This window comes from Bradyrhizobium sp. HKCCYLRH1030 (genome assembly GCF_051168395.1).
GTDB lineage: Bacteria > Pseudomonadota > Alphaproteobacteria > Rhizobiales > Xanthobacteraceae > Bradyrhizobium.
Genome location: NZ_JBNPUY010000009.1, coordinates 169,029 through 281,142, shown reverse-complemented (window position 1 = coordinate 281,142; position 112,114 = coordinate 169,029). Strand labels below are relative to the sequence as shown.

The window sequence follows — 112,114 nt, the reverse complement described above, 5'->3', positions numbered from 1 at the left end:
CGAGCCCGCATGCGAAGATGACGAGACCGATGCCACCGAGCAGCCCGGCCGGCACGCGCTCGACCAGCCGCCCCGCAATCGGCGCCGTCAGGCCGACCGCAATCGGCCACGGCGTGATCAGCAGGCCCATCTGCACCGGCGAATAGCCGAAATGGCTTTCGAGATAGAAGGGGATCGCGACGAAGGCGAGCATCTGGCCGCAGAACGACGAGATCGAGGTCGCGATCGACAGCGCGAACACCGGAATGCGCAGCAGGTCGACCGGCAGCAGCGGCGAGGCCATGTGGGTCTGGCGCCAGACCAGCCACACGCCGGCCGTGACGGCGACGACGAACTCGATCACGCAGGTCACCAGCGCCTCGCCATGGCCGAGGCTGTCCACGGCGGCGATCAGGAAGCCGAAGGCGACTGCGCTCAGCGCCGCGCTCTGCCAATCGAACATGTGCGGCGCGCGCGGCGTATGCGGCAGGAAGCGGAAGCCGAAGACGAAGGTGACGATGCCGAGCGGCACGTTGATCGCGAACAGCCACGGCCAGCTGCCGACGGCGAGGATGCCGGCGGCGATGGTCGGACCGAGCGCGGCGGAGACCGCGACCACCATCGCATTGATGCCGATGCCGCGGCCGAGCAGAGCGTGCGGATAGGTGAAACGCACCAGCGCCGAGTTGACGCTGAGGATGCCGGCGGCGCCAAAGCCCTGCAGGATGCGCGCGAGCGTCAGCAGCAGCAGGCTGTCGGCCAGCGCACAGAAGGCGGAGGCAGCCGTGAACAGCACGAGGCCGGCGAGATAGACCCGCCGATAGCCGATGATCTCGCCGAGCGAGGCCAGTGGCAGCAGCGAGATCGTCACCGCGAGCTGATAGCCGTTGACGATCCAGATCGAAAAAGCAGGACTCGCATGGAGGTCGCGGGCGATCGTCGGCAGCGCCACATTGGCGATGGCGCCGTCGATCACGGCCAGCACGATGCCCAGGGCGATCGTCACGATCGCCCAGGTACGCTGCGGCAGCGGCAGTCCGTCGGCGTGCAGACCCGTGGTCGTCGGCGTCATCATGCGGGCTCCGGTCGCAGCCGGGCCGCGGACAATGAACGGGAACGGGCAACCGGGCCGTACAAGTCCCGTTCCACGCCAGCGGAGCGCGCCGGCGCGTCACCGCCGTTTGGGGCGGACCTGGATCGCCTTGAGGTAATTGACCGCGGCCTCTGCCTCGGGCCGATCGAACTGGAAGCTCGGCATGTCCTTGTGAATGGTCGACAGGCCGGCCTGCAGCCGCTGGGCGAAATCCTCGTCGTAGAGCTTGCTGTCACCGAAGGTCCTGAACGGGGGCGCGTCGGGGTGCCGGCTGGCGCCTGTGAGACCTACCGCATGGCATCGGCTGCAAAGGCTTTGCAAGAGCGCTTTTCCACGCTTCTGCTCGCTGTCCAGCGCATGGCTGGCGGTCGAGGCGAACGCCAGCAGCAGGCAGGCGGACCCCATTCGTCGTCTCATGAACTCGTTCTCGCGTGTCTTGCGCCCGGCTACCAGCGGCCCTCGGCCTTGCTATAGGCATATAGGGCGATCAGCCCGATCGTCACCAGGGTCGAGCCGATCAGGACGATCCGGTCCCAGCGCAGCTGTGTCTCGTCGTCCCGCTGCAAGGTCAGCAGGGAGAACAGGGCCTTCATGGCAAAGCGGCGCATCGGATCGATCCCGGCAGCGGCCGCACATTCCGATGACGTGGGCCGGCCGCAGCTTAGCCTGCCCAATCGTTGCGCCGCCATGGCGAACATCTTGGGTCTGATGTCCGGCTTCCGGAGGGGCTCGGAAGCCGGATGCTCGAACTACCCAGCCTGTCCCATCACGACGTCTGCAACCGCCCGCGCGACTTTCGCGATCGTTGCGTTGCGATCCTCGGGAGACGCCTGTGAACCAGTCAGATAGGCCGTGACCAGAACCGGTTTGCGGCCCGGGGGCCAGAGAATGCCGATGTCGTTGGTCGTGCCGCGGTCCCCAGCGCCCGTCTTGTCGGCGACGCGCCAGTCACGCGGCACACCGGCGCGAAGCCGAGTGTCGCCAGTCTTGTTGGCGATCATCCAGTCCGTCAATCGCTGGCGCATATTCGTCGACAAAACCTCGCCAAGGAGCACGCGGCGCAGGTTCTGTAGCATGGCGGCCGGACTGGTCGTGTCGCGAGGGTCGTCGGCCAGCGCCTCGTTGAGCTCAATTTCCCAGCGGTCCAGGCGGCTGATCTCGTCGCCGATCGATCGGGCAAAACGCGTCAGACCCGCAGGACCGCCGATCTGCCGCAACAGGAGATTTCCCGCGGTGTTGTCGCTCTGGGTGAGCGCAGCTTCGCAGAGCTCGGCGAGTGTCATGCCGCGGCCGACGTGCTCCTTGGTCACCGGCGAATATGTTACGAGATCCTTCGCCTCGAACGGGACGCGCGTGTCGAGATGCAGTTCGCCGGCGTCGACGCGCTTCAGGACAGCCGCGGAAGCCAGACACTTGAACGTGCTGCACATCGGAAAGCGCTCGGCCGAGCGCAGGCCCGCCTCGAACCCGCTCTCGGAGTCGAGGACGGCGATGCCGAGCCGTCCGAGACTCTCGCGCTCGATGCGGGCGAGTCCCCTTCCAGATGCGCCCTTCGGTCGGCCGCCGCCTTCGCCGCAGGTGATGGCAGCCCGCTCGCCGCAGCCGCCATCCCGAGGATTCCAAAACCCAGATGCCGTCTCGTCAGCATGTTCATTCTCCAGTGACTGCGCGAACCTGCCGAACGAGGTGACGACTGACAAACGATCATTTATTCGTCGAGCCATGAGCAGAACTTGGTCATCATGCCTATCCGCAGCCATCTCCCTTTGAACGCCTTGCGGGCCTTCGAAGCATCCGCCCGGCATCTGAGCTTCACCAAGGCAGGCTTGGAGCTCAGGGTCACGCAGACCGCGATCAGTCACCAGGTGAAACAGCTCGAGCAGATGTTGGGCGCTCACCTGTTCCGGCGCCTGCCGCGTGGCCTCACGTTGACTGACGAAGCCCTGGCTCTGTTTCCCGTCCTCAACGATGCGTTCAGTCGCATCAGCGGCGCGATCGATCGCATCGAAGCGAAGGGAACCCGCGAGGTCGTGACCGTCGGCTGTGTCGGCACCTTTGCAACGGGATGGCTGTTGCAACGTCTCGACGGTTTTCGAGATGCGCACCCCCATATCGACCTGCGCCTCCTCACCAACAACAACCGCATCGATATCGCTGGAGACGGGCTCGACATCGCGCTTCGCTTCGGCGACGGATCCTGGCACGGCACTGAGGCCATCCATCTGATGTCTGCCCCGCTGTCGCCCGTCTGTCATCCCGATGTCGCGAGTCGTCTGCGCGCGCCGTCGGACCTCGCGGACGAAAATCTCCTGCGGTCGTATCGCTCCGAGGAATGGCCATTATGGTTTGCAGTCGCGGGCGCTCCATGCCCGATGATCCAGGGGCCGATCTTCGACAGCTCCGTCGCGATGGCCGAAGCGGCCGCGCGCGGCGTCGGCGTTGGCCTGGTTCCGATCGCCATGTTCAACTGCGAGCTCGAGACGGGTCGGCTGGTCCGGCCGTTTGCGGCTGGGGTCGCCGCCGGTTCTTATTGGCTGACCTGGTTGAAGTCGAAAGAACCGACGTCCGGCATGCTTGCCTTTCGTGACTGGCTGGTCGATGCCTTGCGCGCCGATCCGCCGCGCTGACGGCCGGGCGCCACCTCGCACAAGCCGAGGGCGCGAACAGTGCCACGAGGCGCGTGAGGCGGGCGCGTTGCGGCCAGCTTAGCGCTTCGCGGCGCTGCGCCGCCACTCGCGTGGCGACAGGCCGAACTGCTCGCGGAACACGCGGCCGAAATGCGAGAGGTCATTGAAGCCCCAGCAAAACGCGATCTCGCTGATCTGACGATGCGCCAGCATCGGCGAGCCGAGATCGCGCCGGCACTGCTTGAGCCGCTCGGCCAGCACGAAGCGTTGGAACGACGTCTCCTCGTCCGAGAACAGATCATTGACGTAGCGCGTCGATAGCCCGAGCTCGCGTGCGATCTCCGGCAGTGAGAGGCCGGCGTCGGATAGTCGGGTGCGGATGTGCGCCTTGATCCGATAGAGCAGCGTTGCGCGATGGCTCGAGGCGGGCAGGGGTTGTGCGCGCAGCCGCTCGGCCAAGGTCATGGCGAGCAGGTCGGCGGCCTGGTTGGCCAGAGGTTCGGCATGCTCGGGGCCGATGTGCTCGGCGCGTTCGCAAAGCCTGACGATGAACTCATGGGCAAGGGGCTGGAGCGGGCTGTCGGGGCCGAAGCTGATCGCCGTCACGGTCTCCGTCGGGCCGATCCGGCGCTGCAGCATCTCGCGCGGGAGCTTGAACACGATCTGCTTGAACGCGGCGTCGAACTGCAGCTCATAGGGGCGGGTCGTGTCGTAGATCGCGAACTCGCCGGGCCGGATCACGGTGTCGCGGCCATCCTGGACGACGCCGCCGATTCCCTCACGTCCGAATGCGACGAGAACGAAGTCGGCATCCGCCCGAGAGATCCGCTGCGAGGTCCGGTGCACGCGCTGCCGGTCCGAGGCAACCTCGGAGCAGACAGCCCGTCCCAACGCGGTATGGGTCACCGAGCCGCGAAACGCGCTGCCGAGATCGGACGTGCAATCGAGCCCGACATAGACGTCGCAGACGATGTCCTGCCACCGCGCCAGCCGGCGGTGGCCCGGGCTTCCGTCGGTGGTGAACAGGATCGGCATCGCTCCGTCTCCCCCTGCACCTGTGCCGGCTTGATCTGTGGCAATGCAGCAAATTCCGGGCCGGCTGGGGTCTTCGTCTCGGCCGCAGTCGAATTTTCGTTCCCTGGCAGACGAGCGCGAAAGCCGGCTGGCGTCAATAGTTGGCCCGGTCGCGGCGCCACCGCCGCGCACGGCATCAGGGAGCAGCAGCGATGGGACTGGCACATCCGAAATACAAGGTGGCGGTGGTGCAGGCGGCACCGGCCTGGCTCGACCTGGACGCCTCGATCAAGAAGACCATCGCCCTGATCGAGGAGGCGGCCGACAAGGGCGCCAAGCTGATCGCGTTTCCGGAGGTCTTCATCCCCGGCTATCCCTGGCACATCTGGATGGACTCGCCGGCCTGGGGCATCGGTCGCGGCTTCGTGCAGCGCTATTTCGACAACTCGCTGGCCTATGACAGCCCGCAGGCCGAAGCGCTGCGGGCTGCCGTGCGCAAGGCCGGGCTGACGGCCGTACTGGGACTCTCCGAGCGCGACGGCGGCAGCCTCTACATCGCGCAATGGCTGATCGGCCCGGACGGCGAGACCATTGCCAGGCGCCGCAAGCTGCGGCCGACCCATGCCGAGCGTACCGTCTACGGTGAGGGCGACGGCAGCGACCTTGCTGTGCATGATCGTCCCGACATCGGCCGGATCGGTGCGCTGTGCTGCTGGGAGCATCTGCAGCCGCTGTCGAAATATGCAATGTACGCGCAGAACGAGCAGGTGCATGTCGCCGCGTGGCCGAGCTTCTCGCTGTACGATCCGTTCGCGCCGGCGCTCGGCGCCGAGGTCAACAACGCCGCCTCGCGCGTCTATGCGGTCGAGGGCTCGTGCTTCGTGCTGGCGCCGTGCGCCACCGTCTCGCAGGCGATGATCGACGAACTGTGTGACCGGCCCGACAAGCACGCGCTGCTGCATGTCGGCGGCGGCCACGCCGCGATCTTTGGTCCGGATGGCTCGTCGCTCGCCGAGAAGCTGCCGCCGGAGCAGGAAGGCCTGCTGATCGCCGAGATCGATTTGGGCATGATCGGCATCGCCAAGAATGCCGCCGATCCGGCGGGACACTATTCGCGCCCCGACGTCACCCGGCTGCTGCTCAACAAGAAGCCGCTCAACCGGGTCGAGCAGTTCGCGTTGCCGGTCGACACGGTCACTCCCGGCGAGGCGCCATCGGCGGCTGGCTGACGGTCCCGCACCGCGACCGTAGAGTCGGAGTGGCTCGACCGGCGCTCGACGTGCTCCTATACCGTCCGCGCGACATTTGATGGGCTGCGATCAATCCAGATCGCCGCCATTCTGCGCCGATACCGGGACGGCTGCCTTCATCCTCGAAATTTTCTGGCACAATCGCATCGGTGATTGGCCCGGACGACTTGCGTTCGCCCTCTGATTGCTTCACGATTTCGTGGGCAAGGGGGGAGAATCATGTTCGTAGCGTGGCGCAATATCGGTCTTTTGGGTGCTTTGCTTCTTGGCGCCTGTGCTTCGAGTTCGGCCGACATCACCCCGAGCTATGTCTCCCCAATGATCTATCAGTCCTACACCTGCCAGCAGCTTGCTATGGAGGCCCAGAGTGTCTCTTCCCGCGCTGCCGTGCTTTCGGGGGCCCAAGACAAGCAGCGGACAAATGACACGATTGCGACCACGGCTGCCGTCGTGATCTTCTGGCCAGCAGCATTTTTGGTCGGAGGAGATAAGCAGACTGCTGCAGAGTTGGGCAACATGAAGGGGCAGATGGTTGCCATCGAGCAGGCATCGATAGCGAAGAAGTGCAATATCCAGTTTCAAAGGCCCGAGCCGAAGGCTGAAGGAAAATAGGCTGTTCGATTCCGATGATGTCGAGCTAGCTCAATGTATCTAGCCTGATGTCTCACGAACCTGCCGCGCGATCGCCTTCTGCGCATCGAACTCGGCGCGCCGCCGTGCCAGCTCGTCCGGCGCGAGCATGGCGGGATTGCTGTAGTCGCGCTTCCAGCCGTGATCGTCGCTCCAGTGCAAGGGCGATTGCACGGTCGTGCGTGCGGCTGGTGAACTCTCGAGGACACGCAAAGCCAACTCGAGCGTGAAGGCCTGCGAGGCCGCGTCGTGCGGCTTGCCGGCGGAATTGCCCAGCGGAAAATCCGAGAACAGGAAGCGCGGCGCGGCGGCATGCTCGACGATGTCCTTGGCGCAGCCCATGACGACGGTCGCGACGCCGTTCGCTTCGAGATGCCGTGCCACCAGGCTCACGGTCTGGTGGCACACCGGACAGTTCGGCACCAGCACGACGGCGTCGATCTCGTCGGCGCGGCAGCGCGCGAGAATCTCTGGCGCATCGGTCTCGATCGTGACGCGGTGGCTGCGATTGGTCGGCGCGCCGAAGAAGCGCGGTCCGACCGCGCCGATGCGGCCTTCACCTGCCAGCCTTAGGAGCTGTGGTAGCGGAAACCAGGTGCCGGAATCCTCGGCCGAGGTGTGCGCGCGATCATAGGCGATGTGGGAAATGCGCAGGTCGTGCTGCGCCGACGTGTCGCCGTCATAGACGGAGTAGAACTTGGCGCCGCCGTTATAGGGCGCGCCGGGGCCTTGATCGCCTTTGGCGGGATCGAAAGGCGCGGCCGTGGTGACAATGGTGATGCGCGACTGCGCGAGCGGCTTGCGCAAGGGATGGAACGGCGCCGACGTGTAGTGAGCCCAGCGATAGGGCGTGTCATAGCCGATCGCGAGATAGTAGTCGCGCGTGCGCGCCATGTAGGACAATGGCGCATCGCTTTCGGGCGCGAAGCCGAGTCTGTCGTCGGTCGGTGCGGTCATCCCTCGCGCTCCCTGCGGCACTCGGGGATTGCTAGCCGGCTCGTTCGCTGTGTCAAGGCGCCGCGCGGTGGAACCCCGCATGGTCTTCGGCTTTGTCTGTCGGCAGAATTCAACCATTGCACCGCGCTCACGATGCTTTCCATGGTTTCGGTTGCTCGCATTGCCTGTCTCGGCCTTGCCTTGATGCTGACCATGCCCTTGTCCGGCGTGGCGGCGGAGCAGGCCTCCGACCGTGACGCTGCCGTGCCGGCTGATCCGAAGGACGGCGCCCGGCAGGATTCGCCGCAGGAGGCTGCCAAGCCGGCAGACGCTGCGGCAGAGGGCTCGGAGAACAAGTCCGAGGAGGCCAAGGAGAGCGGTACGCGCGAGGCGATCTGCCTGATGATCGAATCCGCAGCCAAGGCGAATGATCTGCCGCTCGAATTCTTCGCTCGCGTGATCTGGCAGGAGAGCCGCTTCCAGAGCGATGCAGTCGGGCCGGTCACGCGCAACGGCCAGCGCGCGCAGGGAATCGCGCAGTTCATGCCGGGCACGGCGAACGAGCGCCAGTTGCTCGATCCGTTCGATCCGGTTCAGGCGCTGCCGAAGTCGGCGCAGTTCCTGGCCGAGCTGCGCGACCAGTTCGGCAATCTCGGGCTCGCGGCGGCGGCCTACAATGCGGGGCCGCGCCGGGTGCAGGACTGGCTCGCCGGCAAGGGGCAGATGCCCTGGGAGACCCGCAACTACGTCTCGGCCATCACGGGAGCCACGATCGATGAGTGGGCGGCCGCCGGTAACGGCGGCAAGACGCCGCCAAGCCCGCCGCCGACCTCGTGTCGTCAGCTGATGGCGATGTTGAAGCGCGCGCCGAATCCGTTCGTCACGGAGCTCGAGCAGCATGTGGCGCTGTCGGCCGCGAAACCATGGGGCGTCCAACTGGCTGCAGGCTTCGACCGCAACAAGGCGCTCGCGATGTATTCGCGGGCGATCAAGGGGCTTGGCCCGGTCATCGGCGACCGCGACCCGAGCCTGCTGTCGTCGGTGATGCGCTCGCGCGGCAACCGCGCCTTCTACCAGGTGCGGATCGGCGCCGAGACACGGGCCGAGGCCGACGCGCTCTGCAGTCGGATCCGCGAGGCCGGCGGTGCCTGCTTCGTGCTGCGCAATCGCTCCGGATAGAGCTGCCTCAGCGCTGCGTGTGGGGGATGGCTGCGCCGGACGCAGACCCGCGCGCGCCTGATGGCGGTTGACGCGAGCGGCTTTCACCAGCCTTATCGCGGTTCGTTCCGCTAGGCCGCTCGTGACACTTCCTCCGCTCGATTCGCCGCAATGGCATGGTTCACTGCGCGCCTTCGGCTGGGGGCTGCGCGCGACGTCAGCGACCATCCTGTCACTGGTGCTGTTCGTCACCTTCATCGGCATCGGCGCGCTCGCCCACGATACCCGTTTCAGCATGCTCTGGGCGATCCTGAGCACGGTGCTGGTTTGGGCCGGTCCAGCGCAGATCATCCTGGTCTCCACGCTCGGCTCCGGCCAGACCATTCTGCAATCGGCGATCGCGGTCACGATGAGCGCGATCCGGCTGTTTCCGATGGTGGTGGCGGTGCTGCCCCTGATCCGCTCGCCGCAGACCAAGCGGCGGCACCTGGTGCTGATCGCCCATTTCACCGCCGTGACCCTGTGGGTCGAATGCTATCGCTTCCTGCCGCATGTGCCGCGCGATCGCCGCATCGCCTTCGTGCATGGGCTCGGCAGCGGCCTGATGGGGATTGCGCTGATCGCGACCATCATCGGGTATCTTCTCGCCGCCAATCTGTCGCAGACCTTCGGCGCCGCGGTGCTCTTGCTGACGCCGCTGGCCTTCCTGTTCTCGACCCTGCGCAACGCCAGGGAGCTTGCCGACGTGCTCGCGCTCGGTCTCGGCCTCGTGCTGTATCCTCTGGCCGCCCAGCTCGACAGCGGCGTCGACATCCTGGTCAGCGGCGTCGTCGCCGGAACGCTCGCGTTCGGCGCGCACAAATGGCGCGAGCGGCGGGGGCTGGCATGAGCGACTTCATCGGCGATTGGCATGCGCTCGTGGTGCTGCTGGTGGCGGGCGTGATCCCCAACCAGATCTGGCGCCTGCTCGGACTTTGGTTCGGCAGCGGGCTCGACGAGGGCTCGGACCTGCTGATGTGGGTCAAGGCGGTCGCGACCGCCATCTTGGCGGGGGTCATCGCCCAGATCCTGGTGCAGCCGCCGGGCGCGCTCGCCAGCGTGCCTTGGGGGCTGCGCTACGGTGCCGTCGTTGCCGGCCTTGCGGCCTTCATGGCGAGCCGCCGCTCGATCTTTGCCGGTGTCGTCTGCGGCGAAGCCGCGATGCTGGCCGGCAAATGGTGGCTCGGCTGAGTTGCGCGATCTTGCGCGACCGCAATTGCGGTGAGCCGAGGTTCGGATAGATTGCCGGGAAGACCCAAGGACTCCGCAATGACCACTGATTCCGATCTCCGTCCGGGAGAAGTTGCCGTCGACGCGCCACAGCCGCGCGACGCCACGCTGTATTTCATCGGCCGCATCCGCACGCCCTGGACCTCGCGGCTCGAGACGCCGCGGCAGGGCAGCTTCGAGGGGCCGGTGTGCCGGCTCGAGATCTTCGAGCCCTGGGTGCCGGCGCTGCAGGGCATCGATCGTTTCAGCCATCTCCAGGTGCTGTACTGGCTCAACCGGGCGCGCCGGGATATCGTCAAGCAGAGCCCGCGCCATCATGACGGCGAGACCCGGGGCACCTTCGCGCTGCGCTCGCCGGTGCGTCCCAATCCGATCGGCGTGTCGACCGTCCGCTTCGTCGCGTTGGAAGGCAACACCGTGCTGGTGCGCGGTCTCGACTGTCTCGACGAGACGCCGCTGATCGACCTGAAGCCGGATCATTGCGCGTTCACGCCGGCGGCGAAGGGTGAGGATGACAAATAGGACCGACGGATCCGGATGTCGAAGGTGAACAAGCGGCCGCAGAAAACGGTGACGGCTCAGGATGCGATCACGGCGGACCTCGTCGCCGTGCTGGTGGCGGTGACCGACGGGCACCCGAAGATCATGACGATCGAGCATGCTGCGGCGCTTCCGAGCGGACCGTTTCAGTTCGCGCACCGCTCGCTGCAGATGGGGCTGCGCGCCTGGGTCGAGGCGCAGACCGGCCATCCGCTCGGCTATGTCGAGCAGCTCTACACCTTCGCCGACCGCGGTCGCGGCGGCGATCCCGACGCGCCGCACCGCATCTCCATCAGCTATCTCGGCCTGACCCGCGAGGAAGAGGGGCGTGAGGGCGCGGATGCGCAATGGTCGTCGTGGTACGACTACTTCCCGTGGGAGGATCATCGCGACGGACCGCCGACGATCCTGGCCAAGATCATCGCGCCGAAGCTGAAGGCCTGGGCGCGAGCCGCCGACGAGCCGGCGCTGCAAAAGACGAGATGGCAGCGCGCCGCCATCACCTTCGGTCTCGATGGCCGCGAGTGGAACGAGGAGCTGACGCTGCAGCGCTATGAGCTGCTGTACGAGGCGGCGCTGATCCCCGAGAGCGTGCGCGAGAAGGGGGCCAGCCAGCCGATGCTGCCCGGGCGCGCCATGATCGGTGATCACCGTCGGATTCTCGCCACCGGCATTGCCCGCCTGCGCGCCAAGATCAAATACCGGCCGGTCGTGTTCGAGTTGATGCCGGAAGAATTTACACTGCTGCAATTGCAGCGCAGCGTCGAGGCTCTCGCCGGCCGGCTCGTGCACAAGCAGAACTTCCGCCGCCTCATCGAGCAGCAGGAACTGGTTGAAGAGACAGGCGCAATTGCTGCCGACACGATTGGCCGGCCGGCCAAGCTGTTTCGCTTCCGGCAGGGGGTGCTGGCCGAGCGGGCGGTGGTCGGAACCAAGCTGCCGCTCTCGCGATATTGATCTCCCGCTCTTGACACAGCTTATGCTCAGGATAAGTATAAGCCATCTTATGCTCACGGAGAGTATAAATGGTCGATCTTGTCCTGCCCGCCGTCGCGCCGAATGCATCGCTTGCTGAGCGTCTGAGCCGGGTGATCCCGCCGCCGGAATGGGCTGTCTTCGAGGACGATGTCGAAGCCATTCTGGCGCTGAAGCGCCGGCGCAATGCCGTGGTGCTGGCGCACAACTATCAGACGCCCGAAATCTATCACGGCGTCGCCGACATCGTCGGCGACAGCCTGCTGCTGGCGCGCGAAGCGACCAAGGTCGATGCCGAGGTGATCGTGCTCGCCGGCGTCCACTTCATGGCCGAGACCGCCAAGCTGCTCAATCCCGACAAGACGGTGTTGATCCCCGACGTAGAGGCGGGCTGCTCATTGGCGGAGTCGATCACCGCCGACGACGTGCGGCTGATGCGCGCGCGCCACCCGGGCGTGCCCGTGGTCGCCTATGTCAACACGTCGGTGGCGGTGAAGGCCGAGTCCGACGTCTGCTGCACCTCCGGCAACGCGCGCGCGGTGGTCGAGTCGCTCGGTGTCGATCACGTCATCATGCTGCCGGATGAATATCTCGCGCGGAACGTCGCCGCACAGACGAAGGTCAGGATCACGGCTTGGAAAGGGCATTGCGAGGTGCATGAGCGCTTCAGCGCCGAGGACGTCCGCACGCTGCGCGACAACCATCCTGGTGTCACCGTGCTCGCGCATCCGGAATGTCCTCCAGAGGTCGTGGCGGAGGCGGACTTCGCCGGCTCCACCGCGGCGATGTCGGACTTCGTCGGAGCAAGAAGGCCGGCCCGCGTGGTGCTGCTGACGGAATGTTCGATGAGCGACAATGTCGCCGTGCTCCATCCCGACATCGAGTTCATCCGCCCCTGCAATCTGTGCCCGCACATGAAGCGGATCACCCTGAAGAACATCCGCCACGCGCTCGAGACCAACACGCACGAGGTCACGATCGATCCCGCGATGGCCGAGCGCGCGCGGCGCGCAGTGGAAAGGATGCTGGCATCATGAGCATCGATGTTTCGAAGTTGATCGGCCGTCCCGTGATCATCGGCGGCGGTGCCGCAGGTCTGATGACGGCGCTGCAGCTTGCGCCCGAGCCGGTCGTGCTGTTGTCGAAGTCGCCGCTCGGCGCGGAGGCGTCGAGCATGTGGGCGCAGGGTGGACTGGCTGCGGCGGTTGGCGATGACGATGATCCGGGGCTGCATCTGAAGGACACGCTCGCCGCCGGAGCCGGATTGTGCGGCGAGGCCGCCGCGCGCCGCATCATCGATGCGGCGCCGGCCGCGGTCGAGCGCCTCGCCCAGCTTGGCGTTGCGTTCGACCGAGGTGCGGATGGACGTTGGCGTCTGGGCCTGGAGGCCGCACACAGCCGCAACCGGATCGTGCATGCGACGGGCGACGGCACGGGACGCGAGATCATGCGCGCGCTGATCGCGGCTGTCAGGCGTTGTGCTTCGGTGACCTTGCTCGAAGGCGTCGAGGCGCGCCGGCTGATCGTCAATGACAACGCGATCCAGGGCGTGGCTGCGGCGCGCGGCGATGAGGCTCTGATCCTCGCCACGACGCGCGTCGTGATCGCAACCGGCGGCATCGGCGGCCTGTTCCTCGACAGCACCAATCCGGCCGGCTGTTTCGGCCAGGGCCTCGCGCTGGCGGCGCGGGCCGGGGCCGTGCTGTCCGATCTCGAATTCGTGCAGTTTCACCCCACCGCGTTCGACGGACCGTCGCGGCCGCTGCCGCTGCTCACCGAGGCGATCCGCGGCGACGGCGCCGTCCTGATCGACGACACCGGCACGCGCTTCATGGCCGACGAGCCCGGCGCTGAGCTGGCGCCGCGCGACGTAGTGGCGCGGGCGGTATGGCGCCGCCGTGCGCAAGGCCGCCGCGTGTTCCTCGATGCGCGCAACAAGCCGGGCAAGGATTTCGCCGCGCGCTATCCCGTGATCAGCGCGTTCTGCCGCATGGCGGGCATCGACCCCGCGCGCGATCCGATCCCGGTGCGGCCGGCCGTGCACTATCATATGGGCGGCATCGCTGTTGACACGATGGGACGCAGCACGGTCGAGGGCTTGTGGGCCTGTGGCGAGGCCAGCCGCACCGGCCTGCACGGCGCCAACAGGCTCGCCAGCAACTCGCTGATGGAAGCGATCGTCTGCGCGCAATGGGTGGCCGAAAGCGTGGCCGGCGCGCCGCAGCGTGCAGGCAAGCCGTGCGCGGTGGCTGCCATTCCGCCGGCGTCCGATCCGTCGGCCGCACGGCCGCTGCTGTCGCATGCGCTCGGCGTGATGCGCGAGCATCGCACGATCGCGGCTGCCGTCAGCGGCCTGCTTCCGCTGGCAGAGCAGGCCGGGCCCATGGCTGACCCGGCGCTGGTCGGCTTGATGCTCGCGGTCGCGGCCCATGCGCGGGAGGAGAGCCGCGGCGCGCATTTCCGCAGCGATCGTCCGGGCACGCTGCCCGTCGCGCAGCCATCCAGCCTCACTCTGCCCGAGGCGATCGCGGTTGCCCGCGACATTGTCGAGGCGGAGCAGACGCCGTCCAGGAGCGCAGTGCCATGACTCTCAATCCTCTCTCGCCTTTGCTCTACGAGCCGCTGGTGCGCATGGCTCTGCTCGAGGATCTCGGCCGCGCCGGCGACATCACCACCGATGCCATCGTCCCCGCCGAGCAGCGCGCATCGCTGAAGCTGCGGGCGCGCCAGCACGGGGTGATCGCGGGCCTCGATGTGGCGCGCTGCGCCTTCCAGACCGTCTCGCCGGACGTGCGCATGGAGATCGTGCGACCGGACGGCAGCGTCGTGACGCCGGGAGACGCGATCGCGACCATCAGCGGCCCGGCACGGGCGCTCCTGACCGGCGAGCGCGTGGCGCTCAACTTCCTCTGCCGCTTGAGCGGGGTCGCCAGCGCGACGGCGTCCCTGGTATCGGCGGTGAAGGGGACGAAGGCGCAGATCGTCTGCACCCGCAAGACCACGCCGGGCCTGCGCGCGCTGGAGAAATATGCGGTGCGCGCGGGAGGCGGCGGCAATCACCGGTTCGGGCTCGATGACGCCGTCCTGATCAAGGACAACCACATCGCCATCGCCGGCGGCATCCAGGCTGCCATCACGCGCGCAAAGGCCCATGCCGGCCATCTCGTCAAGATCGAGGTCGAGGTCGACACTCTGGCTCAGCTCGAGCAGGCGCTGACGCTGGGCGTCGATGCGGTGCTGCTCGACAACATGACGCCGGCGGAGCTCGAAACCGCGGTCGGCATGATCAGCGGCAAGGCCATCTCCGAAGCCTCGGGCCGGATCACCGTGGAGACCGCGCCCGCGATCGCCGCGGCCGGCGTCGACCTGATCTCGGTCGGCTGGATCACGCATTCGTCGGCCGCGCTCGACATCGGGCTCGACGAGGCCTGATCAGCCCTTCAGCGCCGCAATCAGCTTGGCGGCGTTCTCCTCCAGCACCTTCGGATCTTCCTTGCGGCTCGCCGGCGGCAGCAGGGAATCGCCGTTGCGGCGAGGCATGATGTGGACGTGCAGGTGGAACACCATCTGGCCGCCGGCATGCTCGTTGAACTGCTGCACCGTGATGCCGTCGGCGGCGAACGCGGTCTTGGCGGCACGGGCGATGGTGCGCACGGCACGGCCGACGTGGAGATAGTCCTCCTCGGTGATGTCGAGGATGTTGCGTGCAGCGGCCTTCGGGATCACCAGGGTGTGGCCGGGCACGCGCGGCATGATGTCGAGGAACGCCAGCACGTGGTCGTTCTCATAGACCTTGGTGCAGGGGAATTCGCCGCGCAGGATCTTCGCGAACGGATTGTTGGGATCGTAGGCGGTCATGGGCAGTCCCTTAAGCGGTTCCTCTTGGTGCGCCTTACTCTCACCGGCACGTGTCGCCGGTCAAGACGGCTCGTCCATGCCTTTCCGGAACGGGGCGGATTCGGCGAGTTCGCGGCCGGCTTCCTCGACATAGGCGCGCTCGCGCTTGAGATAGTCGTCAATGGCCCGGCGCAGGCGGCGGTCGGCGATGTAGTGCGCGGAGTAGGTGGTCTGCGGCAGGTAGCCGCGCGCGATCTTGTGCTCGCCCTGAGCGCCAGCTTCGACGACTTGGAGCTTGTGCTGGATCGCAAAGTCGATCGCCTGGTAGTAGCAGACCTCGAAATGCAGGAACGGGTGGTGCTCGATGGCGCCCCAGTTGCGCCCGAACAGTGTGTCCGAGCCGATGAAGTTGATCGCGCCGGCGATCCAGCGGCCCTCGCGCTTGGCCATGACCAGCAGCACGTCGTCGGCCATGCTCTCGCCGATCAGCGAGAAGAACTTGCGGTTGAGATACGGCCGGCCCCACTTGCGTGAGCCGGTCTCCATGTAGAATTCGAAGAATGCGTCCCAGGCGTCCTCGGTGATGTCCTTGCCGGTCAGCCAATGGATGGTGATGCCGGCGGCCAATGCGTCGCGCCGCTCGCGCTTGATCGCCTTGCGGTGGCGCGAATTCATCGTCGCCAGGAAATCGTCGAAGGTGGAAAAACCCTGATTGTGCCAGTGGAACTGCTGGTCGGTGCGTTGCAGGAAGCCCTGCGCGGCGAGCAGCTGCCATTCGGCCTGCCGGGCGAAGGTGACGTGGACCGAGGACGCCTCGCTGATCCCGCACAGCGCCTTCAGTCCCTGGGCGAGGGCATTGCCGATCATGTCCCGGTCCTGGTCGGCGCGGATCAGCAGCCGCGGCCCTGTGGCCGGCGTGAACGGCACCGAGACCTGCAGCTTCGGATAGTAGCGCCCGCCGGCCCGCTCATACGCATCGGCCCAGCCGCGGTCGAAGACATATTCGCCCTGCGAGTGGGACTTGAGGTAGCACGGCACGACGCCGAGGACCTCGTCACCCATCTTCGCCACCAGATGGCGCGGCGCCCAGCCGGTGCGCAGGGTGGCCGAGCCGGAGGCTTCGAGCGCCGAGAAAAACGCGTGTGAGATGAACGGATTGTAGCCGCGCCCGCAGGCGGAAGATGAGCCGGGACTGACGCGGCCCTCGGGATTGGCACAGGCGTCCCATGCTGCGGCCGGGACCTCGTTGATCCCGGGAACGGCTTCGAGCGTGATCTCAGGCGATGCCATCGAATCCTTGTCAAACGGGCCGGCACGGCACGCCCCGGCCGGGACGCCCCAGATGCCACGCCCTGAAGATCGTGCATCGCAGCAGCGAGTTCAAGGCCGGCGTCACGTCTCCGGCGTAAACCCCTCGAAGATCATCTGATCCGCATAGCGGGCTGCGGCGGCGCGCTGCTCGGGGGTGCGGACGGTCCAAGTCAGCAGCGGGCAGCCGAACACGTTGCGCGCGATCCAGGGGGCAGGCGCAGGCAGCTGCTCGACCCAATAGGCGACGAAATGCGGCTGGCTGCTGAAGCCATGCTTGAGATGCAGCATGCTGTCGCGCTGCGCCTGGGTCAGCTTGGCCCAGTAGCCGTCCTCGTAGCTGCGCTGCGCGACGATGCCGCGCGTCAGCGTCGGCATGGTCTCGCGCAAGGCGCGGACCTGGTCCGGATCGAACGACATCCCGACCACCGGGCCGGAGTAGGACGCCAGCACCTCGGCCATGCGCCGGACCAGCCGGCGATCGCCCTGGAACGTGCTCTTGACCTCGATGACCAGCGGCACGCGCCCGGCGATCAGGTTGCAGAGGTCGCCGAGCGTCATCATCTGCTCGTCGGTCTGCTTGAACTTGATCGCTTTCAGCTCTGCCGCGGTCTTCTCGATCAGCGGGCCGGTGCCCTCGGTGAGGCGGCCGAGATCATAGTCGTGATGCACCATGGCCTCGCCATCGGCCGACAGCTGGATGTCGCATTCGATGGCGAAGTTGCCGGCCACGGCGCCGCGTGCGGCGGCCGGCATGTTCTCGATGATGCCGCGATCAGCATCGTGCAGGCCGCGATGGGCGACGGGGCGGGCCGTCAGCCAGTCAGGTGCGCGCATTCGCCCCGTCCGTTTTGCTGGCGCATGATCTCGTCGGAAAACCGCCGCGCACTATTCCGGATCATGCGCTCTCTCTCACTCAACCTCGAACACACCTTCGACTTCCACCGCCGCGTCCGACGGCAGCGCCGACACGCCGACGGTGGTGCGGGCGTGCCGGCCCTTGTCGCCGAACGCTGCGACCATCAGGTCGGAGGCGCCGTTGAGCACCTTGGGCCCGTCGAGGAAATCGGGCGCCGAATTGACGAAGCCGCCGAGCCGGACCACGCGCACGACCTTGTCGAGATCGCCGACCGCCGCCTTGACCTGGGCGAGCAGGTTGATCCCGCAGCCCTCCGCGGCCGCATAGCCGTCCTCGATCGACACGCCGCCGCCGAGCTTGCCGGAGGCGATCATCTTGCCGTCGGCGCCGAGGCAGACCTGGCCCGACACGAACAGCAGGTTGCCGGTGCGCACGAACGGGACGTAATTGGCCACCGGCGCCTTTGGTGCCGGCAGTGTGATGCCCTGTGCCGCCAGATTCTGTTCAACCGTACCCGCCATCTCGAATCCCCGTTCTGTCGCCTGAAAGCCGGTCCCGTGCCGGACCGAGGCCCTGTTTGGCGCAGTTGCCAGTGACATGCAAGCAGCCAGCACCGACGCGATTCCGGCGCTTTAAGCGCACGTTTCCGTGAGACAGCCGCAGTTGCGACGCAATGCAGCGATCTCTAATGTGACGGTTCAGCGATACGTCCTCCGAGGAAAACTCATGGCTCATTCGTTCCGACTGTCGATGGGAGCGCTCGCCGTCGCGGCGATCACGTTCGGTCCGGCGCAGGCCGGGGCGGCGGTGCCGTTCCTGCCGCATCAGGCGCTCTATGACCTGAGCCTGGTCAAGTCGCGCGGCTCGAGCCCCGTCAACAGCGCGCGCGGTCGCATCCTCTACAATTTCTCTGGCAACGCCTGCAACGGCTACACTTCGGAATTCCGCCAGGTCTCGGAGCTCGATCTCGGTGAGGGCAAGGTGACCCTGAGCGACCTGCGCTCCACCGCGTGGGAGGACGGCGCCGGCAAGAGCTACCGCTTCAAGATCGACTCGCGCATGAACGAGCAGGCCTCCAGCCCGGTCGACGGTATCGCCGAGCGCACCGGCGATCACATCACCGTCAAGCTCAAGCAGCCCGAGGCGAAGACCTTCACGCTCGACGGCTCGACCGTGTTTCCGACCGAGCAGATTCATCGCATCATCGCCGCCGCGCGCGAGGGCAAGTCGCTGCTCGAGCTGACGGTCTATGACGGCTCGGACAATGGCGAGAAGGTCTACAACACGCTGACCGTGATCGGTGCGCCCGTGCCGGCCGACAAGGCGGCCGCCAAGCCCGACGCCTCGACCGACAATGACGAGATGAAGAAGATGACGCGCTGGCCGGTGACGGTCAGCTATTATGACCGCGACGCCAAGCGGGCCGAGGGCGAGCAGACGCCAGTCTACGCGATGTCGTTCGAGCTCTACGAGAACGGCGTCTCGCGCGCGCTCGTGCTCGACTACAATGATTTCGTCATCGCCGGCGCGCTGGGCAAGTTCGACGTCAAGGACGTGAAGGACGGCAAGCCTTGCAGCAATTGACCGGGGCATCATTCCGTCTGCTCCGGGCCGTCATAGGCGATGCCGCGGATGACCGCGGCCTGACCGAACTTCTTGCGTAGCGCATCGATCGCGCGCTCGGCCGAGGCCGAGCGGCGGTCGAGCATGTCGGTGTCGGAGGCCTCCGAGCCCGGGCGCAGCGCGCTGACGCCTGCGCCCATCAGCCGGAACGCCGTGCCGTCGGTCTCGCGCGCCAGCATCTCCTTGCAGATTGCGAAGATCTTGCCGGCGAGCTGCGTCGGCGCCGCGATCGATTGCGAGCGCGTTCGTTGGCGGAAGTCCGCGGTTTTAAGCTTCAGCGTTATGGTCGACCCGGCGAGCTGGCTCGCCTTCAGCCGTGCCGACACCTTCTCCGACAGCCGCCACAGGGTCTTTTCCAGGGTCGCGTAGTCGCGGATGTCGGTGTCGAAGGTGGTCTCGCTGGAGATCGTCTTGGCGCCGCGATCGGCCACGACCTTGCGGTCGTCGATGCCGCGCGCCAGCCGCCACAGCCTGCGGCCGTCACCGCCGAACTGCTTCATCAGCTCGATCTCGTCGGCACGCTGCAGGTCGGCGATGGTGCGGAAGCCCTGGTTCGCCAGCCGCTGCTGCGTGGCGGGGCCGACGCCGAAGATGAAGCCGACGGGCTTGTCGGCCAGCATCGCCGGCGCCTCGTCCTGGCCGAGCGCGGCGAAGCCGCGGGGCTTGTCGAGATCGGAGGCGATCTTGGCGAGGAACTTGTTGCAGGACAGCCCGACCGAGACGGTGATCCCGATGCGCTGCTCGATCTCGCGGGCGAAGCGCGCCAGCACCTTTGCCGGGATCATGCCGTGGACGCGCTCGGTCCCGGACAGGTCCAGGAACGCCTCGTCGATCGACAGCGGCTCGACCAGCGGCGTCAGCGCCTGCATGGCCTGCCGGACCTCGCGGCCGACGCGGACATATTTCGCCATGTCCGGGGGAATCACGACCGCTGCGGGACACAGCTCCAGTGCCTTGAACATCGGCATCGCCGAGCGCACGCCATAGGTGCGGGCGATGTAGCAGGCGGCCGACACCACGCCGCGCTTGCCGCCGCCGATGATGACGGGCCGGTCGGCGACCTCGGGATTGTCGCGCTTCTCGACGGTCGCATAGAACGCGTCGCAGTCGATATGGGCCAGCGTCAGCGCGGGCAGGGCGCGATGGCGGACGAGGCGCGGCGAGCCGCAGACCGTACAGCGGCGCGCGCCATCATCGAGGTCCGTCAGGCAGTCGCGGCAGAAGCAGGCCGGCCCGGCGACCGCGCGCGACCCGCTCGCTGGCGCTGACTTGGTCACGGCACGTCGCGCTCCCACTGCCGGTCGCCCAATACCTGCCGTGCTGCCATGATATTGGTCGGATGTAACTTGGAGTGGGCGGCAAAAGCCTTTACCGTCTCGTCGTCGCGCAGCACGAAATCGAGCACGCTGACCAAGAAATTGGGGTCGGCGGCCGAGGATCGCAGCGTCTCCGGCCCAATCCCGGTCTCGGCCAGGAAGCGGCCCAGCCGCTCCGGTTCGCCGGCCAGGAAGCCGAGGGCCTGAACTGCAACGATTTCAGCGACTTCGCGCGGATTTCGAACGGGCTTTTTCAACGGCGGATTTGCCTTTCCGTTAACTTGTCGGCTCTACTTTGCGCCATCATGCCCGAGTCTTCGGAATGGGTTCAAGCAAGTGGAAACCATCTCGGGGAAAGATCGAATACCGACTTAACGGCTTAGAACGAATCTGGGGCTAGTTTGAATTAGATGAGTAGCGGTGGACAGGCGTCCGCCAGAGGACATGCCGGTGTCAGTGATTCGGAGGGGCGGATGGGCAAGACCGTCCTGATCGTGGAAGACAATGAGCTCAACATGAAGCTCTTCCGCGATCTGTTGGAAGCCCACGGGTACCAGACGTCCGGTACGTCCAGCGGCGTGGAGGCGCTCGACATCGTGCGCCGGACCCGCCCCGATCTGATCCTGATGGACATCCAGCTGCCGCAGGTCTCGGGCCTGGAAGTGACGAAATGGATCAAGGACGATCCGGATTTGCGTGCCATCCCGGTGGTGGCAGTGACGGCCTTTGCCATGAAGGGCGACGAGGAGCGCATCCGCGAGGGTGGCTGCGAAGCCTATCTTTCCAAGCCGATCTCGGTCGGAAAATTCATTGAAACGGTACGCCGCTTTATCGGCTAAGGAGTTTCTGCAGTGTCCGCGCGTATCCTCGTCGTCGACGACGTCCCGGCCAACGTCAAGCTGCTGGAGGCGCGGCTGTCGGCCGAATATTTCGACGTGCTGACCGCCGCGAACGGCGCCGAGGCGCTGCAGATCTGCCAGCGCGCCGAATGCGACATCATCCTGCTCGACGTCATGATGCCGGACATGGACGGCTTCGAGGTCTGCCGCCGGCTGAAGTCGAATCCGGCCACGCATTTCATTCCGGTTGTCATGGTGACGGCGCTCGACAGCCCGTCCGACCGCGTGCGCGGCCTGGAGGCCGGTGCCGACGACTTCCTGACCAAGCCCGTCTCCGACGTCGTGCTGATCGCGCGCGTGCGCTCGCTGACGCGGCTGAAGATGATGACGGACGAGCTGCGCATGCGCGCGCTGACCTCGCTCGAGATCGGCGTGCAGGCGCCCGAGCGCAACGCGGTTGCCGACGCCGGCAAGGGCGGGCGGGTGCTGCTGGTCGACGACCGGCCGTCGTCCTACGAGCGGCTCGGGCCGATGCTGGCGACCGAGCATGCCATCGACGTCGAGACCAATCCCGCCGAGGCCGTGTTCAACGCCGCCGAAGGCAATTACGACCTCGTCATCGTCTCGCTCGACCTGAACGATTACGACGGCCTGCGGCTGTGCAGCCAGCTGCGCTCGCTGGAACGCACCCGGCAGGTGCCGATCCTCGCGATTGCGGAAGCCGAGAACAATTCGCGGCTGCTGCGCGGCCTGGAGATCGGCGTCAACGATTATCTGCTGCGTCCCGTCGACAAGAACGAGCTGCTGGCGCGCGCCCGCACCCAGATCCGCAAGCGCCGCTACACCGACCATCTGCGCGACAACGTCCAGAACTCGATCGAGATGGCGATCACCGACGCGCTGACGGGCCTGCACAATCGCCGCTACATGGAGACGCATCTTTCGACGCTCGCCGACCAGGCCGCGAGCCGTGGCAAGCCGCTGGCGCTGATGATGCTCGACATCGACTACTTCAAGTCGATCAACGACAATTACGGCCATGATGCCGGCGATGACGTGCTGCGCGAGTTCGCCATGCGCGTGCGCAAGTCGATCCGCGGCATCGATCTCGCCTGCCGCTATGGCGGCGAGGAGTTCGTCATCGTGATGCCCGAAACCGACCTGCACGTCGCCGGCATGGTCGCCGAGCGCTTGCGGCGCTCGGTCGCCAACGAGCCGTTCTCGGTGCACAAGGGCGAGAAGCGCATCGAGGTCACGACCTCGATCGGGCTGTCGACCCTGGAGCAGAAGGGCGAGCCGATCGCCGACGTCATGAAGCGCGCCGACAATGCGCTCTACCGCGCCAAGAACGAGGGCCGCAACCGCGCGGTGGCGATCGCCCCCGTGCATCAGCCGGCGCCGTTCCTGCCGCAAGCCGCCGGCCGCGGCCGCTAGAGGGGCAGGGCGGCGGTCCCGTGTGACCGCCGCTGAGCATCCGTTGCTGGCGAATAGCGTCATCTTTCTCCACATCGTCATTCCGGGGCGCGCGGAGCGCGAGCCCGGAATCCATAACCACGATCGGGAGTATGGATTCCGGGCTCGCCCTACGGGCGCCCCGGAATGACGGCGAGTGCGGAGCCGATTGTTTCCACACATCACTCTTCATCCTCGCCGCGCCTCCGCGCCCGAGTTGTGCCATTCAAAGCCCTCTTCGAGAACAGAGGGCGCAGGGAAGGCCGGGTGCTGGTCGCACCCATGGTCCGCGTGCAGAAAGAAAGCACGCGGCAGAACCACAGGTACGAGCCGGACATCCGGCCCTCCCTGCGCGATGGCTTTACGGCTTACTCCGCGCTCTCCCCGGGGACCGGCGTTCTTGCCCCCGTCGCGAGCGCGCTTCGTCGCAGCGCCCGCTTGGCCTCAGCATCGGGAGGCCAGGACCACACGGCTTCACCGTGCGCATCAGGATGTTCGTCGGCGCGGACAAGCCACGCTGCAACCCGACACGCCCACCGCAGCCCACCTCACGCTCGTGACGATCGCGATGCGCCTCTCTTGGCGAGGTGGGATGTGCAGGGGGATAGCATGAATTCTGGAAAAGCGAAAGTAAAAAATTGCGATCTGGATAGCCGGCGAGAGCGATCTCGTTGAAAGCGTTCGAAAAGTTAGTCTTCGGCGCAGGACCGTCTCGGTGGCGCTCGATGGGGAGATCGCTTCCTCATCTCAATGCTTCAGGATGGACCCCTGATGATCAGGCCGACGCTGATCGGCCCTACGAACTTCAGGCGTCTCATGTTAGCTTGGTTGCGGCGTTGCTCTCTTGTTAGGGAAAAGGCATGAAGCCGCTTCGCATGGGTGTTTTGGCCGGCGTGCTGATGTTGTGTGGAGTCTTGGTCCTCGAAGCGCTCGGTGTGCAGACCAACCTTTTGGTTTTCATGGTCTTGGGAGGCGTTTCGGGCTCGCTGGCTGACATCTTGGATCGGTTCATGGCGGGGCGCGGTACGTAGCGCTGGTCAGCGCGCAAGGCCGGATGGTTGTGGACTCATTCCGACGTATCTCGGACGAGAGAGCGTCTGATGTTTGTGGAGTGTGCCCGATGTGGACATTTCAGCTGGTAGTCCGCACTCCGTAGGGCGGATCAGCGCGCCGCTTCACGTTCGCCGCAAATCGGCAGATTGAGCTGACGCCAATCCGCCCGCCGTGCTCGCGCGGTCGATCTACAACAACTCGCCGCCAGGATGTGGGGCGCCCAAATATCCCTTGATGTTGCGTGCGTGCCATGATACCTTATGTGACATGAGCAAATCGGTCCGCATCGTCAACTTCTATCACATGACCCGCTTCGGCTGGGCCGTGGAAGGAGTCGCGCGCTAGGAATTGGACGTTGCGATCGTTTCACCAGGCCCCGCCGGCATCGGACGGGGCCTTTTGTTTGGCCACGCTCCCTGCCGGCATAACAGCAGGAGCAGAGGATGCCACCCCATCAGACCAACGCGACGATCGACGCTGCGCACGTGTCGGCGCTCAACGTCGATCTCTCGATCGCGTCAATCACCGACGCGATCGACAGCGTGCAGCCATCGATGCAGTCCGAAGCGTCGATCGCAGCGTTGCGAGACGTGTCGCCAGAAAAGGACGCGGCCGGTCCGCCGGCAACGCCGACCTGGCCGATCATCCGCTTGATCGGCTGGTGCTGGCGCGCGATCCAAGAATGGCAACGCCGCGAGAGCGTGCGGGACTGCCTGCATGACCTGAGCGAACGCGAGCTCACAGATATCGGCATCACGCGCGCCGAGATCGAGCACATCGCCGCGCTGCGGACGCTCGACAGGTTGAGGGATGATCCATATCCGGGCGGCGTCTCGCGTCGGGGAATGTAGTTGGTCGTTGAAAGTGGCGACGCAGGGATAACCGACCAACAGCGCGAGATGGTCGCCGCGACGTCATTGCGAGCGTCAGCGAAGCAATCCAGGGTCCCGCACACGACTCTGGATTGCTTCGCTGCGCTCGCAACGACGGAGGTGAGATCGCGCTTATCTATGGACACTATCCTGCCGGAGACGTCGTCTGCGGGAGTTCGGCAGAACACAAGCCTCGCATAGGTGCTCATCTGCGAGCGCAGGAACTACATGCCTTGATCTGGCGCAATCATCGTGGTACCGACAAACCATGATCAACGTCGTGCGCAACTCCAACCGCAAACATGCGGCCCGCCGCAGCTGGGCCGTGGGAGGAGTCGTGCGCTAGGATTTCGACGACACGATCATTCCACCAGGCCCCGCCGGCATCGGACGGGGCCTTTTGTTTGGCCACGCTCCCTGCCGGCATCACGCAGCAGGAGCGACCGATGCCACCTCAGACCCATCTCACAGACGAGATCGCGCGCAATGCCGCCACGCGCGATCGCCCCCTCTCATTGGTGAAGAACGCGGTGCACCAGGCGCCAGCCGCGCCGCGACCCAACGCATCCGTCACGGTGCTGCGTGACGCGTTGTCGGAAAAGAATGCGGCCGGGCCGCCGGGCATCTCGGCTCCGGGGCTGTTCGGCCTGCTCGCGGGCTATTGGCTGGTGTTTCAGGAAGGCCGTCGGCTCAGGCGGATGAGAGTCCAGCTATGCGACCTGAGCGAGGCGCAACTGGTGGATATCGGCCTGACGCAAGGCGATCTCGACCATATCGCAGCCCACCGCGCGCTCGAGCGCCTGAGATTCGACATAGCGAACACCATGATGTCCCGCGGCGTGATGTAGCTGCGAACAGGCCAGTGCGAACAAATGTCTCGGCAGGGCGGATCAGCGTGTGATCGGCCCTGGCGATGTCGTGCGCGCGATCTGTTGCAACCGCGTCATTGCGAGCACAGCGAAGCAAGCCAGGGCTCAGCAAGGACTCTGGATTGCTTCGCTGTGCGCGCAATGGCAGAGGATGGTGCGCGGTGGGGTGATGTTCACCCTCGGCCGCTTTTCGCGCTATCATCGTCGTCAACGTTGATGGAAATGGAACGACGAATGGCAAAACATATCGGCATCGTCGGCTGCTCCGCCGAGGGCGCGGCGCTCTGCTATCGCACGATCTGCAAGGAGGGCGCCGACCTGCTCGGGCCGCATGGCCATCCCGAGGTGTCGATGCACACGCCGTCGCTCGCCGACTACGTGGCCTGCCTCGATCGCGGCGATCTCGCTGGAGTCGCCGAGCTGATGCTGACCTCGGCGCGCAAGCTCGCCGCGGCCGGCGCGGATTTCCTGATCTGCCCGGACAACACCATCCACCAGGCCCTGCCGCTGGTGCTGCCGCGCTCTCCGCTGCCGTGGCTGCACATCGCCGACGTGGTCGCGACGGAAGCGGTCAGGAGAGGCTACAGGCGTATCGGCATCACCGGCACCAAATGGCTCGTCGACAGCAATGTCTATCCGGATAGCTTGACCGCACACGGGCTGGCGTTCGCGCGTCCGGAAGAAGCCGATCGCGTCGAAGCCAACCGCATCATCATGGATGAGCTGGTCTACGGGCGGTTCGAGCCGCCCTCCGTCGCCGCGTTTCAGGCGATCATCACGCGGCTGAAGGAGGAAGGTTGCGACGCCGTCGCGCTCGGCTGCACCGAGATTCCGCTGATCATCGACGATGCCAACTCGCCTCTGCCGACGTTGGATTCGACGCGTCTGCTCGCGCGTGCTGCGCTGGCGCGGGCCACGTCCTGCGCCGGCTGAGAATTGCGGCAAGGCGCTGACCGTTCAGAGCGGGATGTGCAGGCAGCATTGGCTGCGACGCTCGCCATCCGGCCTTCGGACGCGCAGTTCCGTCGGAACCCCCTTGGGTGGGAAACGTTTTGTTTCAGCCCAAGGAGGAGCGCCCAATGAAGAAGCTGATGTTCGCGGTTGCCGTGTCGCTGTCCGTTCTGCCGTCGTTCGCCATGGCTCAGGGCCATATGGGGACGCCGCAGGAGCAGAAGGCGTGCGCGCCCGACGCCAAGCGTTTCTGCCGCGCTCAGCTCGGCGACGACTTCGGGGTCCAGAACTGTCTGACGCAGAACCGGGCCAAGCTGAGCAAGCGCTGCTCGGCGGTGTTCCTGAGCCACGGGATGTAAGCCGGCGCGCAGCGTCGCGACGTCGCAGGGCGGACGGCCAACGCCGATCCACCCTTCTTTGTAGTCAGGCCGCACGGACCCTGCGCAAGAATTTCTCCAGCTCATCCTTGAGGTGATCGCTCTCGCGCGACAGCGAGTGCGCGGATGACAGCACCTGCGCGGAGGCGGTGCCGGTGGCGCTGGCGCCCTTGCTGACGTCGCCGATGTTGCCGACGACGCGCGCGGTGCCGCCGGCGACCTCCTGCACGTTGCGCGAGATCTGCCCCGTCGCGGCGCCTTGCTGCTCGACGGCGGCGGCGATGCCGGCGGCGATCTCCGAGATCTGCTGGATGGTGCCGCCGATCTGCTTGATCGAGGCGACCGAGGACTGCGTCGCGCTCTGAATGCCTTCGATCTGCTGGCCGATCTCCTCGGTGGCCTTGGCGGTCTGCGACGCCAGCGCCTTGACCTCGGAAGCCACCACCGCGAAACCGCGGCCGGCGTCGCCGGCGCGCGCCGCCTCGATGGTCGCGTTCAGCGCCAGCAGGTTGGTCTGGGCGGCGATCGAGGTGATCAGCTTGAGCACGTCGCCGATGCGCTCGGCGGTGCGCGACAGCTCGCTGATGCCGACATCGGTCTGCTCGATCTGGCGAACGGCCTCCTTGGCAATGGTGGTCGATTCCCTGACCTGCCGCCCGATCTCATGGACCGAGGAGGTCATCTCCTCGGCGGCCGAGGCGACCGACTGCACGTTGGTCGAGACCTGGCCCGAGGCCGAGGCCGCGCTGGCCGACAGGTGCTGGGTCTGCTCGGCGGTCTTGGTCAGCGTGTTGGCCGAGACCTCGAGCGTGCGCGCGTCCGCATGGACCTTGTTGATGATCTGGCCGACGGTGGCTTCGAACTCGTCGGCCATGCGTTGCATGGCGACGTGCTGCTCGGTCTTGGCCGCATCGAGATAGACCGAGATGGCGAGATCCATGTCGATCATTGCCGCCTTGGTGATCGCAGCCTGCAGCGCGGCCTTCTTCTCGCGGGCCGCCTGGCCGCCGAACCAGCCGTCCGCGATCTCCGTCTCGATCGCCTTCTGCAGCCCGGTCACGATCAGCGAATAGCCGGCGATGTACCAGCGCGGCTCCAGCCCCATCCGGTTGTGCGCCTGGCCGATCCTCGTCACGGACTTCACATAGGCATCGTCGAACTTCGCGGTCGCCAGCGACATCCAATGGTCGAGCTGGGCCTTCGAGGCGTGCCGCATCGCGGCCTGGCTGGAGAACATCTTGGCGAGATGCGGGACCTTGCCGACATGGGCGTAGAACTGCTCCAGCAGGCCGGGCAGCACCTTGCCGATCAGCGGCCGCAGCTCCCGCAGCGCCTCTCGGGTCGCATTGTCGATGCCGATGAAATCGAGACGGGACTGCAAAGTCTGAAGATCGGTCATCACTGGTCTGCCGGTAAGATAAGGAGGGAGACGCTGCGGGGGGGGGCGCCGCTACCCCAAATCGCACGGGTTTGGTTGATGGCTCCTTAAGTCGGGAACCAGATTCAGCCGCAGCCAATGGACCGATCAGAAGCGGACGGCCCGTGCCGCAGCAGTGGGAGCATCGGGCGCAATAAAAAACGGGGCCGAAACGGCCCCGTTGAAGTCGCAGCAGACCGCGATCTTACTTGATCTTGGCTTCGCGGAATTCGACGTGCTTGCGCGCGACCGGGTCATACTTCTTCTTGACCATCTTGTCGGTCATGGTGCGCGAGTTCTTCTTGGCAACGTAATAGAAGCCGGTGTCGGCGGTCGACACGAGCTTGACCTTGATGGTGACCGCTTTGGCCATGTCTTGAACCTCTGGAATCGGGATCGGGGGTGGGCACCGGCCAAAGAGGGGGCGCCGTTGGCCGGCAACCTACCCAGCCAGCCCCCAAAGTCAAGGTTTGAGGGCCAGATTCTGGGGTCCCTGGGCCGCGAAGAAGCGGTTTTTCGGTCGGGGCAGGCCGAGATTGTCCCGCAGGGTCGGCCCCTCATACTCCGTCCGGAAGATCCCGCGGCGCTGCAGCTCGGGAATCACCTTGTCGACGACGTCGTCGAGCCCTGCGGGGAGGAACGGGAACATGATGTTGAAACCGTCCGACCCACGGCTTTCCAGCCACTCCTGCATCTGGTCGGCGATCGTCTTGGCTGTGCCGACGAAGGACAGACCGCCGTAGCCGCCGACCCGCTGCGCCAGTTGCCGCACCGTGAGCTTGTCGCGCGCGGCGACATCGACCAGGCGCTGGCGGCCGCTCTTGGAGGCGTTGGTCTCGGGGATATCAGGCAGCGGACCGTCGGGATCGAAGCCGGACGCGTCGGTGCCGAGGATGACCGAGAGCGAGGCGATGGCGCTGTCGTAATGCACCATGCTGTCGAGCAGCGCGCGCTTCTCCTTCGCCTCGTCGACGCTGTCGCCGACCACCACGAAGGCGCCGGGCAGGATCTTCAGATGCTCAGGATCACGGCCGATCTTGTCCATGCGGCCCTTGATGTCGGCATAGAGCTTCTGCCCATCGGCGAGGCTGCCGCCGCCGGTGAACACGGCCTCCGCCGTCTCCGCCGCGAGCTGCTTGCCGTCCTCCGAGGCGCCGGCCTGCACGATCACCGGCCAGCCCTGCACGGGGCGGGCGATGTTGAGCGGGCCGCGGACTTTCAGATATTTGCCCTTGTGGTCGAGCACGTGCATCTTGTCGGGATCGAAGAACAGCCCGCTCTCGACGTCGCGCACGAAGGCATCGTCGGCAAACGAATCCCACAATCCGGTGACGACGTCGTAGAACTCGCGGGCCCGCTTGTAGCGCTCGGCGTGCTCCATGTGATCGTCGAGCCCGAAATTCAGAGCGGCATCCGGGTTGGAGGTGGTGACGATGTTCCAGCCGGCGCGGCCGCCGGAGATGTGGTCGAGCGAAGCGAAGCGGCGGGCGAGGTGATAGGGCTCGTCGAAGGTGGTCGATCCGGTCGCGATCAGGCCGATATTCTCGGTCACCGCCGACAGCGCCGAGAGCAGCGTGAACGGTTCGAACGACGTCACGGTGTGGCTGCGCTTGAGCGCATTGATCGGCATGTTCAGCACGGCTAGATGATCGGCCATGAAGAAGGCGTCGAACTTGCCGGCCTCCAATTTCCGGATGAGCTGCTTGAGATGCGCGAAGTTGAAATTGGCGTCCGGCCAGGCGCCGGGATAGCGCCACGCGCCGGTGTGGATGGAGACCGGACGCATGAAGGCGCCGAGCTTGAGTTGACGGGGAGCCATGGGGTGTCCGTGGATGGTTGATCTCTTGAGCAGATAGGAACTCGCCCGATCCGCGTCAGCAACCCACGGCAGAACACGATTTCGTTTTTGCGGTCGTGCGCAGCACGCTCATTCTGTCGTGAGGCAATACAGGTTACGCAGCAAATGGTGTCGTCCCGGCCTTGAGCCGGGACCCATACTCCGTGAACTACGCCATGTGAGCACAGTCTCGACCACCGGGGCCCACGACAGATTCCGCGGTATGGGTCCCGGCGTTCGCCGGGACGACACTTTTTGGTGGCGTAGGGCTGCCCGTCTCATGGCGAGTCATTCGTGGCCGGACAACTAATGCCTCCGTGCGCGTGCATCGAACGCCGACAGCACGGCGAGCGTCATAGCGGTGACGCCGGTCTCGATGGTCGGCTTGGGCACCGGCGCGAACAGCTGCGAGCGGTTCGGCGGCAGCCGCGGACCACCATGACGTGCAGCCGTGACGCGCTCTGGATCATAAACGCCGATGTTGAAGACCATCGATGGCACGCCGGCCTTGACGTACTCCGCATAGTCGTCACTTGCGGTGCTCGGCGGCGATCTCGTCAACCTGTCGCCGAACGCCGCCTTCAGCACCGGCTCGGCCGCCGCGACGAGCGCGTCGTCGTTGATCACGGCATCCGTCCGTTGCTCCAACTCGATACCGGGCCGCGGAGCGCCGGCCATGGCCGCCACAGCCATGGCGGTTCGCTCGATCTCTCCCAGCATCTTGGCGCGGGCCTCCGGCCTGAAGCTCCTGATGGTCACGGGCATGACCGCGTCGTCCGGGATGATCTCGCTGGCGGTGCCGCCTTGGATCACTCCGACGAGGACGCCGGGCTCGGTTGGGTCCTTCTCGCGGCGGATCACGCTCTGCAGATCGACAAGGAAGCGTGCCGCCATCATGATTGGCTTGATGGTGGTATGCGGCGCCGAATCATGGACGCCGCGGCCATAGAAGCGGATCGACAGGCCATCCATGCTCGATGAACCGACGCCGACCCGATACGTTACATCACCATGTGCGAAGCCGCCGCTATGCAGCGCAAAGCCGACATCGGGTTTCGGAAAGCGGGTGAACAGGCCGTCGGCCAGCATCGCCTTCGCGCCCGCGACCTCCTCCTCGGCGGGCTGGCCGACGAACATCAGCGTGCCCTTCCACTTGTCCTTGAGGCCTATGAGCGTCCTGGCCGTGCCGACCCAGCTCACCATGTGCACGTCGTGGCCGCAACTATGCGCGACGAAGGTCTCGCGCCCGTTCCAATTGGCCGTGTCGCGGCTCGCATAGGGCAGGCCGGTCTTCTCCTCCATCGGCAGCGCATCGAGCTCGGTGCGCACCATGATGGTCGGGCCCTCGCCATTGCGATAGAGCGCGACGAGTCCGGTCTTGCCGACCTTCTCCGTCACCTCGAAGCCGAGCGCCCGCATCTGCTCCGCGAGCTTTGCGGCGGTCTTGACCTCCTGGAAGGCCAGCTCGGGATGGGCGTGCAGATCCTTGTAGAGCGCGTCGAGCGCGGGATAGTCGCGCTCGAGCGAGGCGGCAATCGTGCTTTTCAGTCCTGAGACATCGAGCTCGGCCCGCGCGGGTGCCGCGGCGAGGGCGATCAGGGCGGCGGAGGCGAGCAGAAGGCGGCGAGGCTGCGTCATGGATCGGCTCTCCGATGAACGCAGCCAGTCTAGCCCCGTTCAGCTCACGCGCCCAGGACGTCCTTCTGCATCTTGCCGCCGTAGAAATGGAAGAACGGCACGTCAGCGTCATGGCGCAGCGGGCCGGTGGCGAGGCGGCGGTCGAGCTCGTGGAGCACGTTCTTGGTCATCGGGTGCAGATCGGCGAGCGGCTTGGAGCCGAGCTCGACCCAGACCAGCTCGACCAGCTCCGCATCGGCGTGGATCACGCCGTCGACGCGATGGGTGATGGCGGAGGCATCGGCGGTGAAGAAGCGCGTGTCGAAGCGCTTGATGCGGCCGGGCGGGGTGATGGCGCGGGCGATCAGGAACAGGCCGGAGGGATCGGGCAGCAGGCCGGCGTCAGCGAACGGCGCCCATGGCCCGTCCAGTTTCGGCGCGGAGCCGCCGACCTTGCGTCCGAGACAGAGACCGGTTTCCTCACAGGCCTCGCGGATCGCGGCGACGGCGAGCGACTTCGCGCGCGAGGCCGTCGTCTGCGGCTTGCCCTTGAACAGATTGGCTTCGAGCTCGGCCGGCATCGGCGCTGCGACGGGGATGCGATGATCTGACTTGTCGACGCGGCCGCCCGGGAAGACGAACTTGCCGGGCATGAACACGACCTTGTCGTGGCGCTTGCCGACCAGCACCTTCGGCACCGTGCCGCTGCGATCCACCAGGATCAACGTCGCAGCATCCTTCGGCTTGGTGTAGGGATGATGGTCGGCTTCCTTCTCGGCCGGCTTGCCCGCCGCTGCGCCCGTGGCCTGTGCCGTCTCGCTCATGTCCTCCCCGCTTTTTCTTATTCGTTGATTGTCTGGTCGCTCAGACCGGCGGAATGCCTTCCACCGGATTGTCGTCGAAGCCGTGCATGCGGAACGCCCATTGCAGCCCGACGACGGCGCCCTTGACCGGCTGAATCAAGGCGAGCGCGGCGACCAAGGTCACCGGCAGATAGATCGCGAGCTGCAGCGCCACCGGCGGCGCGTAGTTGGTCTCGATCGAGAGCACCAGCGGCACGATGATGTGGCCGACGATGACGATCACGAGATAGGCTGGAAGATCGTCGGCGCGATGCCCGGAGAAATCCTGGCCGCAGCGGTCGCAGTTGTCCGCGACCTTCAGGAAGGCGCGGAACAGCTTGCCCTCGCCGCAGCGCGGGCAGCGGCCGCGCAGGCCGCGCTTCATCGCTGTCCAGACGTCGCGCTTCTCGGCGAGGCCGGTGTCGCGCGTCCACGTCTGCGGGGGCAATGTGCTGGGCGTTGAGGTCATGGCGTCCACGATCTGCCTTTCTTCGATGTGCCGGGCTTGCGTTTTGCCCCTGCCGTTTGACTTTCCTTGCGGTTTTTTTCTTTGTGCTTCGGCCGTGCCTCGGCCTTGGCGCGCTTCGTTGCCTTGCTCTTGGCCCTTGCCTTGATCCCGGCCTTGCCCTTCGGCCGCTCGCGGCGGCCGTGGCGCGAGACAAGCACGTCGGCCTGCGTCAAGAGTTCGAAGCGCAGCGCACCGGCCACCGGCTGAGCTTCTACCAGACGCACGTCGACGACGTCACCCAGCCGGTGCATGGCACCGCTGCGCTGGCCGATCAGCGCATGCCGCGTCTCATCATAGTCGAAATATTCCGTGCCGAGGGTCCGGATCGGAACCAGGCCGTCGGCGCCGGTGTCGTCGAGCTTGATGAAGAGGCCGGCGCGGGTGACGCCGGAAATGCGGCCCTGGAAAGTGGCGCCGACTCGGTCCGCCAAGTGATGGGCGATCAGGCGGTCGGCAGTCTCGCGCTCAGCCTTCATCGCGCGCCGCTCGGTGACCGAGATCTGCGCCGCGACCTCGGTGAGATGATCCGGCGTCTCGCTGTCGGGCAGGGCGCCGTCACCGAGGCCCAGCGCGCGCAGCAGGCCGCGATGCACGACGAGGTCGGCGTAGCGGCGGATCGGTGAGGTGAAATGCGCGTAGCGGCGCAGGTTCAGGCCGAAATGTCCGTAATTGTCGGTCGAATATTCCGCCTGCGCCTGCGAGCGCAGCACGACCTCGTTGACGAGATGCTCGTAGTCCTGGCCGGCCACCAGCGTCAGCACGCGGTTGAACAGCGATGGCCTCAGCGCGCCGCTCTTGGCAAAGGGCACGTCGAGCGTCTTCAGGAATTCCTGCAGCGCATGGATCTTCTCCACCGTCGGCTCGTCATGCACGCGGTAGATCAGCGGCAGCGCCTTCTTCTCCAGCAGTTCGGCCGCGGCGACGTTGGCCGAGATCATGAACTCCTCGATCAGTCTGTGGGCGTCGAGGCGCTCCGGCACGACGACGCGGTCGACCGTGCCGTCTTTCTTGAGCAGAATCTTGCGCTCGGGAATGTCGAGGTCGAGCGGATCGCGCGCGTCCCGGCCGCGCTTGGCGACCTCATAGGCGGCATAAAGCGGCTTCAGGATCGGCTCGAGCAGGGGACCGGTGACGTCGTCCGGCTTGCCATCGATGGCGGCCTGCGCCTGTGCGTAGGACAGTTTGGCGGCCGAGCGCATCAGCACGCGGTGGAACGAGTGCGAGCGCTTGCGGCCGTCGGCCCCGAGCACCATGCGCACGGCGAGCGCGCCGCGCGCTTCGCCCGGCACCAGCGAGCACAGATTGTTGGAGATGCGCTCCGGCAGCATCGGCACGACGCGGTCGGGGAAGTAGACCGAGTTGCCGCGGATCAGCGCGTCGCGGTCGAGCGCCGATCCCGGCCGCACATAGTAGGCGACGTCGGCGATGGCGACATGGACAATGAAGCCGCCGACATTGTTCGGATCGGGATCCGGCTCGGCATGAACCGCGTCGTCGTGGTCCTTGGCATCGGGCGGATCGATCGTGACCAGCGGCAGCTCGCGCCAGTCCTCGCGGCCCTTCAAGGTCGCGGGCTGCGCGGCTTCGGCTTCCGCCACCGCCGCGGCCGAGAAGTCCATCGGGATCTCGTGAGCATGGATGGCGATCAGGCTGATCGCCTTCTCGGTCGCGACCGAGCCGTAGCGCTCCTTCACCCGGCCCGAGGGCAGGCCGTAGCCGCGGCCGCGCAGCAGGTCGACGCTGATGAGATCGCCGTCCTTGGCGTCCTTGGTGTCGGCGGGGGCGATGGAGAGCTCGCGTCCGGCCTGCTTCTTGTCGACCGGAATCAGGCGGCCGCCGCCGCCGGGATTGCTGCGGAAAATGCCGAGCACGCGCGGCCGCGCCTGATCCAGCACCTTGAGGACGCGGCCGCGATAGGAGACGCCGCCATCATCCTTGATCGGCTCGACCCGCAGCAGCGCGCGGTCACCGACGCCGGCCACCGAGCCCGGCCCGGCATGACGCGGCGTGTGGATGCGGATGCGCGGCGGCTCGGACTGCTCGGCCTCGTCCCACTCGGCCGGCTTGGCGATCAATTCGCCGTCACTGTCGCGCCCGGTGATGTCGGCGACCAGCGTGGCCGGCAGGGACGCGGTCTCGACGACCTTCTTGCGGCCGCTCTTCTTCACCGTGCCGTCGGCGACGAGTTCGCGCAGCAACTGCTTGAGCGCGACGCGATCGGCGTTCTTCAGGCCGAACGCGCGGGCGATGTCCTTGGTGCCAACCTTGCCCGGATTGGCGCGGATGAAGGCGACGATGGCCTCCCGCGAAGGGAAGCCGATGTCGCGCTTTTGGGTCATTTTCTCATCCGCGGGCCTTGCCGGCGCTTTTCTTGGGCGTCGCCTTGGTCGCAGGCTTGGCCGAGGTCTTGGCGGCCTTGGCAACCGGCGCACGCGCCTTGCTGGTGGAGTCTGATTTCGGTTTGGCGGCCGCCTTCTTCGCCACGGCCTTTTTCGCCGGCTTCGGCGTGTCGTCGTCGCCGCCGGTCTTCGGCTTGGCCTTGCTGGCAGCCGCTTTGCTGGCAGCCTTGGCCGGCTTCGCCGCAGCCTTGCCCTTGGCCTTCTTGCCGCCGCCCTTGGCGGCGCGCTCGTCGAGCAGGGCGATCGCCTCGGCGAGCGTGATCGTATCCTTTTCCTTGTCGCCGGGAATGGTGGCGTTGACGCCGCCGGCGGTGACATAGGCGCCGTAGCGGCCGGCCTTGACGGCGACAGGGCCGAGCGAGGGATGGTCGCCGAGCGCCTTGCCGGGATCGGCGCCGAACCGCTTGCTCGGGCCCTTGGCGATCTTCTCGGCGATCAGGGTGACGGCGCGGTTGAGGCCGATGTCGAACACCTCGTCGCCGGCCTCCAGGCTCGCATACGTCTTGTCGTGCTTCACGAACGGCCCGAAGCGGCCGAGATTGGCGATGATCGGCAGACCCGTCTCCGGATGGATGCCCACCTCACGCGGCAGCGACAGCAGCTTCAGCGCGTAGTCGAGCTCGAGGCTCGCGGGCGACGTCCCTTTCGGGATGCCGGCGCGCTTCGGCTTCTCGCCCTCGGCGTAATCCTTCTGCTCGCCGAGCTGGATGTAGGGGCCGAAGCGGCCGGCCTTGACGACGACGTCGAGGCCGGTGTCCGGATCCTGGCCGAGCACGCGGTCGGCCGCGGCCTCGCTGTCGGCGGCGAGCGGGCGCGTGTAGCGGCATTCCGGATAGTTCGAGCAGCCGACGAAGGCGCCGAACTTGCCGGCCTTGAGGTTGAGCCGTCCGGTGCCGCAGGTCGGGCACTGCCGGACATCGCCGCCATCGTCGCGCGGCGGGTAGATGTGCGGCCCCAGCATCTCGTCGAGCGCGTCGAGCACCTGCGCCACGCGCAGATCCTTGATGTCGTCGACGGCGCCGATGAAGCCGGTCCAGAAATCCTTCAGCACCTGCTGCCAGGCGATCTCGTTGTTGGAGATGCGGTCGAGCTGCTCCTCGAGATCCGCCGTGAAATCGTACTCGACGTAGCGGCGGAAGAAGTTCTCCAGGAAGGCGATGACGACGCGGCCCTTGTCCTCGCCGTGCAGCCGCTTCTTTTCGAGCTTCACATAGCCGCGGTCCTTCAGCACCTGCAGGATCGAGGCATAGGTCGAGGGCCGGCCGATGCCGAGCTCTTCCATGCGCTTGACCAGCGAGGCCTCCGAGAAGCGCGGCGGCGGCTCGGTGAAATGCTGGGTGACGGCGAGATTCTGCCGCTTCAGCGGCTCGTTCGGGCTCATCTGCGGCAGGCGGCGGCCGTCCTCGTCCTCCTCGTCGTCGCGGCCTTCCTGATACAGCGCGAGGAAGCCGTCGAACTTGATGACCTGGCCGGTGGCGCGCAGCTCCAGGGTGCGGGCGCCGGCCTTGGCGATGATGTCGACGGTGGTGCGCTCCAGCTCGGCGGATTCCATCTGGCTCGCGATGGTGCGGGTCCAGATCAGCTCGTAGAGCTTGGCCTGGTCGTCATCGAGCCGCTTGCGTAGCTCGGCCGGCTTGCGCGACAGGTCGGTCGGGCGGATCGCTTCGTGCGCTTCCTGGGCGTTCTTGGCCTTGGCCTGGTACTGGCGCGGGCTCTCCGGCACATATTTGTTGCCGTAGATCTCGCCGATCACCTTGCGGGCCTGGGTGATCGCCGAGCCGTCGATCTGCACGCCGTCGGTTCGCATATAGGTAATGAGACCGGTGGTCTCGCCGCCGATGTCGATGCCTTCATAGAGACGCTGCGCGATGCGCATCGTGTGCGCCGGTGCGAAGCCGAGCTTGCGGCTCGCCTCCTGCTGCAGGGTCGACGTCGTGAAGGGCGCCTGCGGGTTGCGGCGCGCCGGCTTGGCGTCGACGGTCGCGACCGTGTAGCTCGCCGCGTTGAGCGCGGTCTTGAAATCCTCGGCCTCCGCGCCGGTGCCGATGTCGAGCCGCTGGATCTTCTTGCCATCGGCGCCGACGAGACGCGCCTCGAAGGTGTCGCCGCGCGGCGTCGCCAAGGTTGCGATCAGCGACCAGTATTCGCGCGGCACGAACTTCTCGATCTCCAGCTCGCGATCGCAGACGAGGCGCAGCGCGACCGACTGCACGCGTCCGGCCGAGCGGGCGCCCGGCAGCTTGCGCCACAGCACGGGAGAGAGAGTGAAGCCCACGAGGTAATCAAGTGCGCGGCGCGCCATGTAGGCGTCGACCAGCGCACCGTCGATCTGGCGCGGGTGCTTCATCGCCTCAGAGACGGCCTGCTTGGTAATGGCGTTGAAGACGACGCGCTCGATCTTCTGATCCTTGAGCGCGCGCTTCTCCTTCAACACCTCCAGCACATGCCAGGAAATCGCTTCGCCCTCGCGATCAGGGTCGGTGGCGAGAATCAGCCGGTCAGCGCCCTTCAGCGATTTGGCGATGTCGTTGAGTCGGCCCGCCGCCTTGGGATCGACCTCCCAGATCATGCGGAAATTCTCGTCCGGATCGACGGAACCGTTCTTGGCCGGAAGGTCGCGGACATGACCGAAAGAGGCCAGAACCTCGTAGGAGGAGCCCAGATACTTGTTGATCGTCTTGGCCTTGGCAGGCGACTCCACGATGACGATATTCATGTATTTCCAATGGCTTAGTGGAAGGATTGAAGCTGGCTTCGCGGGATTCGCGCCGGCTGCGTTGACCCGAACATGGGTGGTGAGGGGGTTCCTGTCAAATCGAGGGATGTTGAAAGGCGATTGCGTTGGACCGGCGAAGTACCTATCAGGTTGTACGGAGCACGATGAGAACCGCGCTCTCTTGAGGTTGTTTTTCGTCAAATTCCTTATGCTGGGTGACGGTTGTTGGCCAAGGCAGCGGACAAAAGCGACCCGGACGTCGAGGCGATGGTGGAGGATCCCGACGCCGCGGCGGCGCTGATCGCCGAGGTGACGGCCAGCCTGTCGCATCTGGCGCAGCGCCATCGTCTCGACATGCTCGATTACCTGCTGCGCATGGCGAACCTTGAGGCCGAGGAGCATCTGAGGCTGCGCAGCCGCCGCAGGCTCTGCTGACGGCCGCCCGCGCTCACCGCGGGGCGAGGGCGGTTTCCTCCGGCGCCGGCATCCGGCCGTCCTCCGCGGTCAGCAGCGCTTGCGAACCGGCCTGCGGTTCGCGCGGTCGACGAGCGCGGTGGCGATCTCGTCGGGGTGCTCGTCGAATTCCTCGCTCCACTGCCGCAGTGCGACCAGGATCGGAAACAGGCCGCGGCCCTTCGGCGATGGCGGTGCCACGAGCTCGCCGGCCGGAGCGCCGATCTTTCGGGGCTAACCGGCCGGGTCGGTGGCGGTTTGAGACCTGCCCCCGGGATTGAAAGCGGTGGCTGCCGGCGGCAGCCACCGAGGGACTCAAGCGGCGAGACCGCCGGCCGTCTGAATCGCCTTCGCCAGCGCCTGCTCGCGATGCTCCGGGCCGATCTGGACACCGTCGGCCGCAACGAATTCGAGATCCGTGACGCCGATGAAGCTGAAGACACTGCGCAAATAGGTCTCCAGGTGTTCGAATGCCGCCATCGGCGTGTCCGCGCCGTAATGGCCGCCGCGCGAGACCGCCACGATAATACGCTTGCCACCGGCCAGGCCTTGCGGGCCGTTCGGGCCATAGGTGAAAGTCTTGCCCTTGACAGCGATGCGGTCGACCCAGGCCTTGAGCTGGCTCGGGATGGAGAAGTTGTACATAGGGGCGCCGATCACGACGATATCGGCGGCCAGGAACTCCTCCAGGACGGCCTGTCCGGCCGCGACATCAGCTTTCACTGCGGGATCCTCAACGGGCGCACCGTATGCGACGGCGACATGCGTTCCGGACAGATGCGACAGCGGCTCGGCTGCGACATCTCGGTAAGTCACCTCCAGCCCCGGCGTGATCTGGCGCAACCGTGCGACGATCGCGGCGGACACCTGACGGCTGACGGAGTTGGGGCCGAGCACGCTGGAGTCGATGTGGAGGAGTTGAGTCATGGGTCAGTTACCTCGGTATTGGTTTGTAACTGGCGCACTATGAGTGACTGTGCTGTAACCCCACAAGAACGCACATTCTTGAAACCCGGGCACAGCCATGACCCCTGCTGACAGCGATGATCCCGACCTCCCGACGCAGCCAAATCATAATGATTGCCGGGGTGTGGCCTCGATCCTGGCGCGTGTCGGCGACAAATGGAGCGTGTTCGTCATCATGATGCTTCAGGACGGGCCGAAGCGCTTCAATGAGCTGAAACGGCTCGTCGGCGGCATCTCCCAGCGAATGCTGACCTTGACCCTGCGCGGCCTCGAGCGCGACGGGCTGGTGACGCGGACGGTGTTTCCGACCATCCCGCCGCGTGTGGATTATGAGCTGACCGATCTCGGCCGCGGGCTGTCGCAGCCGGTGCAGGCGCTCGGACAGTGGGCCATGCAGCACCAGGAGCTGATCGAGCAGGCGCGCTCGCGCTTCGACGCGCGCAGGGATGCTGACTGAGAGTCAGGTCAGCGACACCATCCCGCCGCCGTGGCGCTCTAGGCGGCCGGCCAGCTCGAGCTCGAGCAGCACCATGCGCAGCACGGCGGGTGACAGGCCGCTGATCCGGATCAGGTCGTCGATCGAAACCGGGGTCGGGCCGAGCAGGGCTGTGATCTGCGCGCGGTCGTGGCTTTCGGGATCGGGGGCGAACAACTCCTCCTCCGGCTCGCGCAGCGAAAAGGGCAGCGGCCGCTCCATGATCGGGCCGACGGCCTGGATGATGTCTGCGGCTTCGGTGACGAGCGCGGCGCCCTGCTTGATGAGATCATTGGTGCCCGCGCAGCGGGGATCGAGCGGCGAGCCCGGGACGGCGAAGACCTCGCGGCCCTGTTCGCCGGCCATGCGCGCCGTGATCAGCGAGCCCGATCGATGCGCGGCCTCGACGACGACGACGCCGAGCGAGGCGCCTGATATCAGCCGGTTGCGGCGGGGAAAGTCGCGGGCGCGCGGCTCGTGTCCGAGCGGCATCTCGGAGATTGCGGCGCCGCTGCCACTGATGATGGCGCCGAGCAGGTCGACGTGCTCCGGAGGATAGATCCGGTCATGGCCGCCGGCGAGCACCGCGACCGTGCCGCTGCCGAGGCTCGCGCGATGCGCAGCCTGATCGATGCCGCGGGCGAGGCCGGAGATGACGACGAAGCCGGCCTGGCCGAGCTCATGGGCGATCTGGCCGGCGAATTTCAGCCCGGCGGCGGAGGCGTTGCGCGAGCCGACGATGGCGATCATCGGGCGCATCAACGTCTCGCGGGCGCCACGCACCGCGAGCAGCGGAGGCGCATCCTCGCAGGTGGCGAGGCGGGGCGGATAGCCGTCTTCGTCCGGCGCCCGCAGTTCGACGCCTTGCCGTTTGCAGGCTTCGAGTTCAGCCTCGGCTTCGCCGACCGTGCAGATCCGGCCGGCTCCGGCCGCGCCGCCGCGGCGTGCCAGATCGGGCAGCCGGTCGAGCGCTACGCGCGCGGTGCCGAAATGGTCGAGCAGCGAGCGGAAGGTGCGCGGGCCGACATTGTCGGACCGGATCAGGCGGAGCCGGTCGCGCCGCTCGGTGTCGCTCAGCTCGATCGTCGTGTTGATGGCATCCACGCAAAGCCCCCTTTACCGGGGACTAGAATGGAGCAACCCGAGGACGCAGGGAAGAGGGCGCGCTACGCCGGCGCGACGTCGCGCACATCCTCGGACTCGGACACCGGAGACGATAGCACCGGCTGATCGCCCTGGATGGCTGGCGTGGTGCCGACCGGAGCTTCGCGCAGCCAGCGCTCGGCTGCGTCGCGTCCGCGCTGGTACAGCAGCTCGACGAAGTCGCTGCCGAGATCGGTCGCATCGCGCTGTGCCAGGGCTTCGATCTCGTCCTCGGCCGCAAGCCGATGGACGCGCGGCGGATGCAGGCCGTCGCTGCGCGCCCATTCGAGCGCCGCGAGCTCGGCGTTCAGGACCGCATTGCCGGCGATCTGGTCGAGGCGGCGATCGATCGCGGCCGAGGTCATCGGGACATGGCCGTCGCGCGCGGGCGTGACCTGAACGACCAGCAGGTCGGCGGCGCTGGACTCATGCGCGATCTGGATCAGCGGCGGATTGGTGACGTAGCCGCCGTCCCAATACGCTTCGCCCTCGATGTCGACAGCGGCGTGCAGTTGCGCGGGACAGGTGGAGGCGAGCAGTGCATCTGGCGTGATGCCGGCATTGCGGAAGATCTGCGGCAGGCCGTCACGAGCCCGGGTCGCCGCAACCAGCAGGCGGGGCGCGGCCGGGCCCTGCACGGCGTCGAAATCGATCGTCTCGCGGAGGATGTCGCGGAGCGGATCGAGATCGAGCGGGTCGGCGCGTCCGCCGCGCAGCCCCGCACCGAACGACACCGAGCTGCTCGCCGGCGAGTACGCGCCGATCACCAACAGCGATCGGAACGACGCCTCCTCCATCAGCCGGGTCCAGAACAAAGCGAGCCGGTTGCGGGCTTCGTCGCGGCCGCCCTTGGCGAGCCCGCTCGCGAGCAGCGCGGCGTTGACCGCACCGGCGCTGGCGCCGCTGATGGTGTCGAAGTCGCAACCGGGTTCCTCGAGCAGGCGATCGAGCACGCCCCAGGTGAAGGCCGAGAACGTTCCGCCGCCCTGCAGGGCCAGCGACAGCTTGCGCGGCGGCCATGTCCGGGGCGGCGGCGGCAGCGTAACCGTTGCGATCGTCTCCGCGAGCGTTCGCTCGGGCGCCTCTGCGGTCTTTGTCTCGCTGATCACGGGCGTGCTCGTGGCCGCCATGATCATCTCGGCGACGGCCGGCGCGCCATCGGCTCGTTCCGGCGCAGGGCTGGGCTCGGATATTTCGGCGGGGAGCGCGACGTCCGACATGACCGGCCCGGCAGGCGTCTCGGGCGTCTGCGCCGGTTCTGCAGCGGCCGTGATGCCGGTCGACCAGATCTCAGCGGCCGATAGCAGCAGGCTGGCGTTCGACCGGGCCGGGGCCGCCTTCTGCTGCGCCGGAGCCTGATCAGTACGGTCATCGTGCGTGGCCGACGAACCGCTGGAGTTGGTCTTGCGTAACCACATGCAGGAATCATGACAGGCAATCATGATTCACGCCAGAGTCCCGCGTTAACTTATGAGCTGATGAATCGCCGGTGTTGCTGCGCAGCCGCTGTGAAATCAGGGCGCAACACAGGTTTTCCGTATTTGCTCCGTATTTGTCCGGAGCGACTACTTCTTCGCCCCGATCTTGCTCTCGGTGCCCAACTGCAATCGCTTGATGTTTTCGCGATGCATGTAAATGAGCAACAGTGTGAGCAGGGCGAACAGGGCCGCCAGCGCGGTGTGGCCGAATGCCCACAACACGATGGGTGTCAGCACGCTGGCGACGAGTGCCGCGAGTGATGAGTAGCGGAGCGCGAATGCGGTGGCGAGCCAGACCAGGCAGAAGAAGATCGCGCCCGGCCAGAACAGACCGATCAAAATACCGATGTAAACGGCGACACCTTTGCCGCCGCGGAACTTCAGCCACACCGGGAACAAGTGACCGAGGAAGGCGCCGAGGCCCGCGATCATCGCGGCATTCGGGCCGCCGAGATAGCCCGAGATGATGACCGCCGCCGTACCCTTCAGCGCGTCGCCGAGCAGGGTTGCTGCCGCGAGCCCCTTGCGTCCGGTGCGCAGCACGTTGGTGGCGCCGATATTGCCGGAGCCGATGCTGCGCAGATCCTGCGTGCCGGCCAGCTTGGTCAGGATCAGGCCGAACGGGATCGACCCCAGGAGATAGCCGATGATGAGAGCGACCGGCAGGAAGGCTTCGGAACCCATCACACCACTCCTTCCAAGCTTCGCCTTGCGTCAGACATGTTCGAACACGGTGCGGCCGCCGACGATGGTGCGGACCACGCGGCCGGTGAAGCGGGCTTCGTCGAACGGCGTGTTCTTGCACAGCGATTTGAGGTCGGCCGGATCGAGGATCCAGGGCACGTCCGGATCGATCACGATGATGTCGGCCGGCGCGCCTGCCCGCAAGCTGCCGCCGGGCAGGCCGAGCAGCTCGGCGGGCCGCGTCGACATGGCGCGGATCAGGGTCGTCCAGCTCAGCTCGCCATTGTGCACGAGCCGCAACGCCGCCGGCAGCATGGTCTCGAGCCCGACCGCGCCGCTCGCAGCCTCCGCGAACGGCAGCCGCTTGACCTCGACGTCCTGCGGCGTGTGGTCCGACATGATGACGTCGATGAGGCCCGAGGCCAGCGCTTCGACCAATGCGCGGCGGTCGGCCTCGGTGCGCAGCGGCGGCGTCAGCTTCAGGAAGGTGCGGTAGGGGCCGATGTCGTTCTCGTTCAGCGTCACGTGGTTGATCGAGACCGACGCGCTCACGGTGAGGCCGGCTTCGCGCGCGCGCCTGAGAATGTCGAGCGAGTCGATCGAGCTCAGCGCGGCCGCGTGGTAGCGGCCCTTGCTGAGCGCCACCAGGCGCATGTCGCGTTCGAGCACGACGGCTTCCGCTGCGGGCGGGATGCCGTAGAGGCCGAGCCGCGAGGCAAACTCGCCTTCGTTCATGACGCCTTCGCCGACGAGATTGGGATCTTCGGTGTGATGCACGATCAGGGCGTCGAAATCCCGCGCATAGGTCAGTGCGCGGCGCATCACCTGCGCGTTCATCACGCTGGTGTGGCCGTTGGAGAAGGCGACGGCGCCGGCGGCGCGCAACAGCCCGATCTCGGTCATCTCCTCGCCGCGCAGGCCCTTGGTCAGCGCCGCCATCGGCTGGATGTTGACGATCGCGGTGTCGCGGGCGCGGCGCAGCACGAAGTCGACGGTCGCCGAATTGTCGATCACCGGCTCGGTGCCGGGCTGGCAGATGATGGTGGTGATGCCGCCGGTGGCGGCGGCCTGGCTGGCGCTGGCGAAGGTCTCGCGATGGCCCAGACCCGGCTCGCCGACGAAGGCGCACATGTCGATCAGGCCGGGGGCCACGATCTTGCCTGCGCAGTTGACGACATCGGTGCCCTCGGGCACGCCCGCGGCGCCGATGCCGCGCTTGAGGTCGCGGATCACGCCGTCGGCGATCAGCACGTCGCCGGGGCCGTCGAAGTCGCGGGAGGGATCGATCACGCGCGCATTGGCAAGCAGGATCGGGCGGCGGTCGGTCAGCATGGCGTTTGGTCCCGACTTCTGTATCACGCGTTGGGCAGGTTGCGGGCCAGAGCCTCGAGCACGGCCATGCGCACGGCCACGCCCATTTCGACCTGCTCCCGGATCAGCGATTGCGCGCCGTCGGCGACGATGGATTCGATCTCGACGCCGCGGTTCATCGGTCCCGGATGCATGACCAGCGCGTCGGGCTTGGCGTAGGCGAGCTTCTTCTGGTCGAGCCCGAAATACTGGAAATATTCCGACGAGGACGGCACGAACGAGCCGTTCATGCGCTCGCGCTGCAGCCGCAGCATCATGACGATGTCGGCGCCGTTGAGCCCTTCGCGCATGTCGCGCGCGACCTCGACGCCCATGCGCTCGATGCCCGGCGGCAGCAAAGTGGAGGGCGCGACGATGCGGACGCGGGCGCCCATGGTGTTGAGCAAGAGGATGTTGGAGCGCGCGACGCGCGAGTGCAGCACGTCGCCGCAGATCGCGATCACCAGCCCCTCGATGCGGCCCTTGTTGCGGCGGATGGTCAGCGCATCGAGCAGCGCCTGGGTCGGATGCTCATGCGCGCCGTCACCGGCATTGATCACGGAGCCGTCGACCTTGCGAGCCAAGAGCTCCACCGCGCCGGAGGCGTGGTGACGGACGACCAGGATGTCCGGATGCATCGCGTTCAGCGTGACCGCGGTGTCCATCAGGGTCTCGCCCTTGCGCATGGACGAGGACGACACCGACATGTTCATGACGTCGGCGCCGAGCCGCTTGCCAGCGATCTCGAACGACGACTGGGTCCGCGTCGAGGCCTCGAAGAACAGGTTGACCTGGGTACGGCCGCGCAGCACGGTGCGCTTCTTGTCGACCTGACGATTCAGTTCGACGTACTCCTCGGACAGATCGAGGAGGCCGGTGATGTCGTGGGCGGAAAGGCCCTCGATTCCCAGCAAATGCCGGTGCCCGAGGACGAAAGTCGATTTCGGAGAGGTTGCCATTAAAGCCAGAGCTATAGGCGCGGTTTCCATGGGGGGCAAGGCCGAAAGCCGGGGTTCCGAGTTTTCCCCCGTTCCGTCTTCCGAGCCTCTCGGGGGGCTCCAAACCGGGGACTGGCGGGTCATCGCCGGAAGAAGTCCGCTCCGATATGCCCTGGTCCTGCTGGCGGCGATCGTGCCGGCCGGTGCGGCCGCGTTGCCGTTCGATTTCGTCTATCTCCGCGACATCGACCCGACGATCCTCCAGGACATCCGTTATGCCGGCAGCAACAATTTCGTCGGCCGACCTTTGCCGGGCTACGAGGCGGCCGAATGCGTCGTGACGCGTGACGTGGCGCGGCGGCTGCAGGCGGCTCAGGCCGAGCTGCGGCCGCGCGGCCTGTCGCTGAAGATGCTCGACTGCTACCGGCCGGTGCGTGCGGTCGCAGAGATGCTGGCCTGGTCGCAGGACGGCGTCGAGACCGCGGCCGGCCGCCGCTACACTCCGCGCATTGCCAAGCAGGACCTGTTCCGTCTCGGCTATATCGCCGTGCGTTCGGGCCATTCGACCGGTGCGGCGCTCGATCTCACGCTGGTCGAGCTCGCGGCCGACAATTCCGCGGCGTTCGACCCCGCCAAGGACTACGCGGACTGCACCGCGCCCGCAGCGCTACGCGCGCCCGAGGGCAGCGTCGACATGGGAACCGGCTACGATTGTTCCGACGTGAAGGCTCATACCGCCGCGCAGAACCTGACACCGGAGCAGCGCCGCTGGCGCAACGAACTGGTCGCGGTGATGGCGCGGCAAGGTTTTGTGAACTATGCCAAGGAGTGGTGGCACTTTTCGCTGCCGGGCGCTGGCGCGACGACTTATGTTTTTCCCATTCGGCCGCGCCGATGATCGATCTCTGTAGGGCACGGCCATGACGCAGTCTTCCTTCGCGACCCATGAGGTCTTCAACCAGTCGCCGCCGTTCGAGGACGTCAACCTGTTCACGGCTGACCGGCCCTTGATGGATGCCTTGAAGGCCAATGATGGTGCCGGAGCCGAGCAGGAGCTGACAGCTTTCGGCAAGCTATGGGGCTCGGCCGAGATGGCCGAGCAGGGCCGGCTCGCCAACGAGAACACGCCGAAGCTGCGCAGCTTCGACGCCAAGGGCTTTCGGCGAGACGTCGTCGAATTTCATCCGGCCTACCATGCGATGATGACGCGCTCAGCTGCGGCCGGCCTGCACAATTCGACATGGACGGCAGAAGGCCAGCCCGTCGGCGGCTGCTCGGAGGTGGTGCGCGCCGCGAAGTTCTATATCGCCTCGCAGGTCGAGAGCGGCCATCTCTGCCCGATTACCATGACGCGGGCCTCGGTGGCGGCGCTGGCCGCCCAGCCTGATCTGCTGGCAAGAGCGATGCCGGTCATCGCGACCGATGACTACGATCCGGCGTTTGCGCCGTGGTGGCAAAAACGCGGCATGACACTCGGCATGGGCATGACCGAGAAGCAGGGCGGGACCGACGTGCGCGCCAACCTGACGCGCGCTGAGCGTACCACCGATGGCTATCGCATCACGGGGCATAAATGGTTCATGTCGGCGCCGATGTGCGACGCCTTCCTGGTGCTGGCGCAGGCCGATGCCGGCCTGACCTGCTTCTTCATGCCGCGCTTCAAGCCGGATGGCTCGGTGAACGCGATCCAGTTCCAGCGCTTGAAGGACAAGCTCGGCAACCGCTCCAATGCCTCGTCGGAGGTGGAGTTCGTCGGCGCCTATGCCGAGCGGGTCGGCGACGAGGGCAGGGGCATCAGCACCATCATCCAGATGGTGCAACTGACGCGGCAGGATTGCGCCATCTCGTCTGCCGGCCTGATGCGCTCGGGGCTCGCGCACGCGCTGCATCACGCGCGCCATCGCAGCGTGTTCCAGAAGCATCTCGCCGACCAGCCGCTGATGCAGGCGGTGCTCGCCGACATGGCTCTCCATGTCGAGGCGACGGTGGCGCTGGTGATGCGGCTGTGTCAGGCGTTCGATCGCGCGCCTCTGTCGCCGCGGGAGGCGAACTACGTGCGGCTGCTGACGCCGGCGATCAAATACTGGGTCTGCAAGAGCGCGCCGCCGTTCCTGTATGAGGCGATGGAATGCCTGGGCGGCAACGGCTATGTCGAGGACGGCATCCTCGCCCGCCATTTCCGGGAGTCGCCGGTCAATGCGATCTGGGAAGGCTCGGGCAACGTCATGTGCCTGGACGTGCTGCGGGCGCTGGCGCGCGAGGCGGAGGCGGCCGCGCACGTCCTGATGCATCTCAAAGCAGAGACCAGCGGGTTGCCCGGCGCGGCGGAGGCGCTCGCCTTCATCGAGACCAGCTTCCGCCGGCCGGATTCCGAGCGCGTCGCGCGCCTCGCAGTCGAGAAGTTGGCGCTGCTCGCAGCCGCCGCCGCGCTCAACCTCGTTATGCCCGCTCATGCGGAGCTTTTCGCCGCCACGCGGCTCGCCAATGTTCACCCGAGCATGTATGGCGCGGTCGATCTCGATCGCTCAGACATCCGTAGCTTGCTGGAGCGCGCGCTGCCTTGACCGACTCTCCCGAAGCCGCCGTGATGGATTCGCTCGATCCGGGCAACCCGCCGCAGCAGGTCGCTCCGGCGCAGCATCAGCCGCGCACGCTGGGCTTCTGGCGCACCTTGCTGTGGGGCCTCCTCATCATCGTCGTGTTCTTCATCGGCCAGCTGACTCCGATCGTCTATTTCCTGCTGCGCCATGAGGGTCCAATCGACAGCATGGCCGCGTTTCAGTTGGCCATGATCCAGATCGCGAGCCGGTCGCTCACGGTCTCGCTGTCGGCGATCATGGGCGTCCCGGCCATTTTGATCCCGATCTATTTTGCCGTCCGCCACACCCGCATGTCGTTCGTCGACTATCTGGGCCTGCGCTGGACCGGCTGGAAGAATTTCGTCTTTGGCGTTGTCGGGATGGTCGTGATCCTGGGATGCTGGGAGCTGGCGGCGCAGCTGACGGGACGCGAAGAGAAGTCGGCGAGCTTCATGGTGGACATCATGAAGACCGCCAGAGGCGACGGCGTGGTCTGGCTGCTGGTCATCGCCTTCTGCGTCGCCGCACCGGTGTCGGAAGAGCTGATGGCGCGTGGCTTTCTCTACCGCGGCTGGTCGGACTCCTTCCTGCGCGTGCCCGGCGCCATCGTGCTGTCGTCCTTGCTGTGGACCGTCCTGCATCTCCAGTACGACTGGTTCGCCCTGATCAACGTGTTTTCCCTCGGCGTGTGGTTCGGCTATCTGCGCTCTCGAACCCACTCCACCTATCTGACCATGGTGCTGCACGGCCTCAACAACCTCGCCGCCACGGTGCAGACCATGTGGCTGGCCAGCAGTTCTTCCTGAACGGACGCGTTCAGCTCGCCCAGGCGATCGCGAGCGGCATGGTCAGCGCCGCCAGCACCGTTTGCAGCGAGATGATCTGCGCCAGCAGCGGCGCGTCGCCGCCCATCTGCTTGGCCAGCACATAGGCGCTGGGCGAGGTCGGCACCGCCGCGCAGATCGCGACGACGACGAGGCTCGGGCCGGTGACGCCGAACCATCCGGCGAGCCCGATCGCGAGGAGGGGCATCAAGACCAGCTTGAGCACGACGCCGAGCGCAGCGGCCGGGCCAGCGCGGCGCAAGCCTTCGAAGTGCAGGCCGGCGCCGGTCACCAGCAGGCCGATCGGCAGCGAGGCCTGTCCGAGCGCATCGGCGGCATCGTGCCAGAGCTTTGGCAGCGGCACATGCGCCACGTTCAGTGCGAGCCCGGCGATGCAGGCCCAGATCAGCGGATTGCGCACGATGGTGGCAAGGATCTCACGGATCGAGCGGCGGGTCGGCGAGGCGTAGTGGGCGAGCACGGCGACGCTGAACACGTTGACCATTGGGATGATCGCGATCATCGCCACCGACGCCGCCGCAAGCCCGGACGCGCCGAACAGGCTGCCGGCGACGCTGAGCGCGACGTAGGTCTGCCAGCGGGTTGCCCCTTGGAAGATCGAGGTGAAGGCCGGACCATCGATGCCGGAGCGGGTGAGCAGCGGCCGCAGCGCGAGGCACAGCGCCGACATCGCCAGCATCGCCAGGAACAAGGCGCCGCCGATGCCGGCGACCGGCACCTTGCCGAGATCGGCCTTCACCAGGCTCTGCATCAGCAGCGCCGGAAACAGCACATAATAAGTCAGCCGCTCGAGCCCGTGCCATTGCGTATCCAGCCGGATCAGGCTGCGCCGCAGGCCGAAGCCGACCACGATCAGCAGGAATACCGGCGCGAGCGCCGCGGCGACGGGGCTCATGGGCTAGCGACCGGACTGGCGCAAGGTTGCAAGCCGATCGAGCGCTCCCTGCAGGATGAAGATCGCCGCATGCGTGTCGATCACCTCGGCGCGCCTGGCGCGGCTGACATCCATGCCGATCAGCTCGCGCTCGACCGCAGCCGTCGACAGCCGCTCGTCCCACAGGCCGATCGGCAGGTCGGTGAGGCCGGCGAGATTGCGCGCGAACGCCCGGGTCGACTGCGCCCGCGGCCCCTCGCTGCCATCCATGTTGATGGGCAGGCCCAGCACCAAGCCGACCACCTTGCGCTCGGTGCAAATCGCCAGCAGTCGCGCCGCGTCGGCCTTGAAGGCCTTGCGCTGGATCGTCTCGACGCCGGTGGCGAGCCGCCGGTCCGGATCGGACACGGCGACGCCGATGGTCTTGGTGCCGAGATCGAGGCCGACGAGCGCGCCGCGCTCGGGCCAGCGGCCAGCGGCTTCGATGAGGGGGAGGATGGGGGCGGGCATGGCAATGCGCTTAACACGCAGGTGCGTGGCGGGCCAGCAGGTGAGGACGTGCATCGCTTCGCCGCCCCGATGAAGCTCGCGCACGCGAGGCGACCGGCCCAGATGTCGAGCGTTGCAGTCTTTCCCGGATGCGCCGGCTTTGGATCATCAAGCGAAGCTGGTGGAGCGCGAGAGCTTGTTCCAGGCACTCACTTCGGCTTTCATGCCCTCGATCTTCTGCTCGACCAGGGCCAGCGCGTCCTCACCGAGGAACAGCCGCACAGGCGGTTTTTCGGCTTCCACGAGGGCAAGCAATGCCTGTGCGGCCTTCGCGGGATCGCCGGGTTGGTTTCCGCTCTTGGCCAATCGGGCGGCGCGAATCGGATCCATGACGGCGTCGTAGTCGGAAATGCTGCGCGGCGTGCGATCCATGGACCGTCCCGCCCAATCGGTACGAAACTGACCGGGCGCAAGCGCAATGACACGGATGCCGAAGGGGGCCACTTCCTTGCCGAGCGACTCCGAGATGCCCTCCAGCGCGAACTTGCTGCCGCAATAGAAGCTGATCCCGGGCATGGTGATGAAGCCGCCCATGGATGTCACATTGACGATATGGCCGCGCCGCCTCGCGCGCATCCCCGGCAACACGGCCTTCATCATCGCGACAGGGCCGAACACGTTGGCGGCGAACTGCCGCTGCAGATCGTCGAGCGAGGACTCCTCCAGCGTGCCCTCGTGACCGTAGCCGGCATTGTTCACCAGGACGTCGATCGCGCCAATCTGCTTCTCGGCCTCTGCCACAGCAGCCGGGATTGCATCGAAATCGGTAACATCGATCACGAGAGGATGAGCCTTGCCCGCTGCAAGCGCGGCAAAAGCCTCGGCATCCCCGACCCTTCGCACGGTCCCGATCACCCGATGGCCGGCGGCCAGCGCGCCCTTTGCGAACGCTAGGCCCAAGCCCGAACTGACGCCAGTGACGAGGAAAATCTTCGATTCGGCAGCCGCCATCATACAACTCCGCATGACAAGGTTATCTATATCATGATATAGATATTACATGGCACCTCGCAAGACCGAACATTCATCCATTGGCATGAGAGGCGAGCCGCTTCGTCGGCACGTCCTCGATGCGGCAGAGCGGCTTCTCCGTCAGGGTAGGGCCGATTTCTCGATGCGAGACCTTGCCGCTGAGGCGGGGGTCAGCTTCGCGACGCCATTCAATCAGTTTGGCAACAAGGCTGCGATCATGCAGGCTCTCTCCATACGTCGGATCGACACCATGGAGACGCGGTACACCGCCGCGCCACCATCGAGAGATGCGAAGACACGCGTGCTATTGGCTATTGATACGGCGGTGGCAGTGATGTTGGAGAATCCAGACGTGAACCGGACCGTGATGGGATGGCTGGGTGCCGCCCAGGCTTCGCCCGGTCAGACGCTTTCCCGATCCACTGCCTTCTGGGCACTGGCCTTGGGAAAGGGAGAGGGACTGACGGCCAGCCGGCGAGAACAAGCGCTGCGCTGCCTTCCAGAGCAACTCGCCTTCAGTTTCCGCGGCGTGTTGTCCTTCTGGACTGCGGGCGAATTGTCGGACGCGGCGCTCGCCCCGCGTGCGCGAGACATCGCGAGTGCCTTGTTGCTCGCCTACCTCCATTAGCGTCCGATAGGGGCGGCTTGATCGACTGACCGACCGATCCCGGGTCTGTGTCGGCCGGCTCCAGGCGCGCCTGTGGCGGACTCCTTGTCCAGGCTTGCTTTCGCAGGACGATTCCAGACTCCTCGTGAGGACGCGGCGCTCCCGGGATGCCCTCACGAGGAGATCGGCGGAGCTTAACGGATCGCGATCGGGTTGATCATGCCCTGGACGCCGCCGCGCCAGCGCGGCTGACCCAGCACGAACAGGAACTCGTAGCCCTTGTCCTTGGCGAGGTCGGCCGTGTTCATGTTCTCCAGGATGTAGGTCCCGTTCATGGCGAGCAGGATCTGGTGCACCTCGAACAGGTTCGGCGACTCGAACGGGATCGCCTCCACCGCCCAGTTGTCGGCCCCGACCGCGACCACGCCCTTCGAGGTCAGGTATTTGGCGCCCTCGACGCCGAGACCGGGCTCGCCGGCGCCGTAACGCTTATCGTCCTTGCCGATCAAACCAAGCCAGCCGGTGTGGAAGATCACGATGTCGCCCTGGCGGATCTCGACGCCCTGCTTCTTGGCAGCTTCCTCGATCTCCTTGACGTTGAACGCGGTGCCTTCCTTGACCACGTCGGTGTTGTAATAGGCCGCCATGTCGAGCAGCACGCCGCGCGCCACCAAGGGCGGCACCTTCTCGATGCCGAGCTTCTTCAGGCCGGTCGGATCGGCGAAGTCGAGCAGCTTGTTGCCGTTGTAATAGACGTGCTCGATACCGAGATGGCCGAGCCCGTCGATCTGGCTGCCGACGCCGACCCAGCCTTCGACGATGTCATCGTTGTAAGTCGCCTTGTTGGGGCCGAGCCCGGGAATGCCGGCTTGGCCCGGCTGCACCACGGTGATCTTGAACGAACGCGGCGGATAGGCCGGCGTCTTGGAATCGACGATCATGCCGAGTGGGTAGGTCTTGCCGGTCTTCACCAGCGAGGCGGCTTTGACCACGAGCTCCGGCGTGATGTAGTTGGCCGCGCCGATCTCGTCCTGCGGCCCCCATTTCGATTTCGTCCAATCCGGGGTCTTGTCCTGGGCATTCGCCGTCCCGATCGCACCCATCATGGCAATCGAGCAGCACAACACGAACGCGTTGCGCATCGCATTTCCTCCGACATGTTGACGTTTGTTCTGTTTCGCGCTGGCCAGCGCTGCATCCTAACGTAGTAAAGGATGGCCAGACAAAGCTATTTCGCGCGCGTGCGCTGCACAGCGCCCGAAAGTCGCATCGGTCGAAATGGCCGTTTTTCCCTGCGCGAAAACGTCATTTCGCGCAATGGAATGCGCCGTTCGCTGGCGATGCTCAGCACAATCTTTGAATGAATCGCGTCAGGCCGCGATGTCGTGGTCCCGGCCGGCGAGTCCGGCCATGAAGGCCGAGAGGCCGCTGCTGCGATGCGCCGCGCGGCGGCGGACGAACAGGGTTTCGACGCGTGCATGACTTGGGTCGAGCGTGTGCAGGCTGACGCTGCCGATCATCTCGTTTCGCGTCACCACAGCGCGTGGCAGCAGCGCGACGCCCATGCCAGCGGCGACGCAGCCGATCATGCCGTCGAGCGTACCGAGCTCGATGCGCGCGGCCGCAGGCCAGCCGAAATCGTTGAAGACCTGCTCCAGCCGCTGCCGGTAGGTGCAACCGGCCCTGAACACCAGCGCCGTCGGGCCCGAGGCAGCCGTGGCCGCACGCAAGGCTGACAGGCTTTCAAAGCGCCGGGCCGTCACCAGCACTAGCTCTTCCTCGAAGGCGATGATGCCCGAGAGCTCGGGATGTTCGATCGGGCCGGCCACGAAGGCGCCATCGAGCGTCCCGTCGAGCACGGCGGCCACGAGCTCGGCGGTTGGCGCCGTGCGCAGGCCAAGGGCGACAGCCGGGAAGCGCCGATGAAAATCCGCGAGCAGCGTCGGCAGGCGCACGGCGGCGGTCGTCTCCATCGAGCCGATCGTCAGCGGTCCTTTCGGCTCGCCGTCATCGCGCGCGGCGAGCAGCGCTTCGCGCGACAGCGCCGCCATCCGGTCGGCATAAGGCAGCAGGCGCAGTCCGGCGTTGGTCAGGGTCATGCCGCGGCTGTGCCGCTCGAACAATGCGGTGCCGACCTCGGCCTCCAGCGCCTTGATCCGCTGGGTCACGTTGGACTGCACCGTGTTGAGGGCTTCCGCCGCGCGCGTGATGCCGCCGGTGCGCGCAACGGCCGCGAAAGTCTGGAGGTCGCTCAGCTCCACGGCCAATCTCCGTTTTGAATCTGCGATGGCAGAGTTCTCAAGTATTCATTTTGAGAGAATGCTAGCCGCGCCTAAAGTCGCCGTCCAGAGTTGAGGAGACTTTCATGGCACTGCGGACGGCGTTGACGGAGAAGCTCGGCATCAGTCAGCCGATCCTGCTGGCGCCGATGGATCTGATTGCCGATGCGCGCCTCGTGCACGCGGTCAGCGAGGCCGGGGGATTCGGTATTCTCGGTGGCGGCTACGGCAGCCGAACCTGGCTCGCGCAAGAGACCGCAAAGCTTGAAGGCTTGCCTGCGCCGTTCGGCATCGGTTTCATCACCTGGTCGCTGGCGAAGCAACCCGATCTGCTCGACGTGGCGCTCGCCGCCAGGCCCGCGGCGATCATGCTGTCATTCGGCGATCCCGCGCGGTTCGCGCCGGCAATCAAGCGGGCCGGTGCGTTGCTGATCTGCCAGGTGCAGGACGAAGCGATGGCAGAGCAGGCGATCGCGGCGGGTGCCGACATCCTGGTTGCACAAGGAACCGAGGCGGGTGGTCATGGCGCGTCGCGGACCACGCTCGATATCGTGCCGGCGATCGTCGACCTCGCCGCGGGGCGAGTGCCGGTGGCGGCGGCCGGCGGTCTTGCCGATGGCCGCGGCCTTGCTGCGATGTTGATGCTGGGGGCGGAGGGCGTGCTGCTCGGCACGCGCTTCTATGCCAGCCGTGAGGCGAACGGTGCCGATGAGGCCAAGCGGCGCATCTGCGCGGCGAAAGCCGGCGATACCGTGCGCGGCATCATCTTCGACCTGTCGCGCAACAATGTCTGGCCGGCGCCGTTCACCGGCCGCTGCCTGGTCAACGATCATGCGCGCCGCTGGATGGGGCGCGAGGTCGATCTGCTGCAGCAGGTCGAGACCGTCTCGGCCGACTATATGAAGGCACGCGCCGACGGCAATTTCGACATTGCAGCGGTCATCGCCGGCGAGGCGGTCGGTCTGATCCATGATATCCCACCGGCCGGCGAGATCGTCGCGCGCATCGTCAGCGAGGCCGAGCACATTCTTCAGGGACGGCGCAATTCATCCGCCGTCTCAGCCGAGCAATAGGAGCAGACCATGTGGCCCGATCGCCGTTTCGCTGATCTCGTCAAGACCGACCATCCGATCGTGCTCGCCCCGATGGCGGGCGTGGCCGACGCCGAGCTTGCGATCGCTGTGGCCGAAGGCGGCGGGCTGGGGTCGCTGGCGTGTGCGATGATCTCTGCCGACAAGATGCGCGAGCAGGTCAACATCTTCCGCCAGCGCATTGCCGCGCCGATCAATGTGAATTTCTTCTGCCACACCGCGGTCGAGGCCGATGCTATCAGCGAGGCCGGCTGGAGGCGGCGGCTGGCCTCCTACTACCGCGAGTACGGCATCGATCCCGATGCGGAGGTCCAGGTGGCCAATCGCGCGCCGTTCGATGAAGCGATGTGCCTCGCCGTCGAGGAGCTGAAGCCGGAGATCGTCAGCTTCCATTTCGGCCTGCCTGAGCCCGGGCTGCTCGCGCGCGTGAAGGCGACCGGCGCGGTCGTGCTGGCGTCGGCGACCGTCGTGCGCGAGGCGCTCTGGCTGGAGCGGAACGGCGCCGACATCATCATCGCGCAAGGTGCCGAGGCGGGCGGCCATCGCGGCATGTTCTTGACAGACAAGCTCGCCGAGCAGGTCGGCACGTTTGCTCTCGTGCCGCAGATCGTGGACGCCGTGAAGCTGCCGGTCATCGCCGCCGGCGGCATCGCCGATGCGCGCGGCATTGCCGCTGCGTTCGCACTCGGCGCCTCCGGCGTGCAGATCGGCAGCGCATTTCTGCGCAGTCCCGAATCCAAGGTCAGCGTGCCGGCGCGCGCGGTGCTGGCCGCCGCCAGCGACGAATCGACCGTCATCACCAACGTGATGACAGGTCGGCTCGCCCGCGGCGTCGCCAACCGGGTGATGCGCGAGGTCGGGCCGATCTCGCCGGATGCACCGGCCTTTCCGCATGCGGCGACAGCGCTCGGACCGCTGAAAGCCGCAGCCGAGAAGCAGGGCCGGGTCGATTTCACCAATCTCTGGGCCGGGCAGGCGCTGCCGCTCGGGCGCGAGATGCCGGCGGCCGAACTGACGCGGATGCTGGCCGCACAGGCTCTGGCACGGCTGCGAAGCTTGGCGGGCTGAGGCGTCGGGCAGGGCGCTGCCCCAGGAAAGCCCCGCGGCTGCCGGTTGCGGCGCGAAAGCGGGCTCTGCTATAGGGCGGGTTCACCTTGTCCCGTGAGGCCCTATATAATGTCGGTCGATGCCGCCACCGTCCGCCGGATCGCGCAATTGGCGCGGATCGCTGTCACTGACGCCGAGGTCCCGCATCTGCAGGGCGAGCTCAATGCGATGCTTAACTTCGTCGAGCAACTGTCGGAGGTCAATGTCGAGGGCGTCGAGCCGATGACCTCGGTGACACCGATGGCGATGAAGAAGCGCCAGGACGTCGTCACTGACGGCGAGATCGCCGACGACATCGTCAAGAACGCGCCCATGACCGAGAACAACTTCTTTCTCGTGCCGAAGGTCGTGGAATAGCCAGGGCAGGTCCGCGCTTATCGCGCGTGATCCGCTCCTTCAAACCGACAAGCGAGCCAACGCCATGTGCCTGCTCTGCGACGATGAAGCGGCCTACAAGGCCTATATGGACTATCTCGACGCCATGGAGCGGCAGGGCAAGGCCGCCGATCCGGACAAGACCGTCAACGAGATCCTCGACCAGCTCGAAGCGGCCGCCAATACCAAGAAAGCCCCCCCTGCGAAGAACAAGTTCTTCGCGGACGACGCGGCCGACGACAAGACGCTTTCCCCTTTCTTCTGCAGCCCGATCAACAAATGACCGATTTGACGTCCCTGACGCTCGCCGAGGCCCGCAAGGGTCTCGCGAGCAAGACCTTCACGTCGCTGGAACTCACCGACGCCCATCTCAAGGCGATCGAGGAGGCGCGGGCGCTCAATGCCTTCGTGATGGAGACGCCGGACCAGGCGCGCGCGATGGCGCGCGAAGCCGACGCCAAGATCAATAGAGGCGAGGGTGGGCCGCTGGCCGGCATTCCGCTCGGGATCAAGGACCTGTTCGCGACCAAGGACGTTCGCACCACGGCCTGTTCGAAGATCCTCGGTAATTTCGTGCCGACCTACGAGTCGACAGTGACCTCGCAGCTCTGGCGCGATGGCGCGGTGATGCTCGGCAAGCTCAACAATGACGAGTTCGCGATGGGCTCGTCGAACGAGACCTCGTACTTCGGCCCGGTCGGCAACCCCTGGCGCCGCGAGGGCTCCAACACCACGCTGGTGCCGGGCGGCTCGTCCGGCGGCTCGGCGTCGGCGGTGGCGGCGCTGCTCTGCATGGGCGCGACCGCAACCGATACCGGCGGCTCGATCCGCCAGCCGGCCGCGTTCACCGCCACCGTCGGCATCAAGCCGACCTATGGCCGCTGCTCGCGCTGGGGCATCGTCGCCTTCGCTTCCTCGCTCGACCAGGCCGGGCCGATCGCGCGCTCGACCCGCGATGCGGCCATCCTGCTGCGCTCGATGGCCGGCCACGACCCGAAGGACACGACCTCGGTCGACATCCCCGTGCCGGACTACGAGGCTGCGATCGGGAAGTCCGTGAAGGGCATGAAGATCGGCATTCCCAAGGAGTATCGGCTCGAAGGCATGCCGGCCGAAATCGAGAAGCTCTGGAGTGAGGGTCGCAAGTGGCTGGAAGCCGCCGGCGCAGAAACCGTCGAGGTGTCGCTGCCGCACACCAAATACGCTCTGCCGGCCTATTACATCGTGGCGCCGGCGGAGGCGTCCTCCAACCTCGCCCGCTACGACGGCGTCCGCTACGGCCTGCGCGTGCCCGGCAAGTCGATCGGCGAGCTGTACGAGAACACCCGCGCCGAAGGTTTCGGGCCTGAGGTGCGGCGCCGCGTCATGATCGGGACCTATGTGCTGTCGGCCGGCTATTACGACGCCTATTACATCCGGGCGCAGAAGGTCCGCACCCTCATCAAGAAGGATTTCGAGGACTGCTTTGCGAGGGGCGTGAACGCGATCCTGACGCCGGCGACGCCGTCGGCCGCGTTCGGCATCGGCGAGAAGGGCGGCGCTGACCCGGTCGAGATGTATCTCAACGACATCTTCACGGTGACGGTGAACATGGCGGGCCTGCCGGGCATCGCGGTGCCGGCCGGCAAGGACGGACAGGGGCTGCCGCTCGGGCTGCAACTGATCGGCCGTCCGTTCGACGAGGAGACGCTGTTCTCGCTCGGCGAGGTCATCGAGCAGGCGGCGGGACGCTTCACGCCGGTCCGGTGGTGGTAAGCGTCGCCGAGTTCAAGACGAGCCTCGCGGGCGACGCGCCCGCGGCCGGACTGACGCCGGTGCTTACCGGCCTGTGGTGGCTGGCGAAGGGCGACTGGGACCGGGCGCACAAGATCATTCAGGACGAGACCGGCCGCGACGCGGCCTGGGTGCACGCGCATCTGCATCGCGTCGAAGGCGATCTCGGCAATGCCGCCTACTGGTATCGGCAGGCCGGGCAGCCCGTCGCCAACGATGCATTGGATATCGAATTTGAGCGGATCGTCTCCGCGCTGATGGGGAGTTGAGGGCCATGACGGCAACCAGCGGCAAGCTGATGAAGGGCGCCACCGGCGACTGGGAGGTCGTGATCGGCATGGAGATCCACGCCCAGGTCACCTCGAAGTCGAAGCTGTTCTCGGGCGCCTCGACCGCGTTCGGCGGCGATCCCAACAGCCACGTCTCGCTGGTCGACGTGGCGATGCCGGGCATGCTGCCGGTCATCAACGAGGAGTGCGTGCGCCAGGCCGTGCGCACCGGGCTTGGTCTGAACGCCAAGATCAACCTGCGCTCGGTGTTCGACCGCAAGAACTATTTCTATCCCGACCTGCCGCAGGGCTACCAGATCAGCCAGTACAAGGACCCGATCGTGGGCGAGGGCGAGGTCACGGTCGAGCTCGACGGCGGCAAGACCGCCACGATCGGCATCGAGCGCCTGCACATCGAGCAGGATCCCGGGAAGATGCTGCACGACCAGTCGCCGTCGCTGTCCTATATCGACTTCAACCGCTGTGGCGTGGCGCTGATGGAGATCGTCTCCAAGCCGGATATCCGCGATGCCGAGCAGGCCAAGGCCTACGTCACCAAGCTGCGGTCGATCATGCGCTATCTCGGCACCTGCGACGGCGACATGGAGAAGGGAAGCCTGCGCGCCGACGTCAACGTCTCCGTGCGCAAGCCGGGCGGCCCGCTCGGCACCCGCTGCGAGATCAAGAACATCAACTCGATCAATTTCATCGGCCAGGCGGTCGAGGCCGAGGCGCGCCGCCAGATCGAGATCATCGAGGACGGCGGCGTGATCGAGCAGGAAACCCGCCGCTTCGATCCCGACAAGGGCGAGACGCGCTCGATGCGCTCCAAGGAGGAGGCGCACGATTACCGTTACTTCCCGGATCCGGACCTGCTGCCGCTCGAATTCAGCCAGGCCTTCGTCGACGAGCTGAAGGCTGCGCTGCCGGAGCTGCCGGACCAGAAGAAGGCGCGCTTCATCGCGGATTTCGGCCTGTCGCCCTATGACGCCTCCGTGCTGGTGGCCGAGCGCGAGAGCGCTGCGTTCTACGAGGCCGTCCTGGAGGCGCTGTCCGAGCGGGCACGCGATGGCAAGCTCGCCGCCAACTGGGTGATCAACGAGCTGTTCGGCCGGCTGAACAAGGAGGGCCGCGACATCGCGTCCTCGCCGGTGTCGGCTCCCCAGCTCGCGGCGATCGTCGCGCTGATCGGCGAAGGCACCATCTCCGGCAAGATCGCCAAGGATCTGTTCGAGATCGTCTGGAGCGAGGGCGGCGACCCCCGCGAGCTGGTCGAGAGCCGCGGCATGAAGCAGGTCACCGACCTCGGCGCCATCGAGAAGGTGGTCGACGAGATCATCGCCGCCAATCCGGACAAGGTTGCGCAGGCGAAGGCCAAGCCGCAGCTCGCCGGCTGGTTCGTCGGTCAGGTGATGAAGTCGTCGGGCGGCAAGGCCAACCCGCAGGCGGTCAACGATCTCCTGAAGAGCAAGCTCGGCATCTGAACGACGATCGCCCGTCTTCGTTCCAGCGGCGCGCACATGGTGCGCGCCGTTTGTCTTGGCGTCGCGGTCCGGCGAATCGCCGCACGCGATTCGCAAAAAAGCCACCATTGCCGAGCGTTCGAACGCACACGAGGGCGTGTGCAATGAAAATTTTTTCATTGCCAAAATTTACGACTCAGAGTCCGCGCGTTGCTCTCACCATGCGAGTCTGCACGCCGACACGCCGGCGTCGTCGCGTGCGCCGTGCTGTTCAGCCGTTCAGAAAAATACTTGCAGCACAGGCTTTTTGCGCAATCTCGATTAGTTGCGATCGCGGCCTTGCGCAGGGAGGCGTTTGTATTTTCTCGATCGATCGACGCGCTGCTTCGCGCGTTTCGTCAGCCGCACACGCGCGCGCCTGTCAACACTTCCTTAAGCCGGAAGCTGTTTTTTTTCACTCGTTGGTGTATCGATGAGGAGTGCAGCTCGATTCCCGAGTGCACGCATCGACTAAGCCATCTCACATCGGAGGGCAACATGGCCAAGAAAGCGAAGAAGGCGAAGAAGGCAGTGAAGAAGGTCGCGAAGACCGCGGCGAAGAAGACTGCCAAGAAGACCAAGAAGGTCGCCAAGAAGAAGTAACTCTCGCAGTCCTCTGCGAGATGAGTCCGGCAACTGATGCCGGCACGTCGTTGGAACGCAGGTCGGCATAGCTCCTCGAGAGCCGGGCGGATCTCCTGAAGCTCCAACAGACGATAGAGGGTGTCGGCGAGACATCAGGTCAACGGTCGGATCGAACTCGAGAGCGGCTTCGCTCGCGGTACGGTCCGGCAGAAGAAACAGGATTTCTTCGTTCGGTGCAGATCGCGTTTCCGGTCTGCAATCTCACGAGCGGCTATCAGCCAGAGTGGGATCTGATCCTGACGTGTTCGCCGACGCCCTCGATCCTTGAGCACTGCGCCTTTGGCGACTGTGTGCCTCCAACCTTCCCATAGACGAACGGCATCATCATCGGCAGCTCGGCGCAGCCGTGCTCGTACCGCGCTGCGCAATCCCCCGCACGTGCTGTCGAGACGTGTCCAGTCCCGGTGCGGCTGTTGACCAACGGCGTGGTGCGCTCCGCGCCAGCGCGGTGAGGCGCTTTTGCGGATGGTTATGAGTTTGCCAAACAGAACGGTAAACCGCTCTTTGCCGAGTTGAAGAATCCATTTCGAATCAATGCATTGAAGCCGGCCCGGGAAAATGCGGGGCTCCGCGTTCAGGGCTCGTTCAGCACGATGTTTAAACTGCCTTTCAAACTTGATCGGTCATCCTTCGCGCATAAGCCGCGAGACGGCATGGGGATAACCAGGCGTTGAACAGTTGGACGGGGGCGTGCTCGGGTGACCGGCCGCCTCCTCGAGCGAAGGAGAGCGACGATGTTTCAGGGACAACTCAATTTTGATGACGTGACCACCGCGGAGCAGGGCGCCAGCGGCGATGTGCTGTTCGAGCTCGGCATGCTCTATGCGAGCGGTCGCGACGGTATGGTCGATCTGATCGCTGCGCACAAATGGTTCAATCTCGCTGCCCTCAGGGGGCGCGTCGACGCCGTGGCAATGCGCCGCGAGGTCGCCGAGCAGATGTCGGATGCCGAGATCGCGACCGCGCAGCGCGAGGCGCGCGCCTGGATGACCGCGCACTGAGCGAGCTAAGCCGCGGCTTGGCGGATCTCGCTTTCGGCGTGAGCATGCCGCACGCGCCAGTGTTGCCGGCCGCGAACCGGGGTGCTGGGGTGGCCACCCGCGCCCGATCGTTCATTCTCGTCGGAAGCGGGCCTCGTCGCGCGCCGATAAATCTCCTATCTGTCGTTCGGTGTGACGCAGACAAGCGGGATTGACGGCATGGGCCAGGCACGGCGACAGGCGCGGCGGCAAGAGCTGATCGACTGCCATGACTGCGGCAGCGGTGTCTCCTTCAGCGCAGTGGCGTGCCCGCATTGTGGATCGACCGAGCCGGCCGGGCCTGCGGTGCAGAGCCGGCGCGAGTTGAAGCGTCTGCGGGTCGAGGCTCATAATGACCGCCGCCTCGTCGTGGTGACCGCCCTCTGTGCGGGTCTCGGCGCCATCTATGGTGCCGTGACGGGAGCAGGAGGCGCAGCGTCATGGTGGGCTGCGCTCGGCTATGGGTTCGTCGGCACCATCATCGGCGTGCCCGCCGCCTTCGTGATCAACATCAGCCGTGGCTTGTTCGATTGAACCGCGCGTGATTGAGCGGCAACCGTGATCACGACGGCCACGGTCCGTTGCGATCCGGCAGGTGCGTGAACGGCTCGGCGTTGAGGCGGATGATCAGGGGGAGGGGCTGTTGGCCGCGCCCACGGGCGGCTGGCGGAGACGGAGGGATTCGAACCCTCGATAGGGCTTTACAACCCTATAACGGTTTAGCAAACCGCCGCCTTCAGCCACTCGGCCACGTCTCCGGCGAGGGTCGGTATGCCCGACGCCGCGCTGAGCCGCAAGCGGCAGATTGCATGCGGTTTCGAAATCCTCACAGGGCCGCGGCTTCGCTGGACTGGTGTGGACGGTGCTCTTCACCTTCGGCCATCGATGCGAGCTGAGCCTGCCGTTGATCGGCCGCGGCACGGCGTGGAAGTCGACGGGCGGCGCCGGCCCTCTCGATGGTCCCTGACACGGAGGACCCCTAATATAGAGGGTCGTCTGCAAAGGCGGCCGGTGGCAGGGGCGCAGACGGCATCGTCCTCCAACCCGATTCTCGTTCAGCGCGTGGCTGGATTCGTGGCCCAGACGCCTGACTTGGGGCGGGTTCCTGGCGGGCGAGTGCTCGCGGCCTTGAGCCCCCCAAATTGCGTTGTCACAAAACGACAACATAAACAACCACTTAGGTGTTCCCGCAGAACCACGGTTCCGTGCCTTTTGTGCAACACCGGTCCGAAAAGGCGCCGCTCGAGCGCCGCAATGATGGTTCCTTTGTTGCGTGTGCAAAGGCCTTCGGTAATTCTGCTCGCACGACGAAGGGGGGCATCCCAACGTCGTCCCGTTTAGGTCGTTCGCTCAAGTCCCTCGCGTTCATGCGGGTGTGTCCGATAGCGCGAAGCGGCTGAGCGACGGGTCGAAGAGGGATAACGGGTCCAACCCCAAGGGTGTCTCTCACCCAGCGGAGGCGGAACCTTCCCTGACTGAGCAACTTGGAGGTTTAACATTATGAACACGATCAAGAGCCTTGTCCTGGGCTCGGCGGCCGCTCTCGTCGCCATGTCTGGGGCTCAGGCAGCTGACCTTCCGATCAAGGCCAAGGCGGTCGAATATGTGAAGGTCTGCTCGCTTTACGGCGCTGGCTTCTACTACATCCCCGGCACCGACACCTGCATCAAGCTGGGCGGCTACCTGCGTGCTGAAACGTCGTTCGCCAGCAACGGCCAGTACAACAACGCCGTCAACGGCGTTGCCGGCGGCATGAACCGTAACAGCAACTACTACTACAGCCGCGCTCGTCAGGACCTCAACATCGACACGCGCACCGCGACCGAGTACGGCGTGGTCCGCACCTTTGCTGACCTGACGTTCACCTGGACCAGCGGCACCTACGCTGGCTCGGGCTCCGCGACCGGCGCGACCGCCTACTCGACGGCTGGCGCTCCTGGCGCTCAGGCCGACGGCAACATCGCCCAGGGCGGCATCGGCGTGTACTACGCCTTCATCCAGTTCGCTGGCTTCACGATGGGTAAGGCCGTGTCGCAGTTCGACGCGCCCTGGACCAACTACCCGGGCAACAACTTCGACGGCCTGTGGGGCGGCGGCGGCACCGTGACCGGTGTCAACCAGTTCACCTACACCGCCGACTTCGGCTCGGGCATCACTGCGGCGATCTCGGCGCAGGACGCGACCCAGTACTACACCACCAACATGTGGAACGTGTCGGGCATCACCGCGGCCGGCATCATCGGCGGCTCGTATGGCACCAACAACTTCGGTGGCAACGTTTCTCCGGACATCGTCGGCATGGTTCGTGTCGACCAGGCTTGGGGTCTGTTCCAGGCGTCGTTCGCGGCGCATGACAACCACACCGGCTACTACGGCGCCACCGAGCTCACCGGTCACCCGGCTGACAAGTGGGGCTGGGCTGCTCAGCTGGCCTTGTCGATCAAGAACATCCCGACCGGCCCCGGCGACACCATCAACATCCAGGGCGTCTACACCAACGGTGCGAGCCGCTACAACGCTCAGAGCCTGGTGCCGACCACCTACGCGATGTACGGCGGCAGCAGCACGGCTGGTGTCTACGGCACGCTCGGCTTCGCTGGCGTCAGCGATTCGGTCTTCGTGACCGGCGGTGAGCAGCAGCTGACCACGACCTACGGCTTCCGTGGCGCCTACACCCACAACTGGAGCCCGACCTGGAACTCGGCGATCTACGGTTCGTGGGCTGCCGTGAGCTACAACAACACTGCCAAGGGCCTGATCTGCGGCAGCGCGGCGATGGGTGCGATCGCGGGCGCAGGCTTCACCTGCAACCCCGACTTCAACATCTCCTCGCTCGGCTTGATCACCCGTTGGACCCCGGTCAAGAACCTGACCTTCTCGGCCGACGTGGCCTGGACCAACCTGGACCAGAAGTACTCGGGCAACATCGTTTCTCCGGCCACGACCACGACCTCCAAGCCGGCTGCGGTCTATCAGCTCAAGGACCAGAACTCGGTGTCCTTGCTGCTCCGCGCTCAGCGCAACTTCTGATCCTGATCGTCTGATCGGGTTCAAGAGCCCCCGGCAGGAAACTGCCGGGGGTTTTTGCTTGTGTGCGGGCGCCCATTCCGGCGCGGCACCGGGTCTGGTTCGCTCAAGCAGCGATCGATGCCAAATCGGCGGATCGAGGCAATTGAGCAAGGGATCCGATTGCCTGTGGCTCGAAAATCGCATTCGTTTCAGTAGTTTGGCTGCGTGTTGGCATTTTTTTAAAAATGGTGTTGAAAACAGATGAGTTGATAAGCTAATTTTGTCATGCCTGAGTAATCATTCACCACCGACGCAAGACGACGATCATACGATGTTAGACCCCAGGAAGCCTCTGGCGATGCCCCGCCGGAGGCTTCTTCATGTCGGGATCTCCTCGCCGCCCAGCATCTGACGTTGCGTCTCGATTGCAGTGCCTCGGCGTGATCTCCGCAGGCCGTGCCGTCAGCGCAAACATCGATCGTCTCTCCAAAAATCGTTGCGCATCGGCTTGACCGGGAAATGCCGGATGGTCACCATGACCGCCAGATGACGGGGCCACACCGTCACGCCAGTGAGGAATGAGTCCAAAGATGAGTTCGGAAGGCTCTGTGGGAGTGCTGCGTCCGTGGTCCGACCAAGACGATCTGGCGGGCGCCATCACGCGGCTGCTGGAAGCGCGGCCCGAGGGCCGGGCCGAGCTTGCGGAATGTCTGGCGGTTGCGCAGCGGATCGAGGCCAGCGACGACGAGTCCTGGTATCGCGAGTGGATGCAATGCGCGGATGCGATGAAGGCTGCCGCCGCCGACGCCGTGAGCAGCGGCCGTCCCGAGCTGGCGTTTCGCAAATGGTCGCGCGCGATCGATTGTTATGAGGCTGCGGCCTGTCCGTTCAGCAGCTCACGCTCCCGCCAGGCCGTCGTGCTGTCCCGCATGCGCGAATGTGCGCGCGAATTCCTGCGCGGTGCCGATCCGCAAGGAGAGGTCGTCACAATTCACTGGCGCGCCGACTACCCGCTCGAAGCCTATTTCCTGCCGGCGCGTTGCGAGGCAGGCAGGGCGCCCACCGTCATCTGCATCGGTGAGCCCGGCCGTCGCAAGGAAACCTCCCTGTTCAAGCTTGCAGGCCATGCGGAGCAGCGCGGCCTGGCGCTGCTGGTGGTCGATCTGCTGGGCAGCGGACCGGACTGCCGCTTCGAGGAGATCGTCGGCCGTCGCGATCTCGAATCAGCCATCGCAAGCGTGATGGACTACGCGACGTCCCGTGACGACGTGGACGAAGGCCGGATCGCGATCCTGGCGGATGACTGGAGCTCGTCCTTCGTCGCGCGCGGCATCGCACTCGATCCGCGCTATGCTGCAGCGGTCTGCGACGCCGGCTTGTGGGATATTCACGAGCGCGTCTTCCTGTCGCGCCGACCCGGTGCGGGCGAGCGGGGCAGGCTGTCGATCGCCAGCGATGGGCTGGCGGCCCGGCAGATCATGTGTCCGCTGCTGGTGACGGTGCCGGAGCGTGGCTGGCTGCGGGCCGACATCGCAACCCGGCTGATCGCGCAGATCAAGCGCGAGCACCCGGACATCACTCTGAAGATCGTCTCCAGCGCGGGCGCCGATTGGCTCGAGGCCGATGCCTTCGTCTTCGACTGGATCGCCAAGCGTCTGGCGGGGTCTCAGCGGCCTCCAGGCTGACGCGACCGCATGTCTGTTCCAGCTCCCCCGTAAGAGGCGGTCGGGCCGTGACCGCCTCGGGGGGGCTCAGAGTCCCATCGTGAGTCGCGCGCTGGCCTTCTCGAAACGGTCCTTGAGGCCAGCCAGCTTGTCCGTGAAGGTCGCCAGCTCGCGAGCGTCGAATTCCTCGAAGATGAAGCTGAAGATCTGCGCCTGCTGAGCTTCCAGCTCGGCGAACTGCTCCGATGTCTTGGTGGTGAGCGACATCCGGACCACGCGCGCATCGTTGGGGGCGGGCTTGCGTTCCATGAAGCCCTTCTTCTCGAGCAGCTTCGACTGCGTCGTGACGAACGAAGGGTCGACGTGCAGCCGCTTGGCCGCCGCATTCACGGCGACTCCCTCGCCTTGATCCAGCTCGGAGATCGCCATCAGGATCATCCATTGCGGGCCACTGATGCCGATTCTCTTGGCCCAGAAGTACCTCAGCTCCTCCAGATGGACGTTGATCGTGGAGATCTCCCGGGCGAAGCGAAGAATGGCGTCGCGATTCTTCGGCAGATGTTCGACAGTCTTCGGTTGCGCGTCCGCTTCCACAGGTGCGGCAGACATGTTCTTCAAGGGCGCCATTGCTCAGGAGTTCCAGTACGAAGCTCGACCCTAAAGAAAAAAAATCCGCAACAAAATCACTTATCTAGGAGGACATCGGCCGTCCCCCGTGCGCTGCACAACAAGCTGCCATTGTGTTGCCCCCAAGACACATTTCGGCTTCATTCAATTACCTGACTGCATAAACTATTTTGCTTACTGAATGAGCGAAGGCATAGTTCCTGATGACGGTGGGGGGTTACTCGATCGTCCCGTGACAGGTGGTTCGCTTAAGTCCCTCGCGTGATGCGGGTGTGTCCGATGGCGCGAAGCGGCTGAAGCGGTTTTTCGGGAGCAGAGGAAGCGGATCGTCCTGGGGGATCTTGGTCCGGTTCTTTCTCAAAAGAGCAACTTGGAGGTTTAAATGAAGACGGTTAAGAGCCTTGTCCTCGGCTCGGCGGCAGTTCTGCTCGCCATGTCCGCGGCTCAGGCGGCCGACCTTCCGATCAAGGCCAAAGCGGTCGAGTATGTGAAGGTTTGCTCCCTGTATGGTGCGGGCTTCTACTACATCCCCGGCACCGACACCTGCATCAAGCTGGGCGGCTATCTCCGCGCTGAAACGGCGATCGCCACGAACAGCGACTTCAACGGCACGTTCAGCGGCCAGGGTGGTGCGCATAACCGCCTGAGCAACTACTACACGGCCCGCGCTCGTCAGGACATCAACATCGACACGCGCACGGCGACCGAGTACGGCGTGGTCCGTACCTTCGCTGACCTGACCTTCAGCTGGACCTCCGGCGGCTATGCCGGCACGGGTTCGGCCACCGGTGCGACCGCTTACTCGACGGCTGGTGCGCCGGGCGCACAGGCTGACGGCAATATCGCGCAGGGTTCGGTCGGCGTGTACTATGCCTTCATCCAGTTCGCCGGCTTCACCATGGGTAAGGCCGTGTCGCAGTTCGACACGCCCTGGGTGAACTATCCGGGCAACAACTTCGACGGTCTCGCCGGCGGCGGCGGCACGGTCACTGGCGTCAATCAGTTCAGCTACACCGCTGACTTCGGCTCCGGCATCACGGCCACCGTTTCGGCTCAGGATGCGACCGCCTACTACCAGAACAACCTCTGGAACGTGGCGGGTTCGACGGCGGCTGGCGTGATCGGTGGTGCTTACGGCACCAGCAACTACGGCGGCAACGTCTCTCCGGACTTCGTCGGTATGGTCCGTGTCGACCAGGCCTGGGGTCTGTTCCAGGCGTCGTTCGCGGCGCATGACAACCATGTCGCTTACTACGGCGCGTCCGAGACCTCCGGCCACCCGGCCGACAAGTGGGGCTGGGCGGCTCAGCTGGCCCTGTCGATCAAGAACATCCCGACCGGACCTGGCGACACGATCAACGTGCAGGGCGTCTACACCAACGGTGCGAGCCGCTACAACATCCAGAGCCTGATGCCGAACAGCTACGCGATGTACGGCAGCACGGGTCTGGCTGGTGCCTACCAGAGCCTCGGCATTGCCGGCGTGGGCGACTCGGTGTTCACCACGGGTGGCGAGCAGCAGCTGACCACGACCTACGGTGTGCGCGGTGCGTACACCCACAACTGGAACCCGGCCTGGAACACTGCGATCTACGGGTCTTGGGCTGCCGTCCGCTACAACGGCACGGCCAAGGGCCTGATCTGCACCAGCCCCGGCGTGGTTGCGACCTTCAACGCGGGTTCGACCTGTAATCCGGACTTCGATCTGGCCACCATCGGCCTGATCACGCGCTGGACCCCGGTCAAGAACCTGACCTTCTCGGCCGACTTCGCCTACTCGTGGCTCGACCAGAAGCACTCGGGTTCGGTCACGGCCCCGGCTGCCGCCGCTGTCGCCAAGCCGGCTGCGGTGTATGAGCTGAAGGATCAGCAGTCGGCTGTCCTGCTGCTCCGCGCTCAGCGCAACTTCTGATCCAGACCGTCTCACGACGGTTTGAGCAACCCCCGGCAGGCAACTGCCGGGGGTTTTTCTTTGCCTCGCCAGCGCGTGCTCCAGCACCGAGACCCGCATTCCTCACCGTGCCGCTTTGTCGCTGACAAACATGCTGCCGACCCGCCCGAGAACCACACCGCGCGGCCACGCGACGCAATACGATCTGGATGGAATTTCGCGACCGCCTCGTGGCCATGCGGCTCAAACATCCGTGAGAGGCGGTCAGCGGGTTCGCTCGGTTCGACCGCGCGTTTGAGCCAAGCTTGGCCTGCGTGATCTCGGGCGGGCGAGGGCCCGTGCCACGATCGCCGGGATGACGGGGCCAGAGAGTTTGAGCCTCGCGCTCGCCGCGGTTCTCGACGTCCGTCCTGCTGCATTCCCGCCACGACCGCGACACGCATTCGGCGGCGAAAGTCTTCCCCGACACATTACTCTTGGAGATCCGGCGACCGCGCGCCGTGCCGCGGCCGTGCCACATGCGTGATCCGGCCGGTCACGAGAATGGTCCGATAAAGCACCAACTCTGCCTCGCGATCGTTCCCACTGCAACGCTATGCGCGGGCACTGTGGTGCAGCTGGAGACGGGCTGACCGTTGGGGCGGTCGTTCGATGTCGAGCCGGGCCGGTCTGAACTGAGCAATTTGGAGGTTAGTATGAAGACTGTGAGGAGCCTTGTTTTGGGCTCAGGGGCGGCGTTGCTCGCCATGGGTGGGGCTCAGGCCGCCGACCTTCCGATCAAGGCCAAAGCGGTCGAGTATGTCAGGGTCTGCTCGATGTACGGCGCCGGATTTTTCTACATTCCGGGCACCGACACCTGCATCAAGCTCGGCGGCTATCTGCGGGTCGAGGCCGGCTTCGGCACGAATACGATCTTCCAGAATGCCGTGAACGGCGTCGCCGGCGGGCGAAATCGTCTCAGCAACTACTACACGACGCGTTCGCGCGCCGACCTCAACATCGACACCCGCACCGCGACCGAATATGGCGTCGTGCGCACCTTCTTCGACGGTGTCTTCCAGTGGACCGGGGGCAGCTATGCCGGGACCGGCTCCGCCACGGGCGCAACTGCCTATTCGACGGCGGGCGCGCCTGGAGCGCAGGCTGACGGCAACATCGCACAAGGCGGGATCGGCGTCTTCTATGCCTTCATCCAGTTCGCCGGCTTCACCATGGGTAAGGCCGTGTCGCAGTTCGACGCGCCCTGGGCCAACTACCCCGGCAACAATTTCGACGGTCTGACCGGAGGCGGCGGCACCATCACCGGCGTCAACCAGTTCACCTACACCGCGGACTTCGGTTCGGGCATCACGGCCGCGATCTCGGCCCAGGATGCGACGCAGTATTCGCAGTCGCAGATCTGGAATACGGCGGGACAGACGGCCGCCGGCGTGCTCACCGGCAGCTATGGCACGTCGAATTTCGGCGGCAACGTCGCGCCCGACATCGTCGGCATGGTGCGCGTCGATCAGGCCTGGGGCCTGTTCCAGGCGTCCTTCGCGGCACACGACAATCACGCCGCCTTCTTCGGTGCCAGCGAGACGACCGGGCATCCCGCCGACAAATGGGGCTATGCCGGTCAGCTCGCCCTGTCGATCAAGAACATCCCGACCGGCGCCGGCGACACCATCAATCTGCAGGGCGTCTACACCAACGGTGCCAGCCGCTACAACTTCCAGAGCCTCGCGCCGATCAACTATGCGATGTACGGCGGCAGCAACATGGCCGGCGCTTTCCAGAGCCTGGGCTTCGCCGGCGTGTCGGATTCGGTGTTTGGGGCGAATACCCAGCAGCAGCTGACCACCACCTACGGCTTCCGGGGTGCCTTTACCCACAACTGGGATCCGTTCTGGAACACGGCGGTCTACGGCTCCTGGAGCGGCGTCAGATACAACAACACCGCGAAGGGACTGATCTGCAACGGTGCGGGCATGGTCGCTCTCGGAATCACGCCTGCGAATTGCAACCCCGACTTCAACATCTCGACGGTGGGTGTGATCACGCGCTGGACGCCGGTCAAGAATCTGACCTTCTCTGCGGACGTCGCTTGGACCCGGCTGGACCAGAAGTTCACCGGCGTGGCGAACGCACCGGCGGTCGCGGCGGTCGCCAAGCCGGCCACGACCTACCAGTTGAAGGACCAGGACTCGGTCTCGCTGCTGGTGCGTGCCCAGCGCAACTGGTAAGTGCGGGCGAATGGCGAATAGGGAGTAACGAACAGCAGTTGACGACGGAGCGGAGCCCAGGCTTCGCTACTCGCTACTCGCTACTCGCTACTCGCTACTCGCTACTCCACCACAGCGCCGCGGCGCAGATCGGCCTCGATCTGCAGCCGCGAGCCGCCGCCGAAGCGGGCGCGATAGACCTGCAGGTTCTCCATCACCCGCTGCACGTAGTTGCGGGTCTCCGCGAACGGAATCAGCTCGACCCAATCCACCGCGTCCACCTTCGGATCGCGTGGGTCGCCATACCGCTCGACCCATTTCCGTACGCTGCCGCGGCCGGCATTGTAGGCCGCGAACGTCATGATGTACGAGCCGCGATAGTCCTCGAGCAGGCCGCCAAGCTCAGCCGCGCCGAGCTGCGCGTTGTAGACCGGGTCGGTCTTCATCCGGTTCAGATCGAAGCTGACGCCGGCGCGCTTGCAGACGTAGCGACCCGCATCCGGCGTGACCTGCATGAGCCCGTAGGCCTGAGCCGGCGAGACCACGGCCTGGTTGAAGGCGCTCTCCTGGCGCGCGATCGAGAAGATCACGCTCTGCTCGACCTCCGGCCCGAGCGCCCGGAACGCGGGGATGCCCGTGACCGGATAGGCGTAATGATCGAACGGCAGTCCGCGATTGAGCGCGGCCTTGCCAACCAGCAGCATCGCTCGCGCATCGCTGTTTCGCGCGGCGATTTCCGCGATTCCGACCAGCACGTCGGGGTCGCCGTTGTCGCCCATGTCGGCAAAGATCGGGATCGCGACCTCGCCCTCGTCGAGCTCGTAGAGCAGTTGCACCGCGCGCACCACCTCGAGCCGTTCGACGCCGCGTCCGCGGCCGCTCGGCGCGGCATTGAGGCCGAGCTGCGGCAGGCCGAGCTTCGCGCGCGCCAACTGTCCGTAGTAGCTCGTGGACTGCTCGGCGGCCGACGTATAGGCCGCGCGCGCCTCCTGCATGCGCCCCATCGCTTCTGCCGCGCGGCCCTGCCAATAGCCGGCCCGCGCCAGGGTGGTCGGATTGACGCTGCCGACGCCAATCCGTGCAAAGTGCTGGGCCGCGGTGGCCGGATCGTTGAGGAAACGCAGCGCGATCCAGCCCGCGGTGAATTCCTGCTCGGTCTTGTAGATGTCGCGGTTCGGCAGCGCCGCGTCGCGCGCGATCAGGTAGGCGTTGCGATATTCGCCGGTGTCGATCATCTTGCGCGCCAGCAGCCGGCGCTCGATCCACCATTCGTCCAGATTGTGCAGGCGGCCGGGATCCTTGGGCGCGTTCAGCATCAGCTGCGCCGCCTCGGCGAATTTTTCATCGCGCCGCAGCAGTTGGATGCGGCTGAAGATGTAGCCTGCATCGCCGTGGAGTTCGCGCGGCACGGCATCGAGCAGGCTCTGGCTGTTGGAGGCTTTGCGGTAGGCCGCGATTCGCGCTTTTGCCAGCGCCACGTGGCCCGAGCCAAGCCGCCGGGCAGCGCGCATGGCGGCCTCGTGCTCGCTGCCATACAGCAGCGTGTCCATCCGCGCCTTGTGATCGCCGCCGGACAGCAGGGCACCGTACTGGTCCAGGATGTTGTTCTCGGTCTCCTCGGACATCGCGTCGTTGCGCCAGGCATCGCGCACCAGGCGCTCGGCATTGGCGCGGTCGCCGCGATTGAGCATCACCCGGGCCAGCGCGAACTTGCCCTTGGCCGACAGCGGCGATTCGTTCTCGAACCACGACCACACCACGGCATCGTCGCGCTTGTCGTCCCACAAGGCGGCCTCGAGCCGGCGCCGCAGGAAACTCTGTGACGGCCAGGACGGATTGGCGGTGATGAACGCGCGGTAGCGCTCCACGCTGGCATTGTTGTTGTCGCTGCGCAGGATCACCCACTCCGCGAGCTTGCGCGCCACGGGATCCGAGATCGCCTGCACGACCTCGGTGGCATCGCTGGGCTTGCGCTTGCGGACGAGCTCGATCACGTTTTCGAGCGCGTCCTTGTCGGACTGCGAGGTCGAGGACGTCACGGCGATCGCAGCCGGCACCACGAGCTTACGGGAGGCGGGCAGGGCGGCATGCTGGCGGGCCGGCAGGCTTGCAGCCGCCGCGCTGGGGGTGATGTCCCTCGGGGCCGCGCGCGGCGTCTCGCCGGCGCCTTTGGGGCTGCTCTTGACCTCGGCCTTCGCTTCGGCCCGCGCGTCGACCTCGCTCTTGGTCCCGGCGGCCTCGTGGGTGTTCGTCTTCGGAACCGCGCTGCGCGCGATCGGACGCGCCTTCGGCACCGGAACCTTGGTCGCGGGAGCCTTGGCTCCTGTAACCTTGGATCCCGAAACCTTGGACCCAGCGGCCTGGTCCTTGGCGAGAGCGGTATGTCCGGCGAGAGCCCATCCGAGTGTCAGGCCGGCGGCCAAGGACACCGAGAGTGACACCGACAGGGCGGTCGATCGCAATGCAGTGGCGCGGGCAGAAAAGGGCACGGCGTTCCTTTTGCGGCGGATGACTTCGATCCCCTGACCAACATGGGTCTATCGAAAAGGTGAACAAATCCTAAATATACTGGGAAGGACTGCAACCTGCGCCAACACCGCGGCGAAATCACGACCGAAGGGCGGCGTGCGGCCGCGCCGGGTCAGATCAGCCTTTAGTCGGTGCGGAGCCTGCGGGGCCGGGGTATCGCGGGCGCGGCAAAGCGATTCGCGCGATTCGTGTGCCTGTTGAGAAGGCAGCCCAACCGCGGGCGGGCCTTCCGCCCCGTCGGTAGACCCGGTATGAAGTGGCTCGCATAGGGGCCAAGCGGCGTTTGGGAGGGAGTTTCATGGCAGCCAAGACGAATTTCCGGGGTTCTTTCACCGCCCTGGTCACTCCTTTCAAGAACGGGTCCGTGGACGAGGCCGCTTTTCGCAGCCTTGTGAACTGGCAGATCGACGAGGGCACCAACGGCCTCGTGCCGGTCGGCACGACGGGCGAGAGCCCGACGCTCAGCCATGACGAGCACAAGCGGGTGGTCGAGTGGTGCATCGCCGAGGCCCGGGGACGCGTGCCCGTCGTCGCCGGCGCCGGCTCCAATTCGACCAAGGAGGCGGTCGAGCTCGCCCAGCACGCCGAGAAGGCGGGGGCGGACGCGGTGCTCGTGGTGACGCCCTATTACAATAAGCCGACGCAGGAAGGCCTGTATCAGCACTTCAAGGCGATCAACGACGCGATCGGCATTCCGATCATCATCTACAATATTCCGCCGCGCTCGGTGATCGACATGTCCGTCGACACCATGAAGCGCCTGTTCGAGCTGAAGAACATCGCCGGCGTGAAGGACGCCACCGCGAGCATGGTGCGGGTGTCGCAGCAGCGTGCCGCGATGGGCGAGGAGTTCAACCAGCTCTCGGGCGAGGATGCGACGATCATCGGCTACATGGCGCATGGCGGCCATGGCTGCATCTCGGTGACGTCGAATGTCGCGCCGCGGCTGTGCTCGGAATTCCACCGGGCCTGGCAGAAGGGCGACGTTGCAACGGCGCTGAAGATCCACGACAAGCTGATGCCGCTGCACACCAATCTGTTCATCGAGTCCAACCCGGCACCGGTGAAATACGCGCTGTCGCTGCTCGGCAAGATCGAGGAGAAGCTGCGGCTGCCGATGGTGCCGGTGTCGGAGCCGACCCGGGTCGCGGTGCGCGAGGCGATGGTTCATGCCGGACTGATCAACTGAGCCGACGTATCTGAGGGGGACGCGAGCATGTTGAAGGAATTCCGTGAATTCGCGATGAAGGGCAACGTCGTCGACCTCGCCGTCGGCGTCATCATCGGCGCGGCCTTCGGCGCCATCGTCACCTCGCTCGTCGCCGATGTCATCATGCCGATCATCGGCGCCATCACCGGCGGCCTCGATTTCTCGAACTACTTCATCCCGCTGTCCAAGACGGTCAATGCGAGCAACCTTGCGGACGCGAAGAAGCAGGGTGCCGTGCTGGCCTATGGACAGTTCCTGACCTTGACCCTGAACTTCTTCATCATCGCTTTCGTGCTGTTCATGATCATCCGTGTGATAAACAGGTTGAAGCGGAACGAAGCGGCAGCCCCCGCGGCGCCGGCGAAGCCCTCGGCCGAGGTCGAGCTGTTGACCGAGATCCGTGATCTCCTGAAAAAGTCCTGATGGCTGAAAAGAACGAACCCAAGATCACGGTCGCCGCCGAGAATCGCAAGGCGCGGTTCAACTACGCGATCGAGGACACCATCGAGGCCGGCATCGCGCTGACCGGCACCGAGGTAAAGTCGGTCCGCGGCGGTAAGTCGACGATCGCGGAATCCTATGCGGATTCGCGCAACGGCGAGATCTGGCTGATCAACGCCAACATTCCGGAATATCTGCAGGCCAATCGCTTCAATCACGAGCCGAAGCGGCCGCGCAAGCTGCTGCTGCATCGCAAGCAGATCAACAAGCTGATGGGCGCGGTCGAGCGCGAAGGCATGACGCTGATCCCGCTGAAGCTCTATTTCAACGAGCGGGGCCGCGCCAAGCTGCTGCTCGCCGTCGCCAAGGGCAAGAAGCTGCACGACAAGCGCGAGAGCGAGAAGAAGCGCGATTGGGGCCGCGAGAAGGGCCGGCTGCTGCGGGCGCGCGGCTAACGAGACCTTTACCGCGCGCCCCTCGGCGGCACGCCTGAGCCTTGGGAAAGCATCCGATGAATCAGAAGAACCTCTTGGACGTCGACTGGAGCCGGATTCCGGCTCCGACCGACGACGGCGCAGCCGATCATCTGGTCGGGACGATCATTCCCGCGATCGGACTGCGTGCGACCGACGACACGCTGGTCACGTTGTCCGATCTGCCTGGACGGACCGTCGTGTTCGCCTATCCGCGGACCGGCGAACCCGGCAAGGTGTCGCTCGTCGAGGACTGGGACATGATCCCGGGTGCGCGCGGCTGCACGCCGCAGACCTGCAGCTTCCGCGACCTGTTCGGCGAGTTGAAATCGGCCGGCGCCGCGCATGTGTTCGGCCTGTCGACGCAGAGCAATGCCTATCAGACCGAGATGGCCTCGCGCCTGCACCTGCCGTTTCCGGTGCTGTCGGACGAAAAGCTCGAGCTGACCAATGCCCTGCGGTTGCCGACGATGGAGATCGCTGGGCTGACCATGATCAAGCGGCTTGCCATGATCGTGGACGACGCCCGCATCACCCACGTGTTCTATCCGGTGTTTCCACCGGACAGGAACGCGGGCGACGTGCTGGCGTGGCTGAAGGACAACCGCGCATCTGCCGCGTGAGGATAAGGGCGGGCCGAACTAATCCAGATCCGCCTTCACGCGCGCGAACACGGCGTGGAACATCTCGGTCGTGAGCACGCCGGTGTTCGTATTGTAGCGTGAGCAGTGATAGCTGTCGTACAGCCGGATCCCGCCGGCCTGGTGCACGGCGCCATGGGCGAACGGCGCCGCGACCGCGCGCAAGCCCAGCAGCTTCAGCAGCGTGTCGTGGGAGACGCGGCCGAGCGCGACGATGCTGCGCAGCCGAGGCATCGCGGCGATGGTGGCGCCGAGGAAGCTCCGGCATTGGTTGATCTCGGCCGGCAGCGGCTTGTTCTGCGGCGGCACGCAGCGCACCGCGTTGCTGATTCGGCAGTCCACCAGCGTCAGCCCGTCGTCGGGGCGGGCTTCGAAGCGGCCTTCTGCAAATCCGTAGTGCAGCAGCGTCCCGTAGAGCAGCTCCCCGGCATAGTCGCCGGTGAACGGGCGCCCGGTGCGATTCGCACCCTGCAGCCCTGGCGCGAGGCCGACGATCAGGAGGCGCGCGTCGGGATCGCCGAACGACGGCACCGGGGCGTTGAACCATGACGGCTCACGCGCGCGCTGCGCCTCGCGGAACTCAACGAGGCGAGGGCACAGCGGACAGTCTCGATCGGGATTGGTCGAAGACGGGGCAGGCGGCGCAGGCTGAGTGCCCGTCCGCCTAGTCCTCGAAATCGTCATCGTTGGGCGTGGCGGTGGTGGTGGTCGTGGCGCGGGCGGGCGCCGTGGTCGAGCGCTGCAGGAATTGCGGGGAATGGTGGCGCGGCTCGCGCGGGGCGGGGCGCTCCGACGGGTCGCGGCCGAGCTTGGACTGCAACTCCATGAGGTCGGTGAAGACGTCGGCCTGGCGGCGCAACTCGTCGGCGATCATCGGCGGCTGGCTGGAGATGGTCGAGATCACGGTGACGCGAACGCCGCGGCGCTGCATCGCTTCGACCAGCGAACGGAAGTCGCCGTCGCCCGAGAACAGCACCATCTGGTCGATATGCTCGGCGAGTTCCATGGCATCGACGGCGAGCTCGATGTCCATGTTGCCCTTGACCTTGCGCCGGCCGCTGGCGTCGATGAATTCCTTCGTCGCCTTGGTGACGACCGTATAGCCGTTGTAGTCGAGCCAGTCGATCAAGGGCCGAATCGACGAGTACTCCTGATCCTCGATGATCGCGGTGTAATAGAACGCGCGGAGCAGCGTGCCGCGGCTCTGAAATTCCTTGAGCAGGCGCTTGTAGTCAATGTCGAAGCCGAGCGTCTTGGCCGTGGCGTATAGGTTGGCGCCGTCAATGAAGAGCGCAATCTTGTTGGTCGAAGATGACATTCAGTGTCTCGCGTTCAGTTAGATTCTATTTTTGGCGCGACTCCAGTCGGTCGCGCATTCCATTTCAAGATACTGCCAAGGCGTCGGCGGTCCATCTGGTGTGAGGTTACCGCAAACAGGAGTGGTCGGGGCAACAAAGGCGCACTTGTGACGACGTAATGAAGCGTTTTCTTGTCCAAGGCCCGAATTCCACGGGTCTGGACGGAGCGCCAGTCAAGGTTGCCGAATTCGGTACTCCTTGCCCCTTACCGAACCCTGACGCCAGTTTTGCCTTGCGAAAGCCGGCCAGCCTCTATAACTAGCCCAGCATAATCAGCATATTAAGCACACAAAGGACCGGAGCGACAATGGCGCGCGTCACTGTGGAAGATTGTATCGATAAAGTCGACAACCGGTTCGACCTGGTTCTCCTGGCCGCGCATCGCGCGCGCATGATCTCATCAGGATCGCAACTTACAATTGATAGAGATAATGACAAGAATCCCGTCGTCGCACTCCGGGAAATTGCGGATTCGACCATTTCTCCCGAGGATCTGAAGGAAGAGCTGGTGCATTCGCTGCAGAAGTTCGTCGAGGTCGACGAGCCGGAGCCGGACACGGTGCCGCTGATCGGCTCGGCCGGTGCCAGCGTCGATGCCGACGACACCGAGGTCGCCGTCGAGCGCATGACCGAGGAAGAGCTGCTGAAGGGCCTCGAGGGCCTCGCTCCGCCGGAAGAACAGCCGGAAGAGGACGAGTGACGGTCTCGTCACCGTCAGCGCGAGCTCCAGCTAACTTGTGAGAATGTGAAGGCCCGGACCACGTCCGGGCCTTTGCATTTGAACGTGATTCCGTGATTACCATAGGGCTGCGCCGAGCGCCTGCCATCCGGCAGATTTGGTCACGAAGATAAAGGTTTAGTCATTTTCCATGGTGGTTTCGGGCCACACTCCTCAGCAGATGCAGGCGGCGGCCGAATCGGCCGCGTTGGCGCCTCCGCCGCCGGCTGAGCGGCCGCGGCCGCCGAAGCCGCGCTCCCGCATGATGCGGCAGTACGATCTCGTGGAACGGGTCCGCTCCTACAATCCGGATACGAACGAGGACCTGCTCAACCGCGCCTACGTGTACGCCATGAAGGCGCATGGGTCGCAGACCCGCGCGTCGGGCGACCCGTATTTCACGCATCCGCTCGAGGTCGCGGCCATTTTGACCGACCTGAAGCTGGACGACGCCACCATCGTCGCGGCGCTGCTGCACGACACGATCGAGGACACCGAGGCGACCCGCGCCGAGATCGACCGCTTCTTCGGCCCCGAGATCGGTGCGCTCGTCGAAGGCTTGACCAAGCTGAAGCGGCTCGAGCTGGTCTCGCGCGAGGCCAAGCAGGCCGAGAATCTGCGCAAGCTCCTGCTGGCGATCGCCGACGACGTGCGTGTGCTGCTGGTCAAGCTCGCGGATCGCTTGCATAACATGCGCACGCTGGAGTTCGTGCCGGAGGCATCGCGGCGGCGGATTGCCGAGGAGACGCTCGACATCTACGCGCCGCTGGCGGGCCGGATGGGCATGCAGGAGATGCGCGAGGAACTCGAGGATCTCTCGTTCCGGACGCTCGACCCGCAGGCCTATAGCGTGGTGATGCAGCGGCTCGATGCGCTGGCGGAGCGCAACCGCAACCTGATCGGCGAAATCGAGAGCCAGCTGGCCCGCAAGTTTCGCGAACACGGCCTCACCGCGCGGGTGTTCGGCCGCCGCAAGCGGCCATTCTCGATCTGGACCAAGATGGAACGCAAATCCATCGGCTTCGAGCAGCTGTCCGACATCTTCGGCTTTCGCGTCATCATGCCGGATCTGGAATCCTGCTATCGTGCGCTCGGTATCGTGCATACGACCTGGCCTGTCGTGCCCGGCCGCTTCAAGGACTACATCTCGACGCCGAAGCAGAACGACTATCGCTCGATCCACACGACCGTGATCGGCCCGGGCAAGCAGCGCGTCGAGCTGCAGATCCGCACCGAGGAGATGGATCAGATCGCCGAACTCGGCATCGCCGCCCACGCCTTCTACAAGGACGACCTCGCCTCGCCGACGGAACGGCTGAAGCGCGAATCGAACGCCTTCGCCTGGCTCCGCCACACCATCGGCATCCTTTCGGAGAGCGCCAACCCCGAAGAGTTCCTCGAGCACACCAAGCTCGAGCTGTTTCACGATCAGGTGTTCTGCTTCACGCCGAAGGGCAAGCTGATCGCGCTGCCACGCCACGCAAACGTGATCGACTTCGCCTATGCGGTGCATACCGACGTCGGCAACAGCGCCGTCGGCTGCAAGATCAACGGCAAGTTCGCGGCGCTGTCGTCGGAGCTGCAGAACGGCGACGAGGTGGAAGTGCTGACCTCGGATGCGCAGTCGGCGCCGCCCTCGGCCTGGGAAACGCTCGCCATCACCGGCAAGGCACGCGCCGCCATCCGGCGCGCCACCCGAACCGCCGTGCGCGATCAATATGCCGGGCTGGGCCGGCGCATCGTCGAACGCCTGTTCGAACGGACCAAGCTCGAATATGCCGACGACAAGCTCAAGGGCGCGCTGCCGCGTCTGGCGCGCGCCTCGATCGAGGACGTGATGGCGGCGGTCGGCCGCGGCGAGATCAAGGCCTCCGACGTCGCGCGCGCGATGTATCCGGACTACAAGGAAGAGCGCGTCGTGCGCTACGGCGCCAAGAAGACGGCCGCCGCGCCGGCGGCCAAGGCTGCCGCGCCCGCGGCCGAGCCTCATCGCGGCCCGTTCGCCATCCCGATCAGCGGGCTCAATTCCGGCCTGCCGGTGAAGTTCGCGCCGAACGGTGGCGCCGTGCCGGGCGACCGCATCGTCGGCATCGTGACGCCGGGCGAGGGGATCACGATCTATCCGATCCAGTCGCCGGCGCTGAAGGATTTCGAGGAGGAGCCGGAGCGCTGGCTCGACGTGCGCTGGGATGTCGACGAGACCTCGCCGCAGCGCTTTCCGGCGCGCATTCGCGTCGAGAACGTCAACGAGCCCGGCAGCCTCGCCCAGGTCGCCACCGTGATCGCCGAGCATGACGGCAACATCGACAACATCAGCATGAGCCGCCGCTCGCCTGACTTCACCGAGCTCACGATCGATCTCGAGGTCTACGACCTCAAGCATCTCTCGGCGATCATCAACCAGTTGCGCGCCAAGACCATCGTGGCGCGGGTCGACCGGGTGAATGGCTAATCTGCGGGGATGGCTGCGGCGTTCTGCTTCGGGATGCGCTAAACAAGCCGAAGTCTATTCGAAAGTCCTGCGAGCCGGCCCATGTCCGATCCGTCGAAGTCACATCCTCCGAAGCTGCGCCTCGGCGTCAACGTCGACCACATCGCCACCTTGCGAAATGCCCGCGGCGGCCGCAGCCCCGATCCGGTGCGCGCCGCGCTGCTCGCGATCGAGGCCGGGGCCGACGGCATCACGGCGCATCTGCGCGAGGACCGCCGGCACATCCGCGACGACGACATGGCGCGGCTGAAGGCCGAGATCTCCAAGCCGCTGAACTTCGAGATGGCGGCCACCGAGGAGATGGTGCGGATCGCGCTCGCGACGCGCCCGCATGCCTGCTGCCTGGTGCCGGAGCGGCGCGAGGAGCTGACCACCGAGGGCGGCCTCGACGTGGTCGGCCAGCACAAGGCGCTGGCGCCGGCGATCGCCCGGCTGAGCGATGCCGGCATCCGGGTGTCGCTGTTCATCGCCGCCGACCCGGCGCAGATCGAGATGGCGGCGCGACTGCGCGCGCCCGTGATCGAGATCCACACCGGCGGCTGGTGCGATGCCATCACCGACGGCCACCACGACAAGGCGGAGGTGGAGTGGGAGCGGATCGTGACCGGCGCCCGGCAGGCCTATGCGGCCGGGCTCGAGGTCCATGCCGGCCACGGGCTCGACTATGTCACCGCCGAGCGGATCGCGGCGTTGCCGGAGATCGTCGAGCTCAACATCGGCTACTTCATGATGGGGGAGGCGCTGTTCGTGGGCCTCGCCGAGACCGTCCGGACCATGCGCGCGGCCATGGATCGTGGCCGGGCGCGGCTGGGGACATCGGCATGATCATCGGCATCGGCTCCGACCTGATCGACATCCGCCGCGTGGCTGAGGTGATGGACCGGCACGGCGAGCGCTTCCTGAACCGGATCTTCACCGCGGCCGAGCGCGCCAAGGCCGAGCGGCGGGCCAAGAACGAGAAGATGGTGGTCGCCACCTACGCCAAGCGGTTCGCCGCCAAGGAGGCCTGCGCCAAGGCGCTCGGCACCGGCATCCGTCACGGGGTGTGGTGGCGCGACATGGGCGTCGTCAATCTGCCCGGCGGCCGGCCGACCATGCAGCTCACGGGTGGCGCAGCCGAACGGCTGAAGGCGCTGACCCCCGAGGGCCACGAGCCGCGCATCGACCTGTCGATCACCGACGACTGGCCGCTGGCGCAAGCCTTCGTCATAATTTCGGCGGTGCGCCGCGAGACATCCTGAAGGGCGGCCGCCCGCAGGAAAAACAAAAATGCGATCGATTCCAGCGAGTTATGTAGTTTTGATACGGCGATTGATTGCGCGGCCCCGCGCAGTCGTCTAAAACCCGCCGGGATCGAACCGGCTGCATCACGGGCGGATTCTGGGTCAAACCGGAGTTGGCCTTAACCACCAGAATCAGGACAGACTCCCTTAAGCCGCGGAACGGTATGGTGTTCGCGGACGGAGGGGTGTTCGGCAACGGCTGGCGAATCGTCGGACCATTCGCCAAGGGACATTGAAAGAGCGATGAGCGTGACCTCCGGAACCAAGACTGAGAGCGGCCTCGGTGAAACCGTTCGTGTCGTCGTTCATGCGCTGCTGATCGCGTTGGTGATCCGCACCTTCCTATTCCAGCCGTTCAACATCCCCTCGGGATCGATGAAGGCGACCCTGCTGGTCGGCGACTATCTGTTCGTATCGAAATATTCGTACGGCTATAGCCACTACTCGATTCCGCTGTCGCCCCCGATTTTCTCGGGCCGCATCTTCGGCTCGGAGCCGAACCGCGGCGACATCGTCGTGTTTCGTCTGCCCAAGGACGACACCACCGACTACATCAAGCGGGTGATCGGCCTGCCTGGCGACCGCATCCAGGTGCGCGAAGGGCTGCTCTACATCAACGACAAGCCGGTGCAGCGCGAGCGGCTCTCCGATTTCATCGGCGAGGATCCCTGCGGGCAGCCGGACTCGACCGCGCGCGTCAAGCGCTGGAAGGAGACCCTGCCGAACGGCGTCAGCTATGAGACGCTGGACTGCGTCGACAATGGCTATGTCGACAACACCGCGGTGTATACCGTGCCGGCCGGCAACTTCTTCATGATGGGCGACAACCGCGACAACTCGACCGACAGCCGCTTCCTCAGCCAGGTCGGCTACGTGCCGTTCGAGAACATCGTCGGCCGTGCGCAGCTGATCTTCTTTTCCATTGCCGAAGGCGAGCATGCCTGGGCGTTCTGGCGCTGGCCGGTATCGGTGCGCTGGAATCGAATCTTCAAATTCGTGCGATGATCGACGACTCACCCGAAATCCAGACCACGCAGGCTGCCGCATCGAGCCCGCAACCCGGCACGGGTGCGCTGGAGGCAACGCCCAAGGCCGCGTCGCGGCCGAAGTCCGAGATCAAGCCTGAGCAGAAGAGCGAGCCCAAGGCCGAGCCCAAGACCGAGCCAAAGGCCGATTCCAAGACCGACGCGAAGCCGGTCTCCAAGCCAGACATGAAGACCGTCGAGTCTGAATCGGTGCCCGCTCGCCCGACCGAGGATGGGGCGGACCCGACCGCGCTCGTTGCCGAGGCCGATTCCGACGGCAAGCCGCGCAGCAAGGCGAAGGGCGGTCGCCGTACCAAGAGCGCGGGGACCAGCGCCGCCAAGGGCGCCAAGGCTGCGGACAAGGCCGCCAATGCCGCGATCGAGGCGCGCATCGGCCATCACTTTGCCGATCCCTCGCTGCTCAGCACCGCTTTTACCCACGTCTCGGCGCTGAAATCGTCCAAGAAGCGCGGCGACAGCTATCAGCGGCTCGAATTCCTCGGCGATCACGTGCTCGGCCTGATTGTGTCCGACATGCTGTACCGCTCGTTTCCGAGCGCGGACGAGGGCGAGCTGTCGAAGCGGCTCGCCGATCTCGTGCGCAAGGAGAGCTGTGCCGACGTCGCCAAGTCGCTCGGCCTGCTCGACGACATCAAGCTCGGCGCAGTCGGCGCCGGCGCCGGGGCGCGGTTGCGCAAGTCGGTGCTGGGCGACGTCTGCGAGGCGGTGATCGGCGCGATCTTCCTCGACGGCGGCTACACGGCCGCCGCTGGATTCGTCGAGCGCAACTGGACCGAGCGCATGCACAAGCCGCGGCGCCCGCTCCGCGATCCGAAAACGGTGCTGCAGGAATGGGCGCAGGGCAAGGGCCTGCCCACCCCGGTGTACCGGGAGGTGGAGCGCACCGGCCCGCATCACGATCCGCAGTTCCGTGTCGCCGTCGACCTGCCGGGGCTGGAGCCGGCCGAAGGCATCGGCGGCTCCAAGCGGGCGGCAGAAAAGGTGGCGGCATCGGTCATGATCGAGCGCGAAGGCGTCAGCGGCGGCAGCAATGACGGCTGAACAACAATCGGTGCCGGCTGCCGGGACCCGCTGCGGTTTCGTCGCGCTGATCGGCGCGCCCAATGTCGGCAAATCGACGCTCGTCAACGCGCTGGTCGGCTCCAAGGTCACGATCGTCTCGCGCAAGGTACAGACGACGCGGGCACTGATCCGCGGCATCGTCATCGAAGGCGCGTCTCAGATCATCCTGGTCGACACCCCCGGCATTTTCGCGCCGAAGCGCAGGCTGGACCGCGCCATGGTCACGACGGCCTGGAGCGGGGCGCATGATGCCGATCTCGTCTGCGTGCTGCTCGATGCCAAGAAGGGCATCGACGATGAGGCGCAGGCCATCATCGACAAGGCGGCTGCGGTCGCGCACGAGAAGATCCTGGTGGTCAACAAGGTCGACCTGGTGCCGCGCGAAAAGCTGCTGGCGCTGGTCGCGGCTGCCAACGAGAAGCTGCCGTTCGCGCGCACCTTCATGATCTCGGCGATCTCCGGCGACGGGGTCGACGATCTCAGGCGGGCCTTGGCGGAGATGGTGCCGCCCGGTCCGTTTCACTATCCCGAGGACCAGATGTCGGACGCGCCGATGCGGCACCTCGCGGCCGAGATCACCCGTGAGAAGATCTATTCGCATCTGCATCAGGAGCTGCCCTACCAGTCCACGGTCGAGACCGACAGCTGGACCGAGCGCAAGGACGGCTCGATCCGCATCGAGCAGACGATCTTCGTGGAGCGGGACAGCCAGCGCAAGATCGTGCTCGGCAAGGGCGGTGCGACGATCAAGTCGATCGGCGCGCAGGCGCGCAAGGAAATCGCAGAGATCACCGGCGTGCCGGTGCACCTGTTCCTGTTCGTGAAGGTGCGTGAGAACTGGGGCGATGATCCCGACCGCTACCGGGAGATGGGGCTCGAGTTCCCCAGGGAATGACAATGAGCGTGCCGCGCAACGTGTTGTGGTTCGAAGTGCTGCTCTACATCTCGCTGATGCTGGACGCGCTGTCGGTTGCGGTCTCCGACCGGACGCCGACCTTCGACGTAACCGAGGACATGATCACCGCGCAGACCGTGCTCAACGGGGTGGTCATCCTGCTGCTGTTCTATTTCGTCTATCTGGCGGCGCAGCGCCGCAGGAACTGGCCGCGCTGGGTGCTGCTGGGGGCGCTGGTGCTGTCCGACATCTTCCTGGTGCAGGTGATCGGGCAGAAGGGCATGACGCTCGATGCCGGCATCGAGGTCATTTCCTGCGCGCTGACGACGATGGGCTTGTACTATTCGTTCACGGGCGATGCGCGCGGCTGGTTCAACGCGTGACACGGCTGGGCTGATGTCGCCGATCATGCGGAATTTGCGACCGCGCGCGACGCCTCGCGCGTGACGCGATCCAGACGTCCTGCGCCGTGCTGGATGCTTTCGCTTCGCTCGCAATGACGGTGTTTGCCGGGGGGCCGCTCGCTTCATGGAATGGACCGACGATGGCATCGTGCTGGGCGTGCGGCGGCACGGCGAATCCTCGGCGGTCGTCGAGCTGCTGACCCGCGAGCATGGCCGGCATCTCGGTCTCGTGCGCGGGGCGAGCGGCAAGCGCATGCGGCCGGTGCTGCAGCCGGGCAACACGGTGCGCGCTATCTGGCGCGCGCGGCTCGACGAGCATCTCGGCATGTACGCCATCGACGCGCTGACCTTGCGGGCGGCGGGGCTGATCTCCGCGCAACACGGCGCCTACGGCGTGACGCATCTTGCCTCGCTGGCCCGGCTGTTGCCGGAGCGCGATCCGCACGAAGACATGTACCTGCGGCTCGAACATGCGCTCGATGATTTCGAGGATGCGGGCGGCGCCGCCGCCCACATCGTGCGCTTCGAACTGGCGATCCTCGCCGAACTCGGCTTCGGGCTCGATCTCGACTCTTGCGCTGCGACCGGCGAGACCTCGGACCTGATCTACGTATCGCCGAAGTCGGGCGGCGCGGTGTCGCGCACGGCCGGGGCGCCATGGGCCGACCGGCTGCTGCCGCTGCCGCCCTTCCTGCGCGAGAGCGAGCAGGGCCATGGCTGGTCGCAGCAGGATCTGCTCGACGGTTTCCGGCTGACCGGCATGTTCCTTCTCCGTCACGTGTTGGAGCCGCGCGGGCAGGGCCATTCCGACGCCCGCGAGGGCTTCATCAACGCCGTGACGCGGGCAAGGCCCGCCTCGCGATAGGGCTCGTTTTCGACGTTCGTCGTCATGCGCCCGCGCGCTCGTTCGCCAACGTCGAGACTGACGACACACGCGCCGGCATCACGGCAAAGCTGATCCGGATACCGTCTCCGACTGTGACGTCATTCACATCCGCCTTCACATGACCGACGTAGGATCATGCAACAATCCTGGTTGATGAACATTTTCACATCATTTTGAAGTTGCGTCGTCCGCGGCTCATGGCGAAGATTGCAGCCCTTCGGCGAGATGCGTTTCGTGCGCGCCTTTTTTCATCACCGTGGGGCATTTCGATCATGAGCGATTTCGAGAACAGCAAATCCAGCAACGGGTTCACGTCCAAGCTGTGGCGTGGAGAGCGCATGACGATGATCGGCTTCGACGTCGCCGAGCCCGAACCCGATCTTGTCGGATTCTCGATCGAGGTGAAGTCGCCGGGCGCGCGGGATTTTTCCCAGTTGCGCAACAGGATCGCGTTTTCCTATCCGGCCGGGGCCGGCGCGGAGGTCGACGGCAACCGGAATTTCCCGTCGACCGAGGCACCGTTCCAGAAATTCCGCTGGATCCACTTTCCCTACCGGCCCAAGGATGGCGTCTATACGTATCGCGTCGCCAAGCAGCACATGCGCAACGACGGCACGCTCGTGGCAGGGACCAGCCTCACGCTCGACATTGCGCAGAGCGCGGTCACCTATGATGGCCTCATCGACATCGGTTTCACCCGCAACTTCGCCTCGTCTCAGGCCTATCGCGATCAGTTCGGCAACAATGCCGAGATCATCCCCGTCGAGAGCCGCGACGGGCCGAGCTTCGAGAAGCTCGACCTCGCCAACGAGGCCGGCGACAGCGTCTATGAGTGGCTGGGGTTCGAGGCCTACGACCTCCTGTTCGGCTTTTTGAAAGACGCCCTGGCGGATCCCGGGCTCACGCTCGACGTGATGGCCTATGACCTCAATGAGCCCGACGTGATCGGCCTGCTGGAGCAGTTCGGCCCGCGGCTGCGCGCGATCATCGACGACTCCAACGCCAAGGATAACAGCCACAAGCTGCCCGGCAGCGCGGAATCGCGCAGCGCCAAGCGCTTCAAGCAGGCGGGTGCTGCCGTGCTGCGCACGCATTTCAGCAATCTCCAGCACAACAAGGTCCTGATCACGCGCCGCAACGGCAAGCCCGAGAAGGTGCTGTGCGGCTCGACCAATTTCACGTTCCGCGGCCTCTATATTCAGGCCAACAACATGCTGGTCTTTCATTCGCCTGATGTCGCCGGGCTGTTCGGCGAGATGTTCGACATCGCCTTCGAGGACCCCTCGCTCTTCCGGAAGAATGATTTCTCCAAGAAATGGCACGCCGTCCATTCCGAGGGAAAGCCCACCGTGCAGCTCTGCTTCTCGCCGCACCAGGCCACCGATCTCTCGCTCAATCCGATCCGGGCCGCGATCGATCAGGCCTCCTCGTCGGTGTTCTACTCGGTCGCGTTTCTGAGCCAGCTCGGCGACGGTCCGACCAAGGAGGCGTTCGACCGCGTGATGGAGCGGCCGATCTTCAGCTACGGCACGGTCGACAAGCGCGGCGCCCTGGAGCTGCGCAAGCCCGACGGCTCGATCGGTCTCGTCGATTTCGCCTATCTCGCGAGCAAGGCGCCGGAGCCGTTCCGCAGCGAATGGTCCGGCGGCAAGGGCCGCAACATCCATCACAAGTTCCTGGTGACCGATTTCAGCCTGCCGACCGCGAAAGTGTTCACCGGATCGAGCAACTTCTCGCCGAGCGGCGAGAAGGGCAACGGCGACCATCTCCTCATGATCGAGGACCGAAAGATCGCGACGTCCTATGCGATCGAGGCCACCCGCGTGTTCGATCACCTGCAGTTTCGCAACCGGATGCGCGACGCGTTCCACGGCAAGTCCGAGCGGCAGCGCGCTGCATCCGCGCCTGCCGCGATCACGCTGCGCAAGCCGACCGCATTGTCCGGCAAGCCGGCCTGGTTCGAGCGCTTCTATGTCGAGGGGTCGCAGGCTGAACGCGATCGATTGCTGTTCTCGTCCTAGATGTCGCTACGGACAGAGTTGGAGACGACCATGCCATTGAATGACTATTCGCTTCTCAAGGGTCGGCCCATCAACAATCGTCTGGCGACGGGAAGCAGTCCGCACTATCAGGTGCAGGTCTCGGCCGGCGGTGAGCTCTATCGGATCGCCATCAATGTCCGCTCCCAGGATGGCAGCGAGGTCGAATTCCTGGTCCGCTCGCGCTTCGAACATCCAATCGTCGACGACCTGAAGGCGTTTTCGGAAGGGCTGCATCCGTTGGAGAGCAAGCCCGGCGGCGTGGCGCTCGATTTCATCCGGGGCAATCTGATGCAGCCATGGGAGCTGAAGCCGCTGCCACTGTCGGCCGCGGGCCCCGACAACGATCTCAACGAGAAGATCGACGCCTACGTTCAGCGCGCCATGTCCGACGAGATGGCTCTCATCTATGCCTTCGGCGTCGCATGGGGACCGGAGGAGAAGGCGGACCGCTATTTCGGCTTCAAGCCCGGCCGCGGTATCCACGACATCCATTTCAACCAGGGCAATCCGCCCGGCCAATATGCCAAGGACAACGGTCCCTGGCAGGATGGCGGACTGCTCTTCGAGTTTCCCGACCAGCAGCAATGGGTCGCCATCTTCCTGAAATTCCAGACCCAGGCCTGGCATTCGGACGATGCCAGCGGAGGGGTCATCCTTCCGCCCGATCCCGATTACCCGAACGCGCCGCATACGCCTCCCGACCGCGACCACATTCCGCCGCTCGACGTGCCCGACGGGCTGGTGCGGATCATCGCGGCCTATGTCAACGACGTGCGCACGCCGGAGCACGAGACGGTCACGCTGCTGAACACCGCCGATGTCGACGTCGATCTCACCGGCTGGCAGATCAAGGACAAGCAGAAGAACGCCATGCAACTGAGCGGCATGATCGGGCGCGGCGCCACCCTGGTGGTGCCCATCGTCGCGCCGGTCGCGCTGTCGAACCGGGGCGGCATCATCACGCTGTTGAATGCCGCGGGCGTGAAGGTGCACGGCGTCTCCTATACGCGGGAACAGGCGGCGCAGCCGGGGCGCACCATCCCGTTCCAGTCGTGACCGCGTGTTCGGCGGAGCCGTCTTCTCGGAGCGTGCTCTCTGCTGGCGCAGCGGCGGGGTGACGTGTACTCCTGTCACGTAAGGGCCCAGGCGAAGGGACTGCAGGTTGCAGTCCTGCGCACAGGCCACGGTGTGAGAGGAGAGCGTCATGGGAGTCCTGGTCGACGGCCAATGGCACGACGTTTGGTACGACACGGCGGCGTCCGGCGGCCGTTTCATCCGCAAGGATTCGGCGTTCCGTAGCTTCATCACGGCTGACGGCCGTCCGGGCCCATCCGGCACCGGCGGCTTCGAGGCCGAAGCGGGCCGCTATCATCTCTATGTCAGCCTGGCCTGCCCGTGGGCTCACCGCACCCTGATCATGCGCGCGCTGAAGGGGCTCGATGACATGATTTCGGTATCGGTCGTGCACTGGCTGATGCGCGAGCAGGGCTGGACGTTTGCCGAGGGTCCGGGCGTCGTGGCCGACAGCGTCAATCACGCCGGCCTTCTGCATCAGGTCTACACCGCCGCGGAGCCGCGTTATTCCGGCCGCGTCACCGTGCCCGTGCTCTGGGACAAGCAAAACCGCACCATCGTCAACAACGAGTCGTCAGAGATCATCCGCATGCTGAACTCGGCGTTCGACGGCGTCGGCGCCAGGCAAGGCGACTATTATCCGCAAGCCCAGCGCGATGAGATCGACGCCATCAATGCGCGCGTCTACGATACGCTGAACAACGGCGTCTACAAATGCGGCTTCGCGACCACGCAATCCGCCTATGAGGAGGCGATCGGCCCGCTGTTCGCCACGCTCGACTGGCTGGAGGAGCGGCTGTCGGCGCGCCGCTTCCTGCTCGGCGACACCATGACCGAGGCCGACATCCGGCTGTTCACGACGCTGATCCGCTTCGATGCCGTCTATGTCGGCCACTTCAAGTGCAACATCCGCCGCATCGCCGACTATCGGCATCTTTCAGCCTACACGCGCGATCTCTACCAATGGCCGGGGATCGCCGCGACAGTGAATTTTGAGCACATCAAGCGGCACTACTACGAGAGCCATCGCACCATCAATCCGACCGGCATCGTCCCGGTCGGGCCGTGGCAGGATTTCACCGCGCCGCACGACCGTGCGCGCCTCGCCGGGTCCTGACGAGCTCCGATGTCCGGCGAGCGCGATCTCGACACGCTGCTGCGCACGATGTCGCCGGAGCTGCAGGATGGCGTCTTCGTGTTCTGCACGCTCAGCGCCAGCGATGCGATGGCCGCGATGCTGTCGCCGCTGATGCTGTTCCGGGAGCGCGAGGGTGACACTCTCATCGTCCGGCGCGAGGACGCCGAACGGGCAGGGCTGGCGTATCGCTTCACCTCGCGCCTGATCACGCTGTCGGTGCTATCAGCGCTCGACGCGGTGGGCTTCCTCGCCAGGGTGACAGCGGCGCTGGCTGCTGCTGGCATCAGTGTCAACGCGGTCTCGGCCTTTCATCATGATCACCTGTTCGTACCCGAAGCGCAGGCAGAGCAGGCAATGCGGGTTCTGGAGGAGATGTCGCGCCGCGCGGCCGTCGGATGATGGCGCAGGGCCACGCCCCGGTCAGGCTTTGCTCCTGGTATGACTTCGCGACCGGTTGCGCTGGGGTGCACCCGGCTTCTTGCGTGATCTCGGCCGAGATCGATGCGCGTTGCGTGCGGCGCGCGGAGCCGGCGGCCGGCGCGGTCCGGTCAGCATTTGCGCGGCTTGCGCGCGCACCATGTCCATCAGCATCATCGCCGCCGGCGACAGGGTGCGGCCCTTTAGGCGCAGGATGCCGAACTGCGCCAGCAGCAGGTCGGATGCGCGCGGCTCTTTCAGCTCGGCCACATTGAGCCGGACCAGCTGACCGGAGGCCAGCTCGTGGGTGACGACCGCATCCCCCGCGACGAGCACGACGTCCGAGCGGACCGCCATTTGCACCAGCAGGCCGGCGTTCTCGGATTCGAGGGCGACATTGAAACCGCGTCCCCGTGGCGCGGCGATCAGGTCGTCCAGCCGCCGGCTGAAGTCCGGCGGCAGCGCGACGGAGGCGAAGTGCTGGCCGGCCAGATCGCGCGCCGACAGCTCCCGTCGCCCCGCCAACGGATGGGTCGGCCGGCAGTAGAAGTAGCCGGGAAGGCTTCCGAGCGGCTCGAGGTCCAGGCTGTCGTCGGTCCTGATGTCGGTGATGTGCGCCAGGAAGAAATCGAGCTTGCCTTGTTGCAGCACGTCCATCAGGGCGCGCCAATTGTCCTGCACCAGCTTGATGCGCACGGATGGATGCTCGGCATACAGCTGCGCCATCGCATCCGGCAGCAGCACTAGGCCCGTGAACGCGCCGACGCCCACCGTCACCTGGCCGGCATCGCCCGAGCGCAACAGCCGCATCTCGCGGCCGAGATCGTCGGCGCCCGACAACAGCGAGCGGGCCCGCGCCACCAGCCGTTCGCCGACCGCCGTGATCTCCACCGAGCGCGAGCTGCGGTCGAACAGCCGCATCCCCGCTTCGTCCTCCAGGGTCTGCAGGCTGCGGCTCAGCGCCGACTGGGTGACATGGGCGCGCTTGGCGGCCCGGGCGAAATGCCGCTCTTCCGCGAGGTAGACCAGCTGCTGCAACTGACGCAACGTTGGTGTGTGCATCGATGATCCCAGCTCATTGATCAAAGCATAACAATTCATTGGATTTCTGAGACCGTCAATTCCAAAATGGCACAAATACAAACAGGGGAAATGCCATGGCGGGGCCGGCCAAGTCGCCCCGAGCTGCGGCAGTTTCCCCGCAACAGGCTTTTCTCATGCCCAACGGCGCACAAGCTCTGATACGGACCCTGGTCAATTCCGGCATTCGGGTCTGCTTCACCAATCCTGGCACCTCCGAGATGCATTTCGTCGCGGCGCTGGACTCCGCGCCGGAGATGCGCGCCGTGCTGTGCCTGTTCGAAGGGGTGGCGACCGGTGCGGCGGACGGCTACGCCCGGATGACCGGCACGCCCGCGGCAACGCTGCTGCATCTCGGTTGCGGCCTCGGCAACGGCCTCGCCAATCTGCACAATGCGCGCAAGGGCAAGGTGCCCGTCGTCAACATCGTCGGCGACCACGCCACCTATCATGTCCCTTATGACGCGCAGCTCCAGTCCGATATCGAGACCGTCGCGCGCAACGTCTCGCCGGAATTCGTCTGGACCTCGCAGGTGACGTCGGAGCTGTGCCGCGACGCGGTGGCGGCCGTGAAGGCGGCGTGCTCCTGGCCCGGACAGGTCGCGACGCTGATCCTGCCGGCCGACGTGTCCTGGGGTGAGGGCGGCGTCGCCGAGCCGGCGCCGGTGATCGAGCCGCCGGCGCCTGCGGACGATGCGACCGTGCAGGCCGTCGCCGAGGCGATCAGGGCGGGCGGCCGCAGCGCTTTTCTACTCGGAGGCACGGCGCTGCACGAGGAGTCGCTGCTGGCGGCCGCGCGCATCGCCGCGACCTGCGGTGTGAAAGTCTACGCCGAAACGTTTCCGACACGCATGCAGCGTGGAGCGGGCCTGCCGGCCGTCGAGCGGATCGCCTATCTCGCCGAGATGGCGCAGATCCAGCTCAAGGAGATCGACACCCTGATCCTGGTCGACGCCAAGGCGCCGGTGTCGTTCTTCGCCTATCCCGGCAAGAAGAGCTATCTGCCGCATGACGGCTGCAAGGTGCTGACCTTGTCGACGCCGGCGCAGCACGCCGCGTGCAGCCTGACCAGGCTTGCCGCCGCCCTGGAGGCCGGGCGCGCCACGCCGGCATTGTCGCCGGCCTCGCGGCCCGGGCGTCCGCGCGGCAAGAAGCTGACCGCGGAAAAGGTCTGCAAGGCCGTTGGTCATCTCCTGCGCGAGAACGCCATCATCATCGACGAGGCGATCAGCTCCGGCCTGATGCTGTCGAAATTCACCGCGGGCGCGCCGCGCCACGATCTGATCACTTTGACCGGCGGCGCCATCGGGCAGGGGCTGCCGAATGCGATCGGGGCGGCGATCGCCTGTCCCGACCGGCCGGTGATCGCGCTGATCGGCGACGGCAGCTCGATGTACACGATCCAGTCGCTGTGGACGATCGCGCGCGAGCGGCTCAACGTCACCGCCATCATCTTCAACAACGCCTCCTACTCGGTGCTCAACGTCGAGCTGGAACGGGTCGGCGCCGAGGAGATCGGACCGAAGGCGCGGGCGCAGCTCGACCTGCACGGGCCGGTCCTCAAGCTCGCGCAGATCGCCGACGGCATGGGCGTACGATCGACCCGCGTCACCACGCCGGACGAACTCACCAGCGCCTTGCAGGGGGCGCTGGCGCGGCCGGGGCCCCATCTGATCGAGGCGATGGTGCCGCCGGCGCTGACCGGCCTCAAGCTGAAGCTCCTGCCGCACCTCCTGGGATCGCTCGACCGCGTTCCGTTGCCGGTCGCGCGGATGCTCAAGCGCAAGATCGCGCCGTGACATGAGCGCGACACTGCAATCCGATGTCGTCATCGCCGGCGGCGGTCTTGCCGGCATCGTCACCGCGCTGGAGGCACTGCGCGCCGGCAAGTCGGTGACGATCGTGGACCGGGACACGCCCGAGCGGCTCGGCGGGCTGGCGCTGTGGGCATTCGGCGGCATGGCGCTGATCGGCACGCCGCTGCAGGCGCGCATGAAGATCCCGGATACGCCGGAGATCGCGTTGCGCGACTGGATCAGGTTCGGCGAGCTCGATGCCGCCGAGCACTGGCCGCTGCAATGGGCGCGCTACTACGTCGCGCATTCGCGCAGCGAGGTCTACGACTGGCTGCTGGCGCACGGCGTGACGTTCATGCCGGCAGTGAACTGGGTCGAGCGCGGCCGGTACGGCGACGGCAATGCGCTGCCGCGCTATCACATCGTCTGGGGCACCTCGCAGCGGCTCACGCGCGTAATGATCGAAGCGATGCGCGCGGCCGACGGTGGCGGCAGGCTGACGGTGCTGCACCGTCATCGCGTCGTCAGCCTCGATCGCGCTGCCGGCGCGGTATCGGGCGTGGTCGCCGTCAACGAGGAGACGGGCGCCGAAATCCGCATCGCCGCGCCGCTGACGGTGCTGGCGATGGGCGGCCTCAATGGCAGCCATGCGGAGGCCCGCGCCAACTGGATCAAGGGCCGGCCGCTGCCGGCGGCGATGCTCAATGGCGCGCATCCGTTCTCCGACGGCAAGTTGCATCACCACGCGGCCGAGGCGTTCGGCGCCGAGATCACGCATGCCGGCGAGATGTGGAACTACGCCGCCGGCATCCCGCATCCGTTTCCGCATTTCGAGGGCCATGGCCTGTCGCTGGTGCCGTGCAAATCGGCATTGTGGCTCAATCACAGGGGCGAGCGCATCGGGCCCGAGCCGCTGGTGACCGGCTTCGACACCCATGATCTGTGCCAGCGCGTCGCGGCGCAGGAGAAGCCGTATACGTGGCATTTGTTGAACTGGCGCATCGCTGCCAAGGAGTTCGCCATCTCCGGCGCCGAGCACAATCCGCGCATCCGCGACCGGCAGATGCCGATGTTCCTCAAGGAGACGCTGCTCGGCAATCATCGCCTGGTCAGGCAGATGCAGCGCGAGAGCCGGCATTTCCTGGTCGACGAGACGCTGACCGGTCTCGCCGCCAAGATGAATGCGCTGACCGGCACCGGCGACGTGAAGCCGGAGGTGCTGCAGGCCACCGCCGACGCCTTCGACGCGAACTTTGGGAATGGCGACAAGCTCCACAATGACGATCAGTTGCGCCGCATCCTGCACGCGCGGCAATGGGGCCCCGACAAGCTCCGCACCTGCAAGCCTGCGCCGCTGCAGGCCCCGGGCGCCGGGCCTTACATCGCCATTCATATGCAACTGATTACCCGCAAGAGCCTCGGCGGCCTCAAGACCGATCTGCAGAGCCGGGTGCTCGACACCACGGGTGCGCCGATCGGCGGGCTCTATGCGGTCGGCGAAGCCGCCGGCTTCGGCGGCGGCGGCGCGTCGGGCAAGCGTTCGCTGGAGGGCACGTTCCTGCCGGGTTGCATTCTCACCGCACGGGCGGCGGTGCGCGCGATGTGACGGCTACGGGAACCGTACGAGTCGGCGGAACCGCCGCTGAATTTTTGCTCCGTCACTGTCGATCCGGTGCTGCGACGTTCGTCTTCAAGGCACAGGAGATGGAGACCCGTCATGAAGATCTACTGGATCAAGGCCCAGGCGCCGCGCCGCGTGCTCGCGCTGGTCAAGCATCTCGGCGTGCCCGCCGAGTTCATCGACATCAGCCGCGGCCTGAAGACGCCGGAGTTCGCCGCGCTCAACCCGAATATGAAGGCGCCGGTGCTGGTCGACGGCGACACCGTGCTGTGGGAGTCGACCGCCATCATGGCGCACCTCTGCATCCGCGAGAGCTGCGACATGTGGCCGGCGCGCAATCCGCAGGAGCAGATCGAGGTGCTGCGCTGGCTGGCCTGGAACGACTGCCACTGGGCGCCGGCGGTCGGACCGTTCTATTTCGAGCACATCGTCCGCAAGACGTTCGGCCTCGGTGCGCCCGACCGTGCCGCGCTGGCCGGCAAGGTCGCCAACCTGAAGACCTTCGCCGCCGTGCTCGATGCGCATCTGCGGGCGCGCAGCCACATCGCCTGCGACCGGCTCACCATCGCCGATTTCGCGGCCGCCTCGATGGCGACCGACTGGCGCGAGGCCGAGATGCCGATGGAGTCGTTTCCGAACATCGTGCGCTGGCTCGATGGCCTGATGCGGCTGCCGGCGTGGGCCGAGCCGTGGCCGGAGAAACGCTCGGTCGCGGCCTGAGCGTCACGGCTGCGCGATGCCGTGGCCGAGCTGCTTGGAGATCTCGGCCGCACACGCGCGCAGGCGGTTGGCGAGCGGGGACTGCCAACCGGCGTCGAAGGTGCCGGCCGGGCCCATCGCGGTGATGACCAGTGCGACGTGGCCGGCGTGATCGAACACCGGTGCGGCGAAGGCATTGACGCCGGGCAGCGGATCGCCGATGGCGCGCGCCAGGCCCTGTGCGCGCACCTCGGCCAGCATCTCCGCCACTTTCGGGCTCTTCGGCGCGCGCTTCGGATTGTAGCCGACACCGAGATGATCGAGGCCGGTGTCGAGCGCGGCCTTCACGGTCTTCGGCGGCAGGAACGCCGCGAACGCGCGGCCCGTCGCCGTCTCCAGCAGCGCCATGATCGAGCCGACGCGCATCACGATGTGCACCGGATGGCTCGGCTCCTCAAGCCGCACCACGGTTGGGCCGTTGGTGCCCCACACCGCGAGCGACACCGCGTGATCGATCGCGCCGGCGAGCGCTGCGATCTTCGGGGTGGCGATCCGGACCGCCGACAGCCGCCGCAGGCTGATCAGGCCGAGCTCGAGCGCGAGCGGGCCGATCTCGTAGCGGCCGGTGGTTTCGTCCTGCTCGATCAAACCGATGCGCGAGAAGCTGACGAGGTAGGGATGTGCCTTGGCCGGCGGCAGCCCGGCCTCGCGCGCGAGGTCGCGCAGCATCATCGGCTCGCCGCTGCGCGCCAGTGCCTGCAGCAAGGTGCCGCCGACCTCGATCGACTGGATGCCGCGGCTCTCTCGTCCCATGTCTTGTTGTGCCCCTGGTCCGGCGCCGTGCCTACACCGCCAGGAAGCCGCCGTCGACCGGCAGCGTGACGCCGTTGACGTAGGACGCCATGTCGGAGACCAGGAACGCCACCGGGCCAGCGAGCTCCTCGGGCTGGCCGACGCGGCCGAGCGGCGTGCGGCTCATGAAGCCGGCGAGCCGCTCGGGATCGTTGCGGGTCGACTCCGTCATCGCGGTGGCGATCACGCCTGGCGCGATCGCGTTGACGCGGATGCCGTCGGCGGCGAGCTCGCGCGCCAGCGCCTGGGTCAGCGACTTCACGCCGCCCTTGGACGGCGAATAGCCGAGCGTGTTGCTGATGCCGATGAAGGAGGCGACGGATGCGATGTTGACGATCGTGCCGCGCGTCGCGCGCAAGGCGGCAAGGAAGGCGTAGGTGACGTTGAACACGCCGTTGAGATTGACGTCGAGCACGCGCTGCCAGTTCTGTGGCGCACGCGGCGAGTCGATGTTCTCGCGGATGATGATGCCGGCATTGTTGACGAGGATCGAGATGGCGCCGACCTCGGCGCGCAATTGCGCCGCCAATGCGGTGCATCCGGCGGCGTCGGTGACATCCAGCCGATGCGCCCACGCCTGGCGGCCGTGCTCGCGGATCTCGGCGGCGCAACGTTCGGCACCCTCCAAGTCGATGTCGGTGATGACGACATCGGCGCCGCGGCCGGCGAGGCCGAGCGCAATCGCGCGGCCATTGCCGTGCGCCGCCCCCGTGACCAGCGCAAGCTTGCCGGCCAACATCTGACTGTCGCTCATGCGGCGCTCCTTTGGCCAGCGCGTTCGGCGAGATGCCGGCCGGCAATGTAGCCGAAGGTCAGCGCCGGTCCCAGCGTGATCCCGGCGCCCGGATAGTTGCCGCCCATGATGCTCGCCATGTCGTTGCCGGCGGCATAGAGCCCCTCGATCGGCTGGCCCTGGGCGTCGAGCGCGCGGGCGTGCGCATCGGTGCGGATGCCGGCATAGGTGCCGAGATCGCCGATCACCATCTTGATGGCGTAGAACGGCCCGTCCTTGATCGGCGCCACACACGGGTTCGGCCCGTGCAGCGCATCGCCCTGGTAGCGATTGTAGGCGCGCGAGCCCTTGCCGAACGTGGGATCCTGGCCCAGCGCGGCATCGGCGTTGAACGCGGCGACGGTTGCTTCGAGCCCCCGCGGATCGATGCCCGTCGTGCTCGCGAGCTCGGCGAGCGTCGCGCCGCGCTTGAGATAGCCGGTGCTCAGATGATGCCCGAGCGGCATCGGGAACGGCGGCACGCAGCCGAGGCCGTAGCGGCGCAACGAGCGGTGATCGGTGATCAGCCAGGCCGCGATCTCGCGGCCGGGCTTGGCCGCCTTGACCATCGCCTGCACGAAGTCGTGGTAGGAATTGCCTTCATTGGCGAAGCGCACGCCGTCCGCGGTGACCGCGATCACGCCGGGCTTGGCGCGGTCGATGAAGTGCGGCATCACGCCCTTGCTGCCGTCCTTGCGCGTGGTGACGGAGACCGGCACCCAGGCCGCCGCGTGCGGCAGGCCGTCTTCGACCCGGCCGCCGACGGCCTCCGCGAGCCGCAGGCCGTCGCCGGTGTTGCCGACCGGTCCGGGCGACACATGCTCCTGTCCGGTCGGCGCATGCGGAAACATTGCCTTGCGCCTGTCGACATCATGCGGGAAGCCGCCGCAGGCCAGCACCACGCCGAGCCGCGCATTGACCCTGATGCGCTTGCCCTGCCGCGTCACCACGGCGCCGCGCACGGCCTCGCCGTCGCGGATCAGCTCGGCCACCGGCGACGACAGCCACAGGGGAATGCCGAGATCGAACGCCGATTTCGCCAGCCGCCCCGCCAGCGCATTGCCGTTGGTCAGCGTCATGCCGCGGCCATGGCGCAGCACGTCCAGCGCATGCTTCGACAGCCGCTTCGCGACATAGAACGCCGACGTCAGCGACTTGGTCGCGCGCATGAAGTGGATGATCTCCTTGCCGGAGCCGAGCATCATGCCGAACACGGTGAGCTCGGGCAGGGGCTGGCCGAGATCCTCGATGTGACGCCCAAGCTCGCGGCCGTCGAATGGCCGGGTCACCATCGAGCGGCCGCCCTGCGTGCCGCCCGGCGCCTCCGCGTGATAGTCAGGGAAGGTCAGCGGCATGTCGAACTTCAGCGCCGTCTTGCTGGTGAAGAAGTCGACGGCCTCCGGGCCCTTGGTCAGGAACGCGTCGACGCGCGCCGCATCGAAACTGTTGCCGGCCTCATGGCGCAGATAGGTGCGTGCCAGCTCGGGTGGCTCGTCGATGCCCCAGGCCTTCGCCAGCGATGTGCCGGGAATCCACAGCCAGCCGCCCGAGCGCGCCGTGGTGCCGCCGAAGCGCGGCTCCTTCTCGGTCACGATGACTTTCAGCCCGGCATGGGCGGCGGTGACCGCCGCCGACAGCCCGGCGCAGCCGGAGCCGACCACCAGCACGTCGCAATCATGGGTGTCGCCGGCCGGGTGATCTGCTCCGCTCATGCGCGCGCTCCTACTTCTTCAGCAGCGGGCACTTGGATTCGGAGACCGGCCTGAACGCATCCTCGCCCTTCACGGTCTTGACGATCTCCAGATAGTCCCACGGCTCCTTCGATTCCGACGGCTTCTTCACGCGGGCCAGATACATGTCGCGGATGACGCGGCCGTCCTCGCGCAGCTTGCCGCCGTGAACAAACGTATCCTCGATCGGCAGCTCGCGCATCTTCGCCATCACCGCCTTCGGATCGTCGGTACCGGCCGCCTTGATGGCCTTGAGATAGTGCAGCACGGAGCCATAAACGCCGGTCTGGATCATCGTCGGCATCACCTTGGCGCGGGCGAAGAACTTCTTCGACCAGGCGCGGGTGTTGTCGTCCATGTTCCAGTACGACGCCGTGGTCATGTAGGTGCCTTGCGCGGCCTCGAGCCCGATCGCATGCACGTCGGTGTCGAACATCAACAGGCCGACCAGCTTCTGGCCGCCCTTGACCAGGCCGAACTCGCCGGACTGCTTGATGGCGTTGTCGGTGTCCTGCCCGGCATTGGCGAAGGCGACGACGTCGGCCTTCGAGCTCTGCGCCTGCAAGGCGAAGGAGGAGAAGTCGGCGGTGTTGGTCGGATGCTTGACGCCGCCGAGGATGGTGCCGCCGAGCTCCTTGATGAAGCGCGTGGCGTCCTTCTCCAATTGCTGGCCGAAGGCGTAATCCGCGGTGATGAAGTACCAGGATTTGCCGCCCTGGCTGATCACGGCCGAGGTCGTCACTTTGGACAGCGCATAGGTGTCGTAGGTGAAGTGCACGGTGTTCGGGCTGCACAGCTCGTCGGTCAGCGAACTCGCGCCGGGCCCTGACAGCAGCGCGATCTTGTTGCGCTCGCGCACCATGTTGTGCACGGCAATCGCGATACCGGAGTTGGGGATGTCGACGACCGCGTCGACCTTGCCGTTGTCGAACCAGTCGCGCACGACCGTCGTTCCGACGTCGGTCTTCATCTGGTGATCGGCGCTGATGATCTCGATCGGCTTGCCGAGCACGGTGGGGCCGAACTCTTCGACCGCCATTTTCGCCGCCTCGACCGAGCCCGGGCCGCTGTTGTCGCGGCCCCAGCTCGAGAGATCGGTGAGCACGCCGATCCGCACGACGTCGTCAGAAACCTGGGCTGAAGCGCCTGTCGCGATGAATGACGTCGTTGCCAGGAACGCGCAGGCGAGCAGCTGCCGTCGCATGAAGATCCTCCCCGTTTTGCTCCGCTCTGTCGGCGGCGATGGGAGTTAGACATTGACGAATGGATTTGTCAATTGCGAACGGGTGGGACGTGGCGCAGGGGCCGGGGGATGGACGCGGAAGGCCGGCGGCGCGTCAGGCGCGACCCCACATCCTCATGGTGAGGAGCACCGCATGCGGCGCATCTCGAGCCAGGAGGTCCGGAAGTGAGCGCGTTGGGAATGCTCTACGACTGTAGGAAAGCCTGTGATCCGCTCTACATGCGCGGCATGATCTGCAGTTCGAGCAGCGCGAGCCGCTGCATCGCGGTGACGTCGCGCTCGCCGGCCTTGGCGGCCCGCAGCACGGCTTCCGCAAGCAGGTTCACGTTCGTCGAACTCACCGGCTCAGGCAGCGCGGCGACCGACGCGTTGAGGGCTTCGGTCATCAGCGCGATGACGTCAGGCGAAAAGGATGCATCGGAAAAATTCTTCATGCAAAGATGCCCGCCAGCAGGTCGTGCTTCGGTGGATATCGCGTACGCATTACGTTGATGGTGAGAGAACGCGCCTCGGGCGCCATCGGTTCCCGCGGTCGCGCCGAGCCTCAGCCGGTCCGGTTTCTGATATGCAGAATGGCGCGATCTCCCATGCGCCAATTGCCCGTCGAGCCAATCTGCCGCAGGGGGCTCGCCTTGTGTCGTCGGGCAAATCAGGACGATGTTTCCCGGCATCCCGCCTCCACAGGAGGGGCGCATCGCGATCGTCACGAGACGTAGGAAGCGGGGAGCGGTGGCCTGTCGGATCGCAGCGCGCATGTGCGCGCGGACGAACGAGTCCAGCAGGACGACGAAATCGCAGCGTCCCGGCGCCCCGATGCTGGCGCCAAGTCCGTGGGTGATGATCCCAGGGGCGACGGTGGCTCACAAGCCGGACACCGGGGAGACTGCGTATAACTCGTAAGCCCATCGCACAGGGAGGGCCGGGTCGTCCGGCTGAACCTGTGGTACCTGCCGCCTGCATTTTTTGAGCAGGCGGGCCACGGGCCTCAGTCGAGGTCCGGCCTTCCCTGTGCCCTCTGTCCGAAGAGGGTAATCGATCTTGATAGCTCGGGCGCGGAGCGCGTCGCGAGAAGGCAGGACGACGTCTCCGACGCGGAAATTGAGATAGTGGATCAATGGTAGCCCCGAACTCGTCGTGCCCGGGCTTGTCCCGGGCATCCACGTCGTTCGGCGTGTGCGGTGCGGCGTGGATGGCCGGGACAAGCCCGGCCATGACGAGCAGGATTTGAGATCTATCGCTTCATCGGCATCGGAATGCTCATTCGGCGAATTGCAACGATCGAGCTACCCCTTGATGAAGGCCAGCAGGTCGGCATTGATCACGTCGGCATGTGTGGTCGCCATGCCGTGCGGAAAGCCCGGATAGGTCTTCAAGGTCCCATGCTTCAACAGCTTGATGCCGATGCGCGCGGAATCGTCGATCGGAACGATCTGGTCGTCCTCGCCATGCATCAGCAGCACCGGCACGTCGATCGCCTTGAGGTCCTCGGTGAAGTCGGTTTCGGAGAACGCCTTGATGCAATCGTAATGCGCCTTGGCGCCGCCCATCATGCCCTGGCGCCACCAGTTGCGGATCACGCCTTCGGAAACCTTGGCGCCATTGCGATTGAAGCCGTAGAACGGGCCGGTCGGAATATCGAGGAAGAATTGCGCGCGGTTGGCGGCGAGCGCCGCGCGGAAGCCGTCAAACACCTCGATCGGCAGCCCGCCGGGATTGCTCTCCGTCTTCAGCATGATCGGCGGCACCGCGCCGAGCAGGGCAGCCTTGGCGACGCGGCCCTTGCCGTGCTTCGCCACGTAGCGCGCGACCTCGCCGCCACCGGTCGAGTGGCCCACATGGACCGCGTCTCGCAGGTCGAGCTTGGCGGCGAGCGCGGCGACATCGGCCGCATAGGTGTCCATCTCATTGCCGGTCTCCGTCTGGCTGGAGCGACCGTGACCGCGCCGGTCATGCGCGATGACGCGAAAGCCCTTGTCGAGGAAGAACAGCATCTGCGCGTCCCAGTCGTCGGACGACAGCGGCCAGCCGTGGTGGAAGACGATCGGCTGGCCCGAGCCCCAATCCTTGTAGAAGATCTGCGTGCCGTCCGATGTCGTCACGAATCCTGAGCTCATGGAGTGTCTGCCTTTCTCACTGGATGGAATCTGCCGCGTTCAAGGCGCGGCGTGATGGCGCGCCTCGTCGCGTCGGTACGCAACGAAGGATGCCCGCTGCCACCTTAGCGACGGAGCGTGACGATCTCAGCAACACAGACTCGTGTGCGACAGCGTTGCACCTCAACGGGACCCGCGTTGGCTGCTCAATCCGTGAGCGGAGCCACATGCATCTGCGGCGCGTGATCTGCATGATTTGCGGGCTCCTTTGCGGTTCCGCGGCCGGACACCCGGCTTTTTCCTTCTGGAACCGGGCAGGGCCGTCATTGCGCCCCGGCGCGTCATCGCATAAAGCCTGTTCCCAAATCGTTCACGCCAGCTCAAGCTCCTGGGCTAACCCACTGAAAGCTAAACGCTAATGGGAAAATCACTGATTCCGCCGGAGCCGGCGGAGATTCACGAGGTCGCGCTGCGCGAGGCGCTGGAGGAGCGCTATCTCGCCTACGCGCTCTCGACCATCATGCACCGCGCGCTGCCGGACGCGCGCGACGGCCTCAAGCCGGTCCACCGGCGCATCCTTTACGGCATGCGGCTGCTGCGGCTCGATCCCGGCACCGCGTTCAAGAAGTCCGCCAAGATCGTCGGCGACGTGATGGGCTCGTTCCATCCGCATGGCGACCAGGCGATCTACGACGCGATGGTTCGCCTCGCGCAGGACTTTTCCTCGCGCTATCCGCTGGTCGACGGCCAGGGCAATTTCGGCAACATCGACGGCGATAATCCGGCGGCCTATCGCTACACCGAAGCGCGCATGACCGACGTCGCGCGGCTGCTGCTGGACGGCATCGACGAGGACGGCGTCGAGTTCCGGCCGAACTATGACGGTCAGTCGAAGGAGCCGGTGGTGCTGCCCGGCGGCTTCCCGAACCTGCTCGCCAACGGCGCGCAGGGCATCGCGGTGGGCATGGCCACCTCGATCCCGCCGCACAACGCCGCCGAACTGTGCGACGCCGCGCTGCATCTGATCGAGAAGCCCGACGCCAAGTCGCGCGCGCTGTTGCGCTGGGTGAAGGGCCCGGACTTCCCGACCGGCGGCACCGTGATCGACTCCAAGGAATCGATCATCGAGGCCTACACCACCGGCCGCGGCTCGTTCCGTGTCCGCGCCAAGTGGAAGCAGGAGGAGGGCAACCGCGGCACCTGGATCGTCGTCATCACCGAGATTCCCTACCTCGTGCAGAAGTCGCGCCTGGTCGAGAAGATCGCAGAGCTGCTCAACGAGAAGAAGCTGCCGCTGGTCGGCGACGTCCGCGACGAATCCGCCGAGGACGTGCGGCTCGTGATCGAGCCGAAGTCGAAGAACGTCGATCCGGCGCTGATGATGGAATCGCTGTTCCGGCTCACCGATCTCGAGAGCAAGATTCCGCTGAACCTCAACGTGCTGATCAAGGGCAAGATCCCGAAGGTGGTGGGTCTCGCCGAGTGCCTGCGCGAATGGCTCGACCATCTGCGCGACGTGCTGCTGCGACGCTCGAACTACCGCAAGAAGCAGATCGAGAACCGGCTGGAGATTCTCGGCGGCTACCTGATCGCCTACCTCAACATCGACGAGGTGATCCGGATCATCCGCACCGAGGACGAGCCCAAGCCGGTCCTGATGAAGACGTTCAAGCTCACCGAGGTCCAGGCCGAGGCCATCCTCAACATGCGCTTGCGCTCTCTGCGCAAGCTCGAGGAAATGGAGATCCGCACCGAGGACAAGAACCTGCGCGGCGAGCTGAAGGGCATCAATGCTCTGCTCGGATCCGAGCAGCTGCAATGGGCCAAGGTCGGCGAGCAGGTCAAGACGGTGCGCGACATGTTCGGGCCGAAGACGCCGCTCGGCAAGCGCCGCACCAATTTCGCCGACGCGCCCGAGCACGATCTCGCCGCCATCGAGGAGGCCTTCATCGAGCGCGAGCCGGTTACGGTCGTCGTCTCCGACAAGGGCTGGGTGCGCACCTTGAAGGGCCACGTCGCCGACCTGTCGAACCTGCAGTTCAAGACCGACGATCAGCTCGGCCAGGCGTTCTTCGCCGAGAACACCTCGAAGGTGCTGTTGTTCGCCAGCAATGGCAAGTTCTACTCGCTCGACGTCGGCAAGCTGCCCGGTGGCCGCGGCCATGGCGAGCCGATCCGCATGTTCATCGACCTCGACCAGGACGCCTCGATCGTGTCGATGTTCGTCGCCAAGGGCGAGCGCAAGTTCCTCGTGGCGGCCTCCGACGGCCAGGGCTTTGTGGTCAAGGAAGAGGATTGCGTCAGCAACACCCGCAAGGGCAAGCAGGTGCTCAACGTGACCGCGCCTGCGGAAGCGCGCGCGATCACCACCGTCACGGGCGATCAGGTCGCGGTCATCGGCACCAACCACAAGATGGTGGTGTTCGGGCTCGACCAGGTGCCGGAGATGGCGCGTGGCCGCGGCGTCCGGCTGCAGAAATACACCAGCGCGCAGCTGTCCGACGTCACCACCTTCGAGCAGAAGCAGGGGCTGGCCTGGAAGGATTCCGCCGGCCGCGATCAGGGTCTGAGCTGGAAGGAATTGGCCGATTACCGGGGCAACCGCGCCGACGCCGGCCGCATCGCGCAGGGCCTGCCGAAGTCGAACAAGTTCAACCGGCCGATCGAGTGAGGCGCGGGAGAGTGAAGATCGAGCGCCCCTTCGGTCTGCCACTCATCGGGACGATACCAAGACTGTCGTCCCGGGCAAGCCATCGGCAACGCGTAGCGTTGTCCGATGGCGCCGACCCGGGACCCATAACCACAGGACGTGGGAATGGGCAGGCTGGAACGACGCGCGTGCCAACCGATTGCCGCCGGTGGTTATGGGTCCCGGCTTTCGCCGGGACGACATCGAGAGCGCTCATCAGCGAGTAGTAGGTCAGATCGCATGGCGCACTCACATCAGCATCACGACGACCACCGCGACCATGATCATTCGCACGGCCACTCACATTCCCACGGCCACGCCGGCCACAGCCATGCTCCGGCGAGCTTCGGCGCGGCCTTTGCGATCGGCGTGTCGCTCAACACCGGCTTCGTCATCGCCGAGCTCGTTTTCGGCTACGCCGCGCATTCGCTGGCCCTGATCTCGGACGCGGTCCACAATCTGTCCGACGTGATGTCGCTGCTCCTGGCCTGGGGCGCCCTGTGGCTGGCGGGCCGGCGGCCGACCGACCGCCATACCTACGGCTATCGCCGCGCCTCGATCCTGGCGGCGCTGATCAATGCGGGGGTGCTGCTGGTGGTGGTCGGCGGCATCGCCGTCGAGGCGTTCGATCGCCTGCGCAATCCGGGCGAGGTGGCCGGCATCACCGTGCTGTGGGTCGCCGCGCTCGGCATCGCCATCAACGGCGCCACCGCGCTGCTGTTCATGCGCGGCCGCGACACCGACCTCAACATCCGCGGCGCCTACCTGCACATGGCCGCCGATGCCGCCGTGTCGTTCGGCGTCGTCGTCGCGGCGCTGGTCACGATCTGGACCGGGTGGCTGTGGGTCGATCCGGTGGTCAGCCTTGTCATCGCGCTCGTCGTGCTCCTGAGTGGCTGGGAGCTCGCCCGCGACAGCGTCAATCTGGCGCTCGACGCCGTGCCGCGCGACATCGCGCTTCCCGAGGTGCGCGATTATCTCGCCTCCCTCGACGGCGTCAGCGAGGTGCACGACCTCCATGTCTGGGCGATGAGCACCAACGAGACCGCGCTGACGGCGCATCTGGTCCGGGCAGGCGGAACGGATGATGCGTTCCTGCATCGCGTCTGCGCCGAGCTGTCACATCGCTTCAACATCCAGCATCCGACCCTGCAGATCGAGGCCGATGGCTGCGCCTGCAAGCTCGCTCCTGCCGACGTGGTGTAAGCCGCGATGGGTCAGCTCCTTCCTGCCAGTCTGCACATCGCGCCGGCGATTTCCCTCGACCGGCGGAGTTCCCATTCCGGCCGGCGGCGGCGCCGTGATAACAGTGACCATCTCCCGCATCGCGGCCGCACCATCAGGGACACGATGTCTGGGGTGAGACGCACGGCACGGGAATGTGCCTTCGGAACGCAACGACTGGACAGCCCATGCCCGTGACGATCTTTCACAATCCGGCCTGCGGCACGTCGCGCAACACGCTCGCGATGATCCGCGCCTCGGGCGAGGAGCCTGAGGTGATCGAATATCTGAAGACGCCGCCGAGCCGCGAACAGCTGATTGCGCTGATCAACGCGATGGGCGTCAGGGTGCGCGACGTGCTGCGTGAGAAGGGCACGCCCTATGCCGAGCTTGGGCTGGGCGATCCCAAATGGACCGACGACCAGCTGATCGAGGCGATGCTCGCGCATCCCATCCTGATCAACCGGCCGATCGTGGTGACCAGCAGGGGTGCGCGGCTCTGCCGCCCGTCCGAACTCGTGCTCGACCTGCTCGATCATCCCGTCTCCTCCTTCACCAAGGAGGACGGCGAGGTGGTGAGCCGGCCTGCCTGAAGCCTTCCGGATCGTGACGCGTTGGTGAGTTGAAACCATGGATACGGCGACCCGTCTCGAAGTGGCGAACTGGCTCGTAGGTCAGAGCCTGACCGGCGCGCCGGAAAACGAGATCCTGCGCGGTTTCTGCGAGCGCTGTCGCGCGGCCGGGCTTGAACTGTCGCGCAGCCTTGCGATCATCGATACGCTGCATCCGATTTTCGAGGGGCGTGGCTTCCGCTGGAACGATTTCGACACGAACGAAGCCGACAGCTTTGAATATGGCTCCAGCAATGAGGGAGAGGCGGCCCAGAATTGGCGGCGCTCGGTCTTCCACCACATGCTGGAGAACGGCCATGACGAGTTCAGCATTGACTTCATGAATTGTGCGCATCTCGATTTTCCGATCATCGAGGAGCTTTCCGCACAGGGACATCGGCACTATCTCGCCTTCGTGCACCGGTTCGGGGAAGCCGGCACGCTCGGCCAGATGGACTGCTTCTATTCGAACTGGCTGACGCGGCGTGACGGCGGCTTCACCGACACGCAGGTCGGCGCATTGCGCGACCTGGTCCCGCTGCTCGCGCTGACGATCAAATCCGCGCAGCAGGTCGACATCGTGCGAACCCTTGGCCGCGTCTATCTCGGCCGCGATGCGTCGGAGCAGGTGCTGCGCGGCCGGATTTCCCGCGGTGTCACCGAGCGCATCAATGCGGTGCTGTGGTTCTCCGACCTGCGCAGTTCGACCGCAATCAGTGAGAGCATATCGCCGGACGAGATCATCCCGCTGCTCAACGACTATGCGGAAGCCTCGATCGACGCGATCTACGAGTCCGGCGGCGACGTGCTGAAGCTGATCGGCGACGGCGTGCTGGCGATCTTCACCGGAGGCGACATGGCCTCGGCTCGCCGGGCTGCGCTGCGTGCCGAGCATCGCTTTCGGCTGAACATCCTGAAGCTGAACGCACGGCGCGCCGGCGAGGGACGGCCCGTCACCTCGGCCTATGTCGGCCTGCATGTCGGCGAGGTGTTCTACGGCAATATCGGCAGCGAGGACCGGCTCGACTTCACCGTCGTGGGACCGGCCGTCAACGAGGTCAGCCGCATCGCCTCGATGTGCCGCTCGGTCGATCGCGAACTGTTGGCGTCCGCCGAATTCTGCGAGGGGCTCGACGACGAAGGTCGCCGCTACCTGGTGTCGACCGGCCGCTACGCGCTGCGCGGCATCGGCCGCGCGCAGGATCTCTTCACGCTCGATCCGGAAATTGCCGGCAGCGCCTTGGCCACGCGGGCCTACGAGAACTACCTGGCGGACGAGATGTCGCACCCTTGACCCACGTCAATGCCCAGCCGAAGCGAGTCTGCCCAGCATCCCTCTGCCGGGAGATGAAAGCTCATGTACAAACATATTCTGCTGCCGACCGATGGCTCCGATCTGTCCAAGGCCGCGATCAAGCACGGCATTGCGCTCGCCAAGGCGACCGGCGCAAAGGTCACGGCGCTGGTGGTGTCGACGCCGCTGCATTCGCTGGTCGTCGATCCTCACGCTGCGACCAAGGCGCTCGCGCAATACAAGTCGCTGGTGGCCGATCAGACCGCGAAATATCTCGATCATGTGAAGGACGATGCCGAGCAGGCCGGCGTCGCCTGCGCCACGCTCTGCGTCGAGCACGACAAGCCCTATGAGGCGATCGTCGAGACCGCCCGCAAGCAGCATTGCGATCTGGTGCTGATGGCCTCGCATGGGCTGCGCGGCGTCTCGGCGATCCTGGGCAGCGAGACCTTGAAGGTGCTGACGCATTCGACCGTGCCGATCCTGGTCTATCGCTAGGCGGGCTGCGGCTCCGGTTGCCGCGCGATCGCCACGACCGGCGAGGCGAGGATGACGAGCGCCTGCAGGCCGAAGATGGCGGCGACGAGGTAGAGACACGTGTCGGCGCCGTAGCGGCCGCCGACGACCGCGCCGAGCAGCGAGCCCAGCGGACGGGCGCCGTAGCTCAGGATGTTGATGGCCGACACCCGCCCGAGTAGGCCGGCCGGGGTCACCGACTGCCGCAGCGTCGTGGTCGAGATCACCCAGAGGATCGGCCCGGCGCCGAGCAGGAAGAAGCTGAGCCCGGCAAGGACAGGCGAGGGAACGAACGTGGTCAGTGCCATCACGAGCGCCGCGGCGAAGCCGGTGACGGGGCCGAGCCCGATGACGGTGCCGAACGGCAGAAGCCGCATGATGCGCGTCGCCAGCAGCGCGCCGCACACCATGCCGACGCCGAACATCGACAGCACCGAGCCGACGCCTCCTGCCGACAGGCCGAGCCGGTGGACTGCATAGGGCACGAACACCGCGAGCAGCAGGAAATGGGCCGTGTTGAAGATGAACTGGGTTGCGAACACCGGCCGCAGCAGCGGATGATGCAGCACGAAGGCGGCGCCTTCCCTGATGTCGGCCAGCGGATGGCGGCGCGGCACGGGCGCGCGGGCGGGCTCGGCGATGCCGGCCAGGCAGACGGCTGCGACCAGCGAGAGCGCAGCGGCGCAGCCGAAGGCGGGCGCGCCGCCGATCCAGCCGACCAGCACGCCGCCGAGCGCGGGCCCCGCGGCGAAGGCGACGGTACGGGCAAGCTCGATGCGCGCATTCGCAGGCGCCAACTGGGCGGGGGCGACCAGGCTCGGCACCAGGGCCGGCGCGGCGACGCTGAACACCACCGTGCCGCACACCGCTGCGAATCCAAGCGCCGCCAGCAACGGCAGCGTGAGCGCGCCGGCCGCGAAGGCGATGAGGATCGCGAGCAGCGCCAGCGCGCGAAGCATCTCTGCCAGCGCCATCAGCAGCCGTCGCGACATCCGGTCGGCGAGCAGCCCCGCAGGGATCGCGAACAGCACGAAGGGCGCGGTCAGCGCCGTCTGCAAGAGTCCAGTCTCGCCCTCGCCGACACCGAGCGCGAGCACCGCGACGATCGGCGCTGCGGCGAGCGCGATCTGCTCGGCCGATTGCGCGGTGAGGTTCGACCAGGCGAGGCGGTGGAAGGCGGCGGGCAGGGCGGGCGAGGGAGTCATGAAGAGGAACCTGATGTGATGATGTGGCCATCATCGCCGCTCAGCCTCCCTGCGCCCACCCGCTTCCTGATCTCCGGCATCGGCCGTCGTGCTGCGGACGGCCTACGCCGCGGTCGGTGCCTCGGCCAATCCCCATTCCGGCGGCAGCGTGCGGAACGCCAGATGCGTGCCGGCATTCAGCGGCGCCGTCTTGAAGCCGAACCGGTGCCAGGCCAGCGCCAGCGCATGCTGGGTGTAGATCGAGATGTGGCCGTTGCGCGGCGCGATGTACCACCAGGACATGCCCTGGCTTTCGAAGTCGTCCGGCTGGGTCAACGTCGAGTAGAATACCGCGCCCGGTTCGGCCACGCAGGCTGCCATGGCTCCGATCGTCGCCAGCGGATCGGGCACGTGCTCCAGCGTCTCGAAGCAGGTGACGAGATCGAACTTGCGATCGGGTTGGGTTGCGTGCTCGGCCACCATCGGATCATAGGTGACCGCTTCCGCGAAGCCTTGAGCGCGCAGGCCGGTGCAGAACAAGTCGTTGCCGCCGCCGAAGTCGAGCACCCGCATTCCGGCCTTGTGTGGCGCCCAGAAGCGGGCCACGGCCGCCGCATTGTCGGTCGGCCGCTTGATCCGATAGTCCGGATCCACGGCTTCGTAGCCGTCGTTGTAAATGTGGGTCTTGAACTGCTCAATGCTCCAGTCGTCGAAGGCGTCCGTGAACAGGAAGCCGCAATCCGCGCAGCGCCGGTAGTAGATTGGTACGCCGGCCAGCGGCGGGCGATGGGCATGGGCCGTCTGGCAGGGGCGGTTCATGTCGACCACGCCGTAGAGCGAGGCAGGACCGTCACAGATCTTGCAAGGCACGGGCGCGTTCGTGACCGGTCGGAGCCCGAGTTGGGTAGAGAGCATGGTGGATCCCGTCAGTGGGAAGTGGCGCCCGTCGCCGATGGGGCCGCCTCGAGGAGGCGGGCCGCGAATCGGCAGGGACGAGCTTTCGCAATGATGAAGCGGTATCGGAGGATTTCCAGCATCTCTATGTGGCACCGCCACATGGGCAAGTCGCAC

At 65.9% G+C, this 112,114-nt stretch carries 106 protein-coding genes, 1 tRNA gene and 2 pseudogenes (1 of these 109 running past the window's edge); 63 read left to right on the top strand and 46 right to left on the bottom strand.

Annotated elements, in window-relative coordinates; translation table 11 throughout:
• The 4 genes from ACQR1E_RS25775 to bla form a co-directional block, all read right to left on the bottom strand.
• On the bottom strand, positions 1-1,051 hold the 5' portion of the coding sequence (locus tag ACQR1E_RS25775; RefSeq protein ID WP_434897739.1) for an MFS transporter. Its footprint begins 374 nt before the window's first position; the window shows 1,051 of its 1,425 coding nt (coding positions 1-1,051); it begins with the start codon at positions 1,049-1,051; the stop codon falls past the left edge of the window.
• A 99-nt stretch (positions 1,052-1,150) separates the two neighbouring features.
• Entirely contained in the window at positions 1,151-1,477 is a 327-nt protein-coding gene (locus tag ACQR1E_RS25770) for a c-type cytochrome (RefSeq protein WP_315718375.1), read from the bottom strand.
• 41 nt (positions 1,478-1,518) lie between these two features.
• The gene (locus ACQR1E_RS25765) at positions 1,519-1,770 is read right to left on the bottom strand and encodes a hypothetical protein (RefSeq protein WP_315754573.1); all 252 of its coding nucleotides are present in this window, start codon (positions 1,768-1,770) and stop codon (positions 1,519-1,521) included.
• A gap of 51 nt (positions 1,771-1,821) precedes the next feature.
• The gene (bla, locus tag ACQR1E_RS25760) at positions 1,822-2,970 is read right to left on the bottom strand and encodes a class A beta-lactamase (protein WP_434897722.1); all 1,149 of its coding nucleotides are present in this window, start codon (positions 2,968-2,970) and stop codon (positions 1,822-1,824) included.
• On the opposite strand from bla, the gene ACQR1E_RS25755 reads away from it, so the two are divergent.
• Positions 2,878-3,699: a LysR family transcriptional regulator gene (locus ACQR1E_RS25755; protein ID WP_434897738.1), complete on the top strand. Its 822-nt coding sequence runs from the start codon at positions 2,878-2,880 to the stop codon at positions 3,697-3,699. The two genes, bla and ACQR1E_RS25755, sit on opposite strands and share 93 nt — an antisense overlap.
• A 78-nt stretch (positions 3,700-3,777) precedes the next feature.
• Here the strand turns inward: ACQR1E_RS25755 and ACQR1E_RS25750 are convergent, their stop codons facing one another.
• Positions 3,778-4,734 (bottom strand): helix-turn-helix domain-containing protein, encoded by a 957-nt coding sequence (locus tag ACQR1E_RS25750; protein ID WP_434897721.1) that lies wholly within the window; start codon positions 4,732-4,734, stop codon positions 3,778-3,780.
• A gap of 191 nt (positions 4,735-4,925) precedes the next feature.
• Between ACQR1E_RS25750 and ACQR1E_RS25745 the strand changes: the two genes are divergently transcribed.
• Both ACQR1E_RS25745 and ACQR1E_RS25740 read left to right on the top strand, forming a co-directional pair.
• The gene (locus tag ACQR1E_RS25745) at positions 4,926-5,942 is read left to right on the top strand and encodes a carbon-nitrogen hydrolase family protein (protein WP_434897720.1); all 1,017 of its coding nucleotides are present in this window, start codon (positions 4,926-4,928) and stop codon (positions 5,940-5,942) included.
• A gap of 240 nt (positions 5,943-6,182) precedes the next feature.
• Positions 6,183-6,575 carry a hypothetical protein gene (locus tag ACQR1E_RS25740; protein ID WP_434897719.1) on the top strand — a complete coding sequence of 131 codons (393 nt, stop codon included), beginning with the start codon at positions 6,183-6,185 and terminating at the stop codon, positions 6,573-6,575.
• A gap of 39 nt (positions 6,576-6,614) precedes the next feature.
• Here the strand turns inward: ACQR1E_RS25740 and ACQR1E_RS25735 are convergent, their stop codons facing one another.
• Positions 6,615-7,550 carry a glycine reductase gene (locus ACQR1E_RS25735; RefSeq protein WP_434897718.1) on the bottom strand — a complete coding sequence of 312 codons (936 nt, stop codon included), beginning with the start codon at positions 7,548-7,550 and terminating at the stop codon, positions 6,615-6,617.
• 192 nt (positions 7,551-7,742) lie between these two features.
• On the opposite strand from ACQR1E_RS25735, the gene ACQR1E_RS25730 reads away from it, so the two are divergent.
• From ACQR1E_RS25730 to nadC, 8 genes are all read left to right on the top strand, one after another.
• On the top strand, positions 7,743-8,708 hold the full coding sequence (locus ACQR1E_RS25730) for a transglycosylase SLT domain-containing protein (protein WP_409977993.1): 966 nt from the start codon (positions 7,743-7,745) through the stop codon (positions 8,706-8,708).
• A gap of 121 nt (positions 8,709-8,829) precedes the next feature.
• On the top strand, positions 8,830-9,576 hold the full coding sequence (locus tag ACQR1E_RS25725) for an AzlC family ABC transporter permease (protein ID WP_316165108.1): 747 nt from the start codon (positions 8,830-8,832) through the stop codon (positions 9,574-9,576).
• Positions 9,573-9,917, top strand: a complete 345-nt coding sequence (locus ACQR1E_RS25720) for an AzlD domain-containing protein (protein WP_315718383.1) — start codon at positions 9,573-9,575, stop codon at positions 9,915-9,917. Before ACQR1E_RS25725 ends, ACQR1E_RS25720 begins: the two co-directional genes overlap by 4 nt.
• 78 nt (positions 9,918-9,995) lie before the next feature.
• Entirely contained in the window at positions 9,996-10,478 is a 483-nt protein-coding gene (gene tsaA / locus ACQR1E_RS25715; RefSeq protein WP_434897717.1) for a tRNA (N6-threonylcarbamoyladenosine(37)-N6)-methyltransferase TrmO, read from the top strand.
• Between the two features lie 15 nt (positions 10,479-10,493).
• Positions 10,494-11,453 (top strand): NUDIX hydrolase, encoded by a 960-nt coding sequence (locus tag ACQR1E_RS25710; RefSeq protein WP_434897716.1) that lies wholly within the window; start codon positions 10,494-10,496, stop codon positions 11,451-11,453.
• Positions 11,454-11,521: 68 nt separating this feature from the next.
• Positions 11,522-12,508: a quinolinate synthase NadA gene (nadA, locus tag ACQR1E_RS25705; protein WP_315827266.1), complete on the top strand. Its 987-nt coding sequence runs from the start codon at positions 11,522-11,524 to the stop codon at positions 12,506-12,508.
• On the top strand, positions 12,505-14,058 hold the full coding sequence (locus ACQR1E_RS25700) for an L-aspartate oxidase (protein WP_316165112.1): 1,554 nt from the start codon (positions 12,505-12,507) through the stop codon (positions 14,056-14,058). The genes nadA and ACQR1E_RS25700 overlap by 4 nt, the downstream gene beginning before the upstream one ends.
• On the top strand, positions 14,055-14,903 hold the full coding sequence (nadC, locus tag ACQR1E_RS25695) for a carboxylating nicotinate-nucleotide diphosphorylase (RefSeq protein ID WP_315752985.1): 849 nt from the start codon (positions 14,055-14,057) through the stop codon (positions 14,901-14,903). The genes ACQR1E_RS25700 and nadC overlap by 4 nt, the downstream gene beginning before the upstream one ends.
• On the opposite strand, the gene ACQR1E_RS25690 is transcribed toward nadC, so the two are convergent.
• The 4 genes from ACQR1E_RS25690 to ACQR1E_RS25675 form a co-directional block, all read right to left on the bottom strand.
• Entirely contained in the window at positions 14,904-15,329 is a 426-nt protein-coding gene (locus tag ACQR1E_RS25690) for an HIT family protein (protein WP_315752984.1), read from the bottom strand.
• A gap of 60 nt (positions 15,330-15,389) precedes the next feature.
• Positions 15,390-16,598 carry a GNAT family N-acetyltransferase gene (locus ACQR1E_RS25685; RefSeq protein ID WP_434897715.1) on the bottom strand — a complete coding sequence of 403 codons (1,209 nt, stop codon included), beginning with the start codon at positions 16,596-16,598 and terminating at the stop codon, positions 15,390-15,392.
• A 102-nt stretch (positions 16,599-16,700) separates the two neighbouring features.
• On the bottom strand, positions 16,701-17,453 hold the full coding sequence (locus ACQR1E_RS25680) for a glycerophosphodiester phosphodiesterase (protein WP_315827262.1): 753 nt from the start codon (positions 17,451-17,453) through the stop codon (positions 16,701-16,703).
• Between the two features lie 75 nt (positions 17,454-17,528).
• Positions 17,529-17,996 (bottom strand): RidA family protein, encoded by a 468-nt coding sequence (locus ACQR1E_RS25675; protein WP_315827261.1) that lies wholly within the window; start codon positions 17,994-17,996, stop codon positions 17,529-17,531.
• 205 nt (positions 17,997-18,201) lie between these two features.
• On the opposite strand from ACQR1E_RS25675, the gene ACQR1E_RS25670 reads away from it, so the two are divergent.
• Positions 18,202-19,059: a cell envelope integrity EipB family protein gene (locus tag ACQR1E_RS25670; protein ID WP_315718393.1), complete on the top strand. Its 858-nt coding sequence runs from the start codon at positions 18,202-18,204 to the stop codon at positions 19,057-19,059.
• A gap of 8 nt (positions 19,060-19,067) precedes the next feature.
• Here the strand turns inward: ACQR1E_RS25670 and ACQR1E_RS25665 are convergent, their stop codons facing one another.
• Positions 19,068-20,375: a DNA polymerase IV gene (locus ACQR1E_RS25665; protein WP_315827260.1), complete on the bottom strand. Its 1,308-nt coding sequence runs from the start codon at positions 20,373-20,375 to the stop codon at positions 19,068-19,070.
• The gene (locus ACQR1E_RS25660) at positions 20,372-20,671 is read right to left on the bottom strand and encodes a DUF3572 domain-containing protein (protein ID WP_315718395.1); all 300 of its coding nucleotides are present in this window, start codon (positions 20,669-20,671) and stop codon (positions 20,372-20,374) included. The genes ACQR1E_RS25665 and ACQR1E_RS25660 overlap by 4 nt, the downstream gene beginning before the upstream one ends.
• A gap of 216 nt (positions 20,672-20,887) precedes the next feature.
• Between ACQR1E_RS25660 and ACQR1E_RS25655 the strand changes: the two genes are divergently transcribed.
• The 7 genes from ACQR1E_RS25655 to ACQR1E_RS25625 all read left to right on the top strand — a co-directional run bounded on the left by ACQR1E_RS25655 (position 20,888) and on the right by ACQR1E_RS25625 (position 26,809).
• The gene (locus ACQR1E_RS25655; RefSeq protein WP_008964019.1) at positions 20,888-21,253 is read left to right on the top strand and encodes a response regulator; all 366 of its coding nucleotides are present in this window, start codon (positions 20,888-20,890) and stop codon (positions 21,251-21,253) included.
• A 12-nt stretch (positions 21,254-21,265) separates the two neighbouring features.
• Positions 21,266-22,687 carry a PleD family two-component system response regulator gene (locus ACQR1E_RS25650; RefSeq protein ID WP_315718396.1) on the top strand — a complete coding sequence of 474 codons (1,422 nt, stop codon included), beginning with the start codon at positions 21,266-21,268 and terminating at the stop codon, positions 22,685-22,687.
• Between the two features lie 878 nt (positions 22,688-23,565).
• Positions 23,566-23,736, top strand: coding sequence for a hypothetical protein (locus tag ACQR1E_RS25645; protein ID WP_315740306.1), 171 nt, complete (start codon positions 23,566-23,568; stop codon positions 23,734-23,736).
• Between the two features lie 465 nt (positions 23,737-24,201).
• On the top strand, positions 24,202-24,609 hold the full coding sequence (locus ACQR1E_RS25640; RefSeq protein WP_315752977.1) for a DUF1127 domain-containing protein: 408 nt from the start codon (positions 24,202-24,204) through the stop codon (positions 24,607-24,609).
• Between the two features lie 467 nt (positions 24,610-25,076).
• A complete protein-coding gene (locus ACQR1E_RS25635; RefSeq protein ID WP_315827259.1) occupies positions 25,077-25,478 on the top strand; it encodes a DUF1127 domain-containing protein in 402 nt (133 codons plus the stop codon).
• Between the two features lie 255 nt (positions 25,479-25,733).
• Positions 25,734-26,432: an aspartate/glutamate racemase family protein gene (locus ACQR1E_RS25630; RefSeq protein WP_316187310.1), complete on the top strand. Its 699-nt coding sequence runs from the start codon at positions 25,734-25,736 to the stop codon at positions 26,430-26,432.
• A gap of 146 nt (positions 26,433-26,578) precedes the next feature.
• Positions 26,579-26,809, top strand: coding sequence for a hypothetical protein (locus ACQR1E_RS25625; protein WP_315827257.1), 231 nt, complete (start codon positions 26,579-26,581; stop codon positions 26,807-26,809).
• A 64-nt stretch (positions 26,810-26,873) separates the two neighbouring features.
• On the opposite strand, the gene ACQR1E_RS25620 is transcribed toward ACQR1E_RS25625, so the two are convergent.
• The 8 genes from ACQR1E_RS25620 to topA all read right to left on the bottom strand — a co-directional run bounded on the left by ACQR1E_RS25620 (position 26,874) and on the right by topA (position 38,163).
• Positions 26,874-28,226, bottom strand: coding sequence for a globin-coupled sensor protein (locus ACQR1E_RS25620; protein WP_315711337.1), 1,353 nt, complete (start codon positions 28,224-28,226; stop codon positions 26,874-26,876).
• A 223-nt stretch (positions 28,227-28,449) separates the two neighbouring features.
• Positions 28,450-28,617, bottom strand: a complete 168-nt coding sequence (gene rpmG / locus ACQR1E_RS25615; protein ID WP_015666342.1) for a 50S ribosomal protein L33 — start codon at positions 28,615-28,617, stop codon at positions 28,450-28,452.
• Between the two features lie 90 nt (positions 28,618-28,707).
• The gene (locus ACQR1E_RS25610; RefSeq protein ID WP_434897714.1) at positions 28,708-30,063 is read right to left on the bottom strand and encodes an LLM class flavin-dependent oxidoreductase; all 1,356 of its coding nucleotides are present in this window, start codon (positions 30,061-30,063) and stop codon (positions 28,708-28,710) included.
• A gap of 324 nt (positions 30,064-30,387) precedes the next feature.
• A complete protein-coding gene (locus ACQR1E_RS25605) occupies positions 30,388-31,719 on the bottom strand; it encodes an amidohydrolase (RefSeq protein ID WP_434897713.1) in 1,332 nt (443 codons plus the stop codon).
• Between the two features lie 44 nt (positions 31,720-31,763).
• A complete protein-coding gene (locus tag ACQR1E_RS25600; protein ID WP_315827253.1) occupies positions 31,764-32,522 on the bottom strand; it encodes an NUDIX hydrolase in 759 nt (252 codons plus the stop codon).
• A 40-nt stretch (positions 32,523-32,562) separates the two neighbouring features.
• Positions 32,563-33,009 carry a DUF983 domain-containing protein gene (locus ACQR1E_RS25595; RefSeq protein WP_315711344.1) on the bottom strand — a complete coding sequence of 149 codons (447 nt, stop codon included), beginning with the start codon at positions 33,007-33,009 and terminating at the stop codon, positions 32,563-32,565.
• Positions 33,006-35,387: a ribonuclease R gene (rnr, locus tag ACQR1E_RS25590; protein ID WP_434897712.1), complete on the bottom strand. Its 2,382-nt coding sequence runs from the start codon at positions 35,385-35,387 to the stop codon at positions 33,006-33,008. Before rnr ends, ACQR1E_RS25595 begins: the two co-directional genes overlap by 4 nt.
• A 4-nt stretch (positions 35,388-35,391) precedes the next feature.
• Entirely contained in the window at positions 35,392-38,163 is a 2,772-nt protein-coding gene (gene topA, locus ACQR1E_RS25585) for a type I DNA topoisomerase (protein WP_315752970.1), read from the bottom strand.
• A 225-nt stretch (positions 38,164-38,388) separates the two neighbouring features.
• Between topA and ACQR1E_RS25580 the strand changes: the two genes are divergently transcribed.
• Entirely contained in the window at positions 38,389-38,598 is a 210-nt protein-coding gene (locus tag ACQR1E_RS25580) for a hypothetical protein (RefSeq protein WP_315712655.1), read from the top strand.
• Positions 38,599-38,611: 13 nt separating this feature from the next.
• On the opposite strand, the pseudogene ACQR1E_RS25575 reads toward ACQR1E_RS25580, so the two are convergent.
• Positions 38,612-38,805: pseudogene (locus tag ACQR1E_RS25575) on the bottom strand (winged helix-turn-helix transcriptional regulator); the annotation flags it as partial.
• A gap of 126 nt (positions 38,806-38,931) precedes the next feature.
• On the bottom strand, positions 38,932-39,543 hold the full coding sequence (locus ACQR1E_RS25570; protein ID WP_316165131.1) for an FMN-dependent NADH-azoreductase: 612 nt from the start codon (positions 39,541-39,543) through the stop codon (positions 38,932-38,934).
• Between the two features lie 97 nt (positions 39,544-39,640).
• On the opposite strand from ACQR1E_RS25570, the gene ACQR1E_RS25565 reads away from it, so the two are divergent.
• Entirely contained in the window at positions 39,641-40,039 is a 399-nt protein-coding gene (locus tag ACQR1E_RS25565) for a winged helix-turn-helix transcriptional regulator (RefSeq protein WP_315711348.1), read from the top strand.
• Positions 40,040-40,042: 3 nt separating this feature from the next.
• Here ACQR1E_RS25565 and dprA read toward each other — a convergent pair whose 3' ends face one another.
• From dprA to ACQR1E_RS25540, 5 genes are all read right to left on the bottom strand, one after another.
• Complete coding sequence (gene dprA / locus ACQR1E_RS25560) at positions 40,043-41,161, bottom strand: DNA-processing protein DprA (protein ID WP_315827249.1); 1,119 nt, start codon at positions 41,159-41,161, stop codon at positions 40,043-40,045.
• Between the two features lie 62 nt (positions 41,162-41,223).
• Positions 41,224-42,618: a patatin-like phospholipase family protein gene (locus ACQR1E_RS25555; RefSeq protein ID WP_434845185.1), complete on the bottom strand. Its 1,395-nt coding sequence runs from the start codon at positions 42,616-42,618 to the stop codon at positions 41,224-41,226.
• 147 nt (positions 42,619-42,765) lie between these two features.
• Entirely contained in the window at positions 42,766-43,362 is a 597-nt protein-coding gene (gene plsY, locus ACQR1E_RS25550) for a glycerol-3-phosphate 1-O-acyltransferase PlsY (protein ID WP_315711352.1), read from the bottom strand.
• 30 nt (positions 43,363-43,392) lie between these two features.
• Positions 43,393-44,694, bottom strand: a complete 1,302-nt coding sequence (locus tag ACQR1E_RS25545; RefSeq protein WP_315711353.1) for a dihydroorotase — start codon at positions 44,692-44,694, stop codon at positions 43,393-43,395.
• Between the two features lie 23 nt (positions 44,695-44,717).
• A complete protein-coding gene (locus ACQR1E_RS25540) occupies positions 44,718-45,671 on the bottom strand; it encodes an aspartate carbamoyltransferase catalytic subunit (protein ID WP_315740287.1) in 954 nt (317 codons plus the stop codon).
• 151 nt (positions 45,672-45,822) lie between these two features.
• On the opposite strand from ACQR1E_RS25540, the gene ACQR1E_RS25535 reads away from it, so the two are divergent.
• From ACQR1E_RS25535 to ACQR1E_RS25525, 3 genes are read left to right on the top strand one after another with little or no spacing between them, the layout of a single operon-like run.
• Positions 45,823-46,548, top strand: coding sequence for a M15 family metallopeptidase (locus ACQR1E_RS25535; RefSeq protein ID WP_434897737.1), 726 nt, complete (start codon positions 45,823-45,825; stop codon positions 46,546-46,548).
• 22 nt (positions 46,549-46,570) lie between these two features.
• Positions 46,571-48,214: an acyl-CoA dehydrogenase family protein gene (locus ACQR1E_RS25530; protein WP_434897711.1), complete on the top strand. Its 1,644-nt coding sequence runs from the start codon at positions 46,571-46,573 to the stop codon at positions 48,212-48,214.
• Positions 48,211-49,035, top strand: coding sequence for a CPBP family intramembrane glutamic endopeptidase (locus tag ACQR1E_RS25525; RefSeq protein ID WP_434897710.1), 825 nt, complete (start codon positions 48,211-48,213; stop codon positions 49,033-49,035). The genes ACQR1E_RS25530 and ACQR1E_RS25525 overlap by 4 nt, the downstream gene beginning before the upstream one ends.
• A gap of 10 nt (positions 49,036-49,045) precedes the next feature.
• Here the strand turns inward: ACQR1E_RS25525 and ACQR1E_RS25520 are convergent, their stop codons facing one another.
• The 3 genes from ACQR1E_RS25520 to ACQR1E_RS25510 form a co-directional block, all read right to left on the bottom strand.
• Positions 49,046-49,969 (bottom strand): AEC family transporter, encoded by a 924-nt coding sequence (locus ACQR1E_RS25520; RefSeq protein WP_434897709.1) that lies wholly within the window; start codon positions 49,967-49,969, stop codon positions 49,046-49,048.
• Between the two features lie 3 nt (positions 49,970-49,972).
• Entirely contained in the window at positions 49,973-50,458 is a 486-nt protein-coding gene (ruvX, locus tag ACQR1E_RS25515) for a Holliday junction resolvase RuvX (RefSeq protein ID WP_315711358.1), read from the bottom strand.
• A gap of 147 nt (positions 50,459-50,605) precedes the next feature.
• On the bottom strand, positions 50,606-51,448 hold the full coding sequence (locus ACQR1E_RS25510) for an oxidoreductase (RefSeq protein ID WP_316175156.1): 843 nt from the start codon (positions 51,446-51,448) through the stop codon (positions 50,606-50,608).
• 49 nt (positions 51,449-51,497) lie between these two features.
• Between ACQR1E_RS25510 and ACQR1E_RS25505 the strand changes: the two genes are divergently transcribed.
• On the top strand, positions 51,498-52,097 hold the full coding sequence (locus ACQR1E_RS25505; protein ID WP_434897708.1) for a TetR/AcrR family transcriptional regulator: 600 nt from the start codon (positions 51,498-51,500) through the stop codon (positions 52,095-52,097).
• A gap of 173 nt (positions 52,098-52,270) precedes the next feature.
• Here the strand turns inward: ACQR1E_RS25505 and ACQR1E_RS25500 are convergent, their stop codons facing one another.
• Complete coding sequence (locus ACQR1E_RS25500; protein ID WP_315711362.1) at positions 52,271-53,218, bottom strand: cyclase family protein; 948 nt, start codon at positions 53,216-53,218, stop codon at positions 52,271-52,273.
• A 228-nt stretch (positions 53,219-53,446) separates the two neighbouring features.
• On the bottom strand, positions 53,447-54,337 hold the full coding sequence (locus ACQR1E_RS25495; protein ID WP_434897707.1) for a LysR substrate-binding domain-containing protein: 891 nt from the start codon (positions 54,335-54,337) through the stop codon (positions 53,447-53,449).
• 95 nt (positions 54,338-54,432) lie between these two features.
• Here ACQR1E_RS25495 and ACQR1E_RS25490 point away from each other — a divergent pair.
• From ACQR1E_RS25490 to ACQR1E_RS25450, 9 genes and pseudogenes are all read left to right on the top strand, one after another.
• Positions 54,433-55,428: pseudogene (locus tag ACQR1E_RS25490) on the top strand (NAD(P)H-dependent flavin oxidoreductase); the annotation flags it as partial.
• A gap of 9 nt (positions 55,429-55,437) precedes the next feature.
• Complete coding sequence (locus tag ACQR1E_RS25485) at positions 55,438-56,514, top strand: NAD(P)H-dependent flavin oxidoreductase (protein ID WP_434897706.1); 1,077 nt, start codon at positions 55,438-55,440, stop codon at positions 56,512-56,514.
• Between the two features lie 108 nt (positions 56,515-56,622).
• Positions 56,623-56,910, top strand: a complete 288-nt coding sequence (gene gatC, locus ACQR1E_RS25480) for an Asp-tRNA(Asn)/Glu-tRNA(Gln) amidotransferase subunit GatC (protein WP_315711367.1) — start codon at positions 56,623-56,625, stop codon at positions 56,908-56,910.
• A 64-nt stretch (positions 56,911-56,974) separates the two neighbouring features.
• Entirely contained in the window at positions 56,975-57,211 is a 237-nt protein-coding gene (locus tag ACQR1E_RS25475; protein WP_315752956.1) for a hypothetical protein, read from the top strand.
• Positions 57,208-58,683, top strand: coding sequence for an Asp-tRNA(Asn)/Glu-tRNA(Gln) amidotransferase subunit GatA (gene gatA, locus ACQR1E_RS25470; protein ID WP_434897705.1), 1,476 nt, complete (start codon positions 57,208-57,210; stop codon positions 58,681-58,683). Before ACQR1E_RS25475 ends, gatA begins: the two co-directional genes overlap by 4 nt.
• Positions 58,674-58,970, top strand: a complete 297-nt coding sequence (locus ACQR1E_RS25465; RefSeq protein ID WP_434897704.1) for a hypothetical protein — start codon at positions 58,674-58,676, stop codon at positions 58,968-58,970. The genes gatA and ACQR1E_RS25465 overlap by 10 nt, the downstream gene beginning before the upstream one ends.
• Before the next feature lie 5 nt (positions 58,971-58,975).
• Entirely contained in the window at positions 58,976-60,454 is a 1,479-nt protein-coding gene (gatB, locus tag ACQR1E_RS25460) for an Asp-tRNA(Asn)/Glu-tRNA(Gln) amidotransferase subunit GatB (protein ID WP_434897703.1), read from the top strand.
• Between the two features lie 1,397 nt (positions 60,455-61,851).
• A complete protein-coding gene (locus ACQR1E_RS25455) occupies positions 61,852-62,118 on the top strand; it encodes a hypothetical protein (protein ID WP_315711373.1) in 267 nt (88 codons plus the stop codon).
• Between the two features lie 198 nt (positions 62,119-62,316).
• The gene (locus ACQR1E_RS25450; RefSeq protein ID WP_316194872.1) at positions 62,317-62,670 is read left to right on the top strand and encodes a hypothetical protein; all 354 of its coding nucleotides are present in this window, start codon (positions 62,317-62,319) and stop codon (positions 62,668-62,670) included.
• A 130-nt stretch (positions 62,671-62,800) separates the two neighbouring features.
• Here the strand turns inward: ACQR1E_RS25450 and ACQR1E_RS25445 are convergent.
• Positions 62,801-62,894, bottom strand: a tRNA-Ser gene (locus tag ACQR1E_RS25445).
• Between the two features lie 742 nt (positions 62,895-63,636).
• Between ACQR1E_RS25445 and ACQR1E_RS25440 the strand changes: the two genes are divergently transcribed.
• Together ACQR1E_RS25440 and ACQR1E_RS25435 are read left to right on the top strand one after the other, a co-directional pair.
• Positions 63,637-65,166 (top strand): porin, encoded by a 1,530-nt coding sequence (locus ACQR1E_RS25440; protein ID WP_315711375.1) that lies wholly within the window; start codon positions 63,637-63,639, stop codon positions 65,164-65,166.
• 569 nt (positions 65,167-65,735) lie between these two features.
• Positions 65,736-66,830 (top strand): alpha/beta hydrolase family protein, encoded by a 1,095-nt coding sequence (locus ACQR1E_RS25435; RefSeq protein ID WP_315752950.1) that lies wholly within the window; start codon positions 65,736-65,738, stop codon positions 66,828-66,830.
• A 66-nt stretch (positions 66,831-66,896) separates the two neighbouring features.
• Here the strand turns inward: ACQR1E_RS25435 and ACQR1E_RS25430 are convergent, their stop codons facing one another.
• Positions 66,897-67,418 carry a MarR family winged helix-turn-helix transcriptional regulator gene (locus tag ACQR1E_RS25430; RefSeq protein WP_316165147.1) on the bottom strand — a complete coding sequence of 174 codons (522 nt, stop codon included), beginning with the start codon at positions 67,416-67,418 and terminating at the stop codon, positions 66,897-66,899.
• A 400-nt stretch (positions 67,419-67,818) separates the two neighbouring features.
• Between ACQR1E_RS25430 and ACQR1E_RS25425 the strand changes: the two genes are divergently transcribed.
• Both ACQR1E_RS25425 and ACQR1E_RS25420 read left to right on the top strand, forming a co-directional pair.
• Positions 67,819-69,348 carry a porin gene (locus ACQR1E_RS25425; RefSeq protein WP_315752949.1) on the top strand — a complete coding sequence of 510 codons (1,530 nt, stop codon included), beginning with the start codon at positions 67,819-67,821 and terminating at the stop codon, positions 69,346-69,348.
• A gap of 674 nt (positions 69,349-70,022) precedes the next feature.
• Positions 70,023-71,552: a porin gene (locus ACQR1E_RS25420; protein ID WP_315827232.1), complete on the top strand. Its 1,530-nt coding sequence runs from the start codon at positions 70,023-70,025 to the stop codon at positions 71,550-71,552.
• A 101-nt stretch (positions 71,553-71,653) separates the two neighbouring features.
• On the opposite strand, the gene ACQR1E_RS25415 is transcribed toward ACQR1E_RS25420, so the two are convergent.
• Positions 71,654-74,020, bottom strand: coding sequence for a lytic transglycosylase domain-containing protein (locus ACQR1E_RS25415; RefSeq protein WP_316171402.1), 2,367 nt, complete (start codon positions 74,018-74,020; stop codon positions 71,654-71,656).
• A 338-nt stretch (positions 74,021-74,358) separates the two neighbouring features.
• On the opposite strand from ACQR1E_RS25415, the gene dapA reads away from it, so the two are divergent.
• The 4 genes from dapA to ACQR1E_RS25395 are packed head-to-tail and all read left to right on the top strand — an operon-like array spanning position 74,359 to position 76,807.
• The gene (gene dapA / locus ACQR1E_RS25410; protein ID WP_434897702.1) at positions 74,359-75,249 is read left to right on the top strand and encodes a 4-hydroxy-tetrahydrodipicolinate synthase; all 891 of its coding nucleotides are present in this window, start codon (positions 74,359-74,361) and stop codon (positions 75,247-75,249) included.
• A gap of 27 nt (positions 75,250-75,276) precedes the next feature.
• Positions 75,277-75,693, top strand: coding sequence for a large conductance mechanosensitive channel protein MscL (gene mscL / locus ACQR1E_RS25405; RefSeq protein ID WP_315711385.1), 417 nt, complete (start codon positions 75,277-75,279; stop codon positions 75,691-75,693).
• Positions 75,693-76,166, top strand: coding sequence for an SsrA-binding protein SmpB (gene smpB / locus ACQR1E_RS25400; protein WP_315711387.1), 474 nt, complete (start codon positions 75,693-75,695; stop codon positions 76,164-76,166). The genes mscL and smpB overlap by 1 nt, the downstream gene beginning before the upstream one ends.
• Positions 76,167-76,222: 56 nt before the next feature.
• The gene (locus tag ACQR1E_RS25395) at positions 76,223-76,807 is read left to right on the top strand and encodes a peroxiredoxin (RefSeq protein ID WP_315711388.1); all 585 of its coding nucleotides are present in this window, start codon (positions 76,223-76,225) and stop codon (positions 76,805-76,807) included.
• Positions 76,808-76,825: 18 nt separating this feature from the next.
• Here the strand turns inward: ACQR1E_RS25395 and ACQR1E_RS25390 are convergent, their stop codons facing one another.
• A complete protein-coding gene (locus tag ACQR1E_RS25390; protein ID WP_434863519.1) occupies positions 76,826-77,509 on the bottom strand; it encodes a uracil-DNA glycosylase in 684 nt (227 codons plus the stop codon).
• Positions 77,490-78,143, bottom strand: coding sequence for an NYN domain-containing protein (locus ACQR1E_RS25385; protein WP_434863520.1), 654 nt, complete (start codon positions 78,141-78,143; stop codon positions 77,490-77,492). Before ACQR1E_RS25385 ends, ACQR1E_RS25390 begins: the two co-directional genes overlap by 20 nt.
• Positions 78,144-78,490: 347 nt before the next feature.
• Between ACQR1E_RS25385 and rpoZ the strand changes: the two genes are divergently transcribed.
• The 13 genes from rpoZ (at position 78,491) to ACQR1E_RS25320 (ending at position 91,621) form a co-directional block, all read left to right on the top strand.
• Complete coding sequence (rpoZ, locus tag ACQR1E_RS25380) at positions 78,491-78,883, top strand: DNA-directed RNA polymerase subunit omega (RefSeq protein WP_006612728.1); 393 nt, start codon at positions 78,491-78,493, stop codon at positions 78,881-78,883.
• Between the two features lie 169 nt (positions 78,884-79,052).
• Positions 79,053-81,353 carry a RelA/SpoT family protein gene (locus ACQR1E_RS25375; protein ID WP_315711393.1) on the top strand — a complete coding sequence of 767 codons (2,301 nt, stop codon included), beginning with the start codon at positions 79,053-79,055 and terminating at the stop codon, positions 81,351-81,353.
• Between the two features lie 81 nt (positions 81,354-81,434).
• Entirely contained in the window at positions 81,435-82,217 is a 783-nt protein-coding gene (locus ACQR1E_RS25370; RefSeq protein ID WP_315827226.1) for a pyridoxine 5'-phosphate synthase, read from the top strand.
• Complete coding sequence (acpS, locus tag ACQR1E_RS25365; protein ID WP_315711397.1) at positions 82,214-82,633, top strand: holo-ACP synthase; 420 nt, start codon at positions 82,214-82,216, stop codon at positions 82,631-82,633. Before ACQR1E_RS25370 ends, acpS begins: the two co-directional genes overlap by 4 nt.
• A gap of 285 nt (positions 82,634-82,918) precedes the next feature.
• Entirely contained in the window at positions 82,919-83,680 is a 762-nt protein-coding gene (lepB, locus tag ACQR1E_RS25360) for a signal peptidase I (protein ID WP_315711399.1), read from the top strand.
• Positions 83,677-84,762 (top strand): ribonuclease III, encoded by a 1,086-nt coding sequence (gene rnc, locus ACQR1E_RS25355; RefSeq protein ID WP_316188499.1) that lies wholly within the window; start codon positions 83,677-83,679, stop codon positions 84,760-84,762. Before lepB ends, rnc begins: the two co-directional genes overlap by 4 nt.
• Positions 84,752-85,678 carry a GTPase Era gene (gene era / locus ACQR1E_RS25350; RefSeq protein ID WP_316159549.1) on the top strand — a complete coding sequence of 309 codons (927 nt, stop codon included), beginning with the start codon at positions 84,752-84,754 and terminating at the stop codon, positions 85,676-85,678. The genes rnc and era overlap by 11 nt, the downstream gene beginning before the upstream one ends.
• Positions 85,679-85,680: 2 nt before the next feature.
• Positions 85,681-86,061 carry a hypothetical protein gene (locus ACQR1E_RS25345; RefSeq protein WP_434897701.1) on the top strand — a complete coding sequence of 127 codons (381 nt, stop codon included), beginning with the start codon at positions 85,681-85,683 and terminating at the stop codon, positions 86,059-86,061.
• A 145-nt stretch (positions 86,062-86,206) separates the two neighbouring features.
• A complete protein-coding gene (gene recO / locus ACQR1E_RS25340) occupies positions 86,207-86,947 on the top strand; it encodes a DNA repair protein RecO (RefSeq protein WP_315827223.1) in 741 nt (246 codons plus the stop codon).
• Between the two features lie 293 nt (positions 86,948-87,240).
• The gene (locus ACQR1E_RS25335; protein WP_434897700.1) at positions 87,241-88,989 is read left to right on the top strand and encodes a phospholipase D-like domain-containing protein; all 1,749 of its coding nucleotides are present in this window, start codon (positions 87,241-87,243) and stop codon (positions 88,987-88,989) included.
• A gap of 30 nt (positions 88,990-89,019) precedes the next feature.
• Positions 89,020-90,066, top strand: coding sequence for a DUF2278 family protein (locus tag ACQR1E_RS25330; protein WP_315711407.1), 1,047 nt, complete (start codon positions 89,020-89,022; stop codon positions 90,064-90,066).
• Positions 90,067-90,214: 148 nt separating this feature from the next.
• Positions 90,215-91,201 carry a glutathione S-transferase family protein gene (locus ACQR1E_RS25325; protein WP_316171397.1) on the top strand — a complete coding sequence of 329 codons (987 nt, stop codon included), beginning with the start codon at positions 90,215-90,217 and terminating at the stop codon, positions 91,199-91,201.
• A 9-nt stretch (positions 91,202-91,210) separates the two neighbouring features.
• On the top strand, positions 91,211-91,621 hold the full coding sequence (locus ACQR1E_RS25320) for an ACT domain-containing protein (protein ID WP_315827219.1): 411 nt from the start codon (positions 91,211-91,213) through the stop codon (positions 91,619-91,621).
• A gap of 21 nt (positions 91,622-91,642) precedes the next feature.
• On the opposite strand, the gene ACQR1E_RS25315 is transcribed toward ACQR1E_RS25320, so the two are convergent.
• A complete protein-coding gene (locus ACQR1E_RS25315; RefSeq protein WP_315827218.1) occupies positions 91,643-92,701 on the bottom strand; it encodes a LysR family transcriptional regulator in 1,059 nt (352 codons plus the stop codon).
• A 155-nt stretch (positions 92,702-92,856) separates the two neighbouring features.
• Here ACQR1E_RS25315 and ACQR1E_RS25310 point away from each other — a divergent pair, with 155 nt between their 5' ends.
• The 3 genes from ACQR1E_RS25310 to ACQR1E_RS25300 all read left to right on the top strand — a co-directional run bounded on the left by ACQR1E_RS25310 (position 92,857) and on the right by ACQR1E_RS25300 (position 96,856).
• The gene (locus ACQR1E_RS25310; RefSeq protein ID WP_434897699.1) at positions 92,857-94,518 is read left to right on the top strand and encodes an acetolactate synthase large subunit; all 1,662 of its coding nucleotides are present in this window, start codon (positions 92,857-92,859) and stop codon (positions 94,516-94,518) included.
• Between the two features lies 1 nt (position 94,519).
• Complete coding sequence (locus ACQR1E_RS25305) at positions 94,520-96,121, top strand: FAD-binding protein (RefSeq protein ID WP_315711413.1); 1,602 nt, start codon at positions 94,520-94,522, stop codon at positions 96,119-96,121.
• A gap of 111 nt (positions 96,122-96,232) precedes the next feature.
• Positions 96,233-96,856 carry a glutathione S-transferase family protein gene (locus ACQR1E_RS25300; protein ID WP_316165158.1) on the top strand — a complete coding sequence of 208 codons (624 nt, stop codon included), beginning with the start codon at positions 96,233-96,235 and terminating at the stop codon, positions 96,854-96,856.
• 3 nt (positions 96,857-96,859) lie between these two features.
• Here the strand turns inward: ACQR1E_RS25300 and ACQR1E_RS25295 are convergent, their stop codons facing one another.
• The 6 genes from ACQR1E_RS25295 to ACQR1E_RS25270 form a co-directional block, all read right to left on the bottom strand.
• A complete protein-coding gene (locus ACQR1E_RS25295) occupies positions 96,860-97,648 on the bottom strand; it encodes an IclR family transcriptional regulator (protein WP_316165159.1) in 789 nt (262 codons plus the stop codon).
• Between the two features lie 31 nt (positions 97,649-97,679).
• Positions 97,680-98,441 (bottom strand): SDR family NAD(P)-dependent oxidoreductase, encoded by a 762-nt coding sequence (locus ACQR1E_RS25290; protein ID WP_315711418.1) that lies wholly within the window; start codon positions 98,439-98,441, stop codon positions 97,680-97,682.
• Positions 98,438-100,171, bottom strand: coding sequence for an FAD-dependent oxidoreductase (locus ACQR1E_RS25285; RefSeq protein WP_316165161.1), 1,734 nt, complete (start codon positions 100,169-100,171; stop codon positions 98,438-98,440). Before ACQR1E_RS25285 ends, ACQR1E_RS25290 begins: the two co-directional genes overlap by 4 nt.
• A 10-nt stretch (positions 100,172-100,181) precedes the next feature.
• Positions 100,182-101,393, bottom strand: coding sequence for an ABC transporter substrate-binding protein (locus ACQR1E_RS25280; RefSeq protein WP_316165162.1), 1,212 nt, complete (start codon positions 101,391-101,393; stop codon positions 100,182-100,184).
• 254 nt (positions 101,394-101,647) lie between these two features.
• On the bottom strand, positions 101,648-102,103 hold the full coding sequence (locus ACQR1E_RS25275) for a hypothetical protein (protein ID WP_409999253.1): 456 nt from the start codon (positions 102,101-102,103) through the stop codon (positions 101,648-101,650).
• Positions 102,104-102,715: 612 nt separating this feature from the next.
• Positions 102,716-103,546, bottom strand: a complete 831-nt coding sequence (locus ACQR1E_RS25270; RefSeq protein WP_315752930.1) for an alpha/beta fold hydrolase — start codon at positions 103,544-103,546, stop codon at positions 102,716-102,718.
• Positions 103,547-103,943: 397 nt separating this feature from the next.
• Between ACQR1E_RS25270 and parC the strand changes: the two genes are divergently transcribed.
• The 5 genes from parC (at position 103,944) to ACQR1E_RS25245 (ending at position 109,841) form a co-directional block, all read left to right on the top strand.
• Positions 103,944-106,196 (top strand): DNA topoisomerase IV subunit A, encoded by a 2,253-nt coding sequence (parC, locus tag ACQR1E_RS25265; RefSeq protein ID WP_316185752.1) that lies wholly within the window; start codon positions 103,944-103,946, stop codon positions 106,194-106,196.
• Positions 106,197-106,454: 258 nt separating this feature from the next.
• Positions 106,455-107,420 (top strand): cation diffusion facilitator family transporter, encoded by a 966-nt coding sequence (locus ACQR1E_RS25260; protein WP_434897698.1) that lies wholly within the window; start codon positions 106,455-106,457, stop codon positions 107,418-107,420.
• Between the two features lie 206 nt (positions 107,421-107,626).
• On the top strand, positions 107,627-108,031 hold the full coding sequence (arsC, locus tag ACQR1E_RS25255) for an arsenate reductase (glutaredoxin) (protein ID WP_315711425.1): 405 nt from the start codon (positions 107,627-107,629) through the stop codon (positions 108,029-108,031).
• 37 nt (positions 108,032-108,068) lie between these two features.
• Entirely contained in the window at positions 108,069-109,343 is a 1,275-nt protein-coding gene (locus ACQR1E_RS25250; protein ID WP_316191345.1) for an adenylate/guanylate cyclase domain-containing protein, read from the top strand.
• 63 nt (positions 109,344-109,406) lie between these two features.
• Positions 109,407-109,841: a universal stress protein gene (locus tag ACQR1E_RS25245; protein ID WP_315805837.1), complete on the top strand. Its 435-nt coding sequence runs from the start codon at positions 109,407-109,409 to the stop codon at positions 109,839-109,841.
• Here the strand turns inward: ACQR1E_RS25245 and ACQR1E_RS25240 are convergent.
• Together ACQR1E_RS25240 and ACQR1E_RS25235 are read right to left on the bottom strand one after the other, a co-directional pair.
• Entirely contained in the window at positions 109,838-111,064 is a 1,227-nt protein-coding gene (locus ACQR1E_RS25240) for an MFS transporter (RefSeq protein WP_315711428.1), read from the bottom strand. The two genes, ACQR1E_RS25245 and ACQR1E_RS25240, sit on opposite strands and share 4 nt — an antisense overlap.
• A 102-nt stretch (positions 111,065-111,166) precedes the next feature.
• Positions 111,167-111,958 carry a class I SAM-dependent methyltransferase gene (locus tag ACQR1E_RS25235; RefSeq protein ID WP_316172059.1) on the bottom strand — a complete coding sequence of 264 codons (792 nt, stop codon included), beginning with the start codon at positions 111,956-111,958 and terminating at the stop codon, positions 111,167-111,169.
• Between the last annotated feature and the right edge of the window lie 156 nt (positions 111,959-112,114).

Excerpts from the sequence above, each read along its gene's own strand:
- ACQR1E_RS25295 (WP_316165159.1), bottom strand. The coding sequence starts at position 97,648 with ATGGGACGAGAGAGCCGCGGCATCCAGTCGATCGAGGTCGGCGGCACC.
- ACQR1E_RS25510 (WP_316175156.1), bottom strand. The coding sequence starts at position 51,448 with ATGGCGGCTGCCGAATCGAAGATTTTCCTCGTCACTGGCGTCAGTTCG.
- ACQR1E_RS25335 (WP_434897700.1), top strand. The coding sequence starts at position 87,241 with ATGAGCGATTTCGAGAACAGCAAATCCAGCAACGGGTTCACGTCCAAG.
- ACQR1E_RS25300 (WP_316165158.1), top strand. The coding sequence starts at position 96,233 with ATGAAGATCTACTGGATCAAGGCCCAGGCGCCGCGCCGCGTGCTCGCG.
- nadC (WP_315752985.1), top strand. The coding sequence starts at position 14,055 with ATGACTCTCAATCCTCTCTCGCCTTTGCTCTACGAGCCGCTGGTGCGC.
- ACQR1E_RS25390 (WP_434863519.1), bottom strand. The coding sequence starts at position 77,509 with ATGACGATTTCGAGGACTAGGCGGACGGGCACTCAGCCTGCGCCGCCT.
- ACQR1E_RS25240 (WP_315711428.1), bottom strand. The coding sequence starts at position 111,064 with ATGACTCCCTCGCCCGCCCTGCCCGCCGCCTTCCACCGCCTCGCCTGG.
- ACQR1E_RS25235 (WP_316172059.1), bottom strand. The coding sequence starts at position 111,958 with ATGCTCTCTACCCAACTCGGGCTCCGACCGGTCACGAACGCGCCCGTG.
- ACQR1E_RS25750 (WP_434897721.1), bottom strand. The coding sequence starts at position 4,734 with ATGCCGATCCTGTTCACCACCGACGGAAGCCCGGGCCACCGCCGGCTG.
- ACQR1E_RS25530 (WP_434897711.1), top strand. The coding sequence starts at position 46,571 with ATGACGCAGTCTTCCTTCGCGACCCATGAGGTCTTCAACCAGTCGCCG.
- ruvX (WP_315711358.1), bottom strand. The coding sequence starts at position 50,458 with ATGCCCGCCCCCATCCTCCCCCTCATCGAAGCCGCTGGCCGCTGGCCC.
- topA (WP_315752970.1), bottom strand. The coding sequence starts at position 38,163 with ATGAATATCGTCATCGTGGAGTCGCCTGCCAAGGCCAAGACGATCAAC.
- ACQR1E_RS25625 (WP_315827257.1), top strand. The coding sequence starts at position 26,579 with ATGAAGAAGCTGATGTTCGCGGTTGCCGTGTCGCTGTCCGTTCTGCCG.
- lepB (WP_315711399.1), top strand. The coding sequence starts at position 82,919 with ATGAGCGTGACCTCCGGAACCAAGACTGAGAGCGGCCTCGGTGAAACC.
- ACQR1E_RS25595 (WP_315711344.1), bottom strand. The coding sequence starts at position 33,009 with ATGACCTCAACGCCCAGCACATTGCCCCCGCAGACGTGGACGCGCGAC.
- ACQR1E_RS25545 (WP_315711353.1), bottom strand. The coding sequence starts at position 44,694 with ATGCTGACCGACCGCCGCCCGATCCTGCTTGCCAATGCGCGCGTGATC.
- ACQR1E_RS25645 (WP_315740306.1), top strand. The coding sequence starts at position 23,566 with ATGAAGCCGCTTCGCATGGGTGTTTTGGCCGGCGTGCTGATGTTGTGT.
- ACQR1E_RS25505 (WP_434897708.1), top strand. The coding sequence starts at position 51,498 with ATGGCACCTCGCAAGACCGAACATTCATCCATTGGCATGAGAGGCGAG.
- rnc (WP_316188499.1), top strand. The coding sequence starts at position 83,677 with ATGATCGACGACTCACCCGAAATCCAGACCACGCAGGCTGCCGCATCG.
- ACQR1E_RS25630 (WP_316187310.1), top strand. The coding sequence starts at position 25,734 with ATGGCAAAACATATCGGCATCGTCGGCTGCTCCGCCGAGGGCGCGGCG.
- ACQR1E_RS25635 (WP_315827259.1), top strand. The coding sequence starts at position 25,077 with ATGCCACCTCAGACCCATCTCACAGACGAGATCGCGCGCAATGCCGCC.
- ACQR1E_RS25735 (WP_434897718.1), bottom strand. The coding sequence starts at position 7,550 with ATGACCGCACCGACCGACGACAGACTCGGCTTCGCGCCCGAAAGCGAT.
- nadA (WP_315827266.1), top strand. The coding sequence starts at position 11,522 with ATGGTCGATCTTGTCCTGCCCGCCGTCGCGCCGAATGCATCGCTTGCT.
- ACQR1E_RS25375 (WP_315711393.1), top strand. The coding sequence starts at position 79,053 with ATGGTGGTTTCGGGCCACACTCCTCAGCAGATGCAGGCGGCGGCCGAA.
- ACQR1E_RS25680 (WP_315827262.1), bottom strand. The coding sequence starts at position 17,453 with ATGCGCGCACCTGACTGGCTGACGGCCCGCCCCGTCGCCCATCGCGGC.
- plsY (WP_315711352.1), bottom strand. The coding sequence starts at position 43,362 with ATGGGTTCCGAAGCCTTCCTGCCGGTCGCTCTCATCATCGGCTATCTC.
- ACQR1E_RS25540 (WP_315740287.1), bottom strand. The coding sequence starts at position 45,671 with ATGGCAACCTCTCCGAAATCGACTTTCGTCCTCGGGCACCGGCATTTG.
- ACQR1E_RS25720 (WP_315718383.1), top strand. The coding sequence starts at position 9,573 with ATGAGCGACTTCATCGGCGATTGGCATGCGCTCGTGGTGCTGCTGGTG.
- tsaA (WP_434897717.1), top strand. The coding sequence starts at position 9,996 with ATGACCACTGATTCCGATCTCCGTCCGGGAGAAGTTGCCGTCGACGCG.
- ACQR1E_RS25435 (WP_315752950.1), top strand. The coding sequence starts at position 65,736 with ATGAGTTCGGAAGGCTCTGTGGGAGTGCTGCGTCCGTGGTCCGACCAA.
- ACQR1E_RS25440 (WP_315711375.1), top strand. The coding sequence starts at position 63,637 with ATGAACACGATCAAGAGCCTTGTCCTGGGCTCGGCGGCCGCTCTCGTC.
- rpmG (WP_015666342.1), bottom strand. The coding sequence starts at position 28,617 with ATGGCCAAAGCGGTCACCATCAAGGTCAAGCTCGTGTCGACCGCCGAC.
- ACQR1E_RS25740 (WP_434897719.1), top strand. The coding sequence starts at position 6,183 with ATGTTCGTAGCGTGGCGCAATATCGGTCTTTTGGGTGCTTTGCTTCTT.
- ACQR1E_RS25730 (WP_409977993.1), top strand. The coding sequence starts at position 7,743 with ATGCCCTTGTCCGGCGTGGCGGCGGAGCAGGCCTCCGACCGTGACGCT.
- ACQR1E_RS25655 (WP_008964019.1), top strand. The coding sequence starts at position 20,888 with ATGGGCAAGACCGTCCTGATCGTGGAAGACAATGAGCTCAACATGAAG.
- ACQR1E_RS25345 (WP_434897701.1), top strand. The coding sequence starts at position 85,681 with ATGAGCGTGCCGCGCAACGTGTTGTGGTTCGAAGTGCTGCTCTACATC.
- ACQR1E_RS25455 (WP_315711373.1), top strand. The coding sequence starts at position 61,852 with ATGTTTCAGGGACAACTCAATTTTGATGACGTGACCACCGCGGAGCAG.
- ACQR1E_RS25565 (WP_315711348.1), top strand. The coding sequence starts at position 39,641 with ATGACCCCTGCTGACAGCGATGATCCCGACCTCCCGACGCAGCCAAAT.
- rnr (WP_434897712.1), bottom strand. The coding sequence starts at position 35,387 with ATGACCCAAAAGCGCGACATCGGCTTCCCTTCGCGGGAGGCCATCGTC.
- ACQR1E_RS25520 (WP_434897709.1), bottom strand. The coding sequence starts at position 49,969 with ATGAGCCCCGTCGCCGCGGCGCTCGCGCCGGTATTCCTGCTGATCGTG.
- smpB (WP_315711387.1), top strand. The coding sequence starts at position 75,693 with ATGGCTGAAAAGAACGAACCCAAGATCACGGTCGCCGCCGAGAATCGC.
- ACQR1E_RS25315 (WP_315827218.1), bottom strand. The coding sequence starts at position 92,701 with ATGCACACACCAACGTTGCGTCAGTTGCAGCAGCTGGTCTACCTCGCG.
- ACQR1E_RS25330 (WP_315711407.1), top strand. The coding sequence starts at position 89,020 with ATGCCATTGAATGACTATTCGCTTCTCAAGGGTCGGCCCATCAACAAT.
- ACQR1E_RS25280 (WP_316165162.1), bottom strand. The coding sequence starts at position 101,393 with ATGCGACGGCAGCTGCTCGCCTGCGCGTTCCTGGCAACGACGTCATTC.
- ACQR1E_RS25420 (WP_315827232.1), top strand. The coding sequence starts at position 70,023 with ATGAAGACTGTGAGGAGCCTTGTTTTGGGCTCAGGGGCGGCGTTGCTC.
- arsC (WP_315711425.1), top strand. The coding sequence starts at position 107,627 with ATGCCCGTGACGATCTTTCACAATCCGGCCTGCGGCACGTCGCGCAAC.
- ACQR1E_RS25555 (WP_434845185.1), bottom strand. The coding sequence starts at position 42,618 with ATGTGGTTACGCAAGACCAACTCCAGCGGTTCGTCGGCCACGCACGAT.
- ACQR1E_RS25270 (WP_315752930.1), bottom strand. The coding sequence starts at position 103,546 with ATGAGCTCAGGATTCGTGACGACATCGGACGGCACGCAGATCTTCTAC.
- ACQR1E_RS25450 (WP_316194872.1), top strand. The coding sequence starts at position 62,317 with ATGGGCCAGGCACGGCGACAGGCGCGGCGGCAAGAGCTGATCGACTGC.
- rpoZ (WP_006612728.1), top strand. The coding sequence starts at position 78,491 with ATGGCGCGCGTCACTGTGGAAGATTGTATCGATAAAGTCGACAACCGG.
- ACQR1E_RS25430 (WP_316165147.1), bottom strand. The coding sequence starts at position 67,418 with ATGTCTGCCGCACCTGTGGAAGCGGACGCGCAACCGAAGACTGTCGAA.
- ACQR1E_RS25765 (WP_315754573.1), bottom strand. The coding sequence starts at position 1,770 with ATGTTCGCCATGGCGGCGCAACGATTGGGCAGGCTAAGCTGCGGCCGG.
- dapA (WP_434897702.1), top strand. The coding sequence starts at position 74,359 with ATGGCAGCCAAGACGAATTTCCGGGGTTCTTTCACCGCCCTGGTCACT.
- ACQR1E_RS25685 (WP_434897715.1), bottom strand. The coding sequence starts at position 16,598 with ATGGCATCGCCTGAGATCACGCTCGAAGCCGTTCCCGGGATCAACGAG.
- ACQR1E_RS25500 (WP_315711362.1), bottom strand. The coding sequence starts at position 53,218 with ATGCGCAACGCGTTCGTGTTGTGCTGCTCGATTGCCATGATGGGTGCG.
- ACQR1E_RS25285 (WP_316165161.1), bottom strand. The coding sequence starts at position 100,171 with ATGAGCGGAGCAGATCACCCGGCCGGCGACACCCATGATTGCGACGTG.
- ACQR1E_RS25570 (WP_316165131.1), bottom strand. The coding sequence starts at position 39,543 with ATGACTCAACTCCTCCACATCGACTCCAGCGTGCTCGGCCCCAACTCC.
- ACQR1E_RS25610 (WP_434897714.1), bottom strand. The coding sequence starts at position 30,063 with ATGGCTCCCCGTCAACTCAAGCTCGGCGCCTTCATGCGTCCGGTCTCC.
- gatC (WP_315711367.1), top strand. The coding sequence starts at position 56,623 with ATGTCGGTCGATGCCGCCACCGTCCGCCGGATCGCGCAATTGGCGCGG.
- ACQR1E_RS25305 (WP_315711413.1), top strand. The coding sequence starts at position 94,520 with ATGAGCGCGACACTGCAATCCGATGTCGTCATCGCCGGCGGCGGTCTT.
- ACQR1E_RS25425 (WP_315752949.1), top strand. The coding sequence starts at position 67,819 with ATGAAGACGGTTAAGAGCCTTGTCCTCGGCTCGGCGGCAGTTCTGCTC.
- parC (WP_316185752.1), top strand. The coding sequence starts at position 103,944 with ATGGGAAAATCACTGATTCCGCCGGAGCCGGCGGAGATTCACGAGGTC.
- ACQR1E_RS25600 (WP_315827253.1), bottom strand. The coding sequence starts at position 32,522 with ATGAGCGAGACGGCACAGGCCACGGGCGCAGCGGCGGGCAAGCCGGCC.
- ACQR1E_RS25700 (WP_316165112.1), top strand. The coding sequence starts at position 12,505 with ATGAGCATCGATGTTTCGAAGTTGATCGGCCGTCCCGTGATCATCGGC.
- ACQR1E_RS25620 (WP_315711337.1), bottom strand. The coding sequence starts at position 28,226 with ATGACCGATCTTCAGACTTTGCAGTCCCGTCTCGATTTCATCGGCATC.
- ACQR1E_RS25385 (WP_434863520.1), bottom strand. The coding sequence starts at position 78,143 with ATGTCATCTTCGACCAACAAGATTGCGCTCTTCATTGACGGCGCCAAC.
- acpS (WP_315711397.1), top strand. The coding sequence starts at position 82,214 with ATGATCATCGGCATCGGCTCCGACCTGATCGACATCCGCCGCGTGGCT.
- ACQR1E_RS25605 (WP_434897713.1), bottom strand. The coding sequence starts at position 31,719 with ATGACGCAGCCTCGCCGCCTTCTGCTCGCCTCCGCCGCCCTGATCGCC.
- gatB (WP_434897703.1), top strand. The coding sequence starts at position 58,976 with ATGACGGCAACCAGCGGCAAGCTGATGAAGGGCGCCACCGGCGACTGG.
- ACQR1E_RS25485 (WP_434897706.1), top strand. The coding sequence starts at position 55,438 with ATGTGGCCCGATCGCCGTTTCGCTGATCTCGTCAAGACCGACCATCCG.
- ACQR1E_RS25675 (WP_315827261.1), bottom strand. The coding sequence starts at position 17,996 with ATGGCGGGTACGGTTGAACAGAATCTGGCGGCACAGGGCATCACACTG.
- mscL (WP_315711385.1), top strand. The coding sequence starts at position 75,277 with ATGTTGAAGGAATTCCGTGAATTCGCGATGAAGGGCAACGTCGTCGAC.
- ACQR1E_RS25690 (WP_315752984.1), bottom strand. The coding sequence starts at position 15,329 with ATGACCGCCTACGATCCCAACAATCCGTTCGCGAAGATCCTGCGCGGC.
- recO (WP_315827223.1), top strand. The coding sequence starts at position 86,207 with ATGGAATGGACCGACGATGGCATCGTGCTGGGCGTGCGGCGGCACGGC.
- ACQR1E_RS25275 (WP_409999253.1), bottom strand. The coding sequence starts at position 102,103 with ATGCCGGGAAACATCGTCCTGATTTGCCCGACGACACAAGGCGAGCCC.
- ACQR1E_RS25770 (WP_315718375.1), bottom strand. The coding sequence starts at position 1,477 with ATGGGGTCCGCCTGCCTGCTGCTGGCGTTCGCCTCGACCGCCAGCCAT.
- ACQR1E_RS25710 (WP_434897716.1), top strand. The coding sequence starts at position 10,494 with ATGTCGAAGGTGAACAAGCGGCCGCAGAAAACGGTGACGGCTCAGGAT.
- ACQR1E_RS25320 (WP_315827219.1), top strand. The coding sequence starts at position 91,211 with ATGTCCGGCGAGCGCGATCTCGACACGCTGCTGCGCACGATGTCGCCG.
- ACQR1E_RS25310 (WP_434897699.1), top strand. The coding sequence starts at position 92,857 with ATGCCCAACGGCGCACAAGCTCTGATACGGACCCTGGTCAATTCCGGC.
- ACQR1E_RS25325 (WP_316171397.1), top strand. The coding sequence starts at position 90,215 with ATGGGAGTCCTGGTCGACGGCCAATGGCACGACGTTTGGTACGACACG.
- era (WP_316159549.1), top strand. The coding sequence starts at position 84,752 with ATGACGGCTGAACAACAATCGGTGCCGGCTGCCGGGACCCGCTGCGGT.
- ACQR1E_RS25395 (WP_315711388.1), top strand. The coding sequence starts at position 76,223 with ATGAATCAGAAGAACCTCTTGGACGTCGACTGGAGCCGGATTCCGGCT.
- ACQR1E_RS25250 (WP_316191345.1), top strand. The coding sequence starts at position 108,069 with ATGGATACGGCGACCCGTCTCGAAGTGGCGAACTGGCTCGTAGGTCAG.
- ACQR1E_RS25640 (WP_315752977.1), top strand. The coding sequence starts at position 24,202 with ATGCCACCCCATCAGACCAACGCGACGATCGACGCTGCGCACGTGTCG.
- ACQR1E_RS25370 (WP_315827226.1), top strand. The coding sequence starts at position 81,435 with ATGTCCGATCCGTCGAAGTCACATCCTCCGAAGCTGCGCCTCGGCGTC.
- ACQR1E_RS25260 (WP_434897698.1), top strand. The coding sequence starts at position 106,455 with ATGGCGCACTCACATCAGCATCACGACGACCACCGCGACCATGATCAT.
- gatA (WP_434897705.1), top strand. The coding sequence starts at position 57,208 with ATGACCGATTTGACGTCCCTGACGCTCGCCGAGGCCCGCAAGGGTCTC.
- ACQR1E_RS25745 (WP_434897720.1), top strand. The coding sequence starts at position 4,926 with ATGGGACTGGCACATCCGAAATACAAGGTGGCGGTGGTGCAGGCGGCA.
- ACQR1E_RS25475 (WP_315752956.1), top strand. The coding sequence starts at position 56,975 with ATGTGCCTGCTCTGCGACGATGAAGCGGCCTACAAGGCCTATATGGAC.
- ACQR1E_RS25670 (WP_315718393.1), top strand. The coding sequence starts at position 18,202 with ATGGCTCATTCGTTCCGACTGTCGATGGGAGCGCTCGCCGTCGCGGCG.
- ACQR1E_RS25245 (WP_315805837.1), top strand. The coding sequence starts at position 109,407 with ATGTACAAACATATTCTGCTGCCGACCGATGGCTCCGATCTGTCCAAG.
- ACQR1E_RS25290 (WP_315711418.1), bottom strand. The coding sequence starts at position 98,441 with ATGAGCGACAGTCAGATGTTGGCCGGCAAGCTTGCGCTGGTCACGGGG.